Raw genomic sequence first — 113,889 nt, 5'->3', positions numbered from 1 at the left:
CCAAACCCGCACGAGGCGCGTTTCGGCTGCTAGGACTTTCAGGGAGTTTGTCGAAGCGACCGGCCGCTTTCGCGTCCCGCACTCGCTCCAACAAGAAGAACATTACTGACATTCACGGTGAAGATGCAAATCGAGATCCGGGCCATGTTCTGACCTGTGCTGAGCACTCCTCGACCACATCGGCCTGATGCCGTAGTCGTCCCTCTGGTCCCACCTGTCACTCGCGTCTCCGCGAGGCCGGCCCTCGCGTCACCGCCAGGTCCACTTCCTATAGTGCACTACCCGTTCAAGTGGTTTCCCCGAGACGGGTGATGGGTGGGCGACGATCGCTCGTCACCCACCCACCGAGTACCGCACCGCCCAGCAGACGCCTCTCGGCGAGTGGCCGCTCGAAGCGGCTGAGTGTGAGGCCCGGGGGTCATGTACCAGGCGGCATCAGGTGTAACCGGTCCCCCACCCGACCTATTCCCCGCCGACTCAGTCGATCCGTGAGCACTCGATCTGGCCGCCGTTCTGCTCGAACAGCAGGCCGTCCCCGCGGAGGCGCAGCCGAGCACTCACCATCGAGCTGGCGAACGAGCGCGCGTCCACCGGCACGAATCTCATCGGCTCCTGACCGTCGAAGCTCACTTCGATCCCGCCACCCAGGCGGTCCACCGTGAAGCCGAACCCGTCGCGCAGCCGGTACCTGCCGACCAACCGCTCAAGGACGTCGTCGCCAGGAACATCCCAGTCGTCCAGCGGTTCGTCGTACCCGCTCCATCCGTACGCCGAAGCCAGCATCGCGAAGGCCCGCTGCACCACCCACATGCCGTTGTCGCCGTTGGTCATCACCGCGGCGCCGAGTCCGAACTCGCGATCCGCGAGCAGGTGGCACTTGAACCCGTTGTTTCCACCGCTGTGCCCGAACCGCGCGCCGCCGGCACCGAGGAACAGCCCCAGCCCAAGGTGATCCAGTCCGCCGAGCCGATTGCTCGCGGGAACCTGCGGCGTGAGCATCTCCCGTCCGAGCTCCGGCGACAGTAGTGCGCCATCAGCACCGACGTACGCCGCCTGCACCGCTAACGCGAACGTGCAGAGATCACTTGGCGTTGTCCACAGCCCAGCAGCTGCCAACTCCGGATAGGTGTGCCAACGGCCTGGGATCGGTGCCCCCTGCTCGTCATGTGCAGTCGCCGCCCGCCCGTGAAGCTCGTCGGGCAACGGCTGCGCGTAGTCGCTGTCGGCCATCCCCAGCGGCTCGAGCACAAGCTCCTGCATCAACTCACGGAACGGTGTACCGGTCACGTCTTCCATCAACTGCTGCAGCACGACGGTTCCGCCTCCGGAGTACCGAAACTGCGCCCCCGGCACCGTGTCGACTCGGACCCCAAACGTGTTGGTCGGTCCTACGCCGTCCAGGATCTCCACGGTCGTCGGCAACGGTTCGCCGTACGGGTAACCGGGGAAGCCGTGCACGGTCAATCCGGCGCTGTGGCTCGCGAGCTGTCGCAAGGTCACCGTCGGCTGCCAGTTGCCTGTCCGGGGAACCTGCCACGAGGTGAGCCGGCGATTGACGTCTTCATCCAGTTCGAGCAGCCCCCTGTCCACCAGCCGGAGCATCGCGAACACCGTCACCGGCTTGCTGATCGAACAGGCCTGGAACAGCGTCTCTGCCGACACCTCGGTCCCGCCGTCAGCAAGCCCGGCTGCTCCAGCCGCGACGATCCCGCCGCCAGCCATCACCGCCCAACTGGCTCCGGGCACGGCAAACCGCTCGAGCTCCCCGACCAGCTGCCCGCGCAGTACGTCGTTCTCAATCCCCACGGCTGCTGCTCCTCACACTCGACTCCTCGGAGCCTAGAGCGACACAGTTGCGCGCGCTCCGACGCGCGGTCTCGCCTGCGTCTTTGCTCCGACAACACAACGATCGGGTGCCGAGACCGGGGGCAAGGGACGAGGACAGGCCGTCCGCGATCGACTCCAGATAGCGCCGCACGAGCGAGTCAGCTAAGCCCACTCGGCCGCACGCAGCGAGCACCGGCCACGGATGCCGAAGCATCCGTGGCCGGACGAGCTCGAGGTGTTGCCGGTGCTCTGACTACTTGGACGGCTGCGGAGCTGCGCAGTCGATCTTCGGGTTGGCGCCGATGTAGTTCAGCGGTCCGGCGACGATGGTGACCAACGTGGTCCCCACCTTCGCGCAGGTGGCATCGGAACCTCCGAAGTAGTTTCGCTGCGCCGCGGCCGCGAGGCCGATCAACAGCCAGACCACAACAACAATCGTGATGACGCGAGAACCAGTCGTAGAGGCTCTACGAGTGCGCATGTCCACCTCCTGGCTGAGCGCACCCCCGTGGAACGACCATCTGGTGCCCGCCGGTGACACAGCGAAAACCCCAAGCCCGCCAACCTCTTTCGCAGCCGTCCTCAAACCTCCTTGAAGTCGTGGTGAGGTTTGATCCTGGTGTTGATGAATCGCCCGACGCTGTCGGACCGCGCCAAGGCGGCGTACGTGAACTCCGAGACCTCGAAGTACTGGTAGACGTCACCGCTGACGAACTCCACCTCGAGCGTCCCGTCCTCCCATCCGAACGACTGCACACTCGACGAGTTCACCGGCTTTCGCCGCATTCCCAACTCCTCTCAGCATCCATCTCTCGTGCCCCGTACGCCGCTACGTTGCCGGGCGGCAGGTCCATGTCAGTGTGCCGAATGCTGCTGCAACGCACCCAGCTCGATGCGCGCCAGCAGCCGAGCCAGATCCGTGACCGCGGCGTTGAGCTGACCGATCGACGCCTGGTCCAAGGCGATCCGCTGGTCGGGCTCGCCCAGGTTCGCCGTGAAGCGAGTCAGTACGTCGACAGGAGCCCGAGCCAGCTCCGCGTCGAGTGCCCCCTGCAAGTGCGGACTGGGCACCATCTCCGGGCGCTCCTTCCACTTCGTGATCGTCCGTGGTGCGATGCCGAGTCGTCCGGCGAACGACTCGTTGGTCAGCCGCAGCGCCTCCCGCAGGGCATGCGCGTGCCGGCCGGTCCACTTCTCGACAACTGCCATCCGCCCGCTCCTTCGCTCGCTCGGTCACTGTCTGCAAGAAAGGTACGAGTTTTCGGCCCTCGGCCGAGTGCGCGAAGAATGCCCTGTGGATACCTGTTCAGTTCATGGTGTGGCCGTCCCACACGCCGTTCACTGAATCCATGACAAGCGCATCCACGACCCGCCGCCCGCTCGACACCCTCACGAGACAGCCTCCACGCCGGTTCCACCTGGTCCGCCACGTCGACGTCTCCGGCGTCAGCGGCACCGGCATCGTCGCCGAGGGCGTCCAGTGGTCCGACAACACCGTCACCCTCCGGTGGGGCGGCCCCTACCCCACCACCACCGTCTGGCAAGACGGCATCACCGCCCTCCTCACCATCCACGGCCACAACGGCGCCACCACGATCCGCTGGCTCGACCCGTGACTGGTCGCCCCTCCGACCGCGGTACGGCCGGTCGCTCCCCTGCGCCGGCCGTACCGCGCTTCACCCGAACAGGCGAGCCCGCCGTTCGCCTCGCGCCTTGTCGGCTGAACGCAGAGCTCACCACGCCCACATCCCGTAGTCGGTCGTGGCTGTGGTCGTCCGATCAGCCGTGGTCTGGGCGAGGTGGCTTCTCGGCGAAGAATTGTTCGCGGTAGTCGGTAGGGGCGTCGTCCTCGGAGTCGTGGTTGAGGACGGTTGCGAGTTCGGCGATGGACTTGTCGGCGGACGTGAGGTGGGGCTTGGGGCGCCGCTCGGGTGGGAGTTCGTCGGTGTTCGCCACGGAAGACAGCTGCGAGAGGGTTTCCAGGAGCTCTACGGCCTTCTCGACTTCGCCCGGGTTGTTGACGAGCCACCAGACGGCGGCGGAGCCGGGGCTCGCCAGAACCTCGTCGCGGAGGTAAGCACGCTCGTCGCGTTCCATGCGGCGTTCCAGCAAGGTCCTCTGTTCGCGGCGGTGGAGGGCTGCGAGGACCTGAAGGTGCTTGCTGTCGGCGTCGGGGAGCCGAAGACGGACCTCTGTGGCCCAGGTGCGGACCTGGCCTCGGTCATCGAGATCCGGTTCGCCAAGGAGGGCGGCCAGACGGTGCTGGTTGAGGGATTCCTCGGTGGGCTGCTGGCCGGCGGTGAGGGCTTTGGCGCGGTTGAGCAGGGCGTCGACGGCGACACTGCTGAGGTCGGCGTGACGGGATCCGGACAGCACGGTCGACCAGTGGACGACGGCGGAGAAGCTGAACTGGAAATCCGGCGACGCGGACGGGAGACGTACGTCGGCGATCGTGCGGGTCGGAGGAAGGGAGAAGACAGGGTCGTGGTCCGCGGCGTTCGACGAGTGCAGGCTCGGCGCGTGGGTCACGGGGGCCTGGACAGTGATCGGGGCCGGCTTGGTGACCGGCTCGTTGTAGACCACGGCGACGACCAGCAGGAGGACCACGGAAACCATGACGGCAACCCAGCCCGGCAGGCCTAGGACCAAAGCCAGGAGATACAGGAAAGCAACCACCGCGGCGGAGAGCAGGAGGGTGTTCTTGTCGAGCTTCATCAGGGATTCCTTCAACGCAAGTACCGGCCGGCGTACCCGGCTGGAGGAGTCCCCGCTGTTAGGTCCTGGGCGGTCGGTCAGAGGCACAAAAAGTCTCACATGGTCGACGGACGGTAGCGACAGCTCTGCGTGTCGCTCTCACTCCGTGAGAACGGAACGCGATCACTCCGTGAGAAAACGACGCTCAGCCGGTCAGGGAACGCAGAGCGCGGCGAGACGGGGTGAGGACCACGGGCTTGTACGGGCAGCGGGCGTCGGTGAGCGTCTCGTACGCGCTGATCGCGCGGTTGGCGGCGTCCCAGCCCTGCTCGGCGGGGCTCTTGCCGAGTCCGCGGTTGCGGATCAGCGCGCCGTAGAACGCCGAGCAGAACACGGTCGCCTCGTACCAGCCGACGACCGTGCTGGTGCCGATGTAGGTGATGTCGTCCTGCAGGCAGTCGCGGATGGCGCGCTGCCACTTGCCGATGCCGGTCTTGCAGCCGTCGGCGATCACCACTCCGCTGGAGATCCCCCACTGCCGATCCAGGAACCAGTCAGCAAGGGCGCTCAGCGACACCTGGGTCTGGCCGTCCGTGGACAGGAACGAGGGCTCCTCGCTGTGGTCCCCGTGCGCCATCACGTGCAGCACGGTCGACGGGGTGGTCAGTGCGGAGAACGCCGTCTCGTGGTCCCGGGTCCGGACGAAGTTCACGTCGATCACCGGCTCGTTCCAGCCGGCGTTGACGTTGCCGACGACGCCCTGCACGAACGTCATCGACGCGTCGAAGGAGCTGTCCAGACCGAGGTCCACCAGCGTGATCAGCCGGTTCTTCATCCCCAACCCCCTCGCATCCCGGGGCCTGCCTCAGTGGCCCGGAATCATCATCACCCAGGATCCCGACAGTTTGACCGCGGGGTCGCTGGATACCGTTGGCCGAGATTCGACCAGCCGAGGAGAAGTCCGATGAGTGCTGCCCCGACCGTCACCTTGAGTCACGGAAGCGCGATGCCGCGGCTCGGACTCGGTACGTCGCCGATGAACGACGACGACGCCGAGCGCGCTGTCGCGACAGCGCTCGAGCTCGGCTACCGGCTGATCGACACGGCCGAGAACTACCGCAACGAGGTCGGCGTCGGTCGTGCGCTGAAGGGTGCTCCGCGCGAGGAGCTGTTCGTGACGTCGAAGTTCAACAAGCGCTGGCACAGCGTCGAGGGTGCGCGGACGGCGTTCGAGGCGAGCGTCGAGAAGCTCGGCCTGGACTATCTCGACCTGCTGCTCATCCACTGGCCGAACCCGGACCAGGACCAGTACGTCGACGCCTGGCGCGGGCTGCTCGCGCTGCGCGAGGCCGGCCTGGTGCGGGCGATCGGTACGTCGAACTTCAAGCCGGCTCACCTGCAGCGCCTGATCGACGAGACCGGCGAAGTTCCCGAGGTCAATCAGATCCAGCTGAGCCCGATCTGGACCAAGCAGGAGAACCGCGCCTTCCACGCCGAGCACGGCATCGTGACCGAGGCCTGGAGCCCACTCGGCAAGGGCAGCGACCTGCTCGACCGGCCGGACGTCGTACAAATCGCGAAGGACCACGGGAAGACGCCGGGGCAGGTCGTGCTGCGCTGGGAGATCCAGCTGAACGTCGTACCGATCCCGAAGTCGGCGAACCGGGAACGGCTCGCGCAGAACTTGGAGGTCTTCGACTTCGAACTCACTGACGAGCAGATCGCCACACTGTCGGCGCTGGACGGCACCGGATCAGCGCCCGCGGACTCGGATCGGTCCGGCCACTGACACCGGCCGTCTCTCGGGACGGCGGCACTCGGAGAACGATGCGTCCGCCGATGCTCGGATACGCGTATGGCGCACGGCCCCGGCAAGGCAACGTGGCCCGGTACGCCCAGCAGCAGCGTGTGTCGCGAGCTGATCGATGAGCCCAGGCCGCCATTCGGTGGTGTCGCCGGCGACGAACTTCAGGATGAGCCCGCCTGGGGGGAGCTGGCCTGATCAGAAGCTGTCCGCGTAGCTGCCGCTGAGGTTCGCCCACAGAGCAACGGTCAGTTCCCTCACCGACGCGTGTGCCGCGTCTTTGCGGGGCAGTTCCTCCTCCCGATCCATCGCCGCGGCTTGCGGTGGTAGCCCCTGCTGGAGTCGCAGCCCGATCGCGACCGGACCCGAAAGGACGGTGGTGGCGCGGCTCGCCGGTAATCAAGGGGGTTCAGTCGTTGCGATGGTGGCCGGTGGCGGAGGGTTCGGCCGTTGCGCGGGCTCGCCGGTGGTCGACGGTGTTCAGTCGTCGTGATGGGTGGCCGGCGGCGAGGGGTTCGGTCCTTGCGCTGACTGGCCGGTAGTCGAGGGGTTCAGTCGTTGCGCTGACTGGCCGGCGGCGAGCGGGCTCGGACGTCGCGCCGACTGGCTGACGGCGAGCGGGCTCGAACGTCGCGCTTACTGGCCGGTGGTCAAGATGTTCGGTCGATGTGGTGGCTGGTCGGCGGCGAGAAGTTCAGTTGATGCCCCGGTGTGCGGACGACGCGGCCCGGATGGACTTCACGCCGGACGGGCTGGCGCTGGCTTCGCGGCAGATCTTGGGGATGTGCGATTGGCTGCGCTGATATCCGCCTTGCAGCCCGACGCCGTCAACGGCTGTGCTCGCTTGGTCGCGGCGCGTGGAGGTTGACTTGGCGCACGATGCAGTGGTTGGCCGGCGGGCTTGTGTGGTTGGAAGCCGGCGGGATCCGAGATTGATCTGGAGTTGGCTCCAGGTGGGTTGTTAGGTTTTGGTGATGGCGACCTATTCACCGGCGGAGGCAGCGGCTCAGTCCGGTTTCAGCATCGATACGTTGCGGTATTACGAGCGCGAAGGCATTCTGCCGCGGATCGAGCGCAGCGCTGGTGGGCGGCGGGTGTACAGCGACGGTGATCTCTGGATGCTCGGGTTCCTGCGGTGCTTGCGGGACACGGGGATGTCGATCGAGCAGTTGCGCCGGTACGGCGAGTTGAGCCGTGACGAGAACACGATGCCGGAGCGCGTCGCTTTGCTCGAGGAGCACGCCGCCTCGATCCGCGGGAGGATCGCCGAGCTCGACACGGTCCTCGCGCGAGTCGAGGAGAAGGCGGACTGGTACCGCGGAGAAATCCGCCGGACGGAGGGGGCGGCGACGTCCTGAGCGCGGCAACTGCTCTACCGGCGACAGCTCCAGATGCCTGGGCGGGATGATCGTCGTCGCTGTCAGCTCAGTCGCTTTGTCGAGCATGACTAGCTGACGGCGCTCCAGCGAGGCAATGGGGCTCAGTAGTCCACGCGGCCGCCAGGCCGGCGCTGTTGCTCAGCAGCGCGCCCACCGCGGGCATCAGGCGTCGTCTAGCGCTGTGAGTTCGTCGTTGGTGAGGGTGGTGGATGCGCCTTCTACGGCTTGTTCGAGCTGGTTGACGGTGCTTACTCCGACGATTGGGGTTAGCGCTGGGGTGCCGGAGGTCAGCCAGGCGAGGACCACCTGGCCTGGCTGGAGTTCGCGGGCGGTGGCGATGCGGGTCAGTGCCGTCAGGCGGCGTTCGGTGCCGGGGTGGCGGTACTCGAGGTCTAGCGGGCGGTCGGTGCGGTCGTACCGGCCCTGGAGGGTGGCGGTGTAGACCCAGCCGTCGAAGGACGGGTTGCGTCGGAGGAAGTCGAGACCGTCGGGTGCCAGCATTCCGAGCGGGATCGGCTGGCCTTCGACGGCCATGCCGCCGGCGGGCTGGAGGTAGGAGTAGCGCTGCTGGTAGGCGGTTGGTTGGGGGTGGCCGGCGTGTTCGGCGGTGGCGCGGATTCGTTCTAGCAGCCAGGACGGGTGGTTCGAGACGCCCCAGCGAGCGGTCAGGCCGTCGCGGACCAGACCGCCGAAAGTCTCGACCAACTCATCCACCGGGACCGTCGGGTCTTCGACGTGTGCCCAGTACAGGTCGACGCCGTCCACACCGAGGCGTTCCAAGCTGGTCGCCATGGCTGCGCGTACGACGTCGCCGCGCAGGCCTTCGAGGTGGTCGGGGAAGCCGCCGACGCGGGTGGGTTGGGCGCCTACCTTCGTGCTGAGGCGGACGGGGACCCCGGGGTTGGACTTCAGCCAACGGCCCAGCAACGCCTCGCTCTGGCCGCCGAAGCCTGTGTCGGAGGTCCAGAAGCTGTAGTTGTCGGAGGTGTCGATCAAGGTTCCGCCGAGTTCGGCGTACCGGTCGAGGATCGCGAAAGCGGTTCGTTCGTCCACCCTGGTGCCGAAGTACATCGTCCCGAGGGCCAGCTGGGGTGTGTTCATGGCCCCAGCCTCGATGCTGGAGCGCGCTCCAGGTCAAGTCGGTACGGCGTCGAGGCGCAAGCTTCGGCGGGCGGCCCGGAACGCACTGCGGCCCCCGGGGAAGGTGGGAAATTCCCGGGGGCCGTGGTGCTATCAATCGGGGGTGTCAGCTGCAGCCGGAGGTGCTGCCGCAGCCTTCGCAGACGTAGCAGGAACCGCTGGGGCGCATCTTCGTGCCGCAGGTGAAGCAGAGGGGCGCGTCGACCGAGGTGCCGGTGATGAGTTCGAACATCTCGGCGGTGGTGCGGACCTCGGAGGTGACCGGCTTGGCGGCTGCCGCGTCGATCGAGGCGTCCTCGATCGCGACCGGCTTCTCCGGGGCCGGTTCGACGGCCTTCAGGGACTCGGGCTCCGAAACCTCGACCGGGGTCGGCTCGTAGGAGCCGGTGTCGAGCTGGCGGGAACGCTCCTCGGCGGAGTAGATGCCGAGGGCCGCCCGGTCGTCGAAGGGCAGGTAGTCCAGCGCCAGGCGGCGGAAGATGTAGTCCATGATCGACTGCGCCATCCGCACGTCCGGGTCGTCGGTCAGACCGGCCGGCTCGAACTTCAGGTTGGTGAACTTCTGGACGTAGGTCTCCAGCGGCACACCGTGCTGCAGCGCGATCGAGATCGCGATCGAGAAGGCGTCCATCACGCCGGCCAGGGTCGAGCCCTGCTTGCCCATCTTGAGGAAGACCTCGCCCAGACCGTCGTCGGGGTACGAGCCCGCGGTCATGTAACCCTCGGCACCGCCGACGCTGAACGACGTCGTCCGCGACGGGCGCGACTTCGGCAGGCGCTTGCGGGTCGGCCGGTACTCGACGATCTTCTCGACGACCTTCTCCGCGGCGGCCTCGGTCGACGCCTCAGCCTTCTTGGCCTTGGAGTCCGACAGCGGCTGGCCGACCTTGCAGTTGTCGCGGTAGACCGCGAGCGCCTTCAGGCCGAGCTTCCAGCCCTGGAAGTAGACGTCGGCGATCTCCTCGACCGTCGCGGTCTCCGGCAGGTTGACGGTCTTGGAGATGGCGCCGGACAGGAACGGCTGCGCGGCCGCCATCATCCGGACGTGGCCCATCGGCTTGATCGCCCGCTCGCCCATCGCGGTGTCGAAGATCTCGTAGTGCTCGGTCTTCAGGCCCGGCGCGTCGACCACGTGGCCGTGCTCGGAGATGTACTCGACGATCGCCTCGATCGTCTCCTCGGTGTACCCGTACTGGCGCAGCGCCCGCGGGACGGTCTGGTTGACGATCTGCATCGAGCCGCCGCCGACCAGCTTCTTGAACTTGACCAGCGAGAAGTCCGGCTCGATCCCGGTGGTGTCGCAGTCCATCATGAAGCCGATCGTGCCGGTCGGCGCCAGCACCGAGGCCTGCGCGTTGCGCCAGCCGTTCTTGGCGCCGATCTTCAGCACGCCCTCCCACGCCGCGGTGGCGTGCTTCTGGACGTCCTTGTCGATCTGGCCGACGGTGCGGATCGCGTCGTTGGCCGCGGCGTGCTTGCGCATCACCCGGGTGTGCGCGTCCTTGTTGCGCTCGAAGCCGTCGTACGCGCCGACGATGCCGGCCAGCTCCGCGGAGCGCTTGTACGACGTACCGGTCATCAGCGAGGTGATGGCGCCCGCCAGCGCGCGGCCACCGTCGGAGTCGTAGGCGTGGCCGGTCGCCATCAGCAGGGCGCCGAGGTTGGCGTAGCCGATGCCGAGCTGCCGGTAGGCGCGGGTGGTGTCGCCGATCGCCTCGGTCGGGAAGTCGGCGAAGCAGATCGAGATGTCCATCGCGGTGATGATCAGCTCGACGGCCTTGACGAACTTCTCCGAGTCGAACATGTCGTCGTCGTTGAGGAACTTCAGCAGGTTCAGCGACGCGAGGTTGCAGGAGGAGTTGTCGAGGTGCATGTACTCCGAGCACGGGTTGGACGCGGTGATCCGGCCCGTCTCCGGCGTGGTGTGCCAGTCGTTGATCGTGTCGTCGTACTGGATGCCCGGGTCGGCGCAGGCCCAGGCGGCGTGGCTGATCTTGTCGAACAGCTCGCGGGCGTCGACGGTCTCGATGATCGAGTTGTCGATCCGGGCCCGCAGGCCGAACTCGCCCTTCTCCTCGACCGCGCGCATGAACTCGTCGGTGACCCGGACGGAGTTGTTCGCGTTCTGGTACTGCACCGAGGTGATGTCGCGGCCGCCGAGGTCCATGTCGTAGCCGGCGTCGCGGAGGACGCGGATCTTGTCCTCCTCGCGCATCTTGGTCTCGACGAACTCCTCGATGTCGGGGTGGTCGACGTCGAGCACGACCATCTTGGCCGCGCGGCGGGTGGCGCCACCGGACTTGATCGTGCCCGCGGACGCGTCCGCGCCGCGCATGAAGGAGACCGGGCCGGACGCCGTACCGCCGCTGGACTGCAGCAGCTCCTTGGACGAACGGATCCGGGACAGGTTCAGGCCGGCACCGGAGCCGCCCTTGAAGATCAGGCCCTCCTCCTTGTACCAGTTCAGGATCGAGTCCATCGAGTCGTCGACGGCGAGGATGAAGCAGGCCGACACCTGCTGCGGGGAGGAGGTGCCGACGTTGAACCACACCGGCGAGTTGAAGCTGAAGTACTGGTGCAGCAGCATCCAGGTGAGCTCGTGCTCGAAGATCTCCGCGTCGGCGGGGGTGGCGAAGTAGCCCTCCTCCTCACCGGACTTGCGGTAGGTCTTCACGACCCGGTCGAGCAGCTGCTTGAGGCTCCACTCGCGGTTGTCGTGACCGACCGCGCCGCGGAAGTACTTGGTGGTGACGATGGTCGAGGCGTTCACGCTCCAGTAGTCGGGGAACTCGACCCCGCGCTGCTCGAAGACGGTCTCACCGGTCTTCCAGTTCTGCTGGACGACGTCGCGGCGCTCCCACGTCACGTCGTCGTAGGGGTGGACGCCCTCGGTCGTGAAGATGCGCTCGATGGTGAGTCCCGCCGGCGCGCTCTTGCGCCCACGGAACCCGGCCGCCGACCTCTTGGTCGACCCCGAGTGGCCGGTCACCGTCTCTGTCATGGTTGCTCCTCGCCCTGTGTCTGCGGTCTGTCGGGACCGCCCCGTTGGTACTTCCTGGTGCCTGTACGGCGTACTACTGGTACTGCTGGTGCTGCAATCCCCGTTACGTCTGTGGAGCCACGCCCTGCGGCGCCGGCTCGGTGCCCTCCGGGTCCTTCTCGGCCCGCAGCAGCGCGATCTCGGTCTCGAAGTCGTCGGCCGACTCGAACTGCCGGTAGACGCTCGCGAACCGCAGGTAGGCCACCTCGTCGAGCTCGCGCAGCGGACCGAGGATGGCCAGGCCGACCTCGTGGGCCGGCACCTCCGGCGAGCCGCCGCCCTTCAGCGCGTCCTCGACCTTCTGTCCCAGCCGCGACAGCGCGTCGGCGTCCACGGGCCGGCCCTTGCAGGCCTTGCTCACACCGCGGATCACCTTCTCGCGGCTGAACGGCTCGGTCGCGCCGGAGCGCTTCACGACCGTCAGCTGCATCTGCTCGACGGTGGTGAACCGCTTCTCGCAGACCGGGCACTGTCGCCGGCGGCGGATCGCTCCGCCGTCTTCGGCAACCCGGCTGTCGACGACCCGGGAATCGCTGTGGCGGCAGTACGGACAGTGCACGGCGAATCACTCCTCCCGTGGGGGCGCCGGACGCGACGCTGTGGATCGAGCTGGGGACAACCTGTGTACGACTTGTGGGTAACCAACCACTACCTGTGGAAAATTACACCCGTGTAACCACTACATCTAGGGATGCTACGTCGCTGCTCCGACAGTTTGCAAGAACGCCCAGATCCCGCGCGCGTCTCTTTGTTCCAACACCCGCAAGGCCTCGTGTACTCCCGCGTGGCGCCGTAGCAGAGGCCCTCCGGAGGCGCAAAATACAGCGCTCCGAAGGGCCTCTGAAAGGTGGCGGGTTCTGGCCGCCCAGGGCGGATCTGGTCAGCTCAGGGCGTGGGCCTCGGCGATGATCTGGGCACGGCGGGCGGCTGTCAGGCCGGCCGCGGCCGGGGTGCCGGCATAGGCCGCCAGTACGCCGTACTGGCGCCGGCCGAGCAGTGTCGTCATGGTGGACACGGTCGATCGCGAGCCGCTCGAGGTCAGGATGAGGTTGGCGAGGCCGGTCGGTGTGGCGACGAGATGGAAGCGGGACTCGGTGGTTACCTGACCGATCTGGGCCTTGATCACGTGCTCGCCGGCGACCAGGGACGTGGTGTCGATCGGAGCGCCGTTGTCGATGGGTTTGCCGTCCAGGGTGATGGTGGCCGGCTCGGGCGATGTGACCGCGATGCGGAGCTGCTGCGCGCGGTCGACCTTCTGCCCGGCGGCGGGGCTGAGGACAACCGGCTTGCCGCGCTGCAGGAATGCGGAGTTCCAGCCGTACAGCTCGGCCGGGCGGTTCGTGATGATGCCGTCGACGCCGGCCTTCTCCAGCGAGTTCCAGCGGGTCGCGTCGTCGACCGTCCACACGTTCACGGCGACACCTTGCGCGTGCAGCTCGGCGACGATGCCCGGCCGGGTCTGGAAGGCGGCGTCCGACGGGTTGTACGCCGAGAGGCCGAGGTCCTTCGCGATCGCGACCGGGTCGGGGTCGAGCGTGCTGCGCAGCAGCCCGATCGGGAGCTCGGGCGCCAGCTCGTGCATCCAGCGCAGGTGCTGCGGCTCGAAGCTCTGGACGAACACCCGGCTGGTCATCCCCCGGTCGCGGATCTCGGTGACGATCCGGGCGACCGACTCGCGCGTGTGCGAGCCCTTCACCTCCAGCAGCAGATTGCCGCCGCGGGTCTTCAGCCCGTCCAGCTGCTGCCCGAGCGTCGGCACGCGCTGACCGGTGAAGGCCGGAGCGAACCACGAGCCGGCATCCAGACCGGCGATCTGCGCGAACGTCAGGTTGCGGACTGCTCCCGTCCCGTCGGTCGTCCGGTCGACGGTGTCGTCGTGGAGGATGATCGGTACGCCGTCCTTGGTCGGCTGGACGTCGTTCTCGATCCACTCCGCGCGCCCGCGGCGGGCGACCTCGTCGGAAGCGGCCGTGTTCTCCGGCGCGGCGCTCGATCCGCCGCGGTGCGCCCAGACCCGCAGCGGGTCGCCGGGCTTGCGGACGAACGACTCCTTGGCCAGCGGCGTCACCTTCAGGTCGTCGAACGACACCGTCGCGCCGTTGACGAGCAGAGCCTGCACGCCGGAAGCGCTGCGGTTCACCATCGTGGTCCGCAGGGCCTCGCGGCCTTCGACGTACCAGGTCGCGCGCGCTCCGCGGACCTCGACGGCGACCGCGACCTCCTTGCCGACACCGACGGCGATCGGCGCGGCCGCGGTGTCGGTGACGTTCCAGGTGTTCGACGGCGTGCGCTGCGCGAACTCGAGGCCGTTGGCCGCGGTCGAGCCGTTGCGCAGCGTCGCGATCGACCACGGGACGGCGCCGGTTGGTGCGAGGTCGAGGCCGAACGCGACCCAGCGCGCGGCGTCCACGGCGGACTCGAAGCGCAGGTGGCTCTCGATCCGGAAGTCGGCCAGCGGCGTCCCGAAGGTGATCCGGCTGAGCTGGGCGGAGGTTGTCGACGTGCCGGTGAGGCGGCCGTTCTGGACCTTCCAGGCGCCGTCGGCGACCTTCCAGCCGGCGGGCAACGTGGTGCCGTCGAAGGTCTCGTCGACGGTGGGTTCGGGGGCGGCGGGCTGCGCCGACGTCGGGTCGACGGCGGGTTCGGCGGCGGCGTACGGCGTGGTCAGGACGGCCGTGACAGTGGCGCTTGCGGCCAGGGCGGCCAGCACTGCACGAGGGCGGCGTGAAGTGAGCTTCATGGGCATCGACCGTAGGAAAGCCACGCGAACAGCACCAGAGCCCGTGATGAATTGCCCACCAACGCGCGATGGATCGCCCCATAGGTGAGGATGGCGGAATGAAGCCGGTCATTCTCGACGTCGACACCGGGCTCGACGACGCCTGCGCCCTGCTCCTCGCCGCCCGTCATCCGGATCTCGACCTCAAAGCGGTCACCTGCGTCGGCGGCAACGTCGGCCTGGACGAGGTCGTCGTCAACACCCTCACCGTGCTCGACGCGGCGGGACGTGGCGACGTACCGGTGGCTCGGGGCGCGGCACTCCCCCTGCTGCAGCCGGTTCGCGCGGCTCCGCACGTGCACGGCAAGGACGGCCTCGGGGACCTCGATTGGCCGAAGTCGTCCCGTACGCCGGATCCGCGGCACGCGGTGGAGCTGCTGCGCGACGTACTGCTGGAGGCGGCGGAGTCGGGTGAGCTGATCACGCTGGTGCCGCTCGCGCCGATGACGAACATCGCGTTGCTGCTGCGGACGTACCCTCAGGCCGCGCGAGGGCTCCGGGAGATCGTGTTCATGGGTGGCGCGGCGGGAATCGGGAACGCGACGGCGTCGGCGGAGTTCAACATCTGGACCGATCCGGAGGCGGCGGCGGTGGTGCTGGCGGCGTCCGCTGAGCTCGGGGTGCCGGTGACGATGTACGGGCTCGACGTGTTCTACAACGTGCCGATCACGCTGGCCGAGGCCGGTGCGCTCGGCGGGTCGGCGTCGGCGGACCTTGCGCGCCAGTTGATCGAGCGGCGCAGCGAGCTGTACCGGGCGGACGCGGCGAGCATCGGGGACGGCGGCGCGGTGTGCGCCGTAATCGATCCGGACGGGCTGACGACGCAGGAGTTCCCGTTGCGGGTGGAGCTGTCGGGAAGCTGGTCCCGCGGCCGGACGATCGTGGACACCCGCGACTGGAGAGGCGATCTCACCTCGGACCCGCACGGCGCTTCGCCGACGGTGGTGAAGGTCGCTACCGCGGTAGACGGACGTCGGTACGCCGACCTGTGGCTGTCGACGGTCCGGTAGGACGCGGTTCGTCGGGGCGCGCGAGCGCGGGCGTTGGTTCGCGTCAGCGGCGGGACAGGTCGTCCGCGCTGGGGCGGGCGCGCGATCAGCGGACGGGCACGTCCAGGGTCTGGCCGGGGACGACGTCGGCGACGGTGCGGAGGTTGTTGAGGTCGGCGATCTGCTCGACGATCGCGGCCGGGTTGTCCGAGGGGTTGGTGGTCTGGGCGATCGACCACAGCGTGTCGCCCGCGCCGACCTGCACCTGAACGGTCCTGGTGAACTGCGGCTCGGGCTCGAGGGCTCCGGCGGCCCGCAGACCCAGTACGGCGATGGCCGCGCCGAAGATCAGCACCGACAGGGTGGTCAGCACCGCGCGGCCGCGGCGGGTGAGCTGCAGGGCCGACGGCTCGATCTCCGGTTCGACCGGGCGGCGACCGGCCGGCTGCGATGTCCGCGCCGAGTGCACGAGTCGTGGCCGCGGGTCGAGGTCGGTGCCCGAGCAGGCCCGCACGCCGAGCGGATCGGTCGTCGTACCGTCGATGCGACGGCGGCGACGAACGGTCGGCACCACGGCAGGCTCCGAGGGAACGCCCACGTCCGGCGCACTTGTTGTTGCCAGAGCCGTTGTGCTCATCGGATCCTCCAGACCCTCGTCCAGACCTCGTCCTGCGCTGTCGATCTCTGTCTACCGGGCGCCTCCGACAGTTTCCGGAACCGGCGCCACCCGAACACTTGTTCGATCGAACGTCTGTACGAATGATTAACCGTCAGCCGTCCGATCCGCAACTGTTCCAACCAGGACACGCCGAGGAAATTCCCGCTCTATAACCCGACACACGAACAAACGTGCGAACCGACACGCCTTCGAACAGATGTTTGAAGAATCTCAGGATTCGGTCTAACGTCGTGCTCAGTCGACCACGCAAGGCCGAGCCCAGTGACGTGCAGGCGCCGGCCCCCGACCCGAGGAGTTACCACCGATGGCCAGGACGAGCGGTTCCAGCAAGGGCAGCGGTTCGAGCAAGGGCACTGGCACCGAGCCGACCGTGTCCGAGCTGCCGGACGGCCCGGCCGACGCGACCGGCCTGACCCCACGGCAGCGCCGGGTGCTGGACGTCATCCGCGACTCCGTCGAGAGCCGGGGATACCCGCCGTCGATGCGCGAGATCGGCGAGAAGGTCGGCCTGACCAGTTCCTCCTCGGTCTCCCACCAGCTCAAGGTGCTCGAGCAGAAGGGTCTGCTGCGCCGCGACCCGAACCGGCCGCGCGCGATCGAGGTCCGTTATCCGAACGAAGTCGCCGAGGTGGCGCGTCGCGGTTCGGTCGGCTCGGTCCAGCAGACGTCGTACGACGAGACCGGCGCCGGCGACGTCCACCCGGCCGCGGTCTACGTACCGGTGGTCGGCCAGATCGCCGCCGGTAACCCGATCCTCGCCGAGCAGGCCGTCGAAGAGGTCTTTCCGTTGCCCAAGGCAATGGTCGGCGAAGGCACGCTGTTCATGCTGAAGGTCAAGGGTGAGTCGATGATCGAGGCCGCCATCTGCGACGGCGACTGGGTGGTCGTGCGCCAGGAGCAGACCGCGGAGAACGGTGACATCGTCGCCGCGATGATCGACGGCGAGGCGACCGTGAAGACGTTCAAGAAGACCAGCACCGAGGTCTGGCTGCTGCCGCACAACCCGGCGTTCGAGCCGATCGACGGCAAGGACGCGGTGATCCTCGGAAAGGTCGTAACAGTTCTGCGGCGTGTCTGACATCTCAGACGGCGCGCGAAGTCGGGCGTGTCGTGTCAGCATTGAGCTATGACGACTGTCTATGACTTCAGCGCCAAACGGATCGAAGGCAATGAACAGTCTCTTGCCGACTTCCGTGACCAGGTCCTCCTGGTGGTCAACACGGCATCGCAGTGCAGCCAGACCCCGCAGTACACGGGTCTGCAGAAGCTCTACAAGAGTTACCGGAAACAAGGCTTTTCGGTCTTGGGCTTCCCCTGCGACCAGTTCGGCCACCAGGAGCCGGGCGACGAGAACGAGATCGCGAACTTCTGCTCGACGATCTACCACGTGACGTTCCCGATGTTCGCCAAGATCGACGTCAACGGGTCCAAGACCCTGCCGCTGTACAACTGGCTCAAACGTGAGGCCGGTGGACTTCTCGGCGGGCGGATCAAGTGGAATTTCACGAAGTTCCTGATCGGGCGGGACGGGGCCGTGATCGCTCGGTACGCGCCGACGGCGACGCCGGAGAAGCTGGCCGACAAAGTCGAGGCGGCGCTGGCGATGCCGGCGCCCAGCCGGCAGCAGCAGGAGTCCGGGGACTGATCAGGCGTTTGCTCGATCGGCCGGCGCAGGTACCGCCGTGCCGGTCACTGCGACGGGGATCGAAGACTCGGTGGATTCGATTCCCTTCGACAGAGAATGCCTCAGTGTCGCAGGGGTATTCGGGGTGTTGGCCGGTTGAGAAGTTGGTCAGTCGGCCTAGCCTCGGGCCGGTAGCCGCAGGCGCGGCAGCAGTCGGCGCTGCGCGGCGGCGCCGACCGGCCGTGGTCTAGCGGATGACGGACTCGGGGTCGATGTCCAGGCGGAGGCCTCGCCAGACGGGGTGACGGAGGCGGCCGTCGGCGGCCCAGCCGGAGTAGGTGACTTCGGCGACCAGGAGCGGGTCGAGCCAGTGGGCGGCGCGGCGGTCGCCGGCGGGGATCGTGGACGCGTCGAACGGCGGGCGGTCGATCTCGAGGCCGGCCAGTTCCGCGCCGAGCAGGTCGAGCATCGCGAAGTCGAGGCCTGAGCCCACCTTGCCGATCAGCACGAGTTGACCGCTGCCGTCGTACGCGCCGCAGTACAGGGAGCCGATGCGGCCTGAGCGGTTCCCCTCCCCCGGGTGCCAGCCACAAAGGATGACGTCGCGGGTCTGGACCGGTTTCACCTTGATCCAGTCCGAGCTGCGCTTGCCTGGCAGGTACCGCGACTTGCGGCGTTTCGCCACCACGCCTTCCAGGCCGTTCGCGGCCGAGAGGTCGAGAGCCTGCTCGCCGTCGGCGTACGCGCCGGGGACCTCCCAGAACGGGTCGTCGATGTCCAGGGACTCCAGCAGTGCGCGACGGTCATCGTAGGTTGCCTCAAGCAACGACTTGCCGTCGAAGCGCAGGACGTCGAACAGTCGCACCGAGACTGGTACCTGGAGGATCAGTTGCTTGAGCTGGCGTGGGTCCCGCACGTGCATCCGCCGCTGCAGCAAGCCGAACGATGGTGCGCCGTTCTCGTCCAGCGTGACGATCTCGCCGTCCAGTACGGCGGGGAGTTGCAGACCTGATGCCGCGGCCAGTCCGAGCAGTTCGGGGTAACCGCCGGAGACGTCGCGGCTGTTGCGCGACCAGAGCCGACAGCCGTCGGCGTCCACCTCGGCGATCACGCGGATGCCGTCCCACTTCAGCTCGTACGCCCAGTCGGGTCCGGTTGGCATCGTGCCGAGCGCCGCCATCATCGGCAGCACCGGTGGGGTCGTTGACGGGCTCACTGGATGCCGCCTAGGTAGCAGGCTGGGACGTGAAGTCGAGATTGTGGCTCGGACGCTGCAGTCCCGGCGCGGCCGCGGTGTGCCGCACAGTCACAAGGTGACGGGTTGCTGCGCGAGTTAGGCGCCACACACGCGTGCGCGGCCGGCCGGGCTGCTCGTTGCTCGGCGATGCTGCACGGGCGGGGCGTGACGCGCGCGGGGTCGGCGTACCGAGCCGGTGGGGCCGACGGCAGCGTGGGGCGACCGGACGCGCGGATCATCAGCTGTCCTGGAGTCGTTTCAGGGCGCCGAGCACCTTCTCACGATCGGCGGTCGGCCACATCGGCGGCAAGGAGGCGCGCAGGAAGGATCCGTAACGGGCGGTGACGATGCGGGGGTCGAGGACGGCGACGACGCCGCGGTCGGTGGTTCGGCGGATCAGGCGACCGGTGCCCTGGGCAAGCAACAGCGCGGCGTGGGTGGCGGCGACGGACATGAAACCGTTGCCTCCGGCCTCGTCCACGGCGCGTTGCCGCGCGGCCATCAGCGGCTCGTCCGGGCGCGGGAACGGGATCCTGTCGATGATCACCAGGTTGCAGGTGGAGCCGGGGACGTCGAGGCCCTGCCAGAGCGACAGCGTGCCGAACAGGGAGGTCTCGGGGTCGTCGATGAACTCACGGGACAGCTCGTTGAGGTGGGCGTCGCCCTGGCAGAGGATCTTCAGGTCGGTCGCCTCGCGGACCGCCGCGGTCGCGGCCTCGGCGGCGCGGCGGGACGAGAACAGGCCCAGGGTGCGTCCGCCGGCCGCGGTGACCAGGTCGACGATCTCCTCGAACTGCTTCGAGCCGAGGCCGTCGCGATGCGGCGGGGGAAGGTGCTTGGCGACGTACAAGATGGCCTGCTTCTCGTACTCGAACGGGGAGCCGACGTCGAGCCCGCGCCACGGCAGCGGGCCGGTCTCGGACTCGTCGTCGAGCTCCGGCATCTCGTCGTCGTCGGCCAGCTTGTCGGCCGGGCGCAGCCCGACCTGCCGGGCGATCGCGTCGAAGTCGCCGCCGAGAGTGAGCGTCGCGGAGGTCAGTACGGCGGTGCGGTCCTTCAGCACCAGCTCGCGGAGCAGGCCGGCGACGGTGAGCGGCGCGATCCGCAGCTCCTTGCCGAACCGGTCGCGGTCGATCAGCCAGACGACGTCCAGGTCGTTCAGCGCGGCGACGCGTTCGGCGACGTCGAAGATCTCCTTCACCGCGCCCTTGGACTGCCGCTTCGCGCCGTCGGGGTCGTCGTCCTTGTCGTCGGACTTCTTGCCGAGGTCCGAGTAGACCGCGCGGGCGGTGTCGCGGACCATCGCGGCCGCTTCGAGGACGGCCGTGTTCGTGGCCTCGATGCGACCCTCGCGAGTCTGGTCGAGGGCGGCGCGCAGGGCGTCGGAGGCGTCGATCAGGTCGTCGGCGTGGTCGTCGTCGACGAACCTGCGCGCCCGCTTGGCGGCGCGCTCGACCATTTGCGGGGAGAGCTCGTCGCCGGCCGCGCCGGTGACGCGGGCGGGGAGCTCATGGGCCTCGTCGACGATCACGACGTCGTGCTCGGGCAGGACCGTGCGGTTCTCGAAGGCGTCGATCGAGAGCAGCGCATGGTTGGTGATGACGATGTCGGCCTTGCGCGCCTGCTCCTTGGCCTTCTCGGCGAAGCACTCCTCGCCGTACGGGCACTTTTGCGCGCCGAGACACTCTCGGGCGGCGATCGCTACTTGCTGCCAGGCCTGGTACTGGTGGGAGGGCGCGTGGTCGCGGTCGCCGGCCTCGCCGTCGGCGAGTTGCTGCTCGGCCCACTCGCGCAGCTCGACCACCTGCTGGCCGATCGGGCCCGACGGGGGGACGTCGACGAGCATGCCGTCGTCGTCCGGGGCGCCTTCGCGGATGCGGTGCAGGCAGGCGTAGTTGTTGCGGCCCTTCTGGATCGCGTACGACGGGCGGCGCGGGAGGAGCTTCTCGGTCGCGTCGAGCAAGGCCGGTACGTCGCGGTCGACGAGCTGGGACTGGAGCGCGAGGGTCGCTGTCGAGACGACGACTCGGCGGTTCTCCACGGCGTGGACCAGGGCTGGGACGAGGTAGCCGAGGGACTTGCCGGTGCCTGTCCCCGCTTGGATCAGGAGATGCGAGCCGTCGTGCATCGCGCTGTCCACTGCCTCGACCATCGCCACTTGGCCTGGTCGGGTCTGCCCGTTCACCCCGGAGACCGCGGCCTCCAGCAACTCGTGCACATCAACACCCACCACAACACCCTAGCCGGGCGGGCGGACAACTTTCTCCACTCCTGTCGTTGTCTGTGGACGATCAGATGGGCTGGGGGTTGTGGCCCCTGGAGGTTGACGGCGATGCGGCCGGGGAGGTTGCTGGGGGCTGAGGCCGCTGCGGCCGGGAAGAGGTGGGGTGGAGGTGCGGCCGACCGGTGGTGTTTGGGGTGGGGTGTGGTCCCAGGCTGGGCGCGGGGTGGGTGGGTGCAGGTGTGCTCGGAGGTGGGCGGGCTGAGGCCACGCGCTGCGCGGGGGCGGGGTGGTCGGCGATGCGGCCGGGAAGGTCGGCGGGGGCTGAGGCCGCTTCGGCCGGAAAGAGATGGAGTGGTGGGAGGCCGGACGGGGTGGTGGGGGGTGAAGGCGGGCATGGGACCGCCGTCGGCGGCGGGCGCCGAGGTGGGCGGGCATGGGACCGCCCCCGGGCCGAAGCTCGGGGGCGGAGGGGTCAGACGACGGCGCCTCGGTCGGGTTCGCTGTCTCGGTCTCTTTGGGTGCGCTTGGGGCGGGGCGGTGGGGCTGGGTAGCGCTTTTCGAGTTCTACGAGGAGGGGGGCCGCTGTGAGGTTGGACGAGTAGGTGCCGACGAGGATGCCGAGGAGGAGGGCCAGGGCGAAGTCGCCCAGGGAGTCTCCGCCCAGGAACAGCAGGGCGGCGAGGATGAAGAGGGTTGAGATTCCGGTGTTGATGGTTCTGGGGAGGACGTTGACGATCGCGGTGTCGACGACCGGGCCCAGCGACTCGGTGGAGCGGGCGTTGCGGGTTTCCCGGATGCGGTCGAAGACGACCACCGAGTCGTTCACCGTGTAGCCGATGATGGTGAGCATGGCGGCCAGGAAGATGCCGTCGACGGGTTTGCCGGTCCAGGCGAAGACGCCGACTACCACCGCCACGTTCTGGAGCAGGGCCAGGACGGCGCCGGCGCCGAAGGTCCAGCGGAAGCGGGCCGCCAGGTACACGAGCTGGGCCAGTAGGGCGACGCCGAGGGCGATCAGCGCCTTGTTGCGGAGCTCGTTGCCGAGCGACGGGCCGATGTTCTCGTTGCGGACGAGCTCGGTACCGCCGGCGATGCGGGAGATCGACTCGCGGATCTTCTCCGCCTCGTCGTCGCTGATCGTGACGGTGCGGACGGTGATGTCGTCGGTCCCGGAGGCCTGGACGACGGCGTTCGGGTAGCCGGCCTCGGCGACCGCGGCGCGGGCCTGGTCGGGCGTGATCTGCTGGGCGGTGCTGACCTCCAGCAGGCGCCCACCGGTGAACTCGATGCCCAGATTGAGGCCACGGATCGCCACGCCGGCCACGCTGATCACGATCGCGGCGACGGTGATCAGGAGCCAGCGACGGCTGTGCTTCATCAGTGCCGGGCGCTTCGCCTCGAGCCACGTCCGGACCCGGCCGTGCCCGGCGATTCCGCTCAGCGCGGGCCGGTCCAGCACGAACTTCCGCGACACCACGAACTCGGCGAACACCCGGGTGACGACGAGGGCGGACAGCATCGATGCGATCACACCGATCGACAGCGTCACACCGAATCCACGCACCGGACCGGCCGCCAGGAAGAACAGCAGCGCGGCCGCCAGCAACGTGGTGATGTTGGAGTCGGCGATCGCGGACAGCGCGTTCTGGAAGCCGCTGCGCAGCGAGCGCCGCAGGCCGTCCGTCCGCCCGCCGATGTAGTCCTCGCGGGCTCGTTCGAAGACCAGGACGTTCGCGTCCACCGCCATACCGATCGCGAGCACGAAACCCGCCAGACCGGGCAAGGTCAGCGTCGCGCCGATCGCGGTGAGCGCGGCGTACGACATTCCGGCGTACGCGATCAGGCCGATCACGGCCATCAGGCCGACCAGCCGGTAGACCACCACGATGAACAGCCCGGTCAGCGCGACGCCGATGATGCCGGCCAGCGCGCTCGCCTGGATCGCGTCCTTGCCGAGCGAGGGCCCGACGGTCCGCTGGTCGATGACCTCGACCGGCAGCGGCAGCGCGCCGCCGGAGATCAGCGCGGACAGGTCCTTGGCCTCGGCCTCGCCGAAGTTGCCGGTGATGGTGCTGTTGTTCTCGGGCAGGCCGATGTTGCACAGCTGGGTGCCGCCGTCGGGGTCGACCTGCGGCGCGGTGAGCACCTCGTTGTCGAGCACGATCGCGATCAGCCGGCCCGGCGAACCGGCCGGCTGGCAGGCCGCCTTGCCGGTGATCTGGGACCAGATCTTGCCGCCGCCGTCCTTGAAGTTCAGCTGCACGATCCAGCCGGCCGCGACCTGCTGGGCGTCGAGCACGGCCTCCGCACCGCTGACCTTGTCACCGGTCATCGCGGGCTTGCCCAGCTTCAGTACGCCGCCACCGCCGTCGTCGTTCGGCAGGTAGAGGTCGCCGGCGGCCGGCTTGGCCGGCTTCGCGGCGACCTGGTCGAGCACCTCGTGGAAGCTCAGCTGCGCGGTCTTGCCGATCACCTTCGCGGCCTCGCGCGGGTCCTGGACGCCGGGCAGCTCGACGATGATCCGCCGTTCGCCCTGCCGGGTGACGCTCGGTTCGGCCACGCCCAGCGCGTCGATCCGCCGGCGCAGCACCTCGAGCGCCTTGTCGGTGTTCTTCGCGTCGGCCTTGGCCGTCGGGGAGTCGCTGGTCTCCAGGACGATCTGGGTGCCACCCCGCAGGTCCAGGCCGAGCTCCGGCTTCGCGGTCAGGACGGTGTACGTCGACGCCGCAAGGACGAGGAACGCGAACAACGCGCGCACCAGGGACGACCGGTTCACTACGAGCCTCCGGGAGGTGGGCACCCTGGGTACGGGTGTCGTGACACAGAGCAGACCACGGATCGTGGAACGCACAGTGTACGGAGGCGACCAAGCCAGCGGCCAGAAAGCATTTACGGCCGATCCAACGTTGCAGACAAGGACAACGGCCACCCAGTGCCATGGCATCAGCGGGCACCAGAACTGATTGACGCCTCAGGTGAGCACGTCCTAACTTCTCCTCTCACCGCTCGCTCCGTAACCGCTCCAGGACCGAGCGTGATCACCCCTCCGCCCGTGGGGTGACCCAGTTCCCCGAGGAGGAACAGTGCGTCGTATCCGCCTTGCCCTGGCCGCCGTCGTCGTCCCGGCCATCGCCCTCACCACCGCCGGCACCGCCGGTGCCGCACCCGCCCCGGAACCCGGTGGCCGGATCATCCTCGTCCAGCGCGCGCCCGCCGAGCCCGGCACCAGCGCGGTGAAGGACACCTACATCGTCGAGCTGAAGCAGGGCACGAAGCTCAAGAGCTCGCTCGGCATCGCTCCGCAGCGCACGTACTCCAGCGCGGTCAACGGCTTCACCGCCAAGCTCACGCCGGCCCAGCTGGCGGCGCTGCAGAAGAACCCGGAGGTGGTCGCCATCTCCGAGGACGTGTACGTCGAGAACGTCCTCGACACCACGCAGAGCAACCCGCCCTCCTGGGGCATCGACCGCATCGACCAGCGCAACCTGCCGCTGTCGCGGTCCTACACCTACACCCGGACCGGCACCGGCGTGCACGCCTACATCATCGACTCCGGGGTCGACCCGAGCCACCCGAACTTCGGCGGCCGGGCCAGCTTCGACTTCAACGGCCTGGACAGCAACAACACCGACTGCAACGGCCACGGCACGCACGTCGCGGGCACCATCGGCTCCACCTCGTACGGCGTGGCCAAGAACGTCCGGCTGCACGGCGTGAAGTGGCTGAACTGCAGCGGCGGTGGGACGGCCTCCGCCGCGATCGCCGCCGTCGACTGGGTCACCCGCAACGCGGTCAAGCCGGCCGTGGCCAACACCTCGTGGAACTTCTCGGCCAACACCACGCTGGAGAACTCGCTGCGCCGGATGATCAGCTCCGGCGTCTTCCTGGCCACCTCGGCCGGCAACACCGGCGCGAACTCCTGCAACCTGCTGCCGCGCAAGATCGAGACCGCCCTGGTCACCGCGGCCAGCACCAGCACCGACGCGCGGGCGTCGTACTCGAGCACCGGTTCCTGCGTCGACGTGTACGCGCCGGGCTCGGCGATCGTGTCCACGCTGCCGGGCAACACCACCGGCTCCTACAACGGCACCTCGATGGCCACCCCGCACGTTGCGGGCGTCGCGGCGCTGTACCTGCAGACCAGCCCGTCGGCCAGCCCGGCGACGGTCAAGTCCTACATCGAGGCCAACGCGACCCCGAACGTGGTCAGCGGCGGCACCACCGGCGGCACGGTGAACCGCCTGCTCTTCACCAACGGGCTCTGATCGTCTGAGTCAGCCGTCGTACCGGTCTGCCACCACAGCCGGTACGACGGCGCTGTCGGCTAGTCGGCAGCGTCCAGGCCGTTCTCGATCGCGTAGCGGACCAGCTCGGCGCGGTTGTGCAGCTGCAGCTTGCGCAGCGTGTTCTGCACGTGGTTCTCGACGGTCCGGTGCGACAGCACCAGCCGCAGCGCGATCTGCTTGGCGGTGAGCCCGCGCGCGACCAGCCGCAGCACCTCGGTCTCCCGCTCGGTCAGCCGCGGCACCTCCGGCCCCGCTCCGAGCCGCCGGTACTCCCCCAGCAGCAACCCGGCCAGTCCGGCCGAGAAGACCGCGTCACCTTCGGCAGTACGCCGTACGGCGTCGTCGAACTCGTCCAGGGACGCCGACTTCACCAGGTAGCCCGAGGCACCGTTCTTCACCGCGGCCAGTACGTCGGTCTGCTCGGCGCTCGCCGACAGCACCAGCACCCGGGTGTCCGGCAGCGCGCTGGTGATCTCCCGGGTCGCGTCGACACCCGACCCGTCACCGAGCTGCAGATCCATCACCACCACGTCGGGCCGGGTCGCCAGCGCGATCTTCACCGCCGACGCCACGTCGGACGCGGTCGCGCACACGTCGTACCCGCGGCTGCCCAGGTCGCGCGCAACGCCCTCGCGCCACATCGGGTGGTCGTCGACAATCATCACTCGGGTCATCGCGCTACCGTCATCTCCCACTCGGTTCCTTCACCCGGTGCCGTGCGGACCGTGACGTTGCCGCCGAGGTCCGTGATCCGGCCCCGGATCGACTGGCTGACTCCCAGGTGCCCGTCGGAGCGTGCCGCGTCGAGCCGGTCCGGGGTGGTGCCGGCTCCATCGTCGCGGACCGACACCACGACGTCGGTCCCGAGGTCCTCGACCACGACCCAGGACCGCGCGTCCGGTCCCGCGTGCTTGAGCACGTTGCTCAGGGCTTCCTTGACCGCGGCAACGAGTTCGTTGACCACACCGACGGGCAGCACCACCGGCACCGCCGGTACGACGACGTCCACGCGGGTCGTGGCCAGCGGCAACAACGCGCTGCACAGGTCGATCTGGCCCTGCCGCTCCTGCACCGGCCGGGACGCCATCAACGACCGCAGCGCGACCTCCTGCTCGGCCGCCAGCGAGGCCAGCTCGACGGCCTCGCCACCGATCGCCGTACCGCGGCGCTGGACCTGCGCGAGCACCTGCAGCACGCCGTCGTGGATCGACCGACTCAGCCGGAGCCGCTCCGCCGTCGCACTCTCCACAGCGATTGCCTCGCGCAACCTCAGGTTCGCCCGGCGCATCGCGGTCGCGGCGTACCCGACGACCAGACCGGCCACCAGCAACAACTGCACGTTGGCGAGCATCTTCGACACGTTCTCCACGCCACGCAACGAAAGCAGAGCGAGACTCACCGTGATCGCGCCGACCAGTCCCCCGTCCCGGCCGCGCGCGATCGCCAGCGCGATCACCGGCCCGGCGACCCAGACCGATGTCAGCACGGAAGCCCCGGCGCGGATATCCAGCAGGGGCTGGGCGAACAGCGTCGCGTACATGCACCCGACGGTGACGACCAGGTCGGCGACCGCGAGCCGCGTGTTGCGACGGCCCCAGTGCCGGCTGTAGCCGATCGAGGCAACGATCGTCCACAGACCCATGATCGCCAGCTGCAGCACCGCGCCGTACGGGCGGACGATGCCGTCCCAGCGCACCCAGACGCCGAAACAGGCGAACCCGAAGGTGATCACGCGGAACACCACCAGCGCCCGCCACAGCGGCAGCAGCAGATCGGCCCGGTCGGAGTCCATCCGCACAGTGTGCCAACGACCGAGGCCGCGACGCTGCGTCGTCGTACTCCAGTGGATCGAGTGGTATTACCCCTTGCGCGTACGCAGGATTCCCCGCACGAATCCGGAAATTTGATCAGAACCACTTCAGCATCGCCGGTTTTCCCCGTACTCTCGCGCAGAAGTTCCACGCTCGGGGGAGCACGTGGTCACGCTGCGTCAAGTCACAAACCTCGCGTAGCGGACCTTTCACACGCAGGAGGGGAATCGTGCGCAAAGTATCTGCCGGGCTGTTCAGCCTGGCCCTGGCGGCGACGATCGGACTGAGCTTCGCCCAGTCCGGGACCGCCGCATCGCCCCAGTCGGGCCCGGCCGTCACCGCCGACCAGCAGGTGACGTCCGACGAACTGCCCAGCCCGCTCGAGGACAAGCGCCGTGAGCTGCGCCAGGAAGCACTGACCAAGGTGCTGAACGGCTCGGCCAAGGCCGAGAAGCGCGGTGCGAGCACCGTCGTCAAGCTGGGCAAGAAGACCGCCGCCGCCAAGGGTCAGCGGACCGCCAAGGCCAAGGTCGACCAGTACGTCGAGCTGTCGCGCGAGAAGACCGACCGGATCTTCGTCGTCCTCGCCGAGTTCGGCAACGAGCGGCACCCGAACTATCCCGACCAGGACACCGCTCCCGCGGTGCCCGGTCCGACCACCTTCGAGGGACCGCTGCACAACGCGATCCCGCAGCCCGACCGCGCGGTCGACAACTCGACCGTCTGGCAGCCGGACTACAACCGTCAGCACTTCCAGGACATGTACTTCGGCACCGGCAACTCGGTGAAGAAGTACTACGAGAAGCAGTCCTCGGGCCGCTACTCGGTGTCCGGCACGGTCACCGACTGGGTCAAGGTCAAGTACAACGAGGCCCGCTACGGCCGCTCCAACGGCTACCCGTGCGGCGGCAACGTCTGCAACAACACCTGGGCGCTGGTCCAGGACGCCGTGAACCAGTGGGTCGCGGACCAGAAGGCGGCCGGCCGGACCTCGGCGCAGATCAAGGCCGACCTGGCGACGTTCGACCAGTGGGACCGCTACGACTTCGACGGTGACGGCAACTTCAACGAGCCCGACGGCTACCTCGACCACTTCCAGATCGTCCACTCCGGTGGCGACCAGGCCGATGGTGACCCGCACCAGGGTGAGGACGCCATCTGGTCGCACCGCTGGTACGTCGGCGTGGCCGGTGGCCCGTCGAACAACCCGGCCGGCGGCGCGCAGCTGGGTGACACCGGCTTCTACGTCGGCGACTACACGATCCAGCCGGAGAACGGCGGGATCAGCGTCTTCGCCCACGAGTACGGCCACGACCTCGGTCTGCCGGACCTCTACGACACCTCCGGTGCGGCGGTCGAGAACGGCGTCAACTGGTGGTCGATCATGGCGCAGAGCCGGGTCGGCAAGCCGACCGACGGCGGCATCGGCGAGCAGGCGGCCGACTTCGGCGCCTGGGAGAAGCTGCAGCTGGGCTGGCTGGACTACGAGATCGTGAAGGCCGGCCAGACCAAGACCCTCGAGCTCGGCCCGCACGAGTACAACTCGGCCAAGGCCCAGGGCCTGGTCGTCACGCTGCCGAAGAAGTCGGTCACCACACCGCTGCAGCCGCCGACGGCGGGCACCAAGTCGTGGTGGAGCGGTGAGGGCGACGACTTCACCCACACGATGAACCGTCAGGTCACCCTGCCGGCGGGCGCCGCGTCGCTCACCTTCAAGGCGAACTGGCAGATCGAGGACTGCGACACGACGGCGTGCGACTACGCCTACGTCGAGGTCAACGACGGCACCGGCTACAAGCCGATCGCCGGCAACATCACCAAGGCGGCCGAGGGCAACGGCATCGACGGCGAGAGCGGCGGCTGGGTTCCGGCCACCTTCGACCTGTCGGCCTACGCCGGCAAGACGATCGGCCTGCAGTTCCGCTACACCACCGACGCCAACACCGGCGGCTACGGCTTCTTCGCCGACGAGGTCAAGGTGACCAGCGGTGCGACCACGGTCGTCGACTCGGGCGCCGAGGCGTCGCCGGAGGGCTGGACGCTCAACGGCTTCAGCGCGGTCGGTTCGACGATCACGACGCAGTACGACAACTACTACCTCGCGTCGCACCTGAACTACGTGTCGTACGACGCCCACCTCAAGACGGGCCCGTACAACTTCGGCTGGGCGAGCACGCTGCCCGACAAGGTCGAGCACTTCCCGTACCAGGACGGCCTGCTGATCTCGTACTGGGACAACTCGCAGGGTGACAACAACACCAACGTCCACCCGGGCGAGGGCCTGATCCTGCCGATCGACTCGCACCCGGCGCCGATCAACCGTCTCGACGGCCAGATCTGGCGTCCGCGGATCGCCGGTTACGACGCTCCGTTCGGCCTCGAGAAGGCGGACTCGTTCACGCTGCACGTGAACGGTGCGCCGAGCTACATCCGCGGTCAGGACGGCGTCAAGACGTTCAACGACAGCAAGAGCTACTGGAGCGCCGAGCAGCCGACGGCCGGTGTGAAGGTGCCGAACAACAAGGTGAACATCAGCGTGGTGTCGCGTGACGGCACGACGATGAAGGTCAAGGTGTCGGCGCGCAACTGACGCGCTGACACAACGAAGGGCCCCCAGGGATTTCCCTGGGGGCCCTTTCGTTGCGTCGTACTAGATCGCGGCCACCTGGTACGGCGCCAGCTCGCCCGCGAGCTGCGGGTGCACCCGCGCCGTCAGCCTGGTCCCGTCGCCGGTGTGCTCCAGGGTGTCGACCGACCCTTCGGAGTGGACCCGCGAGACCAGGTCGCCCCGGTCGTAGGGCAGCAGCGCGTCGACGGTGATGTGCGGCTGCGGCAGCGACGCCTCGACCAGCGCCTTCAGCTTGTCGATGCCCTCACCGGTCCGGGCCGAGACCACGATCGCGCCGGTCTCGCGGTGCAGGATCGGGGCCAGCGCCAGCTGGTCGGCCAGGTCGCCCTTGTTGATCACGATGATCTCGGGGACGTCGACCGCGCCGATCTCGCTCAGGACCTCGCGGACCGCCTGGATCTGGGCCATCGGGTCCGGGTGGGACCCGTCGACCACGTGCAGCAGCAGGTCGGCGTCGGCGACCTCCTCCAGCGTCGAGCGGAACGCCTCGACGATGTCGTGCGGCAGGTGCCGGACGAACCCGACGGTGTCGGTGAAGGTGTAGACCCGGCCGTCGGACGTGGTGGTCCGGCGGGTGGTCGGGTCCAGGGTCGCGAACAGCGCGTTCTCGACCAGGACGCCCGCACCGGTGATCGCGTTCAGCAGCGAGGACTTGCCGGCGTTGGTGTAGCCGGCGATCGCCACCGACGGCACCGAGTGCCGGCGGCGCTCCTGCCGCATCGTCGAGCGGGTGCCCTTCATCTCCTTCAGCTCACGGCGCAGCTTGGAGATCTTGGTGTTGATCCGGCGCCGGTCGGTCTCGATCTTGGTCTCACCCGGACCACGACCACCGATACCGCCACCGGCCGCACCGACCCGGCCACCGGCCTGGCGGGACAGGTTCCCACCCCAACCACGCAGGCGCTGCTTCATGTACTGCAGCTGGGCCAGCTCGACCTGGGCCTTGCCTTCCTTGCTCTTCGCGTGCTGGGCGAAGATGTCCAGGATCAGCGCGGTCCGGTCGACCACCTTGACCTTGAGCTTGTCCTCCAGGTTGCGCAGCTGCGCAGGAGCCAGCTCGCCGTCGGCGATCACCGTGTCCGCGCCCAGGGCGGCGACCAGGTTGCGCAGGTCGGCCACCTTGCCGGACCCGATGAAGGTCGCGGCGTCGGGCTTCTTGCGGCGCTGGATCACGCCGTCCAGGACCTCGGAACCGGCCGTCTCGGCGAGCAGCTTCAGCTCGGCCAGCGAGTTCTCGGCGTCCTCGGCGCTGCCCTCGGTCCACACCCCGACCAGGAGCACGCGCTCCAGCAGCAGCTTGCGGTACTCGACCTCGCTGATGTCGGTCAGCTCGGTCGACATCCCCGCCACGCGCCGCAGCGCCTGGCGTTCCTCGAGCTCCAGGCCTTCCAGGCCCGGACCCTCGGTGTCGTCGTAACCCGTCGACGAAGTCTCCTCGTCGTCGAGCGCGTCGTCCTGCGTCAGGTCGAGGTCGACGTCGTTGATCTCTTCGTATGCGTTCGAATGGGTCGTCATATACCTTCCATCGTGGCACGGCTCACCCGTACGGGCGACCCGATTACTTCCTTCAACGACCCGCTCACGCGCTGAATTCCCCGCTCAAGCGGGCAACCAGCCCCGGTCGAAGTCTCCCCGGGCGTGCACGACGGCCGGTCCGCGCAGCTCCAGGTGGTTGTCGGCCCGCCACGTCACGGACACCTCGCCACCCAGTACGCCGACCCGGTACGTGACCGGCCGCTCCTGCCGGGCGGCCAGCGTCGAGGCCACGGTGACCGCGCAGGTCCCGGTCCCGCACGAGCGGGTCTCCCCCGCGCCGCGCTCGTGCACGCGCATCTGGACGTCGTACGGGCCCTGACGAACCACGAACTCGACGTTCGCGCCATCCGGGAAGGCGCCTTCCGGGGACCAGGTGGGCTGCTCGACCAGGTGTCCCGGCTCGCGCAGGTCGTCGACGAACGCGACCGCGTGCGGGTTGCCCATGTCGACGGCGACCGCGGGCCACTGGTGCCCGTTCGCCTCGACGACCACGCCGGCCGGGCCCACCCGCGGCTCGCCCAGGTCGGCGGTGATCGTGCCGTCGTCGTGGACGACGACCTCCTTGACCCCCGCGCGGGTCCCGATCCGGACCGGCTTGCCGGTGGTCAGGCCCTCGTCGACCAGGTACCGGACGAACACCCGGATGCCGTTGCCGCACATCTCCGCGGTCGAGCCGTCGGCGTTGCGGTAGTCCATGAACCACTCGCCGCCGTCCTCGACGTACGTCTGCTTCGACCCGTCGATCACCCGCAGCACCCCGTCGGCGCCGATCCCGGCATGCCGGTCGCACAGGAACCGCACCAGCTCGGGCGCGAGGTCCCCGTGCACCGAACCGTCGGGATCGGGCAGCAGCACGAAGTCGTTCTCCGTACCGTGCCCCTTCAGCCAGGGAAAGGTGCTCATGGGTTCATGGTAGGGCTAGCGCACGGGGTAGCAGGCCGAGACGACCTTGGTCCACACCTCGTTCGGCCAGCCCTGGCCCGCGGGCGGCGGTACGTCGACGAGGGCCGCCGGCGTGAAGACCCGCGGGTTCGCCAAAGGCCAGGCGAACGACATCGCGGGGACCGGCTCGCCGTCCTGAGCCGGCTGCGTCTGCTCGGGGAACCCGCCGAGCCGCAGCCGCACACCGTCCGCATTCTGCTCGCCCGGCTTCATCTCGTACCTGGTCCGCTCGATGGTGTTGTCGGCGAACAGCTGACCACAGGTCACCGGACCGGCGGACGGCCCCGAACCAGCGGCCGCCGGGGCCTCACCGGCCGATGGCAAGGCCAAGGCCACTCCGCCGGCAGCGACGACCACCGCAACCGACGCCACCGCCACGGTCAGGCCTCGACGGCGCCGGCTATGCCGTCCGCGGGCGATCGCTGTGGACAGTTGGTCGTCGGTCAGCGTCGGCGCGGGGCCGGCGGCTTGGTCGAGCAGGTTTCGCAGGTCGGTCATCGCACACGCTCCAGGTTGTCCAGCGGGTCGTCGACGAGATCGCGGAGCTTGCCCAGGGCCCGGGCGGTCTGGCTCTTGACCGTGCCCTCGCTGCAGTCCATCAGCACCGCCACGGTCGCCACGTCCAGGTCGCGGAAGTAGCGCAGAACGACCACCGCCCGCTGCCGCCGGGGCAGCTGACCGAGGGCGTCGAGCAGCGTGAGCCGCTCGGCGGGATCGGGCCCACCAGCCGGTACGGCGTCCAGGAACTCGTCCGTCGAGGTCTCCCGGCGTCGCCAGAACCGGCGCCGCTCGTCGATGAAGACGTTGATCAGGATGCGGTCGGCGTACGACGCCGCACCGTCACCCTGCCGGACCTTGCCCCAGTGCACGTAGAGCTTGGTGCACGCGGTCTGGACCAGGTCCTCGGCCCAGTGCACGTCTCCTCCGGCCAGCAGCCGCGCGGTGCGCAGCATGCGGCCGTAGTGGCCGCGCAGGTAGTCGGCGTACTCGTCGTCCCGGCTCATCGCACTCCACTCCGTCGTGATCTCACCCTGAACTACAGGTCAGGCGACGGATCGGTTGCACGGAGTTCAGCGGGTGCGGTAGCGCGCGTAGATCAGCCCGCCGGCGAAGGAGCGCTGGTCGACCAGGTCGAGGTCGAGGCGGATGCCGTCGGGGAAGAAGCGTTTGCCGCCGCCGACCACGCTCGTGGTGACGAACAGGTGGTACTCGTCCACCAGTCCGGCGGCGATCGCCTGGGCCGCGAGGTTGGGGCCGTCGACGCTGAGGTCGTGCTCGGACTCCTCCTTGAGCCGGCGGACGGCGTCGGGGTCGAAGGAGCGCTCGATCGTGGTCCGCGCGCTGGAGACCGACTCCAGCGTCGTCGAGTACACGATCTTGTCCGCGGCCTGCCAGTCCCGGGCGTACTGAACGATGAACGGCGGCGCCTCGGGCTCGGCGTGCGCGGTCTCCCAGAACACCATCGTCTCGTACATCCGCCGCCCGTACAGGAACGTCCGCACCGGCCGGAACAGGTCACCGATGAACGTGTGCACCTCCTCGTCCTCGGCGCCACGGCCGAGGTCGCCCTCGGCCGCCTCGGCGTAACCGTCGAGCGAGGTGATCATCGAGTAGACGAGCTTGCCCATGCGTCCCCTCCCGGGTCAGTAGATTTGGTGCGTGCAGATCGCGTACTTCTGGGAGCGGGACGACGCCGAGGCAGTGGCCGAGCGGCTCGGCGGTGAGCTGCGGCGCGAGCGGTTCCACGGGGAGGACGACGACGAGGACCACCCCTGGGTCGTGGTGCTGCCGGCGGACGCCGCCATCCAGCTGGTCGACGAGTACGACGGATGGCTGGAGCCGGCTGTCGAGCAGCCGGCTCCGGAACCACCGCCGTTGCCTACGGCACCTCAGCGGCTGAAGAAGCGCTAGCGCGGCCAGACCTGGTGGACGGTGGCCGCCGAGCCACCGCCGCGCCGCTTGGGCTCGGCCGCGGCCAGGTACCCACCGCCGGGCAGGAACTCCAGCGCGGCGACCGCACCGATCTCAGCGGCCGAGGTGAGGGCGTCACCGGCGAGCACGAGCTTGTGCCCGTACGGCGTGAGCTGGTCCTCGTACGCCGTGATGAAGTCCGGTTCAGCGGTCACGGTCGCGGTGTTGCGCTGCGACGCCCGCGGCGCGGCGACCGCCTCCGGCAGCGTCATCCCGCGGTCGAGCCGGTTGGTCAGCGTCTGCAGGACCGTGGTGATGATCGTCGACCCACCCGGCGAACCGAGCGCGAGGAACGGCTTGCCGTGCTTGAGCACGATGGTCGGCGACATCGACGACCGCGGCCGCTTGTTCGGCTCGATCCGGTTCGGGTCGGCCGGGTCCGGGAGAGCGCTGAAGTCGGTCAGCTCGTTGTTCAGCAGGAAGCCGCGGCCCGGGACGGTGATGCCGGAACCACCGGTCTGCTCGATCGTCAGCGTGTACGACACGACGTTGCCCCACCGGTCGGACGCCACCAGGTGCGTCGTCGACAGGCCCTCGGTGTCGGGGTGCTCGGCCTTCGCCACGGCCGGCGCGCAGGCGTCGTACGAGCCGTCGGGCGACCCCGGCGGCACCGGCTTGGCCGCGGCCTTGTCCGGGTCGATCTGGCAGGACCGCTCGGCGCCGAAGCCCTTCGACAGCAGCTCCTCGGTCGGTACGTCGACGAACTTCGGGTCGCCGACGTACCGGCCGCGGTCGGCGAACGACAGCGCGGACGCCTCGAGGTAGTTGTGCAGGGCATCCGGTGTGCTCAGCTTGGAGAGCTTCTTCGGCGCCAGGATGTTGAGCGCCTCACCCACCGTCGTCCCGCCGGACGAGGACGGCGCCATGCCGTAGACCTCCAGGCCGTCGTACCGGACCTTGGTCGGGTCCTGCTTCAGCACCTTGTACTTGGCCAGGTCCGCCGTGGTGAGGTAGCCGGGGAACATCGGCAGCGTCGCGCCGGGAGCCTTCGGCGGAGTCTTCACGACCGCCGCCATCTCCGCCGCGAGCGGGCCGCTGTAGAACGCCGAGGGTCCCTGCTTCCCGATCAGCTCGTAGGTCCGGGCCAGCTCCTTGTTCCTGAACACGGTGCCAACCTGCGGAGCGTCCCCACCGGGCAGGAACAGCTTCGCGGTCGGCGTGACCTGGGCGAACCTGGTCTTGTTGTCCAGCGTCTGGTTGCGGAACGTCTGGTCGACGACGAAGCCCCGGTCGGCCAGGTCGGCGGCCGGCTTGATCGCCTTCTTCAGCGACAGCGAACCCCACGACTTCAGCGCGGAGTCCCACGTGGCCAACGTCCCCGGTACGCCGACCGAGACGCCGGAGGTGACCAGTTCGGCGAACGGGTACGGCGTGCCGGTGGCCTTGTTGACGAACGCGTCGCCGGGCATCGTCGCCGGCGCGGTCTCCCGGCCGTCGATCGTGTAGACCTTGTGGTTCTTCGCGCTGTAGTAGACGAAGTACCCGCCACCGCCGATACCGGCCGAGTACGGCTCGGTGACGCCGAGGGCGGCGGCGGTCGCGACCGCCGCGTCGACGGCGTTGCCGCCGCGGCGCAGGACGCCGATGCCGACGTTGGTGGCCTCGGGGTCGACCGAGGCGACGGCGCCGCCGAAGCCGATCGCGGTGGCGTTCTTCGCCGGGGGCTTGGGCGCGTGACTCTCGGCGGTGGCCTGGGCGGGCACACCGCCGGCGGTCAGGCCGGTCAGGACGAGCGCACCCGCGGTCAGGGATGCGGCCAGCTTCTTCGGTGTCACCGGGGTCCTCCGCAGGGGTTCGGCGTACTGGGAACCACCTGCCTACCCGAACGGTGAGGTCTACGCCAGTTCTCGCGCGTCAGGACACCGTGCAGGACCCCAGGAAGCGACGGACCAGGTCGTCGTTCCAGTCCTGGTGCTCGATCGGCAGCTTCGCGACCAGCCAGCTGTCGCCGAGCCGCACCTGACCGACCTCGCGGCCGCCGGTGCTGCCGACGTGAAAGACCTTGCCGCCGGACTCGACGGCGCGGATCCTGCTCAGCGGCTGCGGCTCAGGAGCCGTGAACAGCTCCAGCTGGGCCGACGTGTCGGCCGTGCGCGCGCTCGGTGGGGTCAGGACGACGCGCTGGGCCGCGCCCTGCGGGGCGGCCGCCCAGCCCAGCGGGGCCAGAGTGCAGCCGATCGAGTTCCACGGCTTGGGGTTGGCCACCAACTGGACCGCGGTCGCCGTGTACGTCGAGAAGGTCTCCTCCTTCGCGCCCGACGGAGTGGCCGAGCCCGTCGTCGCCGACTCCGGCTGCGGCTGGGGCTGCGTGGCCGGGGCGTCGCTGGCGACCTCCGCCTCGCCACCGCTCCACCACTCCCCCTGGTCACCGACGACCAGTACGGCGGTGGTCGCCGCCGCCACGCACAGGACACCGGTGACCCGGCGGCGCGCCTTGATCCGGCGCAACGCCCGGCGCCCGCGGGTCACGTCCGCGTCCACGTCCGCCGGTGGCAGGCCGTCGACCGCTCGGTCGGCGAACTGCTCCAGCAGCCTCTTCACGTCGTCCACGTCAACTACTCCCGGTCGCGGGACCCGAGGCCTGGTCGTCGGCCATCAGGTCCTTCAGTCTTTTCAGTGCTTTCGCGGTCTGGCTCTTCACGGTGCCTTCGGTGCACTCCAGGATCCGCGCGCAGGTCGCCACGTCGAGATCCTGGAAGTAGCGCAGCACGAGGACCGCGCGTTGCCGTGGTGCCAGGTCGAGCAGGGCGCTCCGGACCGCCAGCAGGTCGGCGTGGTCGGCGACGTCGGGCTCCCGCGGTTCGAGCCGGTCCGCGGTCATCACCTCGGGGTGGCGGCCGGCCCGGCGGCGCTCGTCCAGGAAGGCGTTCACCAGGATCCGGTGCGCGTACGGCCCGGCGCCCTCGTGCCGGATCCGGTGCCAGTGCACGTAGACCCGGGTGCAGGCGGTCTGGACCAGGTCCTCGGCGGTGTGCACGTCTCCGGCGGTGAGCAGCAGCGCCGTTCTCAGCAGTCGGGTGCGGTCCGCGAGCACGTACTCACGGAACTCGGCCTCACGGTCACCCCCTCGCATCCACAGCCCCCAGGCCCTCTTCCACCCCGTCTACGTCGGTCGCGGCCTTTTGGTTGCCTCGCAGTACCCGAATCGCCTGCTCGACCAGGTCGGGCGCGTCGTAGGGCAACCAAACGATCCGCGGGTCCTTGCGGAACCAGGAATCCTGCCGCCGCGCGAAGCGCCGGGTCTGCTGGGCGGTCTGCTCGCGGGCCTCGGTCTCGGAGATCTCGCCGCGCAGCAGGGCAACGACCTGGGGGTAGCCGAGCGCGCGGTTCGCCGTACGGCCGTCGAGCAGTCCGTGGTCGAGCAGCCCGCGCACCTCGTCGACGAAGCCCTGCTCGAACATCCGGTCCACCCGCCGGCCGATACGCTCGTCGAGCACCGGACGCGGTACGTCGAGCCCGATGTAGACGGCGCCGGGATAGATCGAGGTGTGCCCGGGCAGGGTCGCGGCGTACGGCGCTCCGGTGAGCTCGATGACCTCCAGCGCGCGGACGATCCGGCGGCCGTTGCTCGGCAGGATCTGCTCGGCGGCGGCCGGGTCCACCTCGGCCAGACGCTGGTGCAGTACGCCGGAGCCGTGCTCGGCCAGCTCCTGCTCGAGCCGCTCGCGGATCGCCGGGTCGGTGCCGGGGAACTCGAAATCGTCGAGGATCGCGCGCACGTACAGCGCCGAACCGCCGGCCAGGACCGGCACCACCTGACGGCGCAGACAGTCGTCGATCGCGGCCCGCGCGAGCTGCTGGAACTCCGCGACGGTCGCGGTCTGCGTGACGTCAAGGATGTCCAGCAGGTGGTGCGGTACGCCGGCCCGCTCGGCCTCGGTGATCTTCGCCGTACCGATGTCCATCCCGCGGTAGACCTGGTACGCGTCGGCGCTGACCACCTCGCCGCCGAGGTGCTTGCACAGAGCAACGGACAGGTCGGACTTGCCGGCCGCGGTGGGACCGACGACGGCGACGACGAGTGGTGCGGCCATCGGTCCAGTGTGACAGTGCGGTCGCCGCTGGGAGACACGGCGTGACGCACGGCGTGAACTCTGGGACAAGAGTGACGGAGTGGGACTTGTGGAGAACCTCGCGTGGCGGTAGGAACAGGGTGAAGCCGGACCCACGACCCGGGAGGGAACCCGTAGTGACGAACCAGTTCGAGGAAGAGACCGCGGCGGCCAAGGACGCGGTCGACAAAGGCCCGCAGCTGAGCGGCGGTGACGTGGAGCTGAAGAGCGGCGGCGACGTCGAGCGCGGCGGGAAGGGTGAGTCCGGGGGTGACGTGGAAAGCGGAGGAGACGTCGAGAGCGGTGGCGACGTCGAAAGCGGCGGGGGAAACTGAACAACCTCCCACATCTGGAGCCGTCCGGGTGGGAAGATCCCGCTAGCTGTCTGTAAGCAGTTCACTACGCAAGAACGGGAACCCCACGATGGGCATCTTCGACAAGTTCAAGGGCAAGGCCGAGGACCTGAAGGACAAGGCGACCGACCTGGTCGACCAGCACGGCGACAAGGTCGGCGACGGCCTGGACAAGGCCGGCGACTTCGCCGACAGCAAGACCGGCGGCAAGTACGGCGACAAGATCGACCAGGGCGTCGACGTCGCCAAGGACCGCCTCGACGGTCTGGACGGTCAGGACGACGACATCGAGAACAAGCCGAACCCGGCCTGATTCTCCACCGAAGGGCCGCGGGAGCAACTTCTCGCGGCCCTTCGGTCTGTCCGGGACCCGGATGCCGAAGGCAAACACCTGTCGGCGGGGCGGACTAGGGTTTCGGGCGTGGAGAGATTTCGAGTGGTACCCGCCGCGTACGTCGTCCTGCGACGGGGCGACGAGGTGCTGATGCTGCTGCGGGCCAACACCGGCTACATGGACGGCTACTGGGCCGTCCCGGCCGGGCACGTCGAGCAGGGCGAGTCGGTCCTGGCGGCCGCGCGGCGCGAGGTGCTCGAGGAGGTCGGGGTCGAGATCGACCCGGCCGACCTGGTCCCGCTGACCGCGATGCACCGCACCGGTGGCAACGGCGAGTGGATCGACGAGCGGGTCGACTTCTTCTTCACCGCCACACGCTGGAAGGGCGAGCCGCGGTCGATGGAACCCGGCAAGGCCGACGGGCTCGCGTGGTACCCGCTCGACCAGCTGCCCGACCCGGTCGTGCCGCACGAGGCGCGGGTGCTGGAGGGTGTGCGCATGGGCAATCTCCCTCCGGTGATCGCCCAGGGCTTCACCGATTGACCCCTGCTGTTCACCGAGCCACCTCTACAGTTCCTGCGTTGTCAGTGAACCTCTGGAGGCATCGATGGACCAGTACGACGGCACGACCCGACGGCGGATCCTGCAGGCGAGCGCGCTGGGCGCGGGCGCGGCGTTGATTCCCGGGGTCGCTTCAGCCCAGGGAGTCGGCCACTCCGGTGGGACCACCCCCGACTCCGAGGACCTGCGGTTCACGCTGGCCGTCGTACCGGACACGCAGTACCTGTTCGATCTCGATCGGGGTGACGCCGCTCCGCTGACCGCGAGCTTCAAGTACCTGGTCGAGCACCGCGGCGCCGAGAACCTCGCCTTCACCGCGCACCTGGGTGACGTGGTCGAGAACGCGCAAGCCTCGGAGTTCGCCCAGGCCAACCCGGTCTTCGGTGTGCTCGACCGCGCGCGGCTGCCGTACAGCGTGCTGGCCGGCAACCACGACATCGACGCCTCGAAGGACGACCAGCGCGGCGATTCGCCGTACTTGCACGTCTTCGGGCCGCAGCGCTTCCGCCGGATGAGCACGTACGGCGGGTCGACGCCGGACGGCTACAACTCGTACCACGTGTTCCGCGCGGCCGGCCGCCAGTGGCTGCTGCTCGCGATGGACTGGCGGCCGTCCGACGCCGGCTTCGCGTGGGCCCGCCAGGTGATCGCGGCGCACCCGCGACTGCCGGTCATCCTGACCACGCACGACCTCGTGTACGCCGACGCGGGCGACCCGGTCGCTCACCTGTCCGACCACGGCAACCGCGTCTGGGACCAGCTGGTCAACGGCAACGACCAGATCTTCCTCACCCTGAACGGCCACTACTGGCCGTCCGGCCGGACGGTGAAGCAGAACGCGGCCGGTCACGACGTCCACCTGCACATCACCAACTACCAGGACCGGTACTACGGCGGCAGCGGCATGATCCGGCTGTACCACTTCGACCTGGCCCGCAACATGATCGACGTCGAGACGATCTCGCCGTGGATCCTCGGCCAGGACCCGGCCCGGCGCAGCCTGCTCGCCGAGGGCGAGATCGAGCTGACCGACGACACCAACCGCTTCAGCGTGCCGATCGACTTCGCCGAGCGGTTCGCCGGGTTCGCGCCGGTGCCGGTGCGTCCGGCACGGCCGGCCTCGAAGCTGGTCCTCCCGGGGACGGTCGCGTACTGGCGGTTCGACGGGCCGGTGGCGTCGCGGGTGGTGGACCACTCGGGGCGTGGGAATCACCTGACGACGGCGTACCTGCCGGGCAGTCCTGCGGACAGTCTGAAGGCGTCGACGGAGTTCCACCCGGAGCAGCCCGGGCACGCGAGCTGGTTGTTTGCCGGGGGCAAGAAACCTGCGCGGGGCGCCTATCTGACGACGGCCGCGGACGCGCCGCTGAACCGGCTGACTTTTCGGGGTGGGTACACGATCGAGGCGTTCGTGAAGCTGCTCGACGACGGTGCCGATCACTCGTGGATGGGATTGCTGAGCCGGATGGGGACGGGTGCCGATGCCGGGAAGACGGGCAGCGATCCGTCGGAGCCGGTGGTCAACCTCGCCTTCTCCGGCGGGCGGCAGGCACAGTGGGCGGTCTACCCGCTCGACCGCAACGACACGTTCACGAACTGGGGGCACGAGCAGGTCGCCGGTGAGTGGTTCCATCTCGCGGTGGTCAACGACGGGCGTTTCACCACTTTGTACGTCGACTCGTCGCCGCTGCTGCGGAATCCGTCGACGCGGTCGAACGGGCTGGCCACGGCGAACCTGCCGTGGTTGCTCGGGGCGAACCACTACGACAACGTCGTCGAGCAGGCGTTCGCCGGGCACATCGGTGAGCTGCGGATCGTCGACCGGGCGCTGCCGGTGAAGAGCTTCCTGAACGCCTAGAGCATGCTGCGGATGAGCTGGTCCTGCTGAGGTAGCAGGGCCAACTCTTCCTTGGTGAGCGTGACGTTGTTGCCTCGTCGCGCCAACGCCGCCGGAAGCTGCGGTCTCGGGTCGATCGAGTGGACCAGGTAGCTGGTGAGGGCCTCGCGCAACAACGGCGACAGCTCGGCGTACGCCGGGTCGAGGGCGACCTGGGCGAAGATGATCGCCGTCATCGCGACGTCGAACGCGGGCGGCCCTTCCTCGGCGTTCCGCCAGTCGATCACCACCGGGCCGTCGGCGGTCAGCATCACGTTCTCCGGATGCAGGTCACCGTGCATGATCACGCGGTCCTCGGCGCCGCTCGGTGCGGGAATCGCGTGCAGCCGTCGATGCAGGTCGGCGTGCAACTCCCCCAGCTCCACCGGTCCGATGTCCCCGGCCACCGCCGCGGCAGCGAGCGTCGGCCCGGTCAGCCGCTGGATCACCATGTCCGGCCCGTCCACCCGCCCGACCGCCGGCACCGGGTACCCGTGCCGGCCGACCCACTTCATGTACTCCGCCTCGTCCCGCACGGGGTGCCCGTTGCGGTAGCGCCGCAGGACCCAGTCGTCGTCGATGGAGTAGACGTCGGCGTCCCGGCCGGAGGCGAACGGCTCGGGACTCGACATCAGTTGACCTGGCAACCGCCGGCGACGGGCTCGAGCGGCGCGGGCTTGCCGATGGTGGGCAGGCCGAGCATCACGCCGGGGGCCGAGGAGGCCGGGGCGTCCTGCAGCCTTTCCCAGGCGTCGCCGGCGCGCGTACGGCGTACTGAACCGAAGACGTCGGCGACCAGGTGGTGCGGGGCGCCGTAGGTGACCTCGACCGTTGCCATGTCACCCGGTCGGGGCGCCTCGACGCCTTCGGGCAGGGCGAAGTGGACCAGGCGGTTGTCGCGGGCGCGCCCGGACAGCCGGTGGGTCGCGGCGTCCTTGCGGCCCTCACCCTCGGCGACCAGGACCTCCAGCGACTTCCCGACGAGCGCCTTGTTCTCCGACCAGGCCATCTCGTCCTGCAGCGCGACCAACCGCTCGTACCGCTCCTGGACGACCTCGCGCGGGACCTGGTCCTCCATCGACTCCGCGGGAGTGCCGGGACGCTTGGAGTACTGGAAGGTGAACGCACCGGCGAACCGCGCCTGCCGGACGACGTCCAGCGTGCCCTGGAAGTCCTCCTCGGTCTCGCCGGGGAAGCCGACGATGATGTCGGTGGTGATCGCCGCGTCCGGCATCGCCGCGCGCACGTCGGAGATGATCTTCAGGTATCGGTCGCGCCGGTACGAGCGCCGCATCGTCTTCAGGATCTGGTCCGACCCCGACTGCAGCGGCATGTGCAGCGAGTGCATCACGTTCGGCGTCTCGGCCATCGCCTCGATCACGTCCGCGGTGAAGTCGCGCGGGTGCGGCGAGGTGAAGCGGACCCGCTCCAGCCCGTCGATCGCACCGCAGGCGCGCAGCAGCTTCGAGAACGCGTACCGGTCGCCGAACTCCACGCCGTACGAGTTCACGTTCTGGCCGAGCAGCGTCACCTCGAGCACACCCTCGGCGACCAGCGCCTCGACCTCGGCCAGCACGTCGCCCGGGCGGCGGTCCTTCTCGCGCCCGCGCAGCGCCGGCACGATGCAGAACGTGCAGGTGTTGTTGCAGCCGACCGACACCGACACCCACGCCGAGTACGGCGACTCGCGCCGCGTCGGCAGCGTCGACGGGAAGACGTCGAGCGACTCCAGGATCTCGACCTGCGACTCCTCGGCGATCCGCGCCCGCTCCAGCAGCACCGGCAGCGAGCCGATGTTGTGGGTGCCGAACACGACGTCGACCCAGGGCGCCTTCTTGGTGATGGTCGCCTTGTCCTTCTGCGCCAGGCAGCCGCCGACGGCGATCTGCATGCCCGGCGTCTTGGCCTTCACCGGCGCCAGGTGCCCGAGGTTGCCGTACAGCTTGTTGTCGGCGTTCTCGCGGACCGCGCAGGTGTTGAAGACGACCACGTCGGCCTGGTCGCCCTCGGGTGCGCGGACGTAGCCCGCGTCCTCCAGCAGGCCGCGCAGGCGCTCGGAGTCGTGGACGTTCATCTGGCACCCGTAGGTGCGGACCTCGTAAGTACGCATAACAGCCACCAAGACTACGACCTGCGGGCGCCTCAGGCAGAACCGACCAGTCGGACGTCGGGAGTGCAGTACCCGACCAGGAGGGCCTGGCCCGGGCCGACCGACGCGCCACGGGTCGCGTCGCCGTTGCGGATCAGCAGCGATCCGGTGCGCTCACCGGTCCGGGCCACCCATGACGACGCCTGGATCGCCTCACCGGTCTGGTCGGCCCGGGACAGGAACGGGTTGTGGATCCTGGGCTCGCTGAAGACGAGCAGACCACCGTTGTCCACGTAGACCGCGACGACCTCTCCCGGAGCGCTCTTCTTCCACAACCGCTCGCCGGTGCCCGCGTCCACGGCCGAGAGCTCGCTCCCGTTGCGGTAGACCAGCACGTCGGACCCGGCCACGGCAGGTTCGTCGCCGGTGGAGAAGGTCAGGCCGCTGACGGCCCGCCAACTGCCGTCCTTCAGCGACACCGTTCGGGCGTTGCCGTCCTGTTCCAGGTACGCGCGGCCAGGGGTGAGCCGGAGTCTGCCGGGCACCTCGGCGTTCATCCCCTTCAGGCACGTCATGCCCTGGGTGGCCAGAACCTGCCGCCCGTCGCGCAGCCCCACCAACCGACATCCGTCCTCGGTCCGCTCGGCGATCACCACCAGATCGCCTTGGATGCCGAGGCTGGTCAGGGGCCGGGCCGCGTGCCGGCCCAGCTCGCGGCCGTCGGCTGCCGCGCGGACCACGTACTCCGCCGTCGAGCCGGTCCCGTCGCGGCCCAGCACCACGGAAGGCAACGGCGCCACCGTACGGCGTCCGATGTCGGCCAGCCCGGGGTTGATCTCGGCCGCCCGGTCGTCCTGCTGCTCCCAGACCGTCTTCCCCGACTTGTCGACCCCGGTCCATCGGCACGGCTTGGCCGGAAGCTGCACCCGGCAGTCCGCCAGTACGACGACGCCGTCGGCGACCGCGACGACCGGAGTGGGCTTGTCGAGCGTGCCGATCGCACCACGGCCGCGGAACGGCCTCGACCACAGTTCGGCACCGTCGGGCGAGTAGTGGGTGACCTCACCCGCATCGCCGTCCCAGCCGACGACCGAACCGTCCGCGGCCACCGCGGTGGCGCCGTACCGGGCTGCCGGGAACTCGGCCACCACCTGTCCGCCGGCCTTGTCGTACGCCTGAAGCGGCTGCTGGGCGCTGAGCAGGTAGACCCGATCACCGATCGACCAGACACTGATCGGCGTCGACATCGGAAGCGGTACGTCCAGCGACGTGGCCCACCGGACGTCCGAACGCGTCTGCGCGGCCAGGGCGGCCCTCGGCACCGCGATCGCGGCCACCAGAGCGGCGAGCACGACGAGAACGCCGGCCGGCCAGAGGACGAGCCGCCGCGCGGTCCACCGCCGCAGCCCGGCAGCGGTCGCGAGCACGACCAGCGGCGCGCAGAGCAGCAGCCCCACGACGTACAGGGCGGGTCTCGGAACGGCGATCGCCCAGACCACGGCCGCCAGCCCGGCCAGGGTGAGGAGGCCGAGGGCAACAAGCCGGCGGCGAGGCATCAGCTCTGTCTTCACCCGTCCGACCTTAAAGTCCCAGCGGTTCCGGACGGTGGACCTGGCACCCCCTCGGTTCGGGGTCTGCTACCCCTGACCGCGACGAGCCGAGCAACAACCATGGAACCCATGAACAGTTCCCGTCGTCAGTTTCTCGCTCGTTCCGCTGTCGCAGGTGCCGCTGTGGTCGCCGGTGGCAGCTTTGCCTCCTCCCCCGTCGCCGCCCTGGCTGCGGTCGGGACCACCCGGATCACCGCGCTCACCGGCGTGACGGTGATCGACGTCGCCACCGGCCACCGGGCCAAGCACCAGACGGTGCTGATCAGCGGTGACCGGATCATCGGTGTCGGCCGCAACCTGCCGGTTCCGCGCGGGGCCACCGAGCTCGACCTGACCGGGAAGTTCGTCATCCCCGGCCTGGCCGACATGCACGTCCACAGCCTCGGCGACGAGCACGTCTCGCCGCCGCTCTACCTGGCCAACGGCCTGACCACGGTCCGCGAGATGGCCGCGCCCGACCCGGTGCTGTACGAGTGGCGCGACCGGATCGACGCCGGCACGCTGCTCGGTCCGCGAATGGTCGTGGCCAGTCAGATCATCGACGGCGACCCGACGCTGTGGGACCCGAACCTGCTGCACGTCCTGGTGGTGAACGACGAGGCGTCCGCGCGGGCCGCCGTACGGCAGGTGAAGGCCGAGGGCGCCGACTTCGTGAAGGTGTACTCGCGGCTCGGCCCCACGGCGTACCGGGCGATCCTCGACGAGGCGCGGCGCAACGGGCTGACCGTGCACGGGCACGGCCCCGACCAGGTCTCGATCCAGCAGGTCAGCAACGGCGGCCAGCGCAGCATCGAGCACATCCACGCGCTCGCCCTGTCGGTGTCCAGCCGGGAGGCCGAGGTACGCCGGATGCAGCGCGCCATCACGATCGCGACCGGCGACTACAACGGCTGGTTCCGGCAGGTGCACCCGATCGAGTGGATCGCCGCGAACTCGTTCAGCCGCTCCCGCGCCGCCGACGTGTTCGGCCTGCTGCGCCGCAACCGGACCCGGGTCACCCCCACGCTGACCATACACAACGTGCTCGACCGGCCCGACTACACCAGCCTCGACCCGGCCACCAGCAAGTACCTGAGCGCGGACTCGATCGGCACCTACGAGTACGTCCTGGCCAACCTCTACAGCGCGAACCGCCCGCCCGAGGAGATCGCCCGGCAGCAGCAGATGTGGGAGTACCACCAGCGGTTCGTCCGCGAACTGTTCGCCCACGACGTCCCGATCCTGGCCGGCACCGACACCGGTACGCCGTGGATGGTGCCCGGCTTCGCCCTGCACCAGGAGCTCGAGTTGCTGGTCGGCGCCGGCGCCACCCCGCGCCAGGCCCTGTACGCCGCGACCGTCGAGCCGGCCCGGTTCCTCGGGATGAGCGACGACCTCGGTTCCGTTGCCCCGCGCAAGATCGCCGATCTGGTCGTGCTGGACGCCGATCCGCTGACCGACATCCGCAACACGCGGCGCATCCACACCGTGGTCACCCGCGGCCGGGTGATCACGCCGCAGGCGCGGCGGCGCATGCTCGCCGGCGTCGAGGCCGCCGTACAGGCTCCGCCGGCCGGTCGCGCCCTGGCGGCCGGAGGGTGCTGCGGCGGGCACTGACATCGACGGACAGGGCGCGGACCGTGACCGAACCGTCACGGTCCGCGCTCATGGTCGCAGATCGTTACCTCCGCGGAATCGGGGGGCCGTGCGAGGCAACCCTTGCCTCGGCTAGGTTCACGCCATGAACGATTCCGTCACCTCGGCGAACGCCGCTCCGGTGAAGACCGAGCTGGTCGCGCTCACCGGCGTCAACAAACACTTCGGTGACCTGCACGTGCTGAAAGACATCAACCTGTCGATCGGCAAGGGCGAGGTCGTCGTCGTGATCGGCCCGTCGGGGTCCGGGAAGTCGACGCTGTGCCGCGCGATCAACCGCCTGGAGCCGATCGACACCGGCAGCATCACCCTCGACGGTCAGCCGCTGCCCAGCGAGGGCAAGGCCCTGGCGCGGCTGCGCGCCGACGTCGGCATGGTGTTCCAGTCGTTCAACCTGTTCGCCCACAAGACGATCCTGCAGAACGTCACGCTCGGACCGACCAAGGTCCGCGGCCTGTCGAGGGCGGAGGCCGACCAGAGCGCCCGCGCCCTGCTCGAGCGGGTCGGCGTCTCCGCGCAGGCCGACAAGTACCCGGCCCAGCTGTCCGGTGGCCAGCAGCAGCGGGTGGCGATCGCCCGCGCGCTGGCGATGGACCCGAAGGTGATGCTGTTCGACGAGCCCACCTCGGCGCTGGACCCGGAGATGATCAACGAGGTTCTCGACGTGATGGTCGGGCTCGCCAAGCAGAACATGACGATGGTCGTGGTCACCCACGAGATGGGCTTCGCCCGGAAGGCGGCCGACCGGGTCGTCTTCATGGCCGACGGTCAGATCGTCGAGGAGGCCGAGCCGGAGCGGTTCTTCACCGATCCGCAGACCAAGCGGGCCCAGGACTTCTTGTCCAAGATCCTCACCCACTGACCGCCGCCCGCAGTTTCCGAGCAGTACCGAAACACTGGAGGAGAACCACCATGCGACAGCGGATCATCGCTGCCCTCGGCATCACGGTCCTGGCCGCGACCAGCCTCACCGCCTGCGGTGACGACTCGGGCGCCGGTGGCTCCGGGTCGAGCGGTGACAAGATCACCATCGGCATCAAGTACGACCAGCCCGGCATCGGCCTGAAGGAAGGCTCGAACTACACCGGCATCGACGTCGACGTGGCCAAGTACGTGGCCAAGGAGATGGGCTTCGCCGAGGACAAGATCGAGTTCAAGGAGGCCCCGTCGGCCCAGCGCGAGACGCTGCTGGCCAACGGCCAGGTGAAGATGATCTTCGCCTCGTACTCGATCACCGACGCCCGCAAGGAGAAGGTCTCCTTCGCCGGCCCGTACCTGGTCGCCGGTCAGGACCTGCTGGTCAAGGCCGACAACACCGACATCACCGGTCCGGACTCGCTGAACGGCAAGAAGCTGTGCTCGGTGACCGGCTCGACGTCGGCCCAGAAGGTCGCCGACAAGTTCGCCAAGACCGTCCAGCTGCAGAAGTACGACACGTACTCCAAGTGCGTGGAGGCGCTGGCCGGCCCCGCGATCGACGCGGTCACCACCGACAACACCATCCTGGCCGGTTTCGCCTCGCAGGCCGCCAACCAGGGCAAGTTCAAGGTGGTCGGCAAGACCTTCTCGACCGAGCGCTACGGCGTCGGCCTGAAGAAGGGCGACACCGAGACCTGCACCAAGGTCAACGACGCCCTGAAGAAGATGGTCGACTCCGGCGAGTGGCAGAAGGCGATCGACAAGAACGTCGGTCCGTCCGGCCTGAAGCTCGACCCGGCGACCAACCCGCCGAAGGCCTTCGACACCTGCGCCTGACCTGACACCCCGGTGGGGAGGGACCTGCGGAGGTTCCTCCCCACCGACGGGTCCGGGCCCTCACCTCTTGCTGGAGCACCATGGATGCGATCTCCGAGTTCTTCAACACCTACGACGGTCTGCAGGCGTTCAAGCAGACGATCTACCTGACGTTGCTGTCGGCCCTGTTCGCCCTCGTCATCGGTACGGTCGTCGCGGTGATGCGGGTCTCCCCGGTCCGCGTGCTGCAGCTGATCGGTACGGCGTACGTCAACATCGTCCGTAACACGCCGCTGACCTTGGTGATCGTGTTCTGCAACCTCGGCCTGTTCCTGCAGCTGGGCCTCTCGCTGGCCGACCAGAACTCGCCGACCTCGATCGACGACAACAACTTCCGGCTCGCCGTGCTCGGCCTGTCGGTCTACCACGCGGCCTTCGTGGCCGAGGCGATCCGCAGCGGCGTGAACACGGTGCCGCTCGGGCAGGCCGAAGCGGCCCGGGCGATCGGCCTGCCGTTCCTGAAGACCCTGCGCCACGTCGTCCTGCCACAGGCCTTCCGCGGCGCCGTCGCGCCGCTGGGCAACGTGCTGATCGCCCTGACCAAGAACACGACGGTCGCGTCCGTGATCGGCGTGACCGAGGCTTCGGCGGTGATGAAGGTGATGATGGAGAACCGGCCGGACGTGATCTTCGTGGTGTTCGGCATCTTCGCCGTCGGCTTCGTCATCCTGACGCTGCCGGTCGGAGTCCTGTTCACCTCGATGTCCAAGCGCCTGGCGGTGAAGCGATGAGCGCCGGAGTTCTGTTCGACGCCCCGGGCCCGCGGGCCAAGCGGACGTACCGGCTGGTCGGTGTGGTCAGCATCGTCGCGATGCTGCTGGTCCTGTGGTTCGTGATCGACAAGCTCGCGGAGAAGGACCAGCTCACCGCCGCGAAGTGGAAGCCGTTCCTGACCGCCGAGATCTGGACCGAGTACCTGATCCCCGGCCTGATCGGCACGCTCACCGCGGCGGCGATCTCCGTGGTGCTGGCGCTGACGCTGGGCGGCCTGCTCGGTGTCGGCCGGCTGTCCGCCGCGGCCTGGATCCGCTGGCCCTGCAGCGTGGTCGTGGAGTTCTTCCGCGCCGTACCGGTGCTGCTGATGATGCTGTTCGCCTACGCGCTGTTCGCCTTCTACGAGACCTTCCCACCGGACCGGCTCGCGCTGGCCGCGGTCGTCACCGGCCTGACCCTCTACAACGGCTCGGTCGTGGCCGAACTGGTCCGCTCCGGCGTGCACTCGCTGCCCAAGGGCCAGAACGAGGCCGCGCTCGCGGTCGGTCTCACCACCGGCAAGACGATGCGCCTGGTGCTGCTGCCGCAGGCGGTCACCGCGATGTTCCCCGCGATCGTCGGCCAGCTGGTCGTCGTCCTGAAGGACACCGCGCTCGGCTACATCATCACCTACGAGGAACTGCTCCGGAAAGCCGAGCAGATCGGCAACTACAAGAGCAACCTGATCCCGGCGTTCATCGTGGTCGCCGCGATCTTCATCCTGATCAACTACCTGCTCGGCGCCCTGGCCACCCGGATCGAGCAGCGCACCCGCCGCCGCGGCCGCTCGGCCGGCGGCCCGATCGCCCCGGACCAGATCGACCAGGCCGCGGCCGCCAACGCGGCGGCCAGCGCCAGCTCCGCGGGCACCGGCTCGCTCTGACCTGACCGGCCTCAGCGAGGGCACCGGGATCACCCCGGTGCCCTCGCTTTTTGCCGTCGGCAACCAACTCGGGCGCGATGACTCTCCGCATCGCTACACTCGCTCTCAGTGACCATGCTCCTGAAGCGAAAGGCACGAAGATGAGACTGTCTCGACTCGCCGCGGTCGCGGCGATCGGCGTACTGATGCTTCCGGCAACGACCACGGCCGCGCAGGCGGCCCCGGCCAGGGACACCTGCGCCGTACCGGTGGTCGCGAAGGAGTTCGACCACGACCAGACCGGCGGCTGGTGGAAGATCACCATCACGATGTCGTGCGACTGGAAGTACACCAAGGCCTACGACGTCGACGTCTACAACCGAACCACCAAGAAGACCTACTTCGCGCACTTCGGGACGACGCTCGCGAACTCGTACTCGAAGGTGGTGACGATCCCGTCCACTCCACCCAACCCGCGGGAGACCGCCTGCGTCGACGCGCAGGCCACGGTCTACGGACCGCGGGAGGATCCGCTCGGCTCCCAGCGCACCTACGACTGCTTCCCGATCACGTCGCCGAGCCGAGGAGCCCGATGAAGCGAACGCTGCTGGCGCTGGCCGGAAGTGTGGTGCTGCTGGCCGGTTTCGTTCCCGGCGCGGCGGCCACGCCGACGATGGACTTCTGCTGGGACATGGACGCCAACTTCACTCCGGCCGGCGGCGGCCAGCGCGGTAGGGTCAACGTGCTGGCGCACTGCGAGGCCAGAGCGGACAGCTGGCGGATCGACGTCTACGTCAACGGCGAGTGGTGGGCGGTCGGCAGCGGCGGCAAGATCCCCGGCGTCCGCGAGCACTGGCTGGGCGTCGACGTACCGTCCATGCCCAAGCCCAACGACAAGCGCGGCAACTACGTCTGGGCCAAGGTCACCTACAAGGCCGGCGACACCTGGGAGAACAGCTACCGCGAGGAGCTCGGCTGGTTCCCCTGCAAGAGCTGCACCAGGTAGGTCTCTCCCTTCGGGACGGGCGCTCACCGCCGCGACACGGGCGCCCGCCCCCGGGAGGGTTCGGGGGCGGGCGAGCCAGTTGGGTCATCCGGGTCAGTAGATGTTGGACGGGCGGACCATGCCTTCGGCGAGGTCGCCTAAGCCGGGAGCCATGATGGCGCCGGGGTTGCCGAGCACCTCCTCGACGATGGCGGTCTCGGTGGTGATGAGCAGGGCGGCGATGGAGGCCGCGCTCTCCAGCGCCGAGCGGGTGATCTTGACCGGGTCCATCACGCCGAAGTCGAACATGTCGCCGTACTCGCCGGTGAGGGCGTTGAAGCCCTGACCGACCGGCAGCTCCGCGACGGTCTTCACGACCTCGTCGCCGTCGTACCCGGCGTTGATGGCGATCCAGCGCAGCGGTTCGGCCAGCGACTGGCGGACGATCTCGCGCCCGGCCAGGGCGTCGCCGGTGAGCTCGAGCTTGTCGAGGGAGTCCCGGGCCTGGGTCAGCGCGGAGCCACCGCCGGCGATCACGCCTTCCTCGAGCGCGGCCCGTGTGGCCGACAGCGAGTCCTCGACGCGGTGCTGCTTCTCCTTCAGCTCGACCCCCGTGGCCGCGCCGACGTGGATCACCGCGACCCGGCCGGCCAGCCGCGCGATCCGCAGCTTCAGGTTGTCCTGGTCGTGCTCGTTCTCGGTGCGGTCCAGCTCCTTCTCCAGCTGGTGCAGCCGCGCCTCGACCAGGTCCGCCGCGCCGGCGCCGCCGACCATCGTCGTACCGTTCTCGGTGATCGTGATCCGGTGGCAGCTGCCGAGGTCCGCCGTCGTCACCGAGTGCAGGTTCACCCCGGAGTCCTCGCTGACCACCCGTCCACCCAGTACGGCGGCCAGGTCCTCCAGCTCGGCGACCCGCCGGTGCCCGAACCCCGGGGCCCGGACGACCACCGACCGGAACGTGTCGTGCACGTTGTTGCTCACCAGCATCTGCAGCGCCGGGCCCTCGACGTTCTCGGCCAGGATCACCAGGGGCCGCCCCGACCGGGTCACCGCCTCCAGCGTCGGCATCAGGTCCTGCAACTGGCTGATCTTCCGGTTCGTCAGCAGGATGAACGGGTCCTCGAACACCGTCTCCATCCGCTCCTTGTCGGTCACCATGTACGGCGAGATGAAGCCGTGGTCGAACTCGATGCCGTCGACGACGTTCAGGCTCAGCCCGTACGCCGGCGACTCCTCGACGGTGACCACGCCGGTCTTGCCGACCCGGCTCATCGCCTGCGAGATCACCGAGCCGATCTCCGGGTCGTCGTTGGCCGACAGCGTCGCGACGTACAGCAGGTCGGTGTCGCCGCCGATCTCCGACGTCCGCTCGAGCAGCGTGCGGACGACAACCGCGACGGCTTCCTCGATCCCGCGCCGCAGCTGCATCGGGTTGGCGCCCTCGTCGACGGCGCGCAGCCCTTCGCGCACCAGCGCCTGGGCCAGCACGGTCGCGGTCGTCGTGCCGTCACCGGCCACGCCGTTGGTCTTCATCGCGACTTCCTTGACCAGCTGCGCGCCCATGTTGGCGAACGGGTTGCGCAGCTGGATCTCGCGCGCGATCGTCACGCCGTCGTTGGTGATGGTCGGCGGTCCGGTGAGCTTCTCCAGGACGGCGTTGCGCCCCTTCGGGCCGAGCGTCACCTTGACCGCGTCGGCGAGCGCGTTCACGCCCTGCTCGAGCAGCTGCCGCGCGTCGGTGGAGAAGCGGAGGTCCTTGGCCATGATGGATCCTTTCGGTCAGGCGACCTGGACCGGCGCGGAGCCGATCGGCTTGTCGGTGTCGTCGGCAACGATCCGCAGCTCGGCGGGGACGTCGAGGTCGTAGAGCTTGGCCGCGTTCAGCCCGAGGATCTTGCGCTTCACGTCCGGAGTCAGCACGCCGTACTCGGACTGCATGTCCTCGGGGATCTGGAAGTCCACGAACTGCTCGACCAGCCACTTGGGCTGCCAGATCGCGTAGTCGCTGGCGAAGGTGATCCGGTCCTCGCCGATCCAGTACAGGAGCTCGCCGATGATCTGCGCGAAGTACCGCGGCCGGCTGTGCATGAACGGCATCGCGACCGCCAGACCGCCGTACACGTTGGGCTCCTGGGTCGCGATCCAGCAGAAGTCCTCGAGCCGGGGCAGGCCGACGTGCTCGACGATGAAGTTCAGCTCGGGGAACATCGACGCCGCGTAGTCGATGTCCTGCACGTCGAAGGCGTCCCGGTTCAGCGGGTAGATCGTGGGGCCCTTGTGCACGTGGATGTTGGTGATGCCGAGCTCGACGCACTTGCGCAGGTACGGCTCGGCGGACGGGTCCGACAGCTTCCAGCCCTTGGAGTCGCCCTTCCACTCCGCGGTGTAGAGCTTCACGCCGCGCAGGTTCCAGCGGGCGTGCAGCTCCTCCAGCTTGTCCAGGCCCTCGGCGCCGTCGCGCGGGTCCCAGGCGCCGTTGGTGATGAACTTGCCCGGGTTGTTCTCCATCACCGCGCCGTCGCGCTCGGTGGTGTTGAACCCGTCGACGTAGAAGTCGGTCAGGTACGTCGGCTGGAAGATCGCCTGGTCGACGTACCCGATCTCGAACAGGTCGTGCAGCAGGTCGGCCTCGGAGTAGGCGCCGAACTTCTCCGGCGTCCAGACGTACTCCGCCGGCGACAGGTTGCGGTGGTAGTCGTAGAAGCAGGCGGTGAAGCCTTCGCCGTACCGGTTGCGGTTGTTCTCCGGCCGGCCGTTCCAGAAGTGCACGTGGCTGTCGACCACGTAGTACTTCTCGCCGTTGTGCTCGTACACGGTGTGCCTCCCTGGCAGGCAGCAGCTGGGCCCCGGCGGACCGGGGCCCAGGCTGATCAGCTGGAGACCTCGACGAGGTCGAAGTCGATGTACTCGGCGGCTTCCTCCGGGCTGGAGAAGAGCATCGTCTTGTCGTCGAAGTGGACCATCCGCCCGTAGTGGGTGGACATGATCTCCTCGAAGTCGGACTGGTCGAAGTCGGCGCCGAGCGCGTCGGAGATCTCGGCGAAGTCGAAGGTGATCGAGCCGACCCCGTCGACCCGGATCATCGACGGGTACTCGGTGATCGTCACGTTGTCCTTGCGGCCCATGATGTCTGCGACCACGTAGCCGTTCTGGTTGTTCATCAAGGTCACGCCGCACATGTTGGAGAAGGTGCGGTCGACGGCCCCGAACTCCTTGTGGGTGGTCACTGGTCCAGCTCCTTCGGGATCTCGAGGTCGAGGTCGGACAGGACGCTGCGGAAGCTGTCCTTGGCGGCGGCCAGCGAGTCGGCGAAGGTGACCACCTTCTCGTTCGGCTGCGACCAGATCGGCTGCAGCTCGTGGGCGGCGTGCAGGCTCTGCGGCACCCAGACCGACAGCCACTCGCCGAGCACGGCCTTGTTCGCGTCGCCGTGCTTCGCGTCGCGGGTCAGCATCGAGAACAGCGCCCGGCTGTACCCGAGGTCGCGGCTGTAGTCGTTCTCGCCGGCGCCGACGATCGTCGGGGTGATGTAGTCGCCGTTGCGGGCCGAGATCTGCATCAGCAGGTCGGACCGGAACAGCACCCCGACCAGCGACTCGAACACCACGTTGGTGGCGAACAGCGCCTCGCCCCAGTCACCGATCGCGGTCAGCCGCTCGGCGTTCTCGCGGACGCCCTGCCAGACCGGGTCGGACTGCCAGACCTCGCGGTGCACCTTGCCGTCGAAGTCGATGTCGGACTCGGCCAGGTCGAGGTTGAACAGCGCGAGATCCTGGGCGAAGCGCAGCTTGTGCGCCGCGTTGACGGCCATCGCGTTGTTGATCATGTTCGTCGGCGCGGACCGCTGGGCGGCGGTGAACACGTGCATGCCCAGCCCGTTCTCGGCGTGCATCCAGGCCCCGAGGTTGCGCTCGATGAAGCGCGTCCAGGCCGGGTTCCAGTGGCTGTACGCCTTGGCCCGCTTGGCGTTCTCCAGGCTGAGCGAGATCTGCCGGACGATCGCCGCGTTGTTGCGGTAGATCGTCTTCTCCCACTCCTCGTTGGGGTCGCGGAACTGGTGCCAGTCCGACGAGACCAGCCGGGTCCAGTCCTGCGGGTAACCGCCCGGCGTGTTCGCGAAGCCGTAGATCCAGCCCTGCGACAGGTGCCGCTCGGGATCGGGCTGCACGTCGAAGGTCACGTCCTCGTACGTCGTCGCCCGCGCCTTGGCCGGCTTGTAGTAGTTGTAGCTGCGGCTGGTGGAGCTCGGGAACGTGAGCGCGCCGGCCTCGGAGTCGGTGAACTCCGGGTGCGGGAAACTACGTTCCTTCTTGGTATCCGGGCTGGTCTGTGTCATGTCCGTCTCCTACTCGGCCACCGAGGTGGTGAACTTGTCGTAGTGGATGTGCTCCCGCGGTACGCCGGCCAGGTCGAGCAGGTCGATCGCCGCGTCGACCATCGGCGGCGGCCCGCACAGGTAGGCGTCGCAGCCGGCCAGCCCTGGCTCCAGCCGTTGCACCACCTCCGTGACGAAGCCGGTGTGCTCCCAGTCGTCCGGCCAGCTCTCGGACAGGCAGCCGACGAACGCGAAGTCGCCGAGCTGGGCACCGAGCGCCTCGATCCGGTCGAGGTAGAACAGGTCGTTCGCGGTCCGGGCGCCGTAGTAGAACCGGATCGGCCGGTCGATCCCGTCCCGCACCGCGTGCCGCAGCAGCGACAGGATCGGGGCCATCCCCGCTCCCCCACCGATGCAGACGATCGGGCGGTCCGAGGACTTCTTCAGCGTGAACGTCCCGTACGGGCCGTCCAGCTCGAGAGCGTCGCCGACCTTCAGCTTGCCGTCGAGCAGCCCGGAGAAGTGCCCACCGGGGTACTTCTTGATCAGGAACTCCAGCGGCTGGTCCGGCAGGTTGGCCATCGAGAACGACCGGTGCGCGTCGTGGCCCGGGATCGCGATGTCGGCGTACTGGCCGGGTTTGAAGGTGAAACCCTCGGGCTCGACCAGGTCGAGCCGCAGCGAGACGATGTCGTGCGTGACCGGCTCGATCGCGGCGATCGTGGTCCGTAGGTGCTGCAGCGGTACGGCGTTGCGCAGTTCCTCCTCGTCGTAGTTGATCAGCTCGACGGTCAGGTCGGAGTAGGCGTGCGACTTGCAGAGCAGGATGTAGCCCTCGTCGCTCTCGTACTCGGCCAGTGCGAACGTCGAGTACCGGTCCATCTGCACGTCGCCGTCCAGCAGGAACGACTTGCAGGCGGCGCACTGGCCCTCCTTGCAGCCGTGCATCAGCGCGATGCCCTGCCGGAAGGCGGCGTTCAGGACGGTCTCGTCGGAGTCGACCTCCATCTCGAGGTCGACCGGCTCGAACCGTACGACGTGCTTGTCACCCATCGACGACTCCTGTTCGGGCTCGGGCGACCGGTGGCGGCGAGTGGTGCCAGGGTTCGCCGCCACCGATCTGCCTGGGGGTGGGTCAGACCTTGGCGGGACGGCCCGCGGGTCCACCGGCCGTGTACGCCGCGAGGTGGGCCTCGCGGTCGGTGTCGGACATCTCGTTGAGCAGGATGTTCGGGCTGGCGAAGTTGATCCCGCGGACGTCGTCCAGGGTCCAGAGCTTCTTGGGGTCGTCCAGGTCCAGGTGCGGCTGCGGGATCAGCGTCTTGCCGTCGTCACGCACGTAGCCGAGGTCGGAGATGATGTCGGCCAGGTCCCGGTTGTGGTGCAGCGTCTCCCACTCGCGGTGCCCGGTCAGCCGGCCCATGTTCGGCGTCGGCCGGCCCTCGTACTCGGGCCGGAACGCCTTGATGTCGGTCCAGGCGCAGGTCTCGGAACAGTACGTGCGCCACTGGCCGTCGACCTTCTCGGTGACCATGTCCTCGCGGATCAGCGCCGGGACCATGCAGGTCCAGCACCGGTGCGGGTACTCGTAGTCGACGTTCTCGAACGCGATCGGCTTGTTCCGGCCCGGGTAGCGCAGCCGGTTGTAGTTCTCCCACCACTTGCCGTACTTGTCGTACCAACCCGGGTACTTGAACTCGAACCACTCGAAGTCCTCGTCGGTCATCGGGTCGATCCGCCAGTAGTTCACCGGCCAGCCGGTGGCGAAGAACTGCGCCACCTCGTGCACGTAGCCCTTGTTGTAGATCCGGTTCCAGGCCTCCTCGACCAGGTCGTGCGGGATCTTCAGGCCGTACTTCTCCAGCGGGATCAGGTAGCTGCGGTAGTAGTCGTCGTAGATCCAGCGCCGCCACATCTCGGCGTAGGAGTCGCGGTCCTTGCGGCGGTCCTTGGTGCCGTACTCGATGAACGTGCCGATCGCGGCGTCGACGACGCAGTGGTTGTTCCACCAGGCGTAGCGCAGGTCGCGCTCGAGCAGCTGGCGGTTGTCCTCGTCGGCCAGCGCCATCAGCAGGATCGAGTACCCGTTGCTGATGTGCCGCGACTCGTCCGACTGCACCGAGTGGAACACCGTCGGCAGCAGGTAGTCGCCGTTGGCCGCGGCCTCGTCCGGCATCGCGACGAACAGCGTGTTGGTGAACGCGGTCTCGGCCACCACCGTGAGGTAGATGTTGGCCGCGGTGATCGCGTCACCGGTGATGAACCCCTCGCCGAACTGCCGGCCGATGGTGCCCGCGTAGTTGTTCGCGAACGCCTTCTCGGTGATGTCGAACCCGGCCGGGTCGATGTAGTGGTTCATGTACAGCTTCTTCAGGTTCATCTGGATCGTCGAGTGCCGGACCTCGTCGATCATCTGCACCGCGAGCCCGTTGTGGATCTCCGGGTTCGGGACGGCGTCGATCGCCATCGGCATCGCCCGGGCCGCGGAGATCTCGGGGAACGGGATGATGGACAGGAACAGCTTCTGCCACTCCATCCAGCGCTGCTGGACCTGGCGGAACATGTTGCCGCGGATCGCGCCGTCCATGGCGCCGAAGACGCGGTTGTCCTTCTCCTCCTCCATCGGGAAGTAGGACCGCATGATCTGCTTGAGCGGGTCCTTCTTCGGAGCTTTGTCGAAGCTGTAGTCGGTCCCGAAGCGTGTCGCGGGAGTGGCGAAGGTCGGCTCCCAGGACAGTTCGGTGATCTTGGCATGGGCCTTGCTCAGACTCTGCCTGCTCACGGTCTGCCTCCTCGGTCAGGGTCAGGTACGACGCCGAGGGCGCCGTGGTGCCCATCGGACACCGTCCGAGGCCTTGCGCTTGTCTCAATCTGAGACGGACGGTGGAGGCAGCCGGCCGTAGATTGGGTGCAAGCCGAAGACGAGAGGCGCCGCCAGTGGACGACCGTCGTACCGCCAACTCGCCCGGCAGCGGCCTGGTCCTGCGCCAGGCGCGGGACCTGTTCCTGTCCTCCGGTGACTTCGACCCGCTGGTCCGTGAACCGATCCAGGCCTCCTGGGTCCGGTCGTCGCGGCTGCGCGTGGACACCGACCACCTCGACCCGACCTATCACGGCCCGATCGAGGAGCCGTCGGCGCTGGCGCTCAGCGCGGCGCCGGTGCTGGCCGCGCTGGCCGAGGAGCTGGCCAACGAATCGGTGAGCATCATCCTCACCGACGCGCACGGACTGGTGCTGCAGCGCACTTGCGCCGATCAATCGCTGGTCCGCGAGCTGGATCGCGCCTACCTGTCACCCGGCTTCAGCTACACCGAGGAGCAGGTCGGCACCAACGGGATCGGTACGACGCTGGAGGCCGGCATCCCGACGATGGTGACCGGCAGCGAGCACTTCACCGGCCGGCTCGGCGGCTTCGCCTGCGCGGGCGCACCGATCCACCACCCGATCACGGGCGCGCTGCTCGGCGTACTGGACCTGACGTCGTCGGTGTCCCACTCGAACGCTCTGCTGATGTACTGCGCCCGCTCGACCGCGCAGAAGATCGAGCAGCAGGTGCTGGCCCGGGCCGGTGCGCGGGAGCTGGCGCTGTTCCGGGACTACCTGGCGGCCTGTCAGCACCCGGGCAGCGGCGTGCTCGCGCTGAGCAAGGACCTGGTGATGATGAACGCCCAGGCGCAGCAGCGGTTCGACCCGGCCGACCAGGCGGCGCTGCTGGCTCGCTCGGCCGATGCCGCTGGGGAGTCGTCCCCGGTGACGCTGGTGACCGACCTGCCGAGCGGTCTAGTCGCCAGGATGGACTACAAGCCGGCGTTCAGCGGTGCCGAGCTGGCCGGCGGCGTACTGCGGATTCAGGTGCAGTCCGGTCTGGACTCGTCGACCGGCGCCTCGCCCAGCGTCGTACCGGTGATGCCTGGGCTGGCTGGTACCAGTGCGACCTGGCAGCGGGTCTGTCACGCGGTGGACAGCTCTCGGCAGAGCGGCTCGTGGGTGGTGCTGGAGGGCGAGGCCGGCGTCGGCAAGATCGCGCTGCTGCGCTCGGTGAACCAGCTGCGCAACGGCTCCGGGCACTTCCGGGTGATGGACGCGTCGGAGGCCGGGCCGGCCTGGCTGGACACGATCGCCGAGGAGCTGGCGGCCGGAGCAGGGTCTCTCGTCGTACGGCGTGCGCATCTGCTCGACGCGGAGACGGTCAACGGGCTGTCCGACCTGCTGCTGGAGTACGCCGACGAGCGCAGTGGTGTCTGGGTGGCGCTGACCATGCGGAGCGAACCCCGCAATCCGGCCGTCGACGCGCAACTGCTGCCGCACTTCGCGCACACCATCGAGGTGCCGCCGCTGCGGCATCACCTGGAGGACATGCACAAGCTGGTCCCCCACCTGCTCGGCCGGCTCAACCGGGGCAACCAGCTGAGCATCTCGTCGTCCGCGCTGGCCCAGCTGATGCGGCTGCCGTGGCTGGGGAACGTGGAGCAGCTGCGACGGGTGCTGCTGCGGGTGGCTCAGCACCGGCGGTCCGGGACGATTCAGCTCGACGACCTGCCGGGTGAGTGCCGCGCGACCACGCGTCGCCGGCTCACCCAGTTGGAGTCGCTGGAGCGGGACGCCGTGGTCAAGGCGCTGGTCATCCATCGCGGCAACAAGGACAAGGCCGCGAGCGATCTGGGAATGTCGCGGGCGACCATCTACCGCAAGATCCGCGACTACGGGATCGTGCTGACGATCTGAAATCGCGTTGCGCGGTGTTCGGGGTCGCCGGGAGACTTTCCGGATGGCTACTGATGGACGCGGCGGGATCGACGTGGGGCTGGTGCGGCGGCTGGTGAAGGCGCAGTTCCCGCAGTGGGCCGAGCTGCCGGTCGAGCCGGTGAAGGTGGACGGGTGGGACAACCGGACGTACCGGCTGGGCTCCTCGATGACGGTCCGGCTGCCGAGCGCGGCGGCGTACGCGGATGCGGTCGGCAAGGAGAACGAGTGGATTCCCCGGCTCGCGCCGTCTTTGCCGGTGCCGGTGCCGGAGGTGCTGAGCAGAGGTGTGCCGGGCGAGGGGTATCCCTTCCACTGGTCCGTGCGGCGGTGGATCGACGGGGAGACCTCGTCCCTCGAGCGGATCTCTGACCTGACGGCCTTCGCGGTTTCGGTTGGGGAGTTCCTGCTCGCGCTGCAGGCGTGCGACGCAACGGGTGGGCCGGTGCCGGGTGGGCACAACTTCCACCGGGGTGGGCCGCCTGCGTACTACGACTCGGAGACGCGTGAGGCGCTGCGGGTCCTCGTGGGTCAGGTCGATGTCGAGGCCGCTACGGCGGTGTGGGAGGCCGCGCTGGCCAGTCGCTTCGAGGGGCCGCCGGTGTGGTTCCACGGAGACATTGCCTCCGGCAACCTTCTGGTGCGGGACGGGAAGCTGTCGGCGGTGATCGACTTCGGCACGTCCGGGGTCGGGGACCCGGCGTGTGATCTGGTGATCGCGTGGACGATGTTTTCCGGGTCCAGTCGCGAGGCGTTCCGGCGTACGGTCGATGCTGATGCGGGTACGTGGGCGCGGGCGCGCGGCTGGGCGCTGTGGAAGGCGCTGATCGTGCTCGCCGACGGCCGCGACGAAGAGGCCAACCGGCTGGTGATCGACGAGGTGCTCGCCGACCACCAGCTTTCTCTTTAACGAAGAGTGTTGAAGGACTCCCGGAGGATCTCGATCGCTTCCGTGGTCTCCGGCTCGGTCAGCGTCATCGGCGGGGCCATCCGGAGGACGTTGCCGTAGAGCCCGCCCTTCCCGACGAGCAGGCCGCGGTTCTTCGCCTCCTGCTGGAGCTTGGCCGTGGTCGCCGCGTCGGGCGCGTTGTCGCCGGGCTTGACGATCTCGGCCGCCAGCATCAGGCCCTTGCCGCGGACGTCGCCGAGCTCGGGGAACTCGTCCGCGATCCCCCGCAGCCCGTCGGCCAGCTGCGCGCCGCGCTTGGCGGCGTTGGCCTGCAGGTCGTGGTCGAGCAGGTACTCGATCGTCGCCTTCGCGGCGCTGGTCGAGATCGGGTTGCCGCCGAAGGTCGACAGCGAGTTCGCGCTCAGGCTGTCCATCAGCGCGGGCGTCGCGACGACACCGCCGATCGCGAACCCGTTGCCGAGCCCCTTCGCGAACGTCATCGCGTCCGGTACGACGTCGTGCGCCTGGATGCCCCAGAAGTGCTCGCCGGTCCGGCCCCACCCGGTCTGCACCTCGTCGGAGATCAGCAGGATCCCGTACTCGTCGAGGACCTCCTTGAACGCGGCGTACAGGCCGTCCGGCGGCGAGGAGAATCCGCCGACGCCCTGGATCGGCTCGACGATCAGGCAGGCGACGTCCCCGGCGGTCGTGGTCGCGATCACCTCGCGCAGGTCGTCGACGCACGCCTTCACGTAGTCGGCGTCCGGCAGGTCGCGGAACGGGCTGCGGTAGCGGTACGCGCCCTGCAGGTACTGGACGTTGACCGGCGACAGGCTGCTCGCCGACCAGCCGCGGTTGCCGGTGATCGCGACCGTGCCGAAGCCGCGGCCGTGGTACGAGTTGCGCATCGCGAGCACCTGGTTCGACCGGCGCTTCTGGGTCGCGAACAGCAGCGCGGCCTCGTTCGCCTCGGTGCCGGAGTTGGTGAAGAACACCTTCGCGTCCGGGATGCCGGACAGCTCGGCGATCTTCTCGGCCAGCTCGATCTGCCGGCGGATCAGGTACACGGTGGAGGTGTGCGCGACGCCGCTGCTGAGCTGCTCGCGGACGGCGTCGGAGATCTCGGCGATGTCGTAGCCGATCGCGTTGGTCAGGATGCCGGCGAAGAAGTCGAGGTACTCCTTGCCCTCCCCGTCGGTGACCCGGCGGCCGGACCCCTGGACGATCTCGATCGGCTCCTCGTAGTACAAGGCCAGCCAGTCCGGCATGACGGCCTTGTGACGCTCCCACAGCTCCGCATGTGTCATGTCTTAGCAATACCTCATCTCGGTGCTGACCGACAGTGTTCTAGGGTGCTGCGGTGACGCAGCCGAGCATTCCGCACGTGGACATCGAGTCGCTGGACCACTTCGACCGGATCGTGGCCGCGGGAGCCACCTCGATGGCCGGCTGGCGGGTCCAGTCGGTCGACCTGTCCGCCCGTACGGAGCAGCTGCTGGGCCTGACGCCGGTGGGGTCGCTGTTCCTCGGCTGCACCCTGGAGGAGCCGGCGGCCGCCTGGATCCGGGACGGCGGCGGACTGCTCTTCCCGGCCATCCCCGAGCTGCCGTTCGACCCGTACCGCGCTGCCCTGTACGACGCCGACCAGCTGTACGCCGGTCTCGAGGCCGGCTACGAGGCGACCCCGGACGCCAAGGTCTACGCCTGGTCCCGCCAGCACGACGAGAAGGGTGACACCAGCCGGACCCTCGCGGCCGCGCTGCACGACCACTCGATCGCCGACGCGCTGCACGAGCTCCCCGACGGCAGGCCCTGGATCGGCGTGATGGGCGGCCACGGGATCAAGCGCGGCGACCCGACGTACCGGTCGGCCGTCGAGCTCGGCCGCTGCCTCAGCCGTGCCGGCCTGACCGTCGCCACCGGCGGCGGCCCGGGCGCGATGGAGGCGGCGAACCTGGGCGCCATGCTGGCGTCGTACGACTCCTCAGCCGTTGACTCAGCTTTGGATGCACTGGCTGCCGTCCCCTCCTTCCGCCCGTCCATCACCGCCTGGGCCGCGGCCGGCCTGGCGGTCCGCCGTACGTACCCGGGCGAGGGCGGCGTCTCGATCCCGACCTGGTTCTACGGTCACGAGCCGCCGAACGTGTTCGCCTCGTCGATCGCGAAGTACTTCTCCAACGCCCAGCGCGAGGACGTCCTGCTCAGCCGGGCCCGCGGCGGCATCATCTACCTGCCGGGCGCCGCAGGCACCGTCCAGGAGATCTTCCAGGCCGTCACGCCCAACTACTACGGCGACCCGGCCACGCAGGTGCCGATGGTGCTGGTGGGCATCGAGCACTGGACCTCTCGGTTGCCAGTTTGGCCGCTCCTGCAGTCCCTGGCCGACAGCCGGCCGATGGCGTCGTCCGTCCACCTGGTCGACACCATCGAGGACGCCGCGACGCTGGTTCAGGCCACGCGCTGAGGCTTGAACTGCAGCTGCGGGTTCGCGTAGGCCTCCTGCGACTCGACCAGCTGCAGCTCACGCTCGCCCGACTCGTGGGTCCGGGTGAGCAGGTCGAACACGCTCGACGTGGTCCGCGCGAGCGCCTCGGAGAGATCCCCCGTACGACGGTAGTGCGCGGTGAACAGCGCAGCCGTCACATCGCCCGAGCCGTTCGCCTTCATCGGGATGTACGGCGTCTGCACGATCCACGCGCCGCTGTCGTCGACGGCCAGCATCTCGATCGTGCCGTCCTCGCGGTCGGGACGCTCGACGCTCGTGACAAGCACCGTGCGCGGACCGGTCGCGCGCGCCAGCTCGACCGAGGCCAGCGTGGACTCGAGCGTGTCGGGCTCGGTGTTGGTCAGGAAGCCCAGCTCGAACTGGTTGGGCGTGATGATGTCGGCGGCCGGGACCACTCGGTCGCGCAGCAGCACGGGGATCGCCGGCGCGACGAAGCACCCGGACTTCGCGTTGCCCATCACCGGGTCGCAGGAGTACACCGCCGCGGGGTTGGCCGCCTTGACCCGCTCGACCGTCTCGAGGATCACGTCGGCGATTCCCTCGCCGCCCTGGTAGCCCGAGAGCACCACGTCGATCTGCGGCAGGACACCGCGGTCCTCGATGCCGAGCAGCACCTCGCGGACGTCGTCCGGGCTGATCATCGGCCCGCGCCACGCGCCGTACCCGGTGTGGTTGGAGAAGTTCACCGTGTAGACCGGCAGCACCTCCACCCCGATGCGCTGGAGCGGAAACACGGCGGCGGAGTTGCCCACGTGCCCGTAGGCGACGGCGGACTGGATGGAGAGGATCTTCACCGTTCGATCATCCCATCCCCCGCCGGCCGCGCCGGCGGGACGTGGTGCCGGGCCGGGCGGCACCCACTCCCCCACCTCGCCTTGCTCCGCACTTTCTCAGTTTGTCGGTGCGCTGCCCTAGGTTCCTCCGTATGGCTGATTTCGTGCTGGTTCCAGGGGCGTGGCTGGGTGCGTGGGCGTGGGACGAGGTCGCCGACCTGCTCGAGACCGAGGGGCACAAGGCGTATCCGGTGACCCTGACCGGCCTGGCCGAGCGACACCAGCCCGACTCGGCGCAGACTCCTCAAGCGCAGCACGTGGCTGACGTGGTTGCGGCGGCCGAGGGGCTGAGCGACGTGGTGATCGTCGGCCACAGCTACTCCGGCATCCCCGCCGGTCAGGCGGCGGCTCAGCTCGGCGACAGGCTTCGGCGGGTGGTCTATCTGGACTCGAACATCCCGATCGACGGCCAGTCCTTCGCCGAGGGCTGGTCACCGGAGGGTCGCGCGTGGCTGGCCGGGCAGCTGGCCGAGTCCGGCGGCTTCTGGCCGCCGCTGACCGCAGAGGACTACGCCGGACAGGACCTCACCGACGAGCAGATCACCACGATCGTGAAGCGGTCCACCCCGCACCCCGGCCGAGCGATCACCGAGCCCGCCGTGCTCGCCCGACCGATCACCGAGCTGCCCACGACGTACGTGAAGTGCCTGATGGACGGCCCGACCCCGAGCACGCCGGTCCTGCAGCACCTCGAGTCCCCGTCCTGGACCCTAGCCGAGCTGGACACCGGCCACTGGCCGATGTTCTCCAGCCCGGCAGCACTGGCCGCGCTCCTGACCCGGATGTGAGCCCTCAGGCGCCGTCGAGCCAGCCTTCGGCGGTCTCGAGGAAGAGGTCGACCTCCATCACGTCGTAGCCCTCCCGCATGCGCACCGGGGAGAACTGGACCGTCCGGATCTCGCGAGTGGTGACCGGGCGCTCGACCGGAAGACCGTTCACGGTCGCCATCACCCGGTCGACGAAGTCGTCCACCTCGGCCATGTCGTAGCCCTCGCGAAACTTCACCGGGGTGAAACGCGGAGCGTCTTGCTGACGTCGGGAATCCACCGGCCGCGCGCCGTTGCGGCGATCCGCCGGCTGATCCGCCACCTGCCCGCGCGACAAGCTCTGCACGGCGAGGTCGAGGAAGTCGTCGACGTCCTCGATGGCGTACCCCTCGCGGAACCGGACCGGCCGGAAGGCGACATTGCGGATCTCGTCAACGGTCACCGGCTGGGTGCCCGGCCGTCCGTCGACGCCGGCCTCGAGGCGAGCGACGAACGCATCGACCTCGGCGATGTCGTACCCCTGCTGCCACTTGACCCGCCGGAACAGCGGGGCGTCCATCAACTGTTGGCGGCAGCGAGCTGGCCGCAGGCGCCGTCGATCTCCTGGCCGCGGGTGTCGCGAACCGTGGTGGGGATGCCGCCGGCCTGCAGGCGGCGGACGAACTCGCGCTCGTCGGCCGGGTCGGACGCGGTCCACTTCGAGCCCGGCGTCGGGTTCAGCGGGATCAGGTTGACGTGCACCCAGCCCCAGTCGCCGCGGGCGGCCAGCTTCTCGGCCAGCAGGTCCGCGCGCCAGGCGTGGTCGTTGATGTCGCGGATCATCGCGTACTCGATCGAGACCCGGCGCTTGGTCTTCTCGGCGTACGCCCAGGCGGCGTCGAGCACCTCGTCGACCTTCCACCGGTTGTTGATCGGGACCAGCTCGTCGCGCAGCTCGTCGTCCGGCGCGTGCAGCGACAGCGCGAGCGTGACCGGGATGCCCTCGGTCGCCAGCTGGTTGATCCGCGGCACCAGGCCGACGGTCGACACGGTGATGCCGCGGGCGGAGATGCCCAGGCCCTCCGGCGACGGGTCGGTGAAGCGGCGGACCGCGCCGATCACGGCCTTGTAGTTGGCCATCGGCTCGCCCATGCCCATGAAGACGATGTTGTTGACCCGCCCCGGACCGCCCTCGATCTCACCGCGGGACAGCGCGCGGGCGCCGTCGACGACCTGCTCGACGATCTCGGCGGTCGTCATGTTCCGCGTCAGGCCGGCCTGGCCGGTCGCGCAGAAGGGGCACGCCATCCCGCAGCCGGCCTGCGACGAGACGCACATCGTGGTCCGGTCGGTGTAGCGCATCAGCACGGACTCGACCAGCGAGCCGTCGAGCAGCTTCCACAGCGACTTGCGGGTCTGCCCGTTGTCGCACTCCAGGTCGCGGACCTTGGTGAGCAACGGCGGCAGCAGGTCGGCGGCCAGCTTGTCGCGGGTCGCGGCCGGAAGGTCGGTCATCTCGGCCGGGTCGGAGACCAGCCGGGAGAAGTAGTGGTTCGACAGCTGCTTGGCCCGGAACGCGGGCTCACCCAACGCCACCACCGCGGCCTTGCGCTCCTCCCCGCTGAGGTCGGCCAGGTGCCGCGGCGGCTTCTTGGCACGGCGCGGTTCATCGAAAACAAGCGGGAGGGAGGTAGTCATCGCCCTCGATTGTCCCTCGCCGCCGACCGCTTTCACAAATTCACACTGGTGGTACCGGTCACGCTCAGCCCGCGGCGGTGAGATCGCTGGCAGCGGCCAGCTCCGCGATGGTTTCCCGTACGGCGGGCAGCACCGGCGACGTGTTCCCGGGCAGCCAGACCATCTCCGTCGACACGGTCTCCCCCGCCAACGGCACGAACACGACCCCCGTACGCCGCAAGCTGGACGCCGACCTGGCCAGCCTCGTCACCCCGACCCCGGCCGCGACCATGCCGAGCAACACCTGGATGCTCGCGTCCCGGTGCACGACCTTCGGCTCGAACCCGGCCGCGCGGAACTCCGCGTCGTACGCGTCGTGCCACGGCGCCCACGAGCTGCGCGGCGTCAGCAGCCAGGGCTCAGCGGCCAGGTCGCTCAGGGTCAGCTCCGGACGGTCGGCCAGTGCGTGCCCCTCCGGCAGTACGGCGCAGACCTCCTCGCGGACCAGAGTCCTGGTCGCCAGGTCGTCCACCAGCGGCGGGCGCGTGAACGCCACGTCGTACCGGCCGCTGCGGACGCCTTCTACCAGCGGACCGATCGTGGTCTCCTCGGTCGCGAGCTCCAGGTCCGGGAAGCGATCGCGGACGGCTCGGACGACGGGCGGGAGCAGGTAGTTGGCGGTGGTCGCCAGGAAGGCCATCCGGAGCAGTCCGATCTCGCCACGGACCGCACGGGCGACCACAGCCATCGCCTGGTCTGCCCTGCTGAGCACGGCGCGGGCCTCGGGCAGGAAGAGCGCGCCGACCTCGGTCAGCGCGGTGCCGCGGCTGTCGCGGTCGAACAGCTTGGCGCCGACCATCCGCTCCAGCAGGGTGATCTGCTGGGACAGCGACTGCTGGGCGATCGTCAGCCGGGCCGCTGCGCGGGTGAAGCTCACCTCCTCCGCCACCGCGACGAAGTAGCGCAGCTGCCGCAGTTCGGGGGTCACAGGCCCAGGCTACTGCTGCGCCAGGCAGCCGGTGTTGGCCCCGCACGGGGGTCCGGACGAAGACTCGAAGCATGGAAAACAACAACAAGGTTTGGTTGATCACCGGCTGCTCCACAGGCTTCGGACGGGAGCTGGTCCTGGCCGCACTGGCTGCCGGCGACCAGGTGATGGCCACAGCTCGCAGGCCCGAGACACTGGCCGACCTGGCGTCGCGTGGCGCCAGCACGGCGGCCCTGGACGTGACCGATCCCGCCTCCGTCGCGGCAGCGGTCGAGGCGACGATGGCCGTGTTCGGGCGGATCGACGTACTGGTCAACAACGCCGGCTCGCTGGTGATGGGCGCCATCGAGGAAGTCAGCATGCAGCAGCTGCGGGAGCAGTTCGACGTCGTCTACTTCGGCGCCGCCGAGGTCACCCAGGCGGTGCTGCCGATCCTGCGCTCGCAGGGCTCGGGAACGATCGTGCAGATGAGCTCACTGGGCGGGCTGAAGACCTACCCCGGCTACGGCGTCTACAACTCGGCCAAGCACGCGCTGGAGGGCTACTCCGAGGCGCTGGCCACCGAGGTGGCCCCGCTCGGCATCCGCGTCCTGATCGTCGAGCCCGGTGCCTTCCGTACGCCGTTCAACGGCAACAAGGTGACCACCGCTGAGCTGGACATCTACCGCGAGACCGCCGGAGCGACCCGCGTCAACACCGCGGCGCTGCTCGGCAACGAGCCGAACGACCCGGTCAAGGGCGTCGCCGCCATCATGAAGGCGCTCGACAGCGGCAACCCGCCGCTGCGCCTGCTGCTGGGCAACGACGCAGTCGACGGCCTCCGCGAACACCACGAGGCCCTGCTGGCCTCGGTCACCGAGTGGGAGGAACTCAGCCGCTCCACGGCGATCTGAGGTCCACAGCCCGGAGTACGACGTACTCCGGGCAAGCGTTCCAAGGTCAGGCCGAGTAGCCCTTCGGCGGGATGAGGGTGGCGAGCTGGTTGAAGGTGAGCCAGTACGTCGGCGTCGGCGCGAAGCCGGCCGGGTCGGCGATCAGGACGGTCATGTCGGCGGAGTCGTACCCGATCACCGTGAAGTAGTGGTAGATCGTGTAGTTCGGGTAGCCCGGCGGGTGGTTGCCTGCCGGCGCCACGATGTTGGCCACGATCGGGTAGTTGTTGTCGATGTCGAGCACGATGTCGTTCCACAGCAGGTCGCGCTGGCCCTGCGTGGGCGGGTCGTTCGGCATCTCCTTGGTCTCGTACCAACCGGTGCCGAGGTGGTTGTTGAGCACCCGCGTCACCTGACCGATCCAGTCGGTGCCGTTCGTGGTGGTCGGCAACTCGTTGGCCAACTGCTGCTGACTCGGTGGAGCGATCCGCGCCGACAAGGCGATCCGCGTCGCCGCCGGACCGCACCAGTAGCCGGTCTCCTGGTACTGGAAGTCCACCTGCAGCGTCTTGGCGGTCAGCGTCCTGGTGGCTCCGCTGGGGACCGCCTTGGCGGCTGTTGGTTCCACAGCCGTCGCCGGACCGGCCGTGGGCATCAGCAACGCGCCGGTCAGCACCAGACCGCTGAGTACGGCTTTCACCTTCTTGCTCATCTCAGCTCCTCACAGTCGCCCCCGATGACCGGGAGTGGCCATCCCAGCACCCAGTGCAGTCGCATCGGCCGGAGATGTAAAGCACTTACTGAGATCCGTCCGTCATGAGTGCTTCCTTTCCACGAGGAATGACCAGGCTTGACCGTGCCGTTGGACTCTGCATCATGACTTCCTCGCTGCGCGGTGTTCCCCTGTCGATCCTCGACCGTTCGCGGACCCGCGTGGGCGAGACGGAGGCGGAGACGCTGCGCGGCACGGTCCGGCTCGCGCAGCAGGTCGAGGAGCTCGGGTACCACCGGTTCTGGGTCTCCGAGCACCACAGCGTGCCCGGCGTCGTCGGTTCCGCCCCGACAGTCCTTGCCGCGGCCGTCGCCGCCTCCACGGAGCGGATCCGGGTCGGGACTGGCGGGGTGATGCTGCCCAATCACCAGCCGCTGGTCGTTGCGGAGCAGTTCGGCGTACTGGAGTCGCTCTACCCCGGCCGCATCGACATGGGCCTCGGCCGCTCGGTCGGCTTCACCAACGGGATCCGCCGAGCGCTCGGCGTCGAGAAGGACGCCGTCGAGGACTTCACCGACCAGGTCCGTGAGCTGCTCGGCTACTTCACCGGGACCCAAAGGAACCATCCGCAGGTCCACGCGCGACCCGGCGAGGGGTTGCGCGTACCGGCGTACGTGCTGGCGATCGGTGAGGGCGCCGAGCTTGCCGCGTCGCTCGGTCTGCCGCTGGTCATCGCCGGCGCGCGCGGCGAGCCGGCCTTGCTCGACTCGCTGGCTCGCTATCGCTCCGGCTTCACTCCGTCGGCCTGGGCCGAGCAGCCGTACGTCGTACTGGCAGCTACCGCGGCTGTTGCTTCGACGACGGAGGCGGCTCGGCAGCTGCTGTTGCCTGAGGCATGGTCCAGCGCCTACTCGCGGACGCGGGGCGTGTTCCCGCCGTTGGAGCCCTTCGATCCGCAGCGGGAGATGAGCGACAAGGAACGCGGCTTCTTCGAGCAGTCGCTGCAGGGCCAGATCTACGGCACGCCCGACGAGGTGGATCTGGCGCTGGGAGGACTGGTCGAGCGGACCGGCGCCGACGAACTGCTGATCACGACCAACACCTACGACCGCGCCGACCTGCTGGAGAACTACCGCCTACTGGCCGACCTGGCCGGTCTCCGCGTCAGCCACTGATCCGGGCGAGCAGACCCTTCCGAACGTCGGGCCATTCGTCAGCCAGGATCGAGAACACGACCGTGTCCCGCCAGCTGCCGTCGGGCTGCTTGATGTGCCGACGCAGCACGCCCTCGCGGGTCGCGCCGAGCTTCGCGATCGCCGCCTGCGACCGAGTGTTCACCAGGCTGGTCTGGATCTTGACCCGGCTGAAACCGCAGTCCTCGAACGCGTGCTGGAGCATCAGGAACTTGCAGGACGGGTTGACCGCCGTGCCCCAGACCGCCGGCGCGTAGCCGGTCCAGCCGAGGTGGACCCGCTCGTTGGCGAGGTCGACGTCGCCGAGGCTCGTCGTCCCGACGACGGTGCCTTCGGCCCCCAGTTCGGAGTCCTTGGCCAGCCGTACGACGTACGCCGTGCGCAGGGCCGTTGCCTTCGACCACTTCTCACGCATCTGCTCGACGTCGGCCGGGCGACCGCCGGGCCCGCCGCCGAAGCCTGCGGCGTACACGCGCTCGTCATCGATCGCGGCGTACAGCTGGTCGGTGTCAGCGGCAACGAAACGGTCGAGGCGTACGAGGTCGCCGACCAAGGGGCGGCCGTCCGGAGCGATGGTCATGTCACCAGCCAACCTCGGGAAGGGCGGCCGGTCAAACCAAGAGGTGGAGCAGCAGCCAGACGGCCGGAGCCGTGGCCAGCAAGGAGTCCAGGCGGTCCATGACGCCGCCGTGGCCCGGCAGCAGGTTGGACATGTCCTTGATGCCGAGGTCGCGCTTGATCATCGACTCGCCGAGGTCGCCCACCGTTGCCGTCAGCACCGCGACGGCACCCACGATCGCACCGGCCCACCAGTCGCCGTCGAGCAGCCAGACGACCGCGCCGATCCCGGCGCCGATGCAGCCCAGGGTCGAGCCGGCGAAGCCCTCCCAGGACTTCTTGGGGCTGATCGTCGGCGCCATCGGGTGCTTGCCGAACAGCACGCCGGCCACGTAACCGCCGACGTCGCTGGCCACCACGACCAGGAAGAACGTCACCACCCGCTCCGGGCCGTCGGCGTCCGGCTGGACCAGCAGGACGGCGAACCCGGCGAGCAGCGGGATGTACGCGAGCAGGAACACCCCGGCGGTGACGTCGCGGACGAAGCCGGTCGCACCGCTCGGCATCCGCCAGAAGATCGTCGCCAGCACGGTGAGCGCGAGGCCGACCAGCAGCGCCATCGGTCCACCGAAGTACGCCGCCACCAGCATCGCCGTGGTCCCGGCAAGCACCGGGATCCGCGGGATCGCGGCACCACTGGTCTTCAGCGCGCGGATCATCTCGTCGACGGCGACCAGCACCGCGGCGAGCACGACCAGGACGAACAGCGACTTCTGCCAGAACAGCGACCCGATGATCACCGCACCGAGGCCGACACCGACGCCGATCGCGGCGGGCAGGTTGCGCCCGGCGCGGCTCGGCGCAGGCGGGCTCTGGTCGAGGCCCATCACACCTCGAGCAGTTCGGCTTCCTTGTGCTTGAGCAGCTGGTCGATCGAGTCGACGTACTTCTTCGTCATCCCGTCCAGCCGCTTCTCAGCACTCTTGCCTTCGTCCTCGCCGGCCTCGCCGTCCTTGACCGACTTGTCGATCGAGTCCTTGGCGTGCCGGCGGATCGAGCGGACCGAGATCTTCGCGTCCTCGCCCTTGGTCTTGGCGACCTTGATGTACTCCTTGCGGCGGTCCTCGGTGAGCTGCGGCATCGAGACCCGGATCACCGAGCCGTCGTTGCCGGGGTTCACGCCCAGGTCGGACTCGCGGATCGCCTTCTCGATCGCCGCCATCGCACCCTTGTCGTACGGCGAGATCAGCACGGTCCGGGGGTCGGGGACCTGGAAGCCGGCCAGCTGCTGCAGCGGCGTCGGCGAGCCGTAGTAGTCGGCCACGATGTTGGAGAACATCGAGGGGTGCGCCCGGCCGGTACGGATCGCGGCGAAGTCGTCCTTGGCGACCTCCACGGCCTTCGCCATCTTCTGCTCGGCTTCGCGGAGTGCTTCGTCGATCACGACATTCCTCGCTTCCTCGGGGCCGCGTCGGTGCGGCCGCTCAAACCCTACGAACGCAATCTCACCTGCGCGCGGACGTCGGTCCGCGTGTCGGTGATCCTAGTACCCGGCGCACCCACCCGGGGAGACGACCGCCCCGATTCACTGCTCCGGGAGACGGCCGGGCCGGTTCACTGACCTGGGGAGACGACCGTACCGATCTTCTCGCCGCGCACGACGCGGGCGATGTTGCCTTCCTCGAGGCCGAAGATCACGATCGGCAGCGCGTTGTCGCGGGACAGGCTGATCGCGGTGGCGTCGGCGACCCGCAGACCGCGGGCCAGGAAGTCGTCGTACGAGAGCTGGTCGAACTTGACCGCGTCCGGGTTGGTCTTGGGGTCGGAGTCGTAGACCCCGTCGACTCCCTGCTTGCCCATCAGCAGCGCCTCGGCGCCGATCTCCAGCGCGCGCTGGGCGGCGACGGTGTCGGTGGAGAAGTACGGCATCCCGGAACCGGCGCCGAAGATCACGACCCGGCCCTTGGCCAGGTGCCGGTCGGCCTTGCGCGGGATGTAAGGCTCGGCGACCTGGCCCATCGTGATGGCGGTCTGGACCCGGGTCTCGACGCCCAGCTTCTCCAGGAAGTCCTGCAGCGCCAGGCAGTTCATCACGGTGCCGAGCATGCCCATGTAGTCGGCGCGGTTGCGTTCCATCCCGCGCTGCTGGAGCTCGGCGCCGCGGAAGAAGTTGCCGCCGCCGACCACCACGGCGACCTGGACGCCGGCCCGGACCACCTCGGCGATCTGCTTGGCGATCGAGTTCACCACGTCGGGGTCGACGCCGAGCTTGCCGCCGCCGAACACCTCGCCCGACAGCTTGAGCAGCACCCGGTGATAGGCCGGATCGAACGGCGAAGAGGCCGGATTCGTCTCGGTACCCAGGGTTTCCGTCACGATTCCGGCCTCCTCGTCGATGATGCTGTGCTGTTTCGTCCTAACCGGCGACGGTCAGGCGCCGACCTCGAAGCGGGCGAACCGCTTCACGGTCACGCCGGCCGCGTCGAGAACGGCCTTGACGGTCTTCTTGCTGTCCTGGACCGACGACTGCTCGGTCAGCACGACCTCCTTGAAGAAGCCGTTCACCCGGCCCTCGACGATCTTCGGCAGGGCGCCCTCGGGCTTGCCCTCCTCGCGAGCGGTCGCCTCGGCGATCCGGCGCTCGTTCTCGACCGTCTCGGCCGGGACCTCGTCGCGGTTGGTGTAGAGCGGGCGCATCGCGGCGGCCTGCATGGCAGCGCCACGGGCGGCCTCGACGTCGTCGCCCTCGAACTCGACCAGGACGCCGACCTGGGCCGGCAGGTCGGCCGCACGCTTGTGCATGTAGGCGGTGACCTTGCCGTCGAACACGGCGACCTTGCCCAGCTCGAGCTTCTCGCCGATGACCGCGGCGAGCGCCTCGATGTTCTCGGCGACGCTCTTGCCGTCGGAGAGCTTCTCGTTCAGCAGGCCCTCGACGTCGCCGACCTTGCTGGCGGCGGCGTGCGCGACGATGTCGGCGGCGAGCTGCTGGAACTGCTCGTTCTTGGCGACGAAGTCGGTCTCGCAGTTCAGCTGGACCAGCGCGTTCTCGGCGGCGGCGACCAGGCCGTTGGAGGCCGACCGCTCGGCGCCGCGCTTGGCGGCCTTGGCGGCGCCGTGGATGCGCAGCTCCTCGATCGCCTTCTCGAAGTCGCCGTCGGTGGTCTCGAGCGCCTTCTTCGCGTCCATCATGCCCGCGCCGGTGGCGTCGCGGAGCTTCTTCACGTCAGCGGCGGTGTAGTTCGCCATTCCTCGTTCTCTCGATCTAGTCGGTGCGATCAGCTGGTGGGTCGCCGCCCGGGCGCCGAAGCGGTGGCCGGGCGATCGGGGTTCCGGGTCCTTGCGGGGTGTCCGGAACCTTGTCGATCTGGTGAAGCCTTCCGAACCGGTGACCCTTGGCTTCAGCCGCTGGAGTCGTGGCTCCTGGCTTGCGCCGTGGGGCCGTGGCTTTCGCGGGTGGGCCGTCGTACTGGGGTCTGCTGCCCGGATCTTGCGATCGCGGGCTGGTGATCCAGGCCGGTCCGGATCGTTCCTGGTCCGGGCCACCGTTTGCTGCTGTTCGGACCCTTGCGGGTCCCGGCGGCAGACAGTCGGCAGCCCGGAACGGGATCAGGCCTCGGTCTTCGGCGCCTCGGTGCCCTCGACCGGGGTGTCGTCGGCCTTGGCGATCGTCTCGGCGACGGCGCCGGACTCGGCGAGCGGCGCGTCGGCGACCGGCGCGTCAGCAGCCGGGGCCTCGGCGGCCGGAGCCTCGGTGGCCTCGGTCGTCGCGGCCGGAGCCTCGTCGGCCTTGGCCGGAGCGGCCGCGGCGGCGTTCTGGCTCTCCAGCAGCTCGCGCTCCCAGGCAGCCATCGGCTCCTCGGCACCCAGCTCCTCGCCGGCCGCGGCGGCGCCCTGGCCACCACGCGACATCAGACCGTCGGCGACGGCGTCGGCGACCACGCGGGTCAGCAGGCCGACCGAGCGGATCGCGTCGTCGTTGCCCGGGATCGGGAAGTCGACCTCGTCCGGGTCGCAGTTGGTGTCCAGGATGCCGATGATCGGCAGCTTGAGCTTGCGCGCCTCGTCAACGGCGAGGTGCTCCTTCTTGGTGTCGACGATCCAGACCGCGGACGGGACCCGGCCCATGTCGCGGATGCCGCCGAGGGTCTTGAGCAGCTTGTCGTGCTCGCGACGCTTCTGCAGCAGCTCCTTCTTCGTCACGCCGGAGGCGGCGACGTCGTCGAAGTCCAGCAGCTCGAGCTCCTTGAGGCGCTGGAGCCGCTTGTTGACGGTCTGGAAGTTGGTGAGCATGCCGCCCAGCCAGCGCTGGTTCACGTAGGGCATGCCGACCCGGGTCGCCTGCTCGGCGATCGCTTCCTGGGCCTGCTTCTTGGTGCCGACGAACAGGATCGCGCCGCCGGAGGCGACGGTGCTCCGGACGAACTCGTAGGCGCGGTCGATGTACGACAGCGACTGCTGCAGGTCGATGATGTAGATGCCGTTGCGCTCGGTGAGGATGTAGCGCTTCATCTTCGGGTTCCAGCGGCGGGTCTGGTGCCCGAAGTGCACGCCGCTCTCGAGCAGCTGCTTCATGGTGACGACGGCCATGACGTGGTTCTCTCCTGTCGCGCCCCGCACGGGTTACCCGTCTCGGTGACGCTGTCTCGGTTGTCCCGCGGCGGACCGGGGTTGGTCCGTCGCGCCTGACGCCCGCGCGAATCCCTCCCCGGCGGACCGGGACCAAGAGGATTCGCCTGTGTGCAGGCGTGCGAAGTCGCCCCACCGAGGTGGGACGCCACCAGAAGTCTACGCGAGAAGACCACCCCTGGTCGAACCGGCCCCCACGCTGTCCACAACCCCCGATTCACCCCGCGGATTTCGCCCTCTCACCTGCACCTTTCCAGCATGAGCCCTCTCCCGCTGACACCCCTGCTGGCCCTTTTCGCCCTGCCCCTTCTGGCGCCCCTCACCCCACCACTCCTGGTACCTCTGTCGGCACCCATGGCCCCAGCGATCCAGCGCCCGTTCGCCCCACCACCTCCGGATGCTGTCTGGCCCCTCGATCCGCGCCCCCGGATCGTCCACGCCTACGCCCCACCCGCCAAGCCCTGGCTCCCCGGCCACCGAGGCATCGACCTGGCCGGCACTCCTGGCCAACCAGTCCTCTCCGCCACCCCCGGCACCATCACGTACGCCGGCCCAGTAGCCGGCCGCAGCGTCGTAGTAGTCACCCACGGCCACCAACGCACGACCTACGAGCCAGTGATCCCATCCCTCCCCACCGGCACCACCGTCCACCCAGCCCAACCCATCGGCCGCCTCTCAGCAGCCGCCTCCCACTGCGCCCCCACAACCTGCCTCCACTGGGGCCTACTGGAAGGCAAGACCTACCTCAACCCCCTCAGCCTGCTCCCCGCTCAACCAGTCCGCCTACTACCAACAACCCCAGGCACGCCAGCCCCCGCCCGCGTCACCCCACGCACGCCAGCCCCCGCCCGCGTCGCGCCACGAACGCCCGGCGCACCCCCACTCCAGGCCCAACACCCCTCACCTCTTCTGCCGGCGCAGCGACCTCAACCACAGCCGACGTGCCCGCCGGCCTACCAACCACCCCAGCCACCCGGCTACCCCGGCACCACACCCCACGAGCCGGCACGGCCAACCACCCCACCGCCACAGCAGTCACAACCGTGCCCGACTCTCCCCACACCCCAGCCACCGGCACCCCACCGACCGCCCCAAGCCCCCACAACTCTTTTCCCGGCGCCGCAACCTCAGCCACAGCCGACCTGCCCGCCGGCTTGTCAGCAACCCCAGCCACCAACTCGCGCGGGCTCACCCACCGCGCAACGCCAAGCACCAACAAACGACCACAACCCCCTACCAACCGTGATCGTCACCCTCAGCGCCCTCGCCACCCTCGGCGCCACACTCCTGATCAGAAACCACTGACCAGCAAATGAACTCAACTCCCAGGAACCCGCGCCTGCCAAGCGTCCTCGTCCTTCGACCGCCGCTCGACCCCCGCCGGAAGCTTGCCCTTGGCAAGGTCCGTCAGCGTGGTCTGCTCGAGCACGTCCCGCAGGCTCGCCCGCGCCGCGATCCACACCCGCTGCAGCACCACGGCCCGCTCGTTGTAGTCGACACTCTCCGGCCGCACCCCCGAGATGCTCACGATCGGCCCGTCGACAGCGCGCATCACGTCGGCCACCGAGATCTCGTTCGGGTCCACCGCGAGCTTCCACCCTCCGGACTGCCCACGCTGGCTGGACAGCACACCAGCGCGACGCAGGTCGGCCAGGATCCCCTGAAGGAACCCGTGCGGAATGCCCTGCTGCCGGCTGAGCTCCTCCGCCGACACCACCGAAGGATCGTTGGCCACCCAACGCTGGGTGATCTCGATCAGCGCCCGCAACGCATAGTCAGATTTTGCCGAAACCCGCATGGCCCGCAGTCTGCCCCATTCCCCCACCACCCGCCCATCACCCCCGCCGCACCAGCCCGCAGTACGGCGGAGAACTCAAGCCCGCGGATGCGCCTGCTGGTACGCCGCGCGCAGCCGCTCACTCGACACGTGCGTGTAGACCTGCGTGGTCGCCAGCGACGCGTGCCCGAGCAACTCCTGCACGCTCCGCAGATCCGCCCCGCCTTCGAGCAGATGCGTCGCCGCCGTGTGCCGCAACCCGTGCGGCGACATGTCCGGCGCGTCCACGGCCCCGATCCGCGCGTGCACCACCCGCCGTACGGTCCGCTGATCGATCCGCCCCCCGCGCGCCCCGAGGAACAGCGCCGCCCCACTCCCGTCCCGCACCAACCGCGCACGCACCGCCAGCCACGACTCCAGCGCCTCGGCCGCCGGTACGCCGTACGGGACCGACCTCTCTTTACGCCCCTTACCGAAGACCCGCACCACGCGCCGGTTCCGATCCACCTCGTCCAGGTCCAGCGCGCACAACTCACCGACCCGGATCCCGGTCGCGTACAGCAGTTCCATGATCGCCAGGTCCCGCAGCCCGAGCGGGCTCCCGTCGTCGGCCGCGACCGCGGCGGCATCCAGCACGGCCCGCGTGTCCGCCTGTCCCAGCACGCCCGGAAGCGTCTTGTGCGCCTTCGGACTGGCCAGCAGCGCGCCTGGATCGGTCGCGATCCGCCCGGTCCGTTGGGCCCACGCGGTGAACACCCGCGCCGCCGTGGCCCGCCGCGCCATCGTGCTGCGCGCCTTGCCCAGGCTCTGCTGCTTGGCCAGCCAGGACCGCAGACCGCGGATGTCGAGCGAGCCCAGCTCATCGTGACCAAGCCGATTCAAATGATCGATCAAATCGGTGACGTCACCCATGTACGCTCGGACCGAATGTTCGCTGAGGCCTCTTTCCGCCGCCAGATGCCGTTCGTAGTCAGCCAGTAACGCAGCGAATTCCTCCGGTACGGAGGGTTCTGGGCTGACGTCGTCCGGTGCCATGGCTCGACGATGCGTGAGCGGCTCCGGCATCGCAAGCAGCCGCGCGGCGGCGACACGAAGGAGGTCTGGCCCGTAGTCCCCCGGTCGACTACTGTTCGGCCCGATTGCCCTAGTAGCAACGGAGGCACCCCTGACCATGGCCCCCTCAGCGAACGGACAGACCGTAGGCCGGCGCCTGCCGGTCGAGTCGGCGTTCACTCGAGTCGAGGAGGCGCGGCACCGACTACCGCGTCTGTTCGGTCGACGCGACCTTGTCGTGCTCGGCCTCGGTGTGATGATCGGTTCCGGCATCTTCAGCCTGAGTGGTAAGCAGGCCGCGAGCGTGTCCGGTCCTGCCGTCATCCTGTCGTTCGTGGTCGCAGCGCTCGTCTGCCTGCTGGCAGCCGCGTGCTACGCCGAGCTCTCGTCGACCATTCCCGTGTCCGGCAGCGCGTACACGTTCAGCTACGTCACCTTCGGTGAGATGTGGGCGTGGCTGGTCGGCTGGGCGCTGGTCCTCGAGCTCGTCACCGCGGCCGCGATCGTCGCCCGTGTCTGGTCCGCGTACTTCCTGGCCACCCTGAACGGATTCGGCGTCGTCCTGCCCGACGGGCTGGCCCAGTTCTTCGGCCCCGAGGCCAAGGTGAACCTCGTCGCGCCGCTGCTGATCCTGCTGCTGACCGCGATGATCGTCACCGGCACCAAGCTGTCGTCCCGCGTGCTGACCGTCGTCGTGGCGGCCAAGGTGGCGGTGATCCTGCTGGTGGTGGTGGTCGGCGCGACGCACATCAAGATGGAGAACTACAAGCCCTTCATCCCGATGGAGCGTCCGGCCCCCGCCACGGCGAACCCGACGCTCCTGGGCTGGATGCTGGACTCCTCGTTCGGTTCGTTCGGCCTGATGGGCATCTTCACCGCGGCCAGCGCGATCGTGTTCGCCTTCATCGGCTTCGACCTGATCGCGACCGCGTCCGAGGACGCCCGCAACCCGCGCAAGACGGTCCCGCAGGGCATGCTGCTCGGCGTCGTGGTCGTCACCGTCCTGTACGTCGCGATGGCCATCGTCCTGGTCGGCCTGCGCCCGTACGGGCAGCTCGGCGGTGGCGCACCGGTCTCGGAGGCACTCGAGGCGGTCGGGGTCGGCTGGGCCGCGGACGTGGTCAATCTCGGGGCTCTGCTGGCGATGTCCACAGTGATCATGGTGGTACTGATCGCGCAGAGCCGCGTGCTGTTCAACATGGGCCGTGACGGTCTCCTGCCGAAGAGCCTCGGCCGGGTCAGCCGCGTCTACTCCTCGCCGGCCCGAGCGGCCACGGCGGCCGGCTTCGCCGCGCTGCTGCTGACGCTGTACCCCAAGGTGGTCGAGCTCGAGGAGCTGCTGGTCATCGGAGCCCTGTTCTGCTTCGCGTTCTGCGCCGTCGGAGTCCTCCGCCTGCGCCGTACCGAGCCGAACCTGGAACGCGGCTTCCGCGTCCCGCTGGTCCCGCTGATCCCGCTGCTGTCGCTGGCCGCGACCCTGTGGCTGATGCTCAACCTCAAGACCGGCACCTGGACCAAGTTCGGCATCTGGATGGTGATCGGGCTTGCCATCTACGGCCTCTACGGCCGCTGGCACAGCCGCCTGGCCAACGAGGAGAGCTGGGACTTCGAGGTCGGCGACACCGACCCGGGCACCGGCGGTCTGCAGGTCATCCGCCACGAGCCCACCGAGCTCCGCGTCGACCGCACGCCACCGAAGTCCAACCGCGGCAAACACATGCGCAACTGACCCACCACACCACCAACGCCGGCCGGCCCTCGGGCCCGGCCGGCGTTTTCGTTGTCCACAGGCCGCGAAGTCACCCTCGAATCCGCGCCCGATCCCGGCATCTTCTAGTCGGAGGTGGTCATCGATGCGGACCAAAGATGCAGTCGGGCAGTACGGCGAACAGCTCGCCGCGGAACATCTCAGCCAGCAGGGCTTCGCGATCCTCGCGCGCAACTGGCGGTGCGAGCAGGGCGAGATCGACATCGTCGCCCGCGAGGGCCGGGCGCTGGTCGTGTGCGAGGTGAAGACCCGGCGCGGCCTCGGGTACGGCAGTCCCCTGGAGTCGGTCACCTATCGCAAGCTCAGCACCCTGCGCCGCCTGGTCGGCCGCTGGCTGCAGGAGCACGAGCTCCACCCACCGGAGATCCGGATCGACGTGATCGCCGTACTGGTCCCTCCCGGCGGCGGCAGACCCACGATCGAGCACCTGAGGGGCGTGGGCTGATGTCCCTCGCCCAGGCCTGGTCCGTCGCTCTCGTCGGCCTGGAGGGCCACCTCGTCGAGGTCGAGGCCGACATCGCCCAGGGCCTGCCGAAGACCACCCTGATCGGGCTTCCCGACACCTCGTTGTCCGAGGCAAGGGACCGCGTCCGCGCGGCCGTCGTCAACAGCGGTGAACGGTTCCCCGATCGCAAGGTGACCATCGGCCTGTCGCCGGCGACCCTGCCGAAGACCGGTTCGCACTACGACGTGACGATCGCGTGCGCGCTGCTCGCGGCCAGCGGCGTGCTCCCGATCGCCGAGCTGCGGCACTGCGCCATCATCGGAGAGCTCGGCCTCGACGGCCGCATCCGCGAAGTCCGCGGCGCCCTCGCGATGACGCTGGCCGCCGCCCGCGCAGGCTTCACCCGCATCATCGTCCCGGAGCTCAACGCGAGCGAAGCCCGCCTCGTCCCGGACATCAGCGTGTACGGCGTGCGCTCGCTGCGGCAGGTGCTCGCGATGATCCGCGGCGAGGAGATCCCCGACGAGGAGCCGCCTCGCGCCGAGCCACGCCTGATGTCGGAGTCCCTCACGAGGGTTCCGGAGGTCGACCTCGACGACGTCCTGGGCCAGCGCGAAGGCCGTCGAGCCATCGAAGCCGCCGCCGCGGGCGGCCATCACCTGTATCTCTACGGCCCACCAGGTTCCGGCAAAACCATGCTCGCTGAGCGCCTGGCCGGCCTGATGCCCGACCTGGGCACCGACGAGTCCCTGGAGGTCTCTGCCGTGCACTCCTTGGCCGGCCTGCTTACCAACGACGCCGAGCTCGTCACCCGTCCACCGTTCATCGCCCCACACCACACTGCGTCCCTGGTCAGCCTCGTCGGCGGAGGCTCCGGAGTTCCTCGTCCCGGCGCGATCAGCTGCGCGCACCGAGGCATCCTCTTCATCGACGAAGCACCTGAGATGCACCCGTTGACGCTGGACACCCTGCGCCAGCCGCTCGAGTCCGGATTCGTCGAAGTCCACCGCGCGGCCGCTGTCGCCAAGTTCCCGGCGCGGTTCCTCCTGGTCCTGGCCGCGAATCCCTGTCCCTGCGGCCAATCCGGCACTCCGACCGGCATCTGCAACTGCACACCCCAGATCCTCAACCGGTACCGCCAACGCATCAGCGGCCCGATCAAGGACCGGATGGACATCCAGCGTCAGATCCTCCCCGCCGCCAGAGGCGTCGGGACCGCAGACCAGCCCGAGTCCACTGCCGACGTCGCCGCCCGGGTCCGCGCCGCCCGCGACCGCCAGTCCCACCGCTATCGAGAAACGCCCTGGCAGCTCAACAGCGAGATCCCCGGCCCGGTCCTACGTCGCGAGTTCCCGCTCGACGCCATCAGCCAATCCATTCTCGAAGCCCACTACGCCGAAGGCCGCCTCACCGCCCGAGGCCTCGACCGCGTCGTCCGTCTCGCCTGGACCCTCACCGATCTGGCCGCCCAACCGGCCCCGACCCCAGCCCTCACCCACGAAGCCTTCCAACTCCGCACCGGCGCACCCCTGACACCCCTCGAAGACACCCGCCCTCTCAGAGAGCCCGTCCGCACATGACCAACGCCAACCAGCAAACCGATCTGGTAGTTGCCTCTAGCAACGCCTCCTCCACAGCCCTCGACCGTCCGGCGCCCTCCGACGAGGACCGGCTCGCGAGAGCGGCGTTGTCCCGAGTCATCGAACCAGGCGACCCCGCCACCCTGAAGACCTTCGCCGACCTCGAGCCGCTGGAGATCTGGGAACTCCTTCGCACCAAGGCCCCAGGCCTCGAACGCTGGTCGTCACGCCTCGCTATGGTCTCCCCTGAAAGCGACCTCGCCAAGGCCGACGCCGCCGGCGCCCGCTTCGTCATCCCGGGCGACGACGAATGGCCCGACCAGATCGAGGTGCTCACCGAGGCCGGCCAGCAAGCCCGCCGCGGCGGCACGCCGTACGGCCTCTGGGTCAGAGGCACGCGCAACCTCCGTGAGCTGCTCGAGTCCTCGATCGCCATGGTCGGCGCCCGCGCCTGCTCCTCGTACGGCGAACACGCCGCCGCAGAACTCGCGGCCGGTCTGGGCGACCGCGGCACGACGATCGTCTCCGGCGGCGCGTACGGCATCGACGCCGCCGCCCACCGCGGCGCTCTGGCCAGCACCGGCACCACCATCGCCGTCCTGGCGTGTGGAGTCGACGTCCCCTACCCGAAGAGCAACACGGCCCTCTTCGACCGCATCGCCGGCGAAGGTCTCCTGGTCAGCGAACTCCCACCCCGCTGCTCCCCCACCAAGCTCCGTTTCCTCGCCCGCAACCGCCTCATCGCCGCCGCCACCCAAGGCACCATCGTCGTCGAGGCCGCCATCCGCAGCGGAGCCCTCAACACCGCCAACTGGGCCGAACAGTGCGGCCGCCCGGTCCTCGCAGTCCCAGGCCCCATCACCTCCCGAATGTCCGAAGGCACCCACCTCCTCATCCGAGAACGCAACGCCACGGTGGCCACGTCGGTAGCCGACATCCTCGAAGCCATCTCACCCCTGGGTCAGCACCTGACCTCCTACCCCCACACCCCCGCCACCCCAGAAGACGCCCTGGACCACGACCTCCGCCGCACCCTCGACGCCGTCCCGGTCCTCCGCCCGTCCCCGTCCACCCGCATAGCCACCACCGCCGGCCTCGACCACGACACAGTCCAGGAATGCCTGGAAACCCTCGCCCAGGCCAACCTCATCACCTACGAGGACTCCGGCTGGCGCCTCTCCCCCACCCAAAGACGCGCCCCCTGACGCAGAAGGAGCTCACGCGCCCCATCCGACAAGCAACGCCTCGAAGTCCTGGGCGACTGGAGGGCCACAGCAGAACCGAGAACTCTTCACCGGCTTGGCCGATAAACCCGACTGCCAACTGCTCATGGCCACCCGACGAGCGGCGGTCCGACCTGCGCGGCCGACGCCCAGAAGCCGCGTTGGCCGGCCTCACGAGTGGCACCTGCACAAGGTGTTCATCAAGCTCGGCATCACCTCGGCGTACGTGTGCGTCGATCTTGCCGCGAGCGCGGGTCCTCCAGCGTCGCCTCTCGCAGGCAGCTCCGGGCGGGGGCGGCGTCGCGGATCAGGTGCAGGGCGAACAGCCCCCGGGAGACCTGCGGAGCGGTGTAGTCCATTCGGGGGTGGTACCAGAGCATGTCCGACAGCGGCTGGAGCACTCCCGCGAGCTGGCGACCGTCATCATTCCCGCGAGCTGGCGACCGTCATCATTCCCGCGAGCTGGCGACCGTCATCATTCCCGCTAGCTGGCGACCGTCCGGTGCCACCAGGGATGGTGCCAGTCGTTTCGACCGGCGCGACCAGGCGCCGGTGCGGGGCAACGTTGACGGGGGCGGCAGCCTCGACCGACGACATGCCCATGGAGGCGTCATGAACATCGAAGGATCCGTTGCTCTGGTCACCGGCGGGAACCGCGGGATCGGGCTCGCGTTCGTGGACGAGTTGCTGGCCCGCGGCGCGACCAAGGTCTACGCCGCCGCGCGTGACCGCGGCACCGTGCCGGACCGGGACCGGGTCGTCGCGGTCGAGCTCGATGTCACCGACCATGCCCGCGTTCAGGCGCTGGCCGAGGAGTTGCCCGACGTCGATCTGCTGGTCAACAACGCCGGCATCGGGCTCGGCTCGGCAGCTCTGGATCCGAACGCGGTGGCCGCGGCGCGCGAGGAACTCGAGGCGAACTACTTCGGCCCGCTGGTGATGAGTCGGGCGTTCGCGCCGGTCCTCAAGGCCAACGGGGGCGGAGTGATCGTGAACATGTTGTCGATGCTGTCCTTCCTGACCGCCGACCATCTCGCGACCTACGCCGCGTCGAAGGCGGCCGCCTGGTCGCTGAGCAACGCGCTGCGGCTGGAACTGGCTGGCCAGGGCACCGCTGTTGTCGGCGTCCATGCCGGATTCGTGGACACCGATCTGGTCTCCGCCCTCGACATCTCCAAGATTCCCGCCGCGGGCGTCGCGGTCGCCGCCCTCGACGCCGTCGAGTCCGGAGTGTCCGAAGTTCTGGTCGACGAACCGTCGCGGCGCGCGAAGGCGGCGTTGTCGCGCGACCAGGAACTCGTCTTCCCGAACTCCGTCTCCTCGATCCAGGAGACCGCCGAAAGGCCGACCAAGATCGCGTTCATCGTCGACAATCCGGCCGATCCGGACGCGTTCGAGAGCGGGTACGGCGACCTGCTCGCGCTGGCGTCCAAGCTTCCGGGTGTGCAGCGCATCGAGGCGTCCCGGGTCTGGCCCAAGGAGGACGGCTCGCCGACCCCGGCGTACCGGCTGGTCGACCTGTACTTCACCGGGTACGACGCCGCGAGCGAAGCGGTCGCGACCCCCGAGGCCGCCGAGTTCTTCCCGCGCGTCTTCGAATTGGCCACCGGCGGCGTGCGGATCGCTTTCGCCGACGTCGAAGAATCCTGACCCCGAACCGACAACCACGAAGGACGTGAAGACTGAGCGATCTGCTGACACAGGTATTGGAACCGCACAACGAGACTCGCTGGGACGCGATCCAGGTCGCCTACTTCACCAGCGCGGCCACTTCGAACTACCTGACGGCGCCGATCGTGTTCGTCCACCCCGACGTCGAGACCGACGGGATCGAGCCCTGGTCGGAGGCCGGCCGGACACGGCGTCGTCGGCTACCGCGCTCACCTTCGCCCGACCCCATCGCCAACCACAACCCCGACTGGGGTCTCTACCACGACAAGATCTTCCGGCAGAGGCGGATGGCCTACCAGCCCGACGTGATCGGAAGCCCGATCGCGCACTACACGCACAAGCCAAAGGTGTTCGACGGCTTCCTGTTCTACATCCTCCGCCTGGTCCACCTGCGCGACGAGCACAACGTCGCGAACCAGGAGTTTGCGCCGATGACCATCGACCTGGAGTCGGTGAGCGTCGTCCCGACCAGTGAACCGCGGAAGGGCATGCTGGGGTGATGGGCGACGAGGTGCTGGCGGGTGGGCGGAACAATCCTTCGGTGGTTCGCCGTGGGGAGACCGTACGGCGGGAGGTCGGGGCGGCGGCGCCGGTGGTGCATGCCTACTTGCGGCATCTGGAGGCTGTGGGGTTCGAGGGGGCGCCTCGGGTGCTTGGGGTGGAGGGTGGGGTCGAGGTCCTCAGCTTTGTGCCGGGGGTGGTGGCGGCGGATCCGGAGTGGGCGCCTGGGAAGGGGAATCCGCTGACGGCGGAGATGCGGTCGGAGGGGGCGCTGGTGGGGGTCGCCCGGTTGTTGCGGCGGTTGCATGTGGCCAGTGCGGGGTTCGTGCCGCCCGGGGTTGTGCTGAAGGACGGCGAGATCATGTCGCACGGGGATCTGGGGCCTTGGAACACGGTGTACCGGGACGGGCGGCCGGTGGCATTCATCGACTGGGACGCGTGTGGGCCGACGAAGCCGTTGCTGGATGTTGCGGCGGCGGCCTGGGCGTTCGTGCCGTTGGAGTCGGATCGGCAGTTGCTCGAGGCGGGGTTCGAGGAGGTGCCTGATCTGGGTGCGCGGTTGCGGGTGTTCGCCGATGCGTACGGGCTCGAGGACCGTCGCGGGCTGGTGCCGGCATTGGTGCGGGCGAAGCTTCGGGAGGCTGGGCGGGTCGAAGGCTGGGGCCTCGGGGCGCGGGACTCGGCGGTGTCGCTGGAGTTCTACGCGGCGGAGCTGCGGTGGTTGGAGACGCGGAGGGAGCAGCTCGAGCGCGCGCTGGGCTGAAGCGGTACGGCGCGCTGGGCTGAGGCGGTACGGCGTACGGGTTGGAAGAGGGCGTGCTGACGCCCTGAGCGGGCGTCTTCTCAGGAGACGCCCGCTCAGGGTGAGGTCAGCGGCCGAAGTCGGAGTCCTTGGGGACTTCCAGGTCGGACTTGGCCAGTTCTTCGATGTTGACGTCGCGGAAGGTGACGACCTTGGCGTTCTTCACGAAGCGGGCCGAACGGTAGACGTCCCACACCCAGGCGTCGGCCATCGTCACTTCGAAGTAGACGTCGCCGCCTTCGGTGCGGACCTTGAGGTCCACCGCGTTGCACAGGTAGAAGCGCCGTTCGGTCTCCACGACGTACTTGAAGATCCCGACGACGTCCTTGTACTCCCGATAGAGCTGTAGCTCCATATCGGTCTCGTACTTCTCGAGGTCGTCAGCACTCATCGGCTCTCCACTCCGGTGGGACTGGTCACATTCTGTCCCATATCGGGCCGCAGACTGCGGCGGACATTCTCGAATCGGCGTCGATGTTGTGGACACGGGCCGTATTTGTCCAGTGCCGCCTGGTGCTCGGGCGTGCAGTAGCCCTTGTGGACCGCGAAATCGTACTCCGGGTACACCGAGTCCCAGTGCTGCATGATCCGGTCACGGGTGACCTTCGCGATCACTGACGCGGCAGCGATACAGGCGGCGACTCGATCGCCCTTCCAGATCGCCAGGCCCGGTACGCCGAGACCGTCGACGCCGAAACCGTCGGTCAGCACGTACGACGGCCGCACGTCGAGCCGGAACAGGGCCCGGCGCAGCGCCTGGACGTTCGCGACGTGCATGCCGAGGCGGTCGCACTCGTCGGCCTCGATCGAGACCACCGACCAGGCGAGCGCGCGGGCACGGATCTGGTCGTAGCAGCGGTCGCGCGCCTTGGCGGTGAGCAGCTTGGAGTCGGCGAGCTCGGGGATCTGGCCGCGCTTGCCGTCGGGCAGGATCACTGCCGCCGCAACCAACGGCCCGGCGCACGGCCCCCGCCCGGCCTCGTCAACACCCGCGATCGGGTCGAGACCGACGCGCCGCAGCGCACGCTCGTACCCGTACAGCCCCGCGTCGCGACGAATCGTGCTACCGCGCGGGAGAGCACTCATCCGACCCTCCCCACACGGCACAGGCAAACACCACCACGAACTCGCGAACGACCCGCCGACCCCAGCCCCCGACCAGCAGCCGAATGACGCACGACCCCGGCGCCCGAGTCGAAGGCGGCGCCAACCGACAGGCGGCACGCGCTGGCGCCAGCCGACACGCGACGCAGTACGCCGACGAAGCCCGCGGGTTCAGCGGGCGCCATCCGGCGTGAGGTGCTGGCAGGGAAGCGCCCGGTCGGTCGACGGCGTGCGGAGTTGAGCAGGCCGGCTTGCCCGCGGCGCGCGGAGGCGAGCCTGTGGGCAGCAGCCGTCTGACGACGTACTGCGTCAGCCGAACATCGCGTGAAGCCCGTGTCGGTGGCGGCGAACGGTGCTGGCGCCGCGGCGGCCGAACGTACTACTGCGGAACCCCGAAGCGACAGCGCCGCGGCAGCAGCGGCAGGACCCGTATACGCCGTACGTACTGCGGCAGCGGAAAGCGAAGAGCTGGGCCTCGTGCGGCGTGCCGAGGTGGGAGGGTGTGCGGTGAGGGGCACGGGGGCTCCGCTTACTTGGGGGGTGGTGTCAGGGAGATCGAGGGCTTGAGCGGGGGCGGGCCGGAGGCGGGCGGGATGGACTTGAAGGTGTCGGGGACGCCGAGCTTGGAGAAGTTGCTGGCGGGCCAGACGACCAGGATCGCGCGGCCGGTGACCTTGTCCAGGGGGACGAAGGCGGCGTCGCCGGGGTTGCCGCCGTCGGGGCCGGTGTCGCTGAGGTGGACGCGGGAGTCGCCGGACTCCGAGCGGTGGTCGCCCATCACGAAGATCTTGCCGGCGGGGACGACGACCTGGAACTCCATCGCCGACGGCGCGTCGCCGGGGTACAGGTACTGGGACTCCTCCAGCGGCTGGCCGTTGACCATCAGCCGGCCCTTCGCGTCGCAGCAGGCGACCTTGTCGCCGGGCATGCCGATCAGGCGCTTGATCAGGTGACCGTGGCTGGAGTCCGGCAGCAGGCCGACGACCTCGAAGAACCGGCCGATCGAGCCGCGCTTCTGGCCGCTCTCCTCGGTGCCCAGCCAGCCGCCCGGGTCCTCGAACACGACGACGTCGCCACGCTCGACGTCGGTCAGCTTCTCGACCACCACCCGGTCACCGACCAGCAGGGTGTTCTGCATCGACTCGCTCGGGATGATGAACATCTGCCCGACGAACGCCCGCAGGATCGACGAGACGATCAGCGCTCCGACCACGATCAGCACGAACTCGCGGGCCGCGGCGGCCAGCCCCGAGCGGTGGGTGGGTTTGTCCGGCGTCGCCTCGGTCGATGTATCGGTCACTTCTTCAGCCCCGGCTTCTTGAAGGTTTCCGGAGGACGCAGCATCGTCATCCGGTCAGACGGCCAGATTACGCAACAGGCCCGGCCAACCACGTTCTCGATCGGCACGAACCCGCCACCGGGACCGCCCATGTGGGCGCGGGAGTCGGCCGACTCGGCGCGGTTGTCCCCCATCACCCACAGATGACCGGGCGGTACGACGACGTCGAACGGCTGCAGCGACGGCTTGGCGTCCTTCAGCAGGTACTCCTGCTCGTCGAGCGGGATCTTGTTGACCAGGATCCGGCCCGACCGGTCGCAGCAGAACACGCGGTCGCCGGGCAGCCCGATCACCCGCTTGACCAGGTGACCCTCACCGCTGCGCGGCAGGATGCCGACGAACTCGCCGACCCGGCGCAGCGCGCCCGGAGTCGCCTGCTCCTCGTTCAGCCAGTTCGCGGGGTCCTTGAAGACGATGATGTCGCCCCGGTCGACGTCACGGTGCAGGTAGCTGACCTTCTCGGCCAGGATGCGGTCGTTCGTCGTGAGCGTGTCGTACATCGACTCCGAGGGCACGTAGAACGCCTCGGCGACGAAAAGCCGCAGAACAACCGTGATGACCAGGGCGAGCACCGTCACCGTGGTCATCTCGATCAGCAGGCTCAGCAGCGGGTTGCGCTGCTTGAGCCTGCGATGTCGTCCTTTGCTGCGACGTGCCCTCTTGGCTACCGGGCGAGCGCGAGTCGCAGTGCTCGGCGCCATACCTGACCGTCGTCGCTAGGACTCAGGCGTCCCGCTTCTCCTTGATCTTCGCGGCCTTGCCGCGCAGCTCACGCAGGTAGTACAGCTTGGCGCGACGGACGTCGCCGCGGGTGACGACCTCGACCTTCTCGACGATCGGGGTGTGCAGCGGAAAGGTGCGCTCGACGCCGACGCCGAAGCTGACCTTGCGGACCGTGAAGGTCTCCTGCAGGCCACCACCCTGGCGACGGATCACGACGCCCTTGAACACCTGGACGCGGGAGCGGCTTCCTTCGACGACCTTGACGTGCACGTTGACCGTGTCGCCGGGGCGGAAGGAGGGGATGTCGTCACGCTTGCTCGCGTTGTCGAGCTCGTTCAGGACGTTGGTCATCAGGTGTTCGCTTTCTCGCGCGTGCCACAGGTCACCCACGAAATAGGTGGTGAGAAGCTGAAGGATGTCGCTGTGCGATGGTCACCCCCTGTGGCAGGAGCATCGCACTGGCAACAGCGACCAAGTTTGCCACACGGCCCGGTCGCAACGAAATCAGCGCCGCTTCCGCCGCTTGGCCAGCAGCACGAACTCGATCTTCGCGGTGTGCGGCTCCCGGCGGATCTCCCGGTAGCCGGCCTTGCGGTACAGCCCCAGGTTGCGCTCACTCTCGGTACCCGTGAACAGCTCGTACGCCGTGACCTCCGGCGGCGCCGTCTGCTCGGCCACCTTGAGCAGCCGACTCCCGACCCCACGCCCCTGCCAGTCCGGCGCGACCATCAGCCGCCCGATCCGGCCGACCGAGCCGTCCACGGCCAGGTGGACCGACCCGACGATCCGCGTCCCCGCCACGGCCTTCCAGACCTGCCCCTGACGGATCCGCTCGACCACGCCCTCCAGCGGCTCGAGCAGCGGCGGGATGGTGAAGTCGTCGTACGCCAGCGCCTCGGACAAGTAGGCGGCCCGCTGCAGCGTGAGCAGCTCCCCCGCGTCACTCTCGACCGCCGGCAGCACGTCGACCAGCGCGGCCGCGTCGTCCTTGCCGGCGACCACACCACCCCACGCGGCCAGCAGGTCCGGGCGGCGCTCGGCAGTACGCCGTACGGCCTGGTCGTGACGCCACTGGGCAATCAGGGCGTGGTTCCCGGACAGGAGGACGTCCGGTACGTCGTGGCCGCGCCAGGAGGTCGGCTTCGTGTAGACCGGGTACTCCAGCAGGCCGTCACCGGAGTGGGACTCCTCGGCCAGGGACTCCGGGTTGCCGATCACGCCCGGCAGCAGGCGAGCGACCGCCTCGACCATGACCAGTACGGCGACCTCACCGCCGTTCAGCACGTAGTCGCCGATCGAGACCTCGTCGACGCGCATCCGCTCGCCGGCGTACTCGGCCACGCGCGCGTCGATCCCCTCGTACCGGCCGCAGGCGAAGGCCAGCCACGGCTCGGCGGCCAGCTCGTAGGCCAACTCCTGGCTGAACGGCCGGCCCGCAGGCGTCGGCACGATCAGGCGAGGCTGGGCCGGACCGTCAACAGGCGCAACTGCGTCCAGCGCCTCACCCCACGGCTCCGGCTTCATCACCATGCCGGCACCACCGCCGGACGGGGTGTCGTCGACCGTGCGGTGGCGGTCGTGGGTCCAGTCGCGCAGGTCGTGCACCCGGACGTCCAGCAGGCCGCTCTTCGCCGCCTTGCCGACCAGACTGAGGTCCAGCGCGGCCAGGTACTCCGGGAAGATCGAGAAGACGTCCAGCCTCATCAGCCGGCGTCCGGATCGGTCGGGACGACCTCAGCGCCCTCCGGGTCGAGCAGGCCGGGCCGGTCGGCCACCAGCACGAAGCCCGCACCCAGGTCGATCTCCGGGACCAGCTCCTCGACCAGCGGAACCAGTACGGCGTTGCCGGCCGGCCGGCGGATCTCCAGCAGGTCCTGCGACGGCAGGTGGACGACGTCGATCACCTCACCGGCCTGCTCGCCGTCGGTGGTGCGGACGGCCAGGCCGATCAGCTCGCGGTCGTAGTACTCCTCCGGGTCCTCCGGGCGCTCGTCCTCGGCGATCTCGGCCTGGACGGCGAGGTTGCGCAGGTTCTCGGCGGCGGTCCGGTCCGGGGCCTCGACGAACTTCACCAGCAGGCGGCCGGAGTGCCAGCGGCTGGACTCCACGGTCAGGGCCCGGGCCGGCTTGTCCTCCGTCATCAGGACGGCGCCGTCGGCGAACCGGAGGTCCGGCTCGTCGGTCCGGACGATCATCCCGACCTCACCCTTGATCCCGTGTGCCCGGCCGATCCGGCCGACGGTCACCAACACCCGTGTGTCCCTTTCTACTCTCACCGGCCCGCTGCGAACCGGCGTACTGCCGAAGATAAGGCGAAGGGCCGCACCCCAGGGGGTACGGCCCTCCACAGAGACTGCTGCCGAGTCAGCGGCGCGGGCGCCGGTTCTGCTCGTCGACGAAGTCGATCCGGACCGACTGCTCGGAGCTGAGCGCCCCGACCACCGTGCGGATCGCGGTCGCCGTCCGGCCGTTGCGGCCGATCACCTTGCCGATGTCGTCGGGGTGCACGTGCACCTCGAGCGTGCGTCCGCGGCGCAGGTTGCGCGACCGGACACTGACGTCGTCAGGGTTGTCCACGATGCCACGGACCAGGTGCTCCAGCGCCTCGGTCTCCATCACGGTCAGGCCTTGGCGTCGTCGGCCGGCGCGGCCTCGGCGGCCGGGGCCTCGGCCTCAGCGGCCTTCGGCTCCTCGGTCTTGGCCTCGGTCTTCGCCTCGTCCTTGGCGTCGTCCTTCTTGTCGGCCTTCTTCGCCGCGGCCTTCTTGGTGACGGCCTCGGTCTTCAGCGTGCCGTGGGCCTCGGCCAGCGCCTCGTTGAAGATCTCCAGCTTGTCCCGCTTGGGCTCCTTGACCCGCAGCGGCGCCGGGGCCTCCAGGCCCTTGAACTTCTGCCAGTCGCCGCTGGCCCGGAAGATCGCCTGAACGGCCTCGGTCGGCTGCGCGCCGACGCCCAGCCAGTACTGCGCCCGGTCCGACTCGACGTGGATGAACGACGGCTCGGCCTTCGGGTTGTACTTGCCGATCTCCTCGATGGCGCGGCCGTCACGCTTGGCGCGGGCGTCCATCACGACGATGCGGTAGTGCGGCGCACGCTTCTTGCCGATGCGCTTCAAACGGATCTTGACTGCCACGTTTGTGTGGTCTCCCTCGGGAAATACAGGTGGGTGAGCTGCACGCCGTCGTGGGGACAACGGATGACCACTCGAATGGGCCGGCCGGGGCGTGGAGTTAGAGGGCTGCACACATCCGGACGGACTCAGCCTGACATTCTGCCAGATCAGGGGCGCGCAACCCAATCCGGGCCGTACGCCGTACTGCGAGCGTAGATCAGGCGCGGAAGGCCGCCAGGTCGGGCAGCTGGTCGACGTACCCGTCGAGCAGCTTTGCCGCCGTGTTGACCGAGTCGATCAGCGGGTGCCAGGCGAAGGCGCGCAGGGCGGTCGCGCGGGAACCCGACGCCGCGGCCTCGATCGTCGAGCGCTCGACGGCCTTGACCGAGCTCACCAGGCCGGCCTGGTGGTCGGTCAGCTGCGAGACGGTCAGCGGACGAGCGCCGTTGGCGTCGACCGTGCACGGGACCTCGACCACCGCGTCGTCGTCCAGGTGCTCGAGGGTGCCGCGGTTGCGGACGTTGAGGATCAGCGAGGCGCGCTCGTTGTGCGCGATCGCGCGCATCAGCGACAGCGCGACCTGCTCGTACCCGCCGGCCGACATGTCGCGTTCGTCGCGCTCGCCGGCGTCGGCGACCTCGCGGCTCTCCACCATGTACGTCGACTCGCGCTCGGCGCGGGTCTTCTGCCACAGCTCGAGCGCGTCGCCGGGGTGGCGGGCGGTCTCGGCGTAGAAGTCGGACTGCTGCTCGAGCAGGAACTTGCCGCGGGTCTTCTCCACCGACTGGACGGCGGCGAGGGTCTCGCGGGCGAAGTAGTAGTAGTGCAGGTACTCGTTCGGGATCGAGCCGAGCGAGCGCAGCCACTCGACGCCGAACAGCCGGCCTTCCTCGAACTGGCTGAGCGCGCCCTCGTCGGCCAGGAGCCTCGGGAGCTGGTCGACGCCGTCGTACTGGAGACCGCGCAGCCAGCCGAGGTGGTTGAGGCCGGCGTAGTCGTAGAAGGTCTGCGAGGCGTCGAGCCCGAGGGCGAGCGCGGCGCGACGGCCGAGACCGGAGGGTGAGTCGCAGATGCCGATCACGCGGTCGCCGAGGTACGGGAGCATCGACTCCGTCACCATGCCGGCGGGGTTGGTGAAGTTGATGACCCACGCTTCCGGGGCCAGTACGGCGATCCGCCGCGCGATGGCAGTTGCTACAGGCAACGTTCGCAGACCGTAGGCGATCCCGCCGGCGCCGACGGTCTCCTGGCCGAGCACGCCGAGGTCGAGTGCGACCCGCTCGTCGATGGTGCGACCTTCGAGCCCACCCACGCGAATGGCGGAGAAGACGAAGTCGGCACCACGCAGTGCCTCATCGAGATCTGTAGTTGGACTCACTGCAGGAGCGTCAGAGAAAGAAAGTGCTTGTTGTTTCAGTACTGCGGTGATGGCGTTCAGGCGGTTCTGGTCGGTGTCGTACAGGGTGACCGACGTGATCCGGCCTTCGCCCCGGTCGCCGAGCAGGGCCTGGTAGACGAGGGGGACGCGGAAGCCGCCGCCGCCGAGGATGGTGAGTTTCACGCCAGTACCACCTGTACTCCCGCTTCGGTCAGTTGGGCCCGGGTCTTCTCGTCCGCCCCGGGGTCGGTCACCACGGTGGCCAGCTCGGTCGGGTCGCACACCTTGGCGACGCCGTGGCCGGGGAACTTGGTGCCGTCGGCCAGCAGCACCACCCGGTCGGCGGCCTGGATCATCGCGCGCTTGACCGGGACCTCGATCATCGTGCTGTCCATCACCCGGCCGTCGGGGCGGACCCCGCTGGTGCCGAGGAACAACGTGTCCACGTGGATCTGCCGCAGGCTCTCCTCGGTCAGGTACCCGACCAGGGAGCGGTAGCTGCGGCGCAGGAACCCGCCGAGCACGATCAGCTCGATCTGCTCGTCGTTCTGCAGCTCCTCCAGTACGGCGAGGTTGCTGGTGACAACGGTCAGCGAACGGCCGTGCAACTGCTGAGCCAGCCGCAAAGACGTCGTACCGATGTCGAGCAGCACGGACTCGCCGTCGGAGATCAGCTCGGCGGCCGCGCGGGCGATCCGGTTCTTCTCGTCGGCGTGCACCGCGCTCACCTCGGCGAACGGCTCGTCGCCGCCGTCGACGGCCAGCGCACCGCCGTACACCCTGGTCAGCCGGCCCTGCTCGTGCAGCTGCTCGAGGTCGCGGCGAATCGTCGCCTCGCTGACCCCCAGCTGCGCGGCCAGCACTTTGACGCCCCCGGCCCCGTCGGCCCGGAGCGCGCGCACGATCTGGTCCTGACGCTGCTTCGGCAACACGGAGAGACCGTATCACGCAAACTCCGTCACACTCACGCAGATATTTGCACGGGTATTGCGCGGTTTGCTCGAAAGGACCACACTGTCTGCACGAGTTTGAGCGACCGTGCAGGAGTGTGCTGATCATGAGCGAGCTGGATGTGGTGGTGTCCGGCCTGGTCTTCCACGACCTCGTGCTCGGCCTGCCCTCCGCGCCCCGCCCGGGCACCGAGGTCTGGGCGACCGACTCGGCCGAGAGCCCCGGCGGGATCGCGAACTTCGCGGTCGCGCTGGCCCGCCTCGGACTCCGCACCGGCCTGGCCGCGGTCTTCGGCGCCGACGATCTCGGCGACCGCCTCCGCGACCGGCTCACCCGCCACGAGGGCGTCGACCTGACGCTCTCCCGCAGGCTCGACGGCTGGCAGACCCCCCTCACGGTGGCTCTTGCCTACGACAACGACCGGGCACTGGTCACCCGGGGTACCCCTCCCCCGCTGTCGGCCGACGAGCTGATCACCACGCCGCCGGCCGCCCGCGCGGTCGCCGCCCACATCGGTCCCTGGCCGAACGAGTGGCTGGCCAAGTCCAAGGCGGCCGGCAGCGTGGTGTTCGCCGACGTGGGCTGGGACCCGTCGGAGCGCTGGGACCCCGCGGTCCTCGACCAGCTCCAGCACTGCGACGTGTTCCTGCCCAACGCCGGCGAAGCGATGAACTACACCCGGACCGACACCCCCGACCAGGCGCTGACCAAGCTCGCCGAGAAGGTTCCGCTGGTGGTCGTGTCCAACGGGGACCAGGGCGCGCTCGCCCTCGACGCCGGGACCGGCGAACGGATCGCCGTACCGGCCCTTCGGGTTCCGGCGGTGGACACCACCGGGGCGGGTGACGTGTTCGCCGCCGGATTCATCGCGGCCACGCTGTGGGGACTTCCCCTGGCCGAGCGGGTCCGCTTCGGCGCGCTGACCGCCGCCGTCTCGGTGACCCGGTACGGCGGTGCCGACGCGGCCCCGACCTGGGCCGACCTCGCCGCCTGGCACCAGCACCACCCGGAAGACCAATCCCTTGCCGCGCTGCTGGCCAACCACCACAGCGCACCCATCGGAAGCGCGACGCCGCGCGACCAGTCAGGAAGGTAGAACCATGGAGCTCTCCCGTCGCACGCTGCTCGCTGGGAGCTTCGCCGCGGTCCTCGCCGCGGCCACCGGCTGCTCGTCGAGCATGGACGCCGGCTCGGGCAAGAAGAACGCCACCGGGAACCTCGCACTGTGGTGCTGGCCGGGCGGCCTCGGCAAGTCCGTGCTGGACGACACCATCGCGCACTTCCCCGACCAGCACATCAAGTACTCCGAGATCGGCGGCGACTTCAAGCAGAAGCTGACCACCACGATCAACGGCGGGACCGCGGTCCCCGACGTCACCGGCCTCAAGGGCGAGGACATCGCCTCGCTGCTGCCGCAGGCCGAGCGGTTCGTCGACCTGAAGACGCTCGGCGCGGACTCCGTGCTCGGCGAGTACGTCGACTGGAAGGTCAAGCAGGCCACCACGCTGGACGGCAAGGTGATCGGCCTGCCGATCGACATCGGCCCGACCGCGCTGTTCTACCGCGAGGACGTCTTCGCCAAGGCCGGCCTGCCGAGCGACCCGGCCAAGGTGGCCGAGCAGCTGAAGACCTGGGAGGACCTGCTGGCCGCCGGGCTGGAGCTGCGCAAGTCCAACCCGAAGGCGCCGATCATCGCCGACGCGACCGACCTGTACGGGACGATCGTCAACCAGGGCACCGAGCGCTACATCGACAAGGACAACAAGTTCATCGGCGACCAGGACCACATCCGCCGGGCCTGGGACCTGTCGGTGAAGGCGATCACCACCAAGGTCGACGGCCGCACACCGGGCGGTACGCCGGACTGGAACGCCGGTCTCGACCAGGGCACCGTGCCGACCGTGACCGGCGCCGCCTGGGTGGCGCTCGACATCAAGGCGGCCTGCAAGACCAGCGTCGGCAAGTGGCGGGTCGCGCCGACCCCGAGCGGCCCGGCGAACTTCGGCGGCTCGTTCCTGGCGATCACGAAGAACGCCGCGGACCCGGCGGCCGCCTTCGAGGTGATCAAGTACCTGCTCAGCCCGGACAACCAGGCCAAGGCGTTCGCCGACGCGCAGATCTTCCCGGCCACGCCGGCGGCGTACGAGAAGCCGCAGCTCAAGGCGCCCGACCCGTTCTTCGGTGGCCAGGCGACGATCGACGTGTTCGGCCCGGCGGCCGCCAACGTCCCGATCGCGTACGAGGCGCCGCTCGACTCCGCCGTGGCCGCTCCGTACACGGCCGCGCTGAAGTCGGTCCAGGCCGGCAGCAAGTCGTCGGAGGCGGCCTGGCAGCAGGCGGTCGCGCAGGCGAAGCAGATCGGCAAGCGTCAGGGCGTGCAGTGACGCTGACCGCGACCGCCCCGCCCCGGTCCGCCGGTACGGCGAAACCGGGGCGGCCGCGCAAGAGCATCTGGTCGTACTGGCGGTTCTACCTGGCCCTGTCGCCGTTCTACATCCTGTTCGCGGTGTTCGGGCTGTACCCGCTGGCCTCCACGATCCTGCTGGCGTTCCAGAAGTGGGACGGCCTCGGACCGCGGCAGTTCGTCGGGCTGCAGAACTTCAGCTTCCTGCTCGAGGACAGCACGTTCTGGCTGTCGCTGTGGAACACGGTGGTGCTGTTCGTGATGTCGACGGTGCCGACGCTGGCGATCGCGCTGACGCTGGCGGTGATGCTGAACTCGGCGATCCGGTTCAAGGGCATCTACCGGGTCGCGTACTTCATCCCGAACATCACCTCGCTGGTGGCCGCGGCGATCTTCTTCGCGGCGATCTTCAGCACCAACTTCGGCCTGATCAACTCCGGGCTGCGCGCGCTCGGGCTGCCCACCGAGGACTGGCTCGGGCAGCCGTGGGGGATCAAGATCGCGGTCTCGGCGATGATCGTGTGGCAGTGGACGGGTTACAACACGATCATCTACCTGGCCGGGCTGCAGGCGATCCCGACCGAGCAGTACGAGGCGGCGAAGGTGGACGGCGCCGGTCCGCTGCGGACGTTCTTCTCGATCACGCTGCCGCAGCTGCGGCCGGTCGTGCTGTTCACCGTCATCATGTCGACGATCGGCGGGCTGCAGACGTTCACCGAGCCGCAGGTGATGGTCGGTGAGACCGGTGGTGCCGACCAGAGCGGCCTGACGACGGTTCTGTACTTCTACAACACCGCCTTCCGGGCCAACGACTACGGCTACGCCGGGGCGATCGCGATCAGCATCTTCCTGCTGGTGCTGCTGTTCACGGCGATCAACTGGCGACTGCTGCGCGGAAGGAGCTCCGAATGAACCGCGGTCGCGGGATCCTCCTGCACGTCGCGCTGACGGTGGCCGGGCTGCTCTGCCTGTTCCCGTTCTTCTGGACGCTGGTGATGGCGACCAACACCACCGCCGACATCTACCGGTACCCGCCGAAGTTCACCTTCGGGTCGCAGTTCGACGACAACGTCCGGCACGTGCTGGACAACGTCGCGTTCTTCTCCTCGATGGCCAACACCGCGGTGGTCGCGATCAGTACGACGGTGCTGGTGCTGTTCTTCGACTCGCTGGCCGCGTTCACGTTCGCCAAGTTCCGGTTCCCCGGCCGGCGGGCGCTGTTCGTGATCCTGCTGGCGACGATGCTGCTGCCGGCGCAGCTGTCCGTCGTACCGCAGTTCCAGACGATGATCGCGTTCGGCTGGGTCGGGTCGCTGAAGGCACTGGTGATCCCGGCGGCGGCCAACGCGTTCGGCATCTTCTGGCTGCGGCAGTACTTCCAGAACTCGATCCACGACGAACTGATCGAAGCGGCCACCCTGGACGGCTGCGGCTTCTTCGGCGTCTACCGCCACGTCGCGCTGCCGTCGGCCCGCCCTGCGCTGGCGTTCCTCGGCATCTTCACCTTCGTCGGCTCCTGGAACGACTACTTCTGGCCGCTGATCGTGCTGACCAATCCCGACCACCTCACCCTGCAGGTGGCGCTGTCGTCGCTCAACCGCGCGCACGGCGTCGACTACAGCATGGTGATGACCGGCGCGCTGCTGGCGATGATCCCGCTGATCATCGTGTTCGTCGTCTTCGCCCGTCAGTTCATCAAGGGCGCGACCGAAGGCGCCCTGCGCGGTTAGGACGTCCGGAGCGGTCAGCGCGTACGGCGACCGCGGCTGTCCCGAGCCGCGGTCGCCGTCCGGGCCGCGAGCTGGTCCGCACCGGGTCCGGTGAGCTCGCCCCGTTCGACCGGGCGCCCGTTCAGCAACCGCAGCACGGCCTCCCCCGAAGCACGCACCTCCGTCCCTTCGCCGTACGCCCAGTCGTAGCCCTCGGCAACCAACCTGACACCGGCCAGCCGCTTGCGCGGGTTGCCGCCGACCGAGACGTTCATCGGCCAGCGCAGGCCGACGGAGAAGTCGGCGACCAGTGCGAAAACCTCCGGTGACACCTCCCGCGGCTTGCCCAGCGGACGGCGTACGTCGATCGCGTGGACGACCGGGTCGACCAGCGCCGCGAGCTGCGGCACGCCCGGCGGCTTGGCGCCGGTCTCGGCGTTCTCGCGGAGCCTGCGGACGATCTCCTCGAGCCCGCGCCGGTTCCACCGCTTCGCCAGCTCGGCGCTCGCGTGGTTCAGCCGAAAGCCCGACCGAACCAGCTGGCGGAGCAGTTCGCGCGCCTCGAGCCCGGTGGCCGAGGCGAGGTGAGCGCCGACCTCCTGCACCGTCCACGCGCCACACAACGAGGGCGTGGCCAGCTCGTCGGGGCTCAGCGTCTCGAGGAAGTCCGCGAACACGAGCCGCTCGGTCCGGATCAGGTCGCTGAGCTCGCTCATGAATCGCAGTTTGGCACCGTCGCGCGGAGGCGGGAAGAGCTGCGCCGGGCGGTAGGGTGCGGGAACTGGATCAGGCCGGAGTGCGTCGGAAGGTGCGTCATGGTGGGGAAGCGGGGACGCGTGATCGGGCGGGTCGGTCCGGGGATCGTCGGCGAGGTGATGCTGCCGGTCCGCGGTGCCACCGAAGCCTTCTACGCTTACCCCGCGACCGACGAGGTGATCGAGGTCGGTACGCCGGTGGTGGTGGTCGACTTCGATCCGCCGCGCACGGTCTACGTCGCTCGCGCCTTCTGATTGTTTTCCGTTCCCTGGAGGGGAAATGCTCTGGACCTACGTCATCGCCGGCGCGATCGCTCTGGTGGCGCTCCTGATCCTGTTCCGGATGGTCTGGCGGGTGGCCGAACCGAACGAGGCGCTGATCATCTCCGGCCTCGGCGCGCACTCCAGCGTCGAGCAGGTCAACGAGACGCTCGGCTTCAAGATCGTCGTCGGCCGCGGTACCGCGGTGCTGCCCGGCTTCCAGACCGTCCGGCGGCTGCCGCTGGACATCCGCGCGACGCCGCTGACCGTCACCTGCGTGTCCAGCCAGGGCATCCCGCTGCACATCAAGGGCGTCACGGCGTACAAGGTCGGTGACGACTACGGCTCGATCGCGAACGCGGCCCGGCGGTTCCTGGAGCAGAGCGACGAGCAGGTGATGGGCACCATCCACGAGCTGTTCGCGGGGCACCTGCGCGCGATCGTCGGTTCGACCACGGTCGAGGAGATGCTGCACGACCGCGAGACGCTGACCACGAACATCCGTGGCTCGCTGGCCGGCGACATGGAGAAGCTCGGCCTGGTGGTCGACTCGCTGCAGATCCAGGAGATCGACGACGAGTCCGGCTACATCAAGAACCTGGGCCGCCCGCAGGCCGCCGCGGTCGAGGCCGCGGCGCGGATCGCGCAGGCCGAGCGGGACCGGGAGGCGACCGAGCGCGAGCAGGTCGCGGCCGCGGCCAAGGCGGCCGCCGTACGGCAGAGCTCGATCGCGCAGGCCGGGTACCAGGCCGAGGTCGACCAAGCGAACTCGAAGGCCTCGCAGTCCGGCCCGCTGGCCGAGGCGCTGGCCCGCCAGGAGGTCGTGGTCGCCGAGACCGAGACCGCGAAGCTGAACGCGTCGCTGGCCGAGAAGCAGCTGGAGTCCAGCGTGCTGAAGCCGGCCGACGCCGAGGCGTACAAGCAGCGCACGCTGGCCGCCGCCGCCCGTGACGCGCAGATCGCGGCCGCCGAGGCGAACGCCCGCGAGGTCACCCTGCGCGGTGAGGCGCAGGCCAAGGCGACCGAGCTGAACGGTAAGGCCGAGGCGCTGGCCGTCCAGGCCAAGGCGATGGCCGAGGCTGCCGGTATCAAGGCCCGCGCCGAGGCGCTGGCCACCAACACCGACGCGGTCGTCGCGCAGCAGCTGGCCGAGGCCTACCCGGAGATCGTCCGCGCGGCCGCCGGCTCCTTCGAGAAGGTCGGCAACATGGTCGTGCTGAACGGTGCCCAGGGCATCGAGGACACCCTGGTCAAGACGATCACGATGGGTGGTTCCGGCTTCGCGCTGGCCAAGCAGCTGATCGACTCGCTGAGCACCAAGCCGGCCTCCGACACCCCGACGCTGGAGCCGGTGAAGGACGAAACGGCCTAGCTATTCGACCGAGGGTTAATCACTAACGTCTTCTTGAGCAGCTCCGTTCCTAACTGACCAGTGGTGCGCTAGCTTGAGGCCATCACTCCAGGCGTCACGGACATCACCGCCCGTGACCGGTCGCTTGAGGGACTGATCAACGTGCTCAGACGGACTCTCGCTGTTCTGGCCTCGCTCCTGGTCGGTGCCGCCACGCTGGTGGCGGTACCGACCGAAGCCCTGGCCGCACCCAACTTCAAGGCCCCGTTCCCGTGTGGTCAGCGCTGGACCTACAGCCACCACTCGGCCGAGGTCCGCCGCGCGCTCGACTTCGTCCGCGCCGACGGCGGTACGACGAACGGCACGCCCGTGCTCGCCTCGGCCGGAGGCGTGGCGACCCGCTACTCGCAGCCCTCCGGGGCCGGCAACTACATCGCCATCGACCACGGCGGCGGCTGGAAGACCTACTACTTCCACCTGTCGGCGTACTCCGTTCCCAGCGGCGCCACCGTCGGCCAGGGCCAGCAGATCGGGCTCACCGGCAGCACTGGCAACTCGTCCGGCCCGCACATCCACTACGAGCAGCTCTACAACGGCGTCGGCCAGAACATCGTGATCAACGGCTCCGCGTTGGCGTACCCGGGCTCGTACAACCAGTACTTCCTGACCAGCGACAACGGCTGCGGAGGCGGCGGCGGTACGCCGTTCATGACCTGGGGCTCCGGCATCCGGGTCCGCTCCGACGCCCGGCTGGCCGCTCCGGTGGTCGCCACACTGGCCGGGCCAACCCAGGTCTTCGTGCTCTGCCAGAAGCAGGGCGACACGGTCACCGCCGAGGGCTACACCAACAACTGGTGGTCCAAGCTGCGCGACCAGAACGGCTTCATCACCAACATCTACATCGACCATCCCGCGGCGCAGCTGCCCGGCGTACCGATCTGCTAGCCGGATCCCGGATCCGCCTTGTGCGCAAGGCGGATCCGGGACTTCGTCAGGCGGTGTGCAGGGTCAGGCCGTACGCGCCGAGGATCTCGTTGACCGGCTGGAACCAGGTCTCGCCGCCGCTGGAGCAGTTGCCCCAGCCACCGGACGTCACGCCCTGGGCCTGGTCGCCGGTGATGAACGAGCCGCCGGAGTCGCCGCCCTCCGCGCAGACGCTGGTCTTGGTCGCGCCGTAGAAGAGCTGGCCGTTGCCGTAGTTCACCGTCTCGTTCTTGGCCAGGATCGTGCCGCAGTGCCAGTGCGTGGTCGAGCCGCTGCGGCAGACCGACGTACCGACCGGAGCTTCCCAGGAGCCGCGGACCAGCTGGTCGCTGACCTGGCCCCAGCCGAGCACGACCGGTACGGTCCACCAGCCGCTGTCGACCTGGACCCACGCGTAGTCGTTGCCGGGGAACGACGAGCCGCGGAACACGCCTTGCGCCGAGCCGTCCCAGCCGCGGGTCCTGGCGCCGGCGCCCGAGCAGTGGCCGGCGGTGACGAAGCCGCCGTGCACCGAGAAGCCGATCGAGCAGCGGACGTTGCCGGTGTAGTACGGGTCTCCGCCGACCGTTCCGGCCGCGAAGGTCCGTGGGGCTTGGGCCGCGACCTCCCGGACGGTGATGGCGCCGGCCTCGGCGAGTTTGTTGACGAAGGCATCGGTGGCCGCGGAACGCTTGCCTGCTTGGACGTTGACGACGACAGTGCCGGACTTGGCGTCGGTCGACCAGCCGCTGACCGCGGCGGGGACCTGCTTGCCGGCCAGCTTGTCGACGGTTGCCTTGCGCTGGTCGAGCTGGGCGGCGGTGACTGGTACGACGGCGGCTTCGGCACCTTGGGCCCGTACGGCGTCCGCCGCTGCCGGCGTGGTGACGCCGACGATCAGCTTCTCCTGGGCGGCGTCGTACCAGACTCCGCCGAAGGCTGAGCCGGCTGCCTTCTGCGCGGCCGGGACGAGCTTGCTGGCCACGGACTCGGCCTGCAGCCGGTCACGGACCTGCTGCTCGGTCAGGCCGAAGTCCTTCTGCATCGCGGCGGCCTGTCTCGGCACGGCCAGTTGCTCGGCCTGTGGTTGTGCGGCCGCTTGGACCGGCACGGCCAGGGTGGTGGCGACCAAAGCTGTGGTCACGAAGATCTTCACTCGGACTCTCCTCACCTCGGGGCGGTTGGGGTGCGGTGAGAGCGCTCTCGCGACTCAGCGTGCTGGATCACGTACGAGCCGTCAAGAGGTGAAGACCGACGTTGTCAGGGCAAGCGCTTACAACCCGAGATGAGCCAGGACGGCGAGCACCCGGCGGTGGCCGGAATCGGTCGGCGGCAGGTCGAGCTTGAGGAACACGTTGCCGACGTGCTTGTGCACGGCCCCTTCGCTGATCACCAGCTTCTCGGCGATCGCGGCGTTGCCGAGGCCCTCGGCCATCAGCGCGAGCACCTCGCGTTCGCGCGGGGTCAGCCGGTCGAGCGGGTCGTTGCGCTTGACCATCAGCTGGCTGACGACCTCGGGATCTAGCACGGTGCCGCCGGCGGCGACCCGTCGTACGGCCTCGAGGAACTCGTCGACGCGCGAGACGCGGTCCTTGAGCAGGTAGCCGATGCCCTCGCTGCCGGAGGCCAGCAGTTCGGCGGCGTACACCTCCTCGACGTACTGGGAGAAGACGAGTACGGGGAGCCCAGGCCTCTTGCGCCGCGCCTCGATCGCCGCGCGCAGGCCCTCGTCGGTGAAGGTCGGCGGGAGCCGGACGTCGACGACCGCGATCTCGGGTGGGCTCTGTTCGATGAGGGCTTCGAACTCGGGCACGTCGGTCGCGACCCCGATCACCTCGAAGCCGGAGTTGCCGAGCAGCAGGCCGAGGCCCTCGGCGAGGATCGGGTTGTCCTCGAGGATCACGACCCGCACGGCAGGATCACCTCGACCGTCGTCGGCCCGCCGATCGGGCTGGTCAGTTCCAGGTGTCCATCGATCGCTTCCACGCGGTGCATCATGCCGCGTAGCCCGCTCCCCCGGCCGAGCAGGTCCGGCTGGTCGCCGATCCGGGCGCCGCCGATGCCGTCGTCGGTGATCGCCAGGTAGAGCTCCGGGCCGCGTCGTTCGAGCAGAAGGTCGACGTGGCCGGCGGCCGAGTGCTTGGAGATGTTGGTCAGCGATTCGGCGACCACGAAGTACGCTGCGGCCTCGACAGGCGCCGGGACATCGCCGAGCTCGCCGACGCGGAGCTCGACCGGGATGGGACTGCGGGCCGACAGGGCCGACACCGCGCCGGCCAGGCCCCGGTCCTGGAGGATCGGCGGGTACATGGTCCGCAGTACGCCGCGCAGCTCGGTCATCGCCTGCTCAGCTCCGTCCCTGGCGTCGTCCAGCAGCTTGGCCGCCTTCTCCGGGTCGTCAGCCATCAACTGCTTGGCCACACCGATCCGCATGGCCAGCGAGACCAGCTGGGCCTGAGTGCCGTCGTGCAGGTCCCGCTCGATCCGCCGCAGCTCAGCGCCGTGCGAGTCGACTGCGCCGGCCCTTGTGCGGGTCAGCTCCTCGACGCGCTGGGTCAGCTGGGCCTTCTCCAGCTCGGCGGCGCTCGGTGTGAGCGCGCTACGGACGCTACGGGCGTAGAAGTTCGCCACAGCCGGAGCGCCCCAGCCCAGCAGGGCCAGCCCGAGCAGGATCTGCGCCGGGCCCAGCAGCAGCGCATCGAGCCAGCTGTCGAGCGGTACGCCGAGCAGGGTGAACTGGCCAGGGTCCAGCTTCCACAGCAGCATGCCGATCAGCGCACCCGGCGCCGCGAACAGCGCGAAGATCGCCACGACGAAGCCCGGGATCGTCAGCAACGACAGCGGGATGATCCGAGTACTGCGCCAGAAGGAGCGGTCCTTGACCAACGTGTTGAGGTCACCCGGCTGCCGCTCCTGGGCCTTCGGCAGCGGCGGGTCGACCGGCAGGCCGAGGTACCGGGCCGCGGTCTCCCGCTCGGAGTTGGCGAACCGCACCAGCCCGGCGGTGATGCCGGGGATCGCCCAGCCCAGGAGCGCGCCGATCGGCGTCGCCGCGATCGTCACCATGCCGACCAGGTAGCGGGCCATCAGGTACCGGCAGGCCGGCCAGCCGCGGGTCAGGATCTTCGTGAGCATCGTCGTGCCTCCATCGTCGTCAGCACCGATCCTCCGCCGACACCCACCTCGTCGTCGGTACAGCAGGCTCTACTCTTCACCCGGGTACTGGCTAGATCATGGCAAAGCCCCCGGCCGTGTTTCCACGACCGGGGGCTCTACGGAGTGCGTGTCAGCAGACGGGGACGCCCGGGAGCTTGGCGTCCGGGTGGTCGATGTAGATGTTGGTGATGTAGCCGCCCTGGTCGCGCAGCTTGGACCACCAGTTGTTGCTGGTGCCTTCGGCGGTGACCAGGTCACCCTGCTTCTGACAGGTGACGAAGACCTGCGTCGGGCCCGCCAGGGTGGTGACGACGGAGGCGGACAGCTTCGCGTCCGAGCGGACCCGGACCCCGCTGCCGTACGTGGTGAAGTTGTACGTCGGCGGGTTCGGGTTGCCGCCGTTGACGAGCTGCATGTAGTAGGTCCAGTTCCAGTTCGGACCCGGGTCGGTGTGGTCGTTGTCGGGCATCTCGCTGTGGCCCTTGATGTGCGTCCGGTCCTTCGGGATGCCGCGGCGGTCGGCGATGTTGCGGGTCAGCGCCGCCGACGCCCGGTACATCGCGTCGGTGAACCACGACGGCTGGTCGACCCAGCCCTCGTGCTCGATGCCGATCGAGTACGGGTTCGCGCTGCGCGCGTGCCACGCGGTGTCCTTCTCGGCCACCATCTGGGTGATCTGGCCGTCGCTGGACCGGACCACGTAGTGCGCGCTGACCTGGGCCGACGCGTTCTTGAACCAGCTGATCGTGCCGGCGTACGAGCCCTGGGTGACGTGGATGACGATCGTGCTGATCGCCGCGGTCCGGCCGACGCGGTAGTTGCTGGTGCTGGCCGCGTTCCAGATCGCGCCCGGGTAGTCGGCGGCCTGGATCGAGGACGGCGTCCGGGTGCCGAGCGGCGCGACATTCGCGTACTTGCCGCGGTCCGGCGTCACCTTGACCGGCTGGGTGGAGACGCCTTCGGCGCCGACTCCGAGGCCGACGATCCGGTAGACCTCGTCGGTGTAGAGGCGCGCGGTCGGGCCGTCGGCGGAGTGCGAGTACTGCGCGACGACCTCGTACCACTTGCCGAGGTCCTGACGGGCTTGGCCTTGCAGACCAGCCTGGTCGGCGTACGCGTCCAGGACGGCAGCCGCGCCGAGCACGTTCGCGCTCCCGTCCTTGGCGAGCTTCTCGACGGGAAGGCCGGTGAGCTTCGCGGCCTCGGACATCGTCGGGTTGCTCGGGTTGCTGGCCAGGTGCATCACGCCGTACCCGTTGGCCTGGCTGGGCTGACCGTCGTGGCCGTCGAGGTGCGACTCGGCGTACCCGATGCCGACCAGGAGTTCACGCGGTACGTCGTACTGGGTGGCGGCGGTCTTGAAGGCCTTGGCCAGGGTCGAGGTGCTGCCGGTCTCGACCGGGGTGGCGGCGTTGCTGGGGAGGGCGCTGAAGGCCAGGGCGCCGGCGGCGAGCACCGCGACCAGTCTGGGAACTGTGTGACTCATGGGCGGGAGTCCCTTCCGAGGGGCGGGCGGAGGTTTCCCTCACGGTAGGGCAATATCTTCCGGCCAGACCAGTAGTTGGGTGAACTTTTTCCGGTCACCCGGTGAATTGGCCTCGTCACGGAGGATAGTTCAACCCTTGACGGGTTTTCCTCGCAGCACGATCAGCCGCGGCGCGTCGAGCACGCGCGGATCGAGCCGCGGGTCCTCGTCGTACACGACCAGGTCGGCCGGCGCGCCCGGCGTCAGCTCCCCCGGTACGCCGAGCCACTCGCGCGCCGCCCACGACCCGGCGGCGAGCGCCTGCTCGCCGGTCATCCCGATCTCGGTCAGCGCCCGGATCTCGTCGGCAACCAGTCCGTGCCCGAGGACGCCGCCCGCGTCGGTCCCGGCGTACACCGGCACGCCTGCCTCGACCGCATTGCGCAGCGTCTCGTGGCGGCGCTCGTACAGGTCACGCATGTGAGCGGCGTACTGCGGGAACTTCGCCTCGGCCTGGTTGGCGTACATCGGGAAGTTCTCCAGCTGCACGATCGTCGGTACGACGGCGACGCCACGCGCGGCCATGTCGTCGAGCAGCTCCGGCCGCAGCCCGGTCGCGTGCTCGAGGCAGTCGATGCCGGCGGCAAGGAGATCCGGCAGAGCGTCTTCACCGAACACGTGCGCGGTGACCCGCGCCCCGAGCTCGTGCGCCCGCGCGATCGCCGCGTCGAGCGCATCGGCCGGCCAGCACGGCGTCAAATCGCCGGCGTCCCGGTCGATCCAGTCACCAACCAGTTTGACCCAGCCGTCACCCCGACGAGCCTCCTGCTCGACGTACGCGACCAACTCGCCCGGCTCGATTTCCCAGCCGTAGTTGCGGATGTACCGCTTCGACCGCGCGATGTGCCGCCCAGCCCGGATGATCTTCGGCAGATCCTCCCGGTCGTCGATCCAGCGAGTGTCAGCAGCCGACCCAGCGTCGCGCACCAGCAACGCGCCGGCATCCCGATCAGCAATCGCCTGCTCCAGCTGCGTCTCCTCGTCAACCGCCCCACGCTGGTCAAGCCCGATATGACAGTGCGCGTCAACCAGCCCCGGCACGATCCATCCGTCGGTGCTCACAGTCCTGACGTCGCCGGACGCAGGCCGCTCGACAACCACCCCACCACTGAGATGAAGCTCCCGTCGCTCCCCACCCGGCAACACCGTGCCAACGAGTCTGACTGTCCCCGATCCAATCGCCGTCATACCGCCGACCGTAACCGGGCGGGACGCGCGATGCATCCGGTCCCCCACCTCCCCACCGAACATCCACCCCCGCTGCAGCCCAGGTCTCGATGCCCTCCCAAGCCCACGCCGCCGCAGACACACTCCATGCGCTCCCCAGCCCGCACCGCAACCGCCCGACGCACCTTCCCGCACTACACCCGACCCACACCCAACCCGCCACCGCATCCGACCGACAGCCGCCCCACTCCCTCACTCCGCACCGCACCGACCCGACGCACCCCCACCCGGCACCGCAACAGACCGACAGCCGCCCCACTCCCTCACTCCGCACCGCACCGACCCACTCCCTCACCCGGCACCGCAACTGCCCCACACCAGCCTCCTCCCCAGCCCGTGCTCGAACGCCCCCTAGCTAATTCCCGGCCGGTGCAGCATCAGCCACGGACAAACACCATCGGCCGCATCGCCGCCGAGCAGTTCTTATGCCGCACCCAAGTAGCTCGCCCTGGAATCAACAAGTCCCCGCCGCAGCGCCGACACCCGGCCCACTCCCCAGCCCGCACCACACAGACCCACTCACCCTCCTCCCCAGTCCACGCCCGGCCACCCCCAGCCAACTCCCGGCCGGCCCGGCATCAACCACCAACAACGCGGTCGGCCGCATCACCGCCCGACAGTTGTTATGCCCCACCCAAGTGGCTCGCCCTGGAAACCAACAACTCCGCGCCGCAGCGCCGACACCCGACCCACTCCCCAGCCCGCACTACACAAGCCCACACCACAACAGACACTCGCCCCACTCCCCAGCCCAGCCCCGGCACCCCTAGCTAACTCCCGGCCGGCGCGGCATCAACCACCAACAACAGCGTCGGCCGCATCACCGCCAGGCAGTTGTTATGCCGTACCCAAGTGGTTCCCCTGGAATCAACAAGTCCCCGCCGCAGCGCCGACACCCGACCCACCCCCCAGCCCGCACTACACATCCCCACACCACAACAGACACACTCGCCCCACTCCCCAGCCCACCCCCGGCACCCCTAGCTAGCTCCCGGCCGGCGCGGCATCAACCACCAACAACAGCGTCGGCCGCATCACCGCCAGGCAGTTGTTATGCCGTACCCAAGTGGTTCCCCTGGAATCAACAAGTCCCCGCCGCAGCGCCGACACCCGACCCACCCCCCAGCCCGCACTACACATCCCCACACCACAACAGACACACTCGCCCCACTCCCCAGCCCACCCCCGGCACCCCTAGCTAGCTCCCGGCCGGCGCGGCATCAGCCACCGAACGCGTCGTCGGCCGCATCGCCGCCGGGCTGTTGTGCCGCACTCGAGCGACCCAGCCCTGGAAACAACAGGTCCGCGCGACTCCAAGGAGTCGCGCGGACCTGATGCTGTCGCGGTGTTCGGCGGGTTGCTTACCCGTGCGACCCGCTGCCCTGCGTACAAGGCGTCGGGTTGCCCTCAGTGGCGCACGGCGAACCGGTCGGGGTGTCCGTCGGAGTCGGGCTGGGCGTCGGAGTCGGGGTCGGAGTCGGCGTGGGAGTAGGCGTCGGCGTCGGGGTGTCCTCGGTCGGCGTCGGGGTCGGCCTGACTGTCGGCGGCTTGGTCGGCCGGGTCGGCTTGTCGGTCGGCGGCGGCGTGATGTCGACGGGCCGCGCGATCGTCGTCTGGACCGGCGTCGTCGGCTTCGCGGTCGGCGTCGGCTTGGTGTCGTCCGGCACGTCCGGGACGTCGCGCGGGTCGACCTTGCGTTCGGCGTTGCCGAGCGGCTTGGCGGTCGACAGATTGCCCTTCGCGTTCGGGATCAGTACGGCGCTCTTGCTGTAGACGCGCATCCAGCGCAGCACGGTCGCGACGAAGTCCTTGGAGTGCTGGTACCGCAGCAGGGCCGCGACCAGGTCCCGGGGGCGCTTCAGGTCGTCGCCCTCGGAGCACAGGTAGACGGCGACGGTGGTGACCGCGTCGTACACGTTGTTCGGGTTGCGGAAGCTGTCACCGTTGCCGTCGGCGCCGAACTCGCTCCAGACGCCCGGGACGATCTGCATCGGGCCGACGGCCCGGTCCCAGACCCGGTCGGCGTCGTACCGGCCGCGGTCGGTGTCGGGGATCTTGCCCAGGCCGGCGCGACCGTTCAGCACCGGGCCGAGGAGCTTGCCACGGGTGGTGCCGGCCACGTCGACCCGGCCGCCGGAGGCGTGGTTCGACTCGACCTTGCCGATACCGGCCAGCAGGGGCCAGGTGAGGCCGCAGTTCGGCCGGACCACGGCGAGATTCGCGGTGGCGCGGCGGTACGCGGGAAAGACCCCGCGGGGGATGCCGTTGACGGCGTTCGGCCGGCCGGGACGGACGACCGAGCGGCCGTCGGTGGCCCCTTGCACGGGGACGTCGGCACGGGCGGGCTTGTCCGATCCGATCCGGCCGTCCACTCCGGGACGCTGCGGAACGATCATCGTCAGTTCGTCGAATTCACCGCTGTTCAGTCCGGCTCCAGGCGATGGCGCGACCGGGCTGTCCGCCGCGAACTGACCGGAGGCACCGGTCCCGCCCGAGGCGACTGTCACGACGGCTCCCACCAGGAGGGGGGCCGTGCACAGTGAAGCGATGATGATTTTGACCCGACGGTTTCCACTACGGGTTAGGCGCATAGACCCCTCAACGATCGATGCGCCAGAAAGTTATCGAGATCTGACGGAAAGTTAACGTTGCCGGCGGCCCGTCGCGCGACAGGTCGTTCGGTCCACGGTGTAGACCGCTCAGGCGGCCGGGATCGATCGTTGTTCCGCGTACCGTACCGGGTTGCCTACGGCCCCTGCCCATCGGTCCACGGAGCGGACTCCTGCGCCCATGCAGCCTCGAGCTGGTGCCAATCGCCTCCGCGCGAGCGCGCCGTCACCCCGCCCATGGGCACACGCTCACCGGGCCAGTCGCCGACGCCGACCCCCAGACCCGGTCGAAGAACGAGCCGTCGTACAGCGACGAGCGGCAGACGATCAACGGCGTACTGGCCGGTTGCCCAGAGCCCTGGCTACCGCCGGGTCAGTGCCGGCATGCTGGCGTTCATCGTCCGGAGGTTGCCCACAGCCCAGGCTTCCCGCTTGCTCGTCCCCCCGCCTGAACGATGTGGGCCTCAGGCCCCGATCGAATCAGTTGCCCGCGGGCTTCGGAGCGTCCTCGGCGGTCGAGTTGTTCGCCGAGCCCTCGGCAGGCGCACCGCTCGTGGCGCAGGTCGGCGCACCGGTCGGGGCCGGCGTCGGCGTCTCCGTGGGAGTCGTCGTCGGCGCATCGGTCGGCGTACAGGTCTGCTCGCCGGTCGGCGTCGTCGACGGGGACTCGCTCGGCGTGACCGTCGGGCTCTCGCTCGGCGTGTTCGACGGCGTCGTCGTCGGCGTGTCCTGGGTGTTCGTCGGCGTCGTGGTCGGCGTCGTCGGCGTCGACGTGGGCGACGTCGAAGGCGGCGACAGCGTGGGCGGCGGCGGCTTCGTCGGCGGCTTCGGCGTGTTCGTCCACGGCGGCATCGACGTCGGCGTCTTCGTCGGCAACGGCGAGCTCGGCGGCTTCGTCGGGGTCAGCGTCGGCGACTTGGTCGGCTGCGTCGGCCGGGTCGTGGCCGGCTGCGTCGTACTCGCCGTGGCCGTCGGCTTCGGCGTGGTGTCGTCGTCGCCCGGGATCTTGGTCGGGTCGTCGTCCTTCTGCACGTTGCCGTCGTCGCCCGGCGGGTCGATCACGCCGTCGTCGTTCGGGGTGGTGATCGTCGAGTTGCTGTACGACTTCATCCAGCGCAGCACCGTGGACACGTAGTCCATCGAGTGGTTGTAGCGCAGTACGGCCTCGACCAAGCCCTGCGGGCTGCTCAGGTCGGCGTTCGCGGAGCACAGGTAGTCGGCCGCCGCGCGCGACGCGTCGAAGACGTTGTGCGGGTCCTTCACGCCATCGCCGTTACCGTCGGCCCCGAAGCCCTTCCAGGTCCCCGGGATGAACTGCATCGGTCCGACCGCCCGGTCCCACTGCGCGTTGCCGTCGTACTGGCCACCGTCGGTGTCCGCGATCGCGGCCATCCCCGGCCCGCCGTCGAGCACCGGCCCGAGAATCTGCCCGCGGGTCTTCCCGCTCGTGTCGACCCGTCCACCGCTCGCGTGCGCCGACTCGACCTTGCCGATGCCGGCCAGCAGCGGCCAGGTGATGTGGCAGCCCGGCTTCGCGACGGCGAGGTCGTTGGCGGCCTTCTGGTACGCCGCCAGCACGGTCCCCGGGATGCCCGAGACCGCTCCGCTCGGACCGATCACCGGCTGCTGCTTGCTGTCGGTCGCCCCGGTCACCGGGACCTCGATCGTCGACTTCTTCTCCGTCGGGATGCTGCCGTCCGCGCCCGGCTGGTCCGGCACGTCCTCGACCAGGTCGTCGAAGACCGAGTCCTGGCGCGGCTGGCTGAGCGCGTGCGCGTCGACCACGAAGGTGTTCGACGGGACGCCGCCGGCGACGAACACGGCGACCATCGCGGCCGGTGGGGCCAGACAGATCCACGTCGCGGTCAACTTGCCCCGCCACGTGTCGAGATCCTTGAACTGCCGCCTCATCCGAACCCGTCTCCTCGACGTATTCCGCAGTACCCCCGTTTCCGGGCACAGGCACGATCTTAACCGGTGACCGGTCAGGGACAACCGGTAACGGTGAGTCCCCACCCCCGGACAACCAGTCCCCAGCGCCCGTACGGCGTACGTCGTACCGCTCCCCCGCGGGGTGCGAGCCCCGCAGGTTCACCGTACGTCACCACCGGGCGGGGTGGCATCGTCCAGCCGGAGAATTCGCTACTTGTTCTTGTCGTCGCCGTCGAGCAGGTTCTTGAACGCGTCCGGGAGCTCGAAGTTGCTGTTCCCGAGCTGGCCGCCGAACGCGGCCGGCAGCTCGCCCGGCGCCGGCTCGGCGGGCTGGGCCGGACCCTTGGCGCGCTTGGCCGGGTTGCCCGAACCGCGCTTGGGCTTGGCCTTCTTCGCCTGCTGCTTGCCCTTCTTGC

109 protein-coding genes (1 of these 109 only partly in view) are annotated in these 113,889 nt (G+C 69.1%); 41 read left to right on the top strand and 68 right to left on the bottom strand.

Annotated elements, in window-relative coordinates:
* Positions 1–477 precede the first annotated feature (477 nt).
* From ABD235_RS39850 to ABD235_RS39835, 4 genes are all read right to left on the bottom strand, one after another.
* On the bottom strand, positions 478–1,806 hold the full coding sequence (locus ABD235_RS39850) for a serine hydrolase domain-containing protein (protein ID WP_344183862.1): 1,329 nt from the start codon (positions 1,804–1,806) through the stop codon (positions 478–480).
* 274 nt (positions 1,807–2,080) lie between these two features.
* A complete protein-coding gene (locus tag ABD235_RS39845) occupies positions 2,081–2,254 on the bottom strand; it encodes a hypothetical protein (RefSeq protein ID WP_344183860.1) in 174 nt (57 codons plus the stop codon).
* 155 nt (positions 2,255–2,409) lie between these two features.
* Positions 2,410–2,613, bottom strand: coding sequence for a KTSC domain-containing protein (locus ABD235_RS39840; RefSeq protein ID WP_344183858.1), 204 nt, complete (start codon positions 2,611–2,613; stop codon positions 2,410–2,412).
* Between the two features lie 69 nt (positions 2,614–2,682).
* Entirely contained in the window at positions 2,683–3,036 is a 354-nt protein-coding gene (locus tag ABD235_RS39835) for a helix-turn-helix domain-containing protein (RefSeq protein ID WP_344183856.1), read from the bottom strand.
* Positions 3,037–3,176: 140 nt separating this feature from the next.
* Between ABD235_RS39835 and ABD235_RS39830 the strand changes: the two genes are divergently transcribed.
* Complete coding sequence (locus tag ABD235_RS39830; RefSeq protein WP_344183854.1) at positions 3,177–3,443, top strand: hypothetical protein; 267 nt, start codon at positions 3,177–3,179, stop codon at positions 3,441–3,443.
* A gap of 163 nt (positions 3,444–3,606) precedes the next feature.
* Here ABD235_RS39830 and ABD235_RS39825 read toward each other — a convergent pair whose 3' ends face one another.
* Both ABD235_RS39825 and ABD235_RS39820 read right to left on the bottom strand, forming a co-directional pair.
* Positions 3,607–4,542 carry a hypothetical protein gene (locus ABD235_RS39825; RefSeq protein ID WP_344183853.1) on the bottom strand — a complete coding sequence of 312 codons (936 nt, stop codon included), beginning with the start codon at positions 4,540–4,542 and terminating at the stop codon, positions 3,607–3,609.
* 184 nt (positions 4,543–4,726) lie between these two features.
* Positions 4,727–5,356 (bottom strand): hypothetical protein, encoded by a 630-nt coding sequence (locus tag ABD235_RS39820; RefSeq protein ID WP_344183851.1) that lies wholly within the window; start codon positions 5,354–5,356, stop codon positions 4,727–4,729.
* 129 nt (positions 5,357–5,485) lie between these two features.
* Between ABD235_RS39820 and ABD235_RS39815 the strand changes: the two genes are divergently transcribed.
* Together ABD235_RS39815 and ABD235_RS39810 are read left to right on the top strand one after the other, a co-directional pair.
* Positions 5,486–6,310 (top strand): aldo/keto reductase, encoded by an 825-nt coding sequence (locus ABD235_RS39815; RefSeq protein WP_344183849.1) that lies wholly within the window; start codon positions 5,486–5,488, stop codon positions 6,308–6,310.
* Between the two features lie 989 nt (positions 6,311–7,299).
* On the top strand, positions 7,300–7,683 hold the full coding sequence (locus ABD235_RS39810; RefSeq protein ID WP_344183847.1) for a MerR family transcriptional regulator: 384 nt from the start codon (positions 7,300–7,302) through the stop codon (positions 7,681–7,683).
* A gap of 183 nt (positions 7,684–7,866) precedes the next feature.
* Here the strand turns inward: ABD235_RS39810 and ABD235_RS39805 are convergent, their stop codons facing one another.
* From ABD235_RS39805 to ABD235_RS39790, 4 genes are all read right to left on the bottom strand, one after another.
* The gene (locus tag ABD235_RS39805) at positions 7,867–8,805 is read right to left on the bottom strand and encodes an aldo/keto reductase (protein WP_344183845.1); all 939 of its coding nucleotides are present in this window, start codon (positions 8,803–8,805) and stop codon (positions 7,867–7,869) included.
* Positions 8,806–8,950: 145 nt separating this feature from the next.
* Positions 8,951–11,845, bottom strand: a complete 2,895-nt coding sequence (locus ABD235_RS39800) for a vitamin B12-dependent ribonucleotide reductase (protein ID WP_344183843.1) — start codon at positions 11,843–11,845, stop codon at positions 8,951–8,953.
* Positions 11,846–11,948: 103 nt separating this feature from the next.
* Complete coding sequence (nrdR, locus tag ABD235_RS39795) at positions 11,949–12,443, bottom strand: transcriptional regulator NrdR (RefSeq protein WP_184795905.1); 495 nt, start codon at positions 12,441–12,443, stop codon at positions 11,949–11,951.
* Between the two features lie 321 nt (positions 12,444–12,764).
* Entirely contained in the window at positions 12,765–14,624 is a 1,860-nt protein-coding gene (locus ABD235_RS39790; protein WP_344183840.1) for a glycerophosphodiester phosphodiesterase, read from the bottom strand.
* Positions 14,625–14,722: 98 nt separating this feature from the next.
* Here ABD235_RS39790 and ABD235_RS39785 point away from each other — a divergent pair, with 98 nt between their 5' ends.
* Positions 14,723–15,673, top strand: a complete 951-nt coding sequence (locus ABD235_RS39785; protein WP_344183838.1) for a nucleoside hydrolase — start codon at positions 14,723–14,725, stop codon at positions 15,671–15,673.
* A gap of 85 nt (positions 15,674–15,758) precedes the next feature.
* On the opposite strand, the gene ABD235_RS39780 is transcribed toward ABD235_RS39785, so the two are convergent.
* A complete protein-coding gene (locus tag ABD235_RS39780; RefSeq protein ID WP_344183837.1) occupies positions 15,759–16,289 on the bottom strand; it encodes a LysM peptidoglycan-binding domain-containing protein in 531 nt (176 codons plus the stop codon).
* Positions 16,290–16,635: 346 nt separating this feature from the next.
* Between ABD235_RS39780 and lexA the strand changes: the two genes are divergently transcribed.
* Positions 16,636–17,409, top strand: a complete 774-nt coding sequence (gene lexA / locus ABD235_RS39775; RefSeq protein WP_344183836.1) for a transcriptional repressor LexA — start codon at positions 16,636–16,638, stop codon at positions 17,407–17,409.
* A 48-nt stretch (positions 17,410–17,457) separates the two neighbouring features.
* Positions 17,458–17,976 (top strand): glutathione peroxidase, encoded by a 519-nt coding sequence (locus ABD235_RS39770; protein ID WP_344183835.1) that lies wholly within the window; start codon positions 17,458–17,460, stop codon positions 17,974–17,976.
* A 226-nt stretch (positions 17,977–18,202) separates the two neighbouring features.
* On the opposite strand, the gene ligD is transcribed toward ABD235_RS39770, so the two are convergent.
* From ligD to secD, 3 genes are all read right to left on the bottom strand, one after another.
* Positions 18,203–19,171, bottom strand: coding sequence for a non-homologous end-joining DNA ligase (gene ligD / locus ABD235_RS39765; RefSeq protein WP_344183834.1), 969 nt, complete (start codon positions 19,169–19,171; stop codon positions 18,203–18,205).
* A 259-nt stretch (positions 19,172–19,430) separates the two neighbouring features.
* Complete coding sequence (locus ABD235_RS39760) at positions 19,431–21,344, bottom strand: ATP-dependent DNA helicase (protein ID WP_344183874.1); 1,914 nt, start codon at positions 21,342–21,344, stop codon at positions 19,431–19,433.
* Between the two features lie 544 nt (positions 21,345–21,888).
* Positions 21,889–24,192, bottom strand: a complete 2,304-nt coding sequence (gene secD / locus ABD235_RS39755; protein WP_344183833.1) for a protein translocase subunit SecD — start codon at positions 24,190–24,192, stop codon at positions 21,889–21,891.
* Positions 24,193–24,499: 307 nt separating this feature from the next.
* Here secD and ABD235_RS39750 point away from each other — a divergent pair, with 307 nt between their 5' ends.
* Positions 24,500–25,681 carry a S8 family peptidase gene (locus ABD235_RS39750; RefSeq protein ID WP_344183832.1) on the top strand — a complete coding sequence of 394 codons (1,182 nt, stop codon included), beginning with the start codon at positions 24,500–24,502 and terminating at the stop codon, positions 25,679–25,681.
* Positions 25,682–25,740: 59 nt separating this feature from the next.
* Here the strand turns inward: ABD235_RS39750 and ABD235_RS39745 are convergent, their stop codons facing one another.
* A complete protein-coding gene (locus ABD235_RS39745; protein WP_344183831.1) occupies positions 25,741–26,376 on the bottom strand; it encodes a response regulator in 636 nt (211 codons plus the stop codon).
* Positions 26,373–27,494, bottom strand: coding sequence for a MacS family sensor histidine kinase (gene macS / locus ABD235_RS39740; protein ID WP_344183830.1), 1,122 nt, complete (start codon positions 27,492–27,494; stop codon positions 26,373–26,375). The genes ABD235_RS39745 and macS overlap by 4 nt, the downstream gene beginning before the upstream one ends.
* Positions 27,495–27,742: 248 nt before the next feature.
* Here macS and ABD235_RS39735 point away from each other — a divergent pair, with 248 nt between their 5' ends.
* Positions 27,743–30,103, top strand: a complete 2,361-nt coding sequence (locus ABD235_RS39735) for an immune inhibitor A domain-containing protein (protein WP_344183829.1) — start codon at positions 27,743–27,745, stop codon at positions 30,101–30,103.
* A 60-nt stretch (positions 30,104–30,163) separates the two neighbouring features.
* Here the strand turns inward: ABD235_RS39735 and hflX are convergent, their stop codons facing one another.
* The 5 genes from hflX to ABD235_RS39710 all read right to left on the bottom strand — a co-directional run bounded on the left by hflX (position 30,164) and on the right by ABD235_RS39710 (position 34,248).
* The gene (hflX, locus tag ABD235_RS39730; protein WP_344183828.1) at positions 30,164–31,657 is read right to left on the bottom strand and encodes a GTPase HflX; all 1,494 of its coding nucleotides are present in this window, start codon (positions 31,655–31,657) and stop codon (positions 30,164–30,166) included.
* Positions 31,658–31,741: 84 nt separating this feature from the next.
* Entirely contained in the window at positions 31,742–32,581 is an 840-nt protein-coding gene (gene dapF / locus ABD235_RS39725) for a diaminopimelate epimerase (RefSeq protein ID WP_344183827.1), read from the bottom strand.
* Positions 32,582–32,596: 15 nt separating this feature from the next.
* Positions 32,597–33,118, bottom strand: coding sequence for a hypothetical protein (locus ABD235_RS39720; RefSeq protein WP_344183826.1), 522 nt, complete (start codon positions 33,116–33,118; stop codon positions 32,597–32,599).
* A complete protein-coding gene (locus ABD235_RS39715; RefSeq protein ID WP_344183825.1) occupies positions 33,115–33,624 on the bottom strand; it encodes a SigE family RNA polymerase sigma factor in 510 nt (169 codons plus the stop codon). The genes ABD235_RS39720 and ABD235_RS39715 overlap by 4 nt, the downstream gene beginning before the upstream one ends.
* Positions 33,625–33,690: 66 nt before the next feature.
* Positions 33,691–34,248 carry a dihydrofolate reductase family protein gene (locus tag ABD235_RS39710; protein ID WP_344183824.1) on the bottom strand — a complete coding sequence of 186 codons (558 nt, stop codon included), beginning with the start codon at positions 34,246–34,248 and terminating at the stop codon, positions 33,691–33,693.
* Positions 34,249–34,279: 31 nt separating this feature from the next.
* On the opposite strand from ABD235_RS39710, the gene ABD235_RS39705 reads away from it, so the two are divergent.
* On the top strand, positions 34,280–34,531 hold the full coding sequence (locus ABD235_RS39705; protein WP_344183823.1) for a hypothetical protein: 252 nt from the start codon (positions 34,280–34,282) through the stop codon (positions 34,529–34,531).
* On the opposite strand, the gene ggt is transcribed toward ABD235_RS39705, so the two are convergent.
* From ggt to miaA, 4 genes are all read right to left on the bottom strand, one after another.
* Positions 34,528–36,366 carry a gamma-glutamyltransferase gene (ggt, locus tag ABD235_RS39700; RefSeq protein WP_344183822.1) on the bottom strand — a complete coding sequence of 613 codons (1,839 nt, stop codon included), beginning with the start codon at positions 36,364–36,366 and terminating at the stop codon, positions 34,528–34,530. The genes ABD235_RS39705 and ggt overlap by 4 nt on opposite strands.
* A 79-nt stretch (positions 36,367–36,445) precedes the next feature.
* Positions 36,446–37,141, bottom strand: a complete 696-nt coding sequence (locus tag ABD235_RS39695) for a hypothetical protein (protein WP_344183821.1) — start codon at positions 37,139–37,141, stop codon at positions 36,446–36,448.
* Position 37,142: 1 nt separating this feature from the next.
* Positions 37,143–37,664, bottom strand: a complete 522-nt coding sequence (locus ABD235_RS39690; RefSeq protein ID WP_344183820.1) for an RNA polymerase sigma factor — start codon at positions 37,662–37,664, stop codon at positions 37,143–37,145.
* Positions 37,651–38,625, bottom strand: a complete 975-nt coding sequence (miaA, locus tag ABD235_RS39685; RefSeq protein WP_344183819.1) for a tRNA (adenosine(37)-N6)-dimethylallyltransferase MiaA — start codon at positions 38,623–38,625, stop codon at positions 37,651–37,653. Before miaA ends, ABD235_RS39690 begins: the two co-directional genes overlap by 14 nt.
* A gap of 155 nt (positions 38,626–38,780) precedes the next feature.
* Between miaA and ABD235_RS39680 the strand changes: the two genes are divergently transcribed.
* From ABD235_RS39680 to ABD235_RS39665, 4 genes are all read left to right on the top strand, one after another.
* On the top strand, positions 38,781–38,978 hold the full coding sequence (locus ABD235_RS39680; protein WP_344183818.1) for a hypothetical protein: 198 nt from the start codon (positions 38,781–38,783) through the stop codon (positions 38,976–38,978).
* An 88-nt stretch (positions 38,979–39,066) separates the two neighbouring features.
* Positions 39,067–39,309 (top strand): antitoxin, encoded by a 243-nt coding sequence (locus ABD235_RS39675; RefSeq protein ID WP_344183817.1) that lies wholly within the window; start codon positions 39,067–39,069, stop codon positions 39,307–39,309.
* A 108-nt stretch (positions 39,310–39,417) separates the two neighbouring features.
* Positions 39,418–39,873 carry an NUDIX hydrolase gene (locus ABD235_RS39670; RefSeq protein WP_344183816.1) on the top strand — a complete coding sequence of 152 codons (456 nt, stop codon included), beginning with the start codon at positions 39,418–39,420 and terminating at the stop codon, positions 39,871–39,873.
* 64 nt (positions 39,874–39,937) lie between these two features.
* A complete protein-coding gene (locus ABD235_RS39665) occupies positions 39,938–41,749 on the top strand; it encodes a LamG-like jellyroll fold domain-containing protein (RefSeq protein ID WP_344183815.1) in 1,812 nt (603 codons plus the stop codon).
* Here ABD235_RS39665 and ABD235_RS39660 read toward each other — a convergent pair.
* The 3 genes from ABD235_RS39660 to ABD235_RS39650 are packed head-to-tail and all read right to left on the bottom strand — an operon-like array spanning position 41,746 to position 45,427.
* Positions 41,746–42,399 (bottom strand): phosphotransferase, encoded by a 654-nt coding sequence (locus ABD235_RS39660; RefSeq protein WP_344183814.1) that lies wholly within the window; start codon positions 42,397–42,399, stop codon positions 41,746–41,748. The two genes, ABD235_RS39665 and ABD235_RS39660, sit on opposite strands and share 4 nt — an antisense overlap.
* Positions 42,399–43,877: a tRNA (N6-isopentenyl adenosine(37)-C2)-methylthiotransferase MiaB gene (miaB, locus tag ABD235_RS39655; RefSeq protein ID WP_344183813.1), complete on the bottom strand. Its 1,479-nt coding sequence runs from the start codon at positions 43,875–43,877 to the stop codon at positions 42,399–42,401. Before miaB ends, ABD235_RS39660 begins: the two co-directional genes overlap by 1 nt.
* A gap of 32 nt (positions 43,878–43,909) precedes the next feature.
* The gene (locus tag ABD235_RS39650) at positions 43,910–45,427 is read right to left on the bottom strand and encodes an outer membrane protein assembly factor BamB family protein (RefSeq protein WP_344183812.1); all 1,518 of its coding nucleotides are present in this window, start codon (positions 45,425–45,427) and stop codon (positions 43,910–43,912) included.
* 108 nt (positions 45,428–45,535) lie between these two features.
* Here ABD235_RS39650 and ABD235_RS39645 point away from each other — a divergent pair, with 108 nt between their 5' ends.
* From ABD235_RS39645 to ABD235_RS39615, 7 genes are all read left to right on the top strand, one after another.
* Positions 45,536–47,062, top strand: a complete 1,527-nt coding sequence (locus ABD235_RS39645; protein WP_344183811.1) for an amidohydrolase family protein — start codon at positions 45,536–45,538, stop codon at positions 47,060–47,062.
* Between the two features lie 172 nt (positions 47,063–47,234).
* On the top strand, positions 47,235–47,963 hold the full coding sequence (locus ABD235_RS39640) for an amino acid ABC transporter ATP-binding protein (RefSeq protein ID WP_344183872.1): 729 nt from the start codon (positions 47,235–47,237) through the stop codon (positions 47,961–47,963).
* Positions 47,964–48,013: 50 nt separating this feature from the next.
* Complete coding sequence (locus tag ABD235_RS39635; RefSeq protein WP_344183810.1) at positions 48,014–48,856, top strand: glutamate ABC transporter substrate-binding protein; 843 nt, start codon at positions 48,014–48,016, stop codon at positions 48,854–48,856.
* Between the two features lie 80 nt (positions 48,857–48,936).
* Complete coding sequence (locus ABD235_RS39630) at positions 48,937–49,626, top strand: amino acid ABC transporter permease (RefSeq protein WP_344183809.1); 690 nt, start codon at positions 48,937–48,939, stop codon at positions 49,624–49,626.
* The gene (locus tag ABD235_RS39625) at positions 49,623–50,531 is read left to right on the top strand and encodes an amino acid ABC transporter permease (protein WP_344183808.1); all 909 of its coding nucleotides are present in this window, start codon (positions 49,623–49,625) and stop codon (positions 50,529–50,531) included. The genes ABD235_RS39630 and ABD235_RS39625 overlap by 4 nt, the downstream gene beginning before the upstream one ends.
* 140 nt (positions 50,532–50,671) lie before the next feature.
* Complete coding sequence (locus ABD235_RS39620) at positions 50,672–51,106, top strand: hypothetical protein (RefSeq protein WP_344183807.1); 435 nt, start codon at positions 50,672–50,674, stop codon at positions 51,104–51,106.
* Positions 51,103–51,516 carry a hypothetical protein gene (locus tag ABD235_RS39615; RefSeq protein ID WP_344183806.1) on the top strand — a complete coding sequence of 138 codons (414 nt, stop codon included), beginning with the start codon at positions 51,103–51,105 and terminating at the stop codon, positions 51,514–51,516. The genes ABD235_RS39620 and ABD235_RS39615 overlap by 4 nt, the downstream gene beginning before the upstream one ends.
* Positions 51,517–51,609: 93 nt before the next feature.
* Here ABD235_RS39615 and groL read toward each other — a convergent pair whose 3' ends face one another.
* The 6 genes from groL to ABD235_RS39585 all read right to left on the bottom strand — a co-directional run bounded on the left by groL (position 51,610) and on the right by ABD235_RS39585 (position 58,592).
* Entirely contained in the window at positions 51,610–53,259 is a 1,650-nt protein-coding gene (gene groL / locus ABD235_RS39610) for a chaperonin GroEL (RefSeq protein WP_344183805.1), read from the bottom strand.
* Between the two features lie 15 nt (positions 53,260–53,274).
* On the bottom strand, positions 53,275–54,309 hold the full coding sequence (locus tag ABD235_RS39605) for an amidohydrolase family protein (RefSeq protein WP_344183804.1): 1,035 nt from the start codon (positions 54,307–54,309) through the stop codon (positions 53,275–53,277).
* A 56-nt stretch (positions 54,310–54,365) separates the two neighbouring features.
* Positions 54,366–54,722, bottom strand: coding sequence for a propane 2-monooxygenase effector subunit MimD (gene mimD / locus ABD235_RS39600; protein WP_344183803.1), 357 nt, complete (start codon positions 54,720–54,722; stop codon positions 54,366–54,368).
* Positions 54,719–55,831, bottom strand: a complete 1,113-nt coding sequence (locus tag ABD235_RS39595) for an aromatic/alkene monooxygenase hydroxylase subunit beta (RefSeq protein WP_344183802.1) — start codon at positions 55,829–55,831, stop codon at positions 54,719–54,721. The genes mimD and ABD235_RS39595 overlap by 4 nt, the downstream gene beginning before the upstream one ends.
* Positions 55,832–55,840: 9 nt before the next feature.
* The gene (locus tag ABD235_RS39590) at positions 55,841–56,863 is read right to left on the bottom strand and encodes an FAD-binding oxidoreductase (RefSeq protein WP_344183801.1); all 1,023 of its coding nucleotides are present in this window, start codon (positions 56,861–56,863) and stop codon (positions 55,841–55,843) included.
* An 82-nt stretch (positions 56,864–56,945) separates the two neighbouring features.
* Positions 56,946–58,592, bottom strand: a complete 1,647-nt coding sequence (locus ABD235_RS39585) for a ferritin family protein (protein WP_344183800.1) — start codon at positions 58,590–58,592, stop codon at positions 56,946–56,948.
* 155 nt (positions 58,593–58,747) lie between these two features.
* On the opposite strand from ABD235_RS39585, the gene ABD235_RS39580 reads away from it, so the two are divergent.
* Positions 58,748–60,535 carry a sigma-54-dependent Fis family transcriptional regulator gene (locus ABD235_RS39580; protein WP_344183799.1) on the top strand — a complete coding sequence of 596 codons (1,788 nt, stop codon included), beginning with the start codon at positions 58,748–58,750 and terminating at the stop codon, positions 60,533–60,535.
* A gap of 43 nt (positions 60,536–60,578) precedes the next feature.
* Positions 60,579–61,463: an aminoglycoside phosphotransferase family protein gene (locus ABD235_RS39575; RefSeq protein ID WP_344183798.1), complete on the top strand. Its 885-nt coding sequence runs from the start codon at positions 60,579–60,581 to the stop codon at positions 61,461–61,463.
* Here ABD235_RS39575 and ABD235_RS39570 read toward each other — a convergent pair.
* Positions 61,460–62,749, bottom strand: a complete 1,290-nt coding sequence (locus ABD235_RS39570) for an aspartate aminotransferase family protein (RefSeq protein ID WP_344183796.1) — start codon at positions 62,747–62,749, stop codon at positions 61,460–61,462. The genes ABD235_RS39575 and ABD235_RS39570 overlap by 4 nt on opposite strands.
* Before the next feature lie 53 nt (positions 62,750–62,802).
* Here ABD235_RS39570 and ABD235_RS39565 point away from each other — a divergent pair, with 53 nt between their 5' ends.
* Entirely contained in the window at positions 62,803–63,906 is a 1,104-nt protein-coding gene (locus tag ABD235_RS39565; protein ID WP_344183794.1) for an LOG family protein, read from the top strand.
* Here the strand turns inward: ABD235_RS39565 and pdxY are convergent.
* Positions 63,891–64,742 carry a pyridoxal kinase PdxY gene (pdxY, locus tag ABD235_RS39560; protein WP_344183792.1) on the bottom strand — a complete coding sequence of 284 codons (852 nt, stop codon included), beginning with the start codon at positions 64,740–64,742 and terminating at the stop codon, positions 63,891–63,893. The genes ABD235_RS39565 and pdxY overlap by 16 nt on opposite strands.
* 131 nt (positions 64,743–64,873) lie before the next feature.
* Here pdxY and ABD235_RS39555 point away from each other — a divergent pair, with 131 nt between their 5' ends.
* A complete protein-coding gene (locus ABD235_RS39555) occupies positions 64,874–65,569 on the top strand; it encodes an alpha/beta fold hydrolase (protein WP_344183790.1) in 696 nt (231 codons plus the stop codon).
* 4 nt (positions 65,570–65,573) lie between these two features.
* Here the strand turns inward: ABD235_RS39555 and ABD235_RS39550 are convergent, their stop codons facing one another.
* From ABD235_RS39550 to ABD235_RS39540, 3 genes are all read right to left on the bottom strand, one after another.
* Complete coding sequence (locus ABD235_RS39550; RefSeq protein WP_344183788.1) at positions 65,574–66,107, bottom strand: DivIVA domain-containing protein; 534 nt, start codon at positions 66,105–66,107, stop codon at positions 65,574–65,576.
* A complete protein-coding gene (gene rlmN / locus ABD235_RS39545) occupies positions 66,107–67,225 on the bottom strand; it encodes a dual-specificity RNA methyltransferase RlmN (RefSeq protein ID WP_344183786.1) in 1,119 nt (372 codons plus the stop codon). Before rlmN ends, ABD235_RS39550 begins: the two co-directional genes overlap by 1 nt.
* A 64-nt stretch (positions 67,226–67,289) precedes the next feature.
* Positions 67,290–68,192 (bottom strand): LysR family transcriptional regulator, encoded by a 903-nt coding sequence (locus tag ABD235_RS39540; protein ID WP_344183785.1) that lies wholly within the window; start codon positions 68,190–68,192, stop codon positions 67,290–67,292.
* A gap of 71 nt (positions 68,193–68,263) precedes the next feature.
* On the opposite strand from ABD235_RS39540, the gene ABD235_RS39535 reads away from it, so the two are divergent.
* The gene (locus ABD235_RS39535) at positions 68,264–69,085 is read left to right on the top strand and encodes an SDR family NAD(P)-dependent oxidoreductase (RefSeq protein WP_344183784.1); all 822 of its coding nucleotides are present in this window, start codon (positions 68,264–68,266) and stop codon (positions 69,083–69,085) included.
* A gap of 46 nt (positions 69,086–69,131) precedes the next feature.
* Here ABD235_RS39535 and ABD235_RS39530 read toward each other — a convergent pair whose 3' ends face one another.
* Positions 69,132–69,776, bottom strand: a complete 645-nt coding sequence (locus tag ABD235_RS39530) for a C39 family peptidase (protein WP_344183782.1) — start codon at positions 69,774–69,776, stop codon at positions 69,132–69,134.
* Between the two features lie 164 nt (positions 69,777–69,940).
* Here ABD235_RS39530 and ABD235_RS39525 point away from each other — a divergent pair, with 164 nt between their 5' ends.
* Positions 69,941–70,951, top strand: a complete 1,011-nt coding sequence (locus ABD235_RS39525; protein WP_344183781.1) for an LLM class flavin-dependent oxidoreductase — start codon at positions 69,941–69,943, stop codon at positions 70,949–70,951.
* Here the strand turns inward: ABD235_RS39525 and ABD235_RS39520 are convergent.
* From ABD235_RS39520 to rpsB, 6 genes are all read right to left on the bottom strand, one after another.
* Positions 70,941–71,549, bottom strand: a complete 609-nt coding sequence (locus ABD235_RS39520; RefSeq protein WP_344183779.1) for a GNAT family N-acetyltransferase — start codon at positions 71,547–71,549, stop codon at positions 70,941–70,943. The two genes, ABD235_RS39525 and ABD235_RS39520, sit on opposite strands and share 11 nt — an antisense overlap.
* 31 nt (positions 71,550–71,580) lie before the next feature.
* Positions 71,581–72,414: a phosphatidate cytidylyltransferase gene (locus ABD235_RS39515; protein WP_344183778.1), complete on the bottom strand. Its 834-nt coding sequence runs from the start codon at positions 72,412–72,414 to the stop codon at positions 71,581–71,583.
* A complete protein-coding gene (frr, locus tag ABD235_RS39510) occupies positions 72,414–72,968 on the bottom strand; it encodes a ribosome recycling factor (RefSeq protein ID WP_425553225.1) in 555 nt (184 codons plus the stop codon). The genes ABD235_RS39515 and frr overlap by 1 nt, the downstream gene beginning before the upstream one ends.
* A 173-nt stretch (positions 72,969–73,141) precedes the next feature.
* Entirely contained in the window at positions 73,142–73,903 is a 762-nt protein-coding gene (gene pyrH / locus ABD235_RS39505) for a UMP kinase (RefSeq protein WP_344183774.1), read from the bottom strand.
* Positions 73,904–73,957: 54 nt separating this feature from the next.
* Positions 73,958–74,776, bottom strand: a complete 819-nt coding sequence (gene tsf, locus ABD235_RS39500; protein ID WP_344183773.1) for a translation elongation factor Ts — start codon at positions 74,774–74,776, stop codon at positions 73,958–73,960.
* A gap of 360 nt (positions 74,777–75,136) precedes the next feature.
* Positions 75,137–76,117 carry a 30S ribosomal protein S2 gene (rpsB, locus tag ABD235_RS39495; RefSeq protein WP_344183771.1) on the bottom strand — a complete coding sequence of 327 codons (981 nt, stop codon included), beginning with the start codon at positions 76,115–76,117 and terminating at the stop codon, positions 75,137–75,139.
* A 297-nt stretch (positions 76,118–76,414) separates the two neighbouring features.
* Between rpsB and ABD235_RS39490 the strand changes: the two genes are divergently transcribed.
* Complete coding sequence (locus tag ABD235_RS39490; RefSeq protein ID WP_344183769.1) at positions 76,415–77,461, top strand: M23 family metallopeptidase; 1,047 nt, start codon at positions 76,415–76,417, stop codon at positions 77,459–77,461.
* Positions 77,462–77,474: 13 nt separating this feature from the next.
* Here ABD235_RS39490 and ABD235_RS39485 read toward each other — a convergent pair whose 3' ends face one another.
* Together ABD235_RS39485 and ABD235_RS39480 are read right to left on the bottom strand one after the other, a co-directional pair.
* Positions 77,475–77,954, bottom strand: coding sequence for an RrF2 family transcriptional regulator (locus ABD235_RS39485; protein WP_344183767.1), 480 nt, complete (start codon positions 77,952–77,954; stop codon positions 77,475–77,477).
* A 75-nt stretch (positions 77,955–78,029) separates the two neighbouring features.
* Positions 78,030–78,968 (bottom strand): tyrosine recombinase XerC, encoded by a 939-nt coding sequence (locus tag ABD235_RS39480; RefSeq protein ID WP_344183765.1) that lies wholly within the window; start codon positions 78,966–78,968, stop codon positions 78,030–78,032.
* Between the two features lie 136 nt (positions 78,969–79,104).
* Here ABD235_RS39480 and ABD235_RS39475 point away from each other — a divergent pair, with 136 nt between their 5' ends.
* The 7 genes from ABD235_RS39475 to ABD235_RS39445 all read left to right on the top strand — a co-directional run bounded on the left by ABD235_RS39475 (position 79,105) and on the right by ABD235_RS39445 (position 86,937).
* Positions 79,105–80,715, top strand: coding sequence for an APC family permease (locus ABD235_RS39475; protein WP_344183763.1), 1,611 nt, complete (start codon positions 79,105–79,107; stop codon positions 80,713–80,715).
* A gap of 124 nt (positions 80,716–80,839) precedes the next feature.
* Positions 80,840–81,199, top strand: coding sequence for a YraN family protein (locus ABD235_RS39470; protein ID WP_344183761.1), 360 nt, complete (start codon positions 80,840–80,842; stop codon positions 81,197–81,199).
* Complete coding sequence (locus ABD235_RS39465; protein ID WP_344183759.1) at positions 81,199–82,779, top strand: YifB family Mg chelatase-like AAA ATPase; 1,581 nt, start codon at positions 81,199–81,201, stop codon at positions 82,777–82,779. Before ABD235_RS39470 ends, ABD235_RS39465 begins: the two co-directional genes overlap by 1 nt.
* Positions 82,776–83,984 (top strand): DNA-processing protein DprA, encoded by a 1,209-nt coding sequence (gene dprA / locus ABD235_RS39460; protein WP_344183757.1) that lies wholly within the window; start codon positions 82,776–82,778, stop codon positions 83,982–83,984. The genes ABD235_RS39465 and dprA overlap by 4 nt, the downstream gene beginning before the upstream one ends.
* Positions 83,985–84,614: 630 nt before the next feature.
* Positions 84,615–85,652: an SDR family oxidoreductase gene (locus ABD235_RS39455; protein ID WP_344183755.1), complete on the top strand. Its 1,038-nt coding sequence runs from the start codon at positions 84,615–84,617 to the stop codon at positions 85,650–85,652.
* 56 nt (positions 85,653–85,708) lie between these two features.
* Positions 85,709–86,173: a hypothetical protein gene (locus tag ABD235_RS39450; protein ID WP_344183753.1), complete on the top strand. Its 465-nt coding sequence runs from the start codon at positions 85,709–85,711 to the stop codon at positions 86,171–86,173.
* Positions 86,173–86,937: a phosphotransferase gene (locus ABD235_RS39445; protein ID WP_344183751.1), complete on the top strand. Its 765-nt coding sequence runs from the start codon at positions 86,173–86,175 to the stop codon at positions 86,935–86,937. Before ABD235_RS39450 ends, ABD235_RS39445 begins: the two co-directional genes overlap by 1 nt.
* A 106-nt stretch (positions 86,938–87,043) precedes the next feature.
* Here the strand turns inward: ABD235_RS39445 and ABD235_RS39440 are convergent, their stop codons facing one another.
* The 11 genes from ABD235_RS39440 to ABD235_RS39390 form a co-directional block, all read right to left on the bottom strand.
* Complete coding sequence (locus ABD235_RS39440; protein ID WP_012922325.1) at positions 87,044–87,367, bottom strand: DUF2469 domain-containing protein; 324 nt, start codon at positions 87,365–87,367, stop codon at positions 87,044–87,046.
* The gene (locus tag ABD235_RS39435; RefSeq protein ID WP_344183748.1) at positions 87,364–88,062 is read right to left on the bottom strand and encodes a ribonuclease HII; all 699 of its coding nucleotides are present in this window, start codon (positions 88,060–88,062) and stop codon (positions 87,364–87,366) included. The genes ABD235_RS39440 and ABD235_RS39435 overlap by 4 nt, the downstream gene beginning before the upstream one ends.
* A 547-nt stretch (positions 88,063–88,609) precedes the next feature.
* Complete coding sequence (gene lepB, locus ABD235_RS39430; protein ID WP_344183746.1) at positions 88,610–89,380, bottom strand: signal peptidase I; 771 nt, start codon at positions 89,378–89,380, stop codon at positions 88,610–88,612.
* Complete coding sequence (gene lepB / locus ABD235_RS39425; RefSeq protein ID WP_344183744.1) at positions 89,377–90,006, bottom strand: signal peptidase I; 630 nt, start codon at positions 90,004–90,006, stop codon at positions 89,377–89,379. Before lepB (ABD235_RS39425) ends, lepB (ABD235_RS39430) begins: the two co-directional genes overlap by 4 nt.
* Before the next feature lie 136 nt (positions 90,007–90,142).
* Positions 90,143–90,493: a 50S ribosomal protein L19 gene (rplS, locus tag ABD235_RS39420; protein WP_184795971.1), complete on the bottom strand. Its 351-nt coding sequence runs from the start codon at positions 90,491–90,493 to the stop codon at positions 90,143–90,145.
* Positions 90,494–90,646: 153 nt separating this feature from the next.
* The gene (trmD, locus tag ABD235_RS39415) at positions 90,647–91,846 is read right to left on the bottom strand and encodes a tRNA (guanosine(37)-N1)-methyltransferase TrmD (RefSeq protein ID WP_344183742.1); all 1,200 of its coding nucleotides are present in this window, start codon (positions 91,844–91,846) and stop codon (positions 90,647–90,649) included.
* Positions 91,846–92,394, bottom strand: coding sequence for a ribosome maturation factor RimM (gene rimM, locus ABD235_RS39410; protein WP_344183740.1), 549 nt, complete (start codon positions 92,392–92,394; stop codon positions 91,846–91,848). Before rimM ends, trmD begins: the two co-directional genes overlap by 1 nt.
* 112 nt (positions 92,395–92,506) lie before the next feature.
* Positions 92,507–92,758 (bottom strand): RNA-binding protein, encoded by a 252-nt coding sequence (locus tag ABD235_RS39405; protein ID WP_344183870.1) that lies wholly within the window; start codon positions 92,756–92,758, stop codon positions 92,507–92,509.
* 5 nt (positions 92,759–92,763) lie between these two features.
* Entirely contained in the window at positions 92,764–93,273 is a 510-nt protein-coding gene (gene rpsP, locus ABD235_RS39400; RefSeq protein ID WP_344183738.1) for a 30S ribosomal protein S16, read from the bottom strand.
* 196 nt (positions 93,274–93,469) lie between these two features.
* Entirely contained in the window at positions 93,470–94,813 is a 1,344-nt protein-coding gene (locus tag ABD235_RS39395; protein WP_344183736.1) for a 6-phospho-beta-glucosidase, read from the bottom strand.
* Positions 94,810–95,562 carry a DeoR/GlpR family DNA-binding transcription regulator gene (locus ABD235_RS39390; RefSeq protein WP_344183734.1) on the bottom strand — a complete coding sequence of 251 codons (753 nt, stop codon included), beginning with the start codon at positions 95,560–95,562 and terminating at the stop codon, positions 94,810–94,812. The genes ABD235_RS39395 and ABD235_RS39390 overlap by 4 nt, the downstream gene beginning before the upstream one ends.
* Before the next feature lie 125 nt (positions 95,563–95,687).
* Between ABD235_RS39390 and ABD235_RS39385 the strand changes: the two genes are divergently transcribed.
* Genes ABD235_RS39385 through ABD235_RS39370 form a run of 4 tightly spaced genes read left to right on the top strand, consistent with a single transcriptional unit; the run spans position 95,688 to position 99,715 of the window.
* Entirely contained in the window at positions 95,688–96,677 is a 990-nt protein-coding gene (locus tag ABD235_RS39385) for a carbohydrate kinase family protein (RefSeq protein WP_344183732.1), read from the top strand.
* 4 nt (positions 96,678–96,681) lie between these two features.
* Positions 96,682–97,965, top strand: a complete 1,284-nt coding sequence (locus ABD235_RS39380; protein WP_344183731.1) for an ABC transporter substrate-binding protein — start codon at positions 96,682–96,684, stop codon at positions 97,963–97,965.
* A complete protein-coding gene (locus ABD235_RS39375; RefSeq protein ID WP_344183730.1) occupies positions 97,962–98,897 on the top strand; it encodes a carbohydrate ABC transporter permease in 936 nt (311 codons plus the stop codon). Before ABD235_RS39380 ends, ABD235_RS39375 begins: the two co-directional genes overlap by 4 nt.
* Positions 98,894–99,715, top strand: a complete 822-nt coding sequence (locus tag ABD235_RS39370) for a carbohydrate ABC transporter permease (protein ID WP_344183728.1) — start codon at positions 98,894–98,896, stop codon at positions 99,713–99,715. Before ABD235_RS39375 ends, ABD235_RS39370 begins: the two co-directional genes overlap by 4 nt.
* 14 nt (positions 99,716–99,729) lie before the next feature.
* Here ABD235_RS39370 and ABD235_RS39365 read toward each other — a convergent pair whose 3' ends face one another.
* Positions 99,730–100,410, bottom strand: a complete 681-nt coding sequence (locus ABD235_RS39365; protein WP_344183726.1) for a maleylpyruvate isomerase family mycothiol-dependent enzyme — start codon at positions 100,408–100,410, stop codon at positions 99,730–99,732.
* Between the two features lie 99 nt (positions 100,411–100,509).
* Between ABD235_RS39365 and ABD235_RS39360 the strand changes: the two genes are divergently transcribed.
* From ABD235_RS39360 to ABD235_RS39350, 3 genes are all read left to right on the top strand, one after another.
* Entirely contained in the window at positions 100,510–100,704 is a 195-nt protein-coding gene (locus tag ABD235_RS39360) for a hypothetical protein (protein ID WP_077012722.1), read from the top strand.
* A 25-nt stretch (positions 100,705–100,729) separates the two neighbouring features.
* On the top strand, positions 100,730–102,082 hold the full coding sequence (locus tag ABD235_RS39355; protein WP_344183724.1) for a flotillin family protein: 1,353 nt from the start codon (positions 100,730–100,732) through the stop codon (positions 102,080–102,082).
* A 141-nt stretch (positions 102,083–102,223) separates the two neighbouring features.
* Positions 102,224–103,006: a M23 family metallopeptidase gene (locus ABD235_RS39350; protein WP_344183722.1), complete on the top strand. Its 783-nt coding sequence runs from the start codon at positions 102,224–102,226 to the stop codon at positions 103,004–103,006.
* 46 nt (positions 103,007–103,052) lie between these two features.
* On the opposite strand, the gene ABD235_RS39345 is transcribed toward ABD235_RS39350, so the two are convergent.
* The 8 genes from ABD235_RS39345 to ffh all read right to left on the bottom strand — a co-directional run.
* The gene (locus tag ABD235_RS39345; protein ID WP_344183720.1) at positions 103,053–104,180 is read right to left on the bottom strand and encodes a S1 family peptidase; all 1,128 of its coding nucleotides are present in this window, start codon (positions 104,178–104,180) and stop codon (positions 103,053–103,055) included.
* Positions 104,181–104,297: 117 nt separating this feature from the next.
* Positions 104,298–104,936, bottom strand: a complete 639-nt coding sequence (locus ABD235_RS39340; protein WP_344183718.1) for a LuxR C-terminal-related transcriptional regulator — start codon at positions 104,934–104,936, stop codon at positions 104,298–104,300.
* Positions 104,924–106,159, bottom strand: a complete 1,236-nt coding sequence (locus ABD235_RS39335) for a sensor histidine kinase (protein WP_344183716.1) — start codon at positions 106,157–106,159, stop codon at positions 104,924–104,926. Before ABD235_RS39335 ends, ABD235_RS39340 begins: the two co-directional genes overlap by 13 nt.
* A gap of 151 nt (positions 106,160–106,310) precedes the next feature.
* A complete protein-coding gene (locus ABD235_RS39330; protein WP_344183714.1) occupies positions 106,311–107,666 on the bottom strand; it encodes an N-acetylmuramoyl-L-alanine amidase in 1,356 nt (451 codons plus the stop codon).
* A gap of 129 nt (positions 107,667–107,795) precedes the next feature.
* Positions 107,796–108,929, bottom strand: coding sequence for an amidohydrolase family protein (locus tag ABD235_RS39325; RefSeq protein ID WP_344183712.1), 1,134 nt, complete (start codon positions 108,927–108,929; stop codon positions 107,796–107,798).
* Positions 108,930–110,293: 1,364 nt separating this feature from the next.
* Positions 110,294–111,439 (bottom strand): lytic transglycosylase domain-containing protein, encoded by a 1,146-nt coding sequence (locus ABD235_RS39320; RefSeq protein WP_344183710.1) that lies wholly within the window; start codon positions 111,437–111,439, stop codon positions 110,294–110,296.
* A 582-nt stretch (positions 111,440–112,021) separates the two neighbouring features.
* Positions 112,022–113,452 (bottom strand): lytic transglycosylase domain-containing protein, encoded by a 1,431-nt coding sequence (locus ABD235_RS39315; protein WP_344183708.1) that lies wholly within the window; start codon positions 113,450–113,452, stop codon positions 112,022–112,024.
* 231 nt (positions 113,453–113,683) lie between these two features.
* A protein-coding gene (ffh, locus tag ABD235_RS39310) for a signal recognition particle protein (protein WP_344183707.1) crosses the window boundary here: on the bottom strand, positions 113,684–113,889 show its end. Its footprint extends 1,363 nt past the window's final position; 206 of the gene's 1,569 nt are visible here — the last part of the coding sequence; its start codon lies off the right edge, out of view; the stop codon is at positions 113,684–113,686.

This window comes from Kribbella lupini (assembly GCF_039529595.1).
Classification (GTDB): Bacteria; Actinomycetota; Actinomycetes; order Propionibacteriales; family Kribbellaceae; genus Kribbella; species Kribbella lupini.
The sequence above is the reverse complement of the archived record's forward strand: the minus strand, read 5'-3'. Positions and strand labels throughout refer to the sequence as shown.

Coding starts and splice junctions, on each gene's coding strand:
- ABD235_RS39800 (WP_344183843.1), bottom strand. CDS start 11,845: ATGACAGAGACGGTGACCGGCCACTCGGGGTCGACCAAGAGGTCGGCG.
- macS (WP_344183830.1), bottom strand. CDS start 27,494: ATGGACTCCGACCGGGCCGATCTGCTGCTGCCGCTGTGGCGGGCGCTG.
- ABD235_RS39360 (WP_077012722.1), top strand. CDS start 100,510: ATGGTGGGGAAGCGGGGACGCGTGATCGGGCGGGTCGGTCCGGGGATC.
- ABD235_RS39645 (WP_344183811.1), top strand. CDS start 45,536: ATGAACAGTTCCCGTCGTCAGTTTCTCGCTCGTTCCGCTGTCGCAGGT.
- ABD235_RS39405 (WP_344183870.1), bottom strand. CDS start 92,758: ATGGAGACCGAGGCGCTGGAGCACCTGGTCCGTGGCATCGTGGACAAC.
- ABD235_RS39625 (WP_344183808.1), top strand. CDS start 49,623: ATGAGCGCCGGAGTTCTGTTCGACGCCCCGGGCCCGCGGGCCAAGCGG.
- ABD235_RS39515 (WP_344183778.1), bottom strand. CDS start 72,414: ATGGGCCTCGACCAGAGCCCGCCTGCGCCGAGCCGCGCCGGGCGCAAC.
- ABD235_RS39630 (WP_344183809.1), top strand. CDS start 48,937: ATGGATGCGATCTCCGAGTTCTTCAACACCTACGACGGTCTGCAGGCG.
- ABD235_RS39840 (WP_344183858.1), bottom strand. CDS start 2,613: ATGCGGCGAAAGCCGGTGAACTCGTCGAGTGTGCAGTCGTTCGGATGG.
- ABD235_RS39480 (WP_344183765.1), bottom strand. CDS start 78,968: ATGGCACCGGACGACGTCAGCCCAGAACCCTCCGTACCGGAGGAATTC.
- ABD235_RS39445 (WP_344183751.1), top strand. CDS start 86,173: ATGGGCGACGAGGTGCTGGCGGGTGGGCGGAACAATCCTTCGGTGGTT.
- ABD235_RS39810 (WP_344183847.1), top strand. CDS start 7,300: ATGGCGACCTATTCACCGGCGGAGGCAGCGGCTCAGTCCGGTTTCAGC.
- ABD235_RS39535 (WP_344183784.1), top strand. CDS start 68,264: ATGGAAAACAACAACAAGGTTTGGTTGATCACCGGCTGCTCCACAGGC.
- ABD235_RS39435 (WP_344183748.1), bottom strand. CDS start 88,062: ATGAGTGCTCTCCCGCGCGGTAGCACGATTCGTCGCGACGCGGGGCTG.
- tsf (WP_344183773.1), bottom strand. CDS start 74,776: ATGGCGAACTACACCGCCGCTGACGTGAAGAAGCTCCGCGACGCCACC.
- trmD (WP_344183742.1), bottom strand. CDS start 91,846: ATGAGGCTGGACGTCTTCTCGATCTTCCCGGAGTACCTGGCCGCGCTG.
- groL (WP_344183805.1), bottom strand. CDS start 53,259: ATGGCCAAGGACCTCCGCTTCTCCACCGACGCGCGGCAGCTGCTCGAG.
- ABD235_RS39485 (WP_344183767.1), bottom strand. CDS start 77,954: ATGCGGGTTTCGGCAAAATCTGACTATGCGTTGCGGGCGCTGATCGAG.
- ABD235_RS39380 (WP_344183731.1), top strand. CDS start 96,682: ATGGAGCTCTCCCGTCGCACGCTGCTCGCTGGGAGCTTCGCCGCGGTC.
- hflX (WP_344183828.1), bottom strand. CDS start 31,657: ATGACGACCCATTCGAACGCATACGAAGAGATCAACGACGTCGACCTC.
- ABD235_RS39745 (WP_344183831.1), bottom strand. CDS start 26,376: ATGACCCGAGTGATGATTGTCGACGACCACCCGATGTGGCGCGAGGGC.
- ABD235_RS39830 (WP_344183854.1), top strand. CDS start 3,177: ATGACAAGCGCATCCACGACCCGCCGCCCGCTCGACACCCTCACGAGA.
- ABD235_RS39575 (WP_344183798.1), top strand. CDS start 60,579: ATGGCTACTGATGGACGCGGCGGGATCGACGTGGGGCTGGTGCGGCGG.
- ABD235_RS39365 (WP_344183726.1), bottom strand. CDS start 100,410: ATGAGCGAGCTCAGCGACCTGATCCGGACCGAGCGGCTCGTGTTCGCG.
- miaB (WP_344183813.1), bottom strand. CDS start 43,877: ATGCGTACTTACGAGGTCCGCACCTACGGGTGCCAGATGAACGTCCAC.
- ABD235_RS39635 (WP_344183810.1), top strand. CDS start 48,014: ATGCGACAGCGGATCATCGCTGCCCTCGGCATCACGGTCCTGGCCGCG.
- dprA (WP_344183757.1), top strand. CDS start 82,776: ATGACCAACGCCAACCAGCAAACCGATCTGGTAGTTGCCTCTAGCAAC.
- ABD235_RS39490 (WP_344183769.1), top strand. CDS start 76,415: ATGAGCCCTCTCCCGCTGACACCCCTGCTGGCCCTTTTCGCCCTGCCC.
- ABD235_RS39475 (WP_344183763.1), top strand. CDS start 79,105: ATGGCCCCCTCAGCGAACGGACAGACCGTAGGCCGGCGCCTGCCGGTC.
- ABD235_RS39385 (WP_344183732.1), top strand. CDS start 95,688: ATGAGCGAGCTGGATGTGGTGGTGTCCGGCCTGGTCTTCCACGACCTC.
- ABD235_RS39820 (WP_344183851.1), bottom strand. CDS start 5,356: ATGAAGAACCGGCTGATCACGCTGGTGGACCTCGGTCTGGACAGCTCC.
- ABD235_RS39720 (WP_344183826.1), bottom strand. CDS start 33,118: ATGACCGACCTGCGAAACCTGCTCGACCAAGCCGCCGGCCCCGCGCCG.
- ABD235_RS39330 (WP_344183714.1), bottom strand. CDS start 107,666: ATGAGTCACACAGTTCCCAGACTGGTCGCGGTGCTCGCCGCCGGCGCC.
- lexA (WP_344183836.1), top strand. CDS start 16,636: ATGGCCAGGACGAGCGGTTCCAGCAAGGGCAGCGGTTCGAGCAAGGGC.
- ABD235_RS39470 (WP_344183761.1), top strand. CDS start 80,840: ATGCGGACCAAAGATGCAGTCGGGCAGTACGGCGAACAGCTCGCCGCG.
- ABD235_RS39760 (WP_344183874.1), bottom strand. CDS start 21,344: ATGGTCGAGGCAGTGGACAGCGCGATGCACGACGGCTCGCATCTCCTG.
- ABD235_RS39815 (WP_344183849.1), top strand. CDS start 5,486: ATGAGTGCTGCCCCGACCGTCACCTTGAGTCACGGAAGCGCGATGCCG.
- ABD235_RS39465 (WP_344183759.1), top strand. CDS start 81,199: ATGTCCCTCGCCCAGGCCTGGTCCGTCGCTCTCGTCGGCCTGGAGGGC.
- ABD235_RS39675 (WP_344183817.1), top strand. CDS start 39,067: ATGGGCATCTTCGACAAGTTCAAGGGCAAGGCCGAGGACCTGAAGGAC.
- ABD235_RS39620 (WP_344183807.1), top strand. CDS start 50,672: ATGAGACTGTCTCGACTCGCCGCGGTCGCGGCGATCGGCGTACTGATG.
- ABD235_RS39790 (WP_344183840.1), bottom strand. CDS start 14,624: ATGAAGCTCACTTCACGCCGCCCTCGTGCAGTGCTGGCCGCCCTGGCC.
- ABD235_RS39825 (WP_344183853.1), bottom strand. CDS start 4,542: ATGAAGCTCGACAAGAACACCCTCCTGCTCTCCGCCGCGGTGGTTGCT.
- ABD235_RS39520 (WP_344183779.1), bottom strand. CDS start 71,549: ATGACCATCGCTCCGGACGGCCGCCCCTTGGTCGGCGACCTCGTACGC.
- ABD235_RS39715 (WP_344183825.1), bottom strand. CDS start 33,624: ATGAGCCGGGACGACGAGTACGCCGACTACCTGCGCGGCCACTACGGC.
- ABD235_RS39525 (WP_344183781.1), top strand. CDS start 69,941: ATGACTTCCTCGCTGCGCGGTGTTCCCCTGTCGATCCTCGACCGTTCG.
- ABD235_RS39590 (WP_344183801.1), bottom strand. CDS start 56,863: ATGGGTGACAAGCACGTCGTACGGTTCGAGCCGGTCGACCTCGAGATG.
- lepB (WP_344183744.1), bottom strand. CDS start 90,006: ATGACCACGGTGACGGTGCTCGCCCTGGTCATCACGGTTGTTCTGCGG.
- ABD235_RS39835 (WP_344183856.1), bottom strand. CDS start 3,036: ATGGCAGTTGTCGAGAAGTGGACCGGCCGGCACGCGCATGCCCTGCGG.
- ABD235_RS39335 (WP_344183716.1), bottom strand. CDS start 106,159: ATGCTCACGAAGATCCTGACCCGCGGCTGGCCGGCCTGCCGGTACCTG.
- rpsB (WP_344183771.1), bottom strand. CDS start 76,117: ATGGCCGTCGTCACCATGAAGCAGCTGCTCGAGAGCGGCGTGCACTTC.
- ABD235_RS39530 (WP_344183782.1), bottom strand. CDS start 69,776: ATGAGCAAGAAGGTGAAAGCCGTACTCAGCGGTCTGGTGCTGACCGGC.
- ABD235_RS39615 (WP_344183806.1), top strand. CDS start 51,103: ATGAAGCGAACGCTGCTGGCGCTGGCCGGAAGTGTGGTGCTGCTGGCC.
- ABD235_RS39315 (WP_344183708.1), bottom strand. CDS start 113,452: ATGAGGCGGCAGTTCAAGGATCTCGACACGTGGCGGGGCAAGTTGACC.
- ABD235_RS39595 (WP_344183802.1), bottom strand. CDS start 55,831: ATGACACAGACCAGCCCGGATACCAAGAAGGAACGTAGTTTCCCGCAC.
- ABD235_RS39455 (WP_344183755.1), top strand. CDS start 84,615: ATGAACATCGAAGGATCCGTTGCTCTGGTCACCGGCGGGAACCGCGGG.
- rplS (WP_184795971.1), bottom strand. CDS start 90,493: ATGACCAACGTCCTGAACGAGCTCGACAACGCGAGCAAGCGTGACGAC.
- ABD235_RS39370 (WP_344183728.1), top strand. CDS start 98,894: ATGAACCGCGGTCGCGGGATCCTCCTGCACGTCGCGCTGACGGTGGCC.
- dapF (WP_344183827.1), bottom strand. CDS start 32,581: ATGAGCACCTTTCCCTGGCTGAAGGGGCACGGTACGGAGAACGACTTC.
- ABD235_RS39690 (WP_344183820.1), bottom strand. CDS start 37,664: ATGCGAGGGGGTGACCGTGAGGCCGAGTTCCGTGAGTACGTGCTCGCG.
- ABD235_RS39355 (WP_344183724.1), top strand. CDS start 100,730: ATGCTCTGGACCTACGTCATCGCCGGCGCGATCGCTCTGGTGGCGCTC.
- ABD235_RS39770 (WP_344183835.1), top strand. CDS start 17,458: ATGACGACTGTCTATGACTTCAGCGCCAAACGGATCGAAGGCAATGAA.
- ABD235_RS39440 (WP_012922325.1), bottom strand. CDS start 87,367: ATGAGTGCTGACGACCTCGAGAAGTACGAGACCGATATGGAGCTACAG.
- ABD235_RS39570 (WP_344183796.1), bottom strand. CDS start 62,749: ATGACACATGCGGAGCTGTGGGAGCGTCACAAGGCCGTCATGCCGGAC.
- ABD235_RS39805 (WP_344183845.1), bottom strand. CDS start 8,805: ATGAACACACCCCAGCTGGCCCTCGGGACGATGTACTTCGGCACCAGG.
- ABD235_RS39660 (WP_344183814.1), bottom strand. CDS start 42,399: ATGTCGAGTCCCGAGCCGTTCGCCTCCGGCCGGGACGCCGACGTCTAC.
- miaA (WP_344183819.1), bottom strand. CDS start 38,625: ATGGCCGCACCACTCGTCGTCGCCGTCGTCGGTCCCACCGCGGCCGGC.
- ABD235_RS39555 (WP_344183790.1), top strand. CDS start 64,874: ATGGCTGATTTCGTGCTGGTTCCAGGGGCGTGGCTGGGTGCGTGGGCG.
- rlmN (WP_344183786.1), bottom strand. CDS start 67,225: ATGACTACCTCCCTCCCGCTTGTTTTCGATGAACCGCGCCGTGCCAAG.
- ABD235_RS39785 (WP_344183838.1), top strand. CDS start 14,723: ATGAAGCCGGTCATTCTCGACGTCGACACCGGGCTCGACGACGCCTGC.
- ABD235_RS39325 (WP_344183712.1), bottom strand. CDS start 108,929: ATGCATCGCGCGTCCCGCCCGGTTACGGTCGGCGGTATGACGGCGATT.
- ABD235_RS39550 (WP_344183788.1), bottom strand. CDS start 66,107: ATGGACGCCCCGCTGTTCCGGCGGGTCAAGTGGCAGCAGGGGTACGAC.
- ABD235_RS39665 (WP_344183815.1), top strand. CDS start 39,938: ATGGACCAGTACGACGGCACGACCCGACGGCGGATCCTGCAGGCGAGC.
- ABD235_RS39710 (WP_344183824.1), bottom strand. CDS start 34,248: ATGGGCAAGCTCGTCTACTCGATGATCACCTCGCTCGACGGTTACGCC.
- ABD235_RS39780 (WP_344183837.1), bottom strand. CDS start 16,289: ATGAGCACAACGGCTCTGGCAACAACAAGTGCGCCGGACGTGGGCGTT.